The organism is Pseudomonas sp. 22189, from assembly GCF_052045635.1.
Classification (GTDB): Bacteria; Pseudomonadota; Gammaproteobacteria; order Pseudomonadales; family Pseudomonadaceae; genus Aquipseudomonas; species Aquipseudomonas parakoreensis.
On record NZ_JBQEPG010000009.1, the window covers coordinates 1 to 115,343 of the forward strand.

A 115,343-nucleotide genomic window follows, 5' to 3' on the forward strand; every position below is an offset into this window, starting at 1 on the left:
TTTGATCTTGTTTTTTAAATTCAAAATCAAAAGATCGCAGCCTGCGGCAGCTCCTACACAGGGAATGGTGTTTTGTCAGGAAAATAGAGAACAGCCTTCACGGCTGCTTTTTATGCCTATGCTTTTTGGCTCAACCCCGCCAAGAGGACAGGCCGATGACGGACTGGCTGCTGGATCAGGTCTTCGATTTCGATGGGCATCCCATACGCTACACCGTGCGCGGTGACGGCCCGCCGCTGGTGTTCGTGCATGGCACGCCGTTCTCATCGTATGTGTGGCACCGCATCGCGCCGCATTTCTTTGCCAGTCACCGGGTGCATTATTTCGACCTGCTGGGCTACGGACGCTCCGCACAACCGGACGCCGACGTTTCCCTCGGCGTGCAGAATCAACTTCTCGCGCATTTGCTCGATCACTGGAACATCCAGCGCCCAGACGTGGTCGCCCACGATTTCGGCGGCGCCACCGCACTGCGCACACACTTGCTCAATGGCAGGGACTACCGCAGCCTGACGCTGATCGATCCGGTGGCGCTGACGCCATGGGGATCGCCGTTCGTGCAGCATGTGCGCCAGCATGAAACGGCGTTCAGCGGCCTGCCGGACTACATCCAGCGCGCGATCGTCCCGACCTACATTCGCGGGGCGATTCACCGCGACATCCCCGACGCTGAACTGGCGCCCTACGTGCAACCGTGGCTCGGCGATCCGGGGCAAGCGGCGTTCTATCGGCAGATCGCGCAGATGGACGAACGCTACACCCGCGAGGCCGAACCGCTGTACCCAAGCATCCGCTGCCCGGTGCAGATTCTCTGGGGTGAAGTCGATCAGTGGATTCCCATCGAACGGGGTCGGGCGTTACACCAGATGATCCCGGGATCACAATTTCACCCGATCCCCAACGCCGGCCACCTCGTTCAGGAGGACGCCCCGGAAGCGATCGTCGCTGCATTGCTCAGATTCCTCTGACCCAACACCCATTCCTGGTGGGAGCGAGCCTGCTCGCGAAAGCGGAATATCAGCCATTGCAGATGTCGCCTGACTCGCCGCCTTCGCGAGCAGGCTCGCTCCCACTTTGGGCTCGGGTGCATTCGGTTGCACCGCTTTCGCGCCAATCCATGTGTCTCGTCTATACATAACCCGCGCCAACCGGATTTGGCACGACCACTGCAACCTGCTTCGCGTCCCCCCTATTCAGCAAGGAACGCCCCATGACGCAAAACGATCCCGGCAACGACTACCCCCTCAGCGAAGTCCCGATGCATGCGCGAAAAGGCCTGGCCTCGACCGCCATGGTGTTACTGGGATTCACATTTTTCACCGCAACCATGTTTGCCGGCGGCAAGCTCGGCGTGGCCTTCAGTTTTGGCGAGATGATGGCGGTGATCATCGTCGGTAACCTGCTGCTCGGGCTGTACGCGGCAGGTCTGGGTTATATCGCCTTCAAGAGCGGGCTTAATTCGGTGCTGATGGGGCGTTTCTGTTTTGGTGAGGTTGGCAGCAAACTCAGTGACCTGATCCTGGGATTTACCCAGATCGGCTGGTACGCCTGGGGCACTGCAACCGCCGCCGTGGTGATTGGCAAATACTTCGCGCTGGAGCAAGGCACGGTGCTGGGCCTGATGGTGCTGTTCGGCCTGGTGTTCTGCGCCACGGCGTATGTTGGTTATCGCGGCCTGGAGATCCTGTCGTACATCGCGGTGCCGGCAATGATGTTGCTGCTGATGCTGTCGATGTGGGTTGCGACCGTGAAAGTCGGTGGCCTCGATGGGTTGCTGGCGGTGGTGCCGAGCGGTTCGCTGGACTGGTCGACCGCGATCACGCTGGTGTTCGGCACCTTCGTCAGCGGCGCGACGCAGGCCACCAACTGGACACGTTTCTCGCGCTCGGCACGGGTTGCCGTGCTGGCGAGCCTGATCGGATTTTTCATCGGCAATGGCCTGATGGTGCTGATCGGTGCCTACGGCGCAATCGTCTATCAGCAGCCCGACGTGGTTGAAGTGTTGTTGCTGCAAGGCTTCGCCATGGCCGCAATGGCCATGCTGTTACTGAATATCTGGAGCACCCAGGACAACACCATCTATAACTTCGCCGTCGCCGGTTGCAACCTGCTGCGCACCGGGCGGCGCAAGACCGTGACCCTGGCCGGCGCGGTGATCGGCACCCTGCTCGCGCTGCTGGGCATGTACGACATGCTGGTGCCGTACCTGATCCTGCTGGGCACGGTGATTCCACCGATTGGCGGGGTGATCATGGCCGACTTTTTCTTCCGCTGGCGTGGGCGCTATCCGCGTCTGGCCGACACACGGCTGCCGGCGTTCAACTGGCCGGGGCTGGGGGCTTACGCGGTCGGTACGCTCGCCGCGTTCCATTCGCCGTGGGTCGCGCCGCTGGTAGGGATTGCCGCCGCCGCGCTAACGTATGTCATCGTCACCGGCCTGCTCGGCGCCCGTCGCGCCAGTGCGCCACTACCAGACCTATAAGAAAGAAGGATTCGCCTGATGCACATCATCAACGCCCGGCTGCGCAACCAGGAAGGTTTGCACGAACTGCACCTGGAAGACGGCCTGATCCGCAGCATCGGCCGCCAGACCGAAGCCCCGACCCTCAACCCCGGCGACCTCGACGCCGGCGGCAATCTGGTGGTGCCGCCTTTCGTCGAGCCGCACATCCACCTCGACGCCACGCTGACTGCTGGCGAACCGCGCTGGAACATGAGTGGCACGCTGTTCGAGGGCATCGAGTGCTGGGGCGAGCGCAAGGTCACCATCACCGAAGAAGACACCAAAACCCGCGCCAAGAAGACCATTCAAGCCTTGGCCGCTCACGGCATTCAGCACGTGCGCACCCACGTCGACGTCACCGACCCGCAGCTCACCGCGCTGAAGGCGATGCTCGAAGTCCGCGAAGAAACCCGCCATCTGATCGACCTGCAAATCGTCGCGTTCCCACAGGAAGGCATCGAGTCGTTCCGCAACGGTCGCGAGCTGATGGAAGAAGCGATTCGCATGGGCGCCGATGTGGTGGGCGGCATTCCGCATTTCGAATACACCCGCGACCAAGGCGTCAGTTCGGTGAAGTTTCTGATGGACCTGGCCGAACGCACCGGTTGCCTGGTCGATGTGCATTGCGACGAAACCGATGACCCCCATTCGCGCTTTCTTGAGGTACTCGCCGAAGAGGCACGCAGCCGCGACATGGGCGCGCGGGTCACGGCCAGCCACACCACGGCGATGGGCTCTTACGACAACGCTTACTGCGCGAAATTGTTCCGTTTGCTCGGTCATTCCGGGATCAGTTTCGTCTCGTGCCCGACCGAAAGCATTCACTTGCAGGGACGTTTCGATAACTTCCCGAAACGTCGAGGCGTGACCCGGGTCAACGAGCTGCTGGAGGCCGGGATGAACGTGTGTTTTGGCCAGGATTCAATCGTTGATCCGTGGTACCCGCTGGGCAACGGCAACATCCTGCGCGTGCTTGAGGCCGGGTTGCACATTTGCCATATGCTCGGCTATCGCAACCTGCAGAACGCGCTGGATCTGGTCACCGACAACAGCGCCAAGGCCATGCACCTGGGCGAGCGTTACGGCCTGGAACAGGGGCGTCCGGCCAACCTGTTGATTCTGTCGGCGGACAGCGATTACGAAGTGATCCGCAGCCAGGGCCTGCCGCTGTATTCGATTCGCGGCGGCAAGGTGCTGATGAAGCGGCAGATGCCGGTGGTGGAGTTCAACAACCCTCTTGACTGACCGCCATTTCCTGTAGGAGCTGCCGCAGGCTGCGATCTTTGTTTTTGATTCTAAAAACAAGATCAAAAGATCGCAGCCTGCGGCAGCTCCTACAGAATGCTCGCGATCCTGCATGGGTATGCATTTCCCTGTGGGAGCTGGCTTGCCAGCGAAGGCGATTGCCGCTTCAACCGATCAAGCGAGCCGTACCAAACAACCTGACCCGCATCAATTCGCCCCGCTCTTCTTCAAGCAACACCGGCGCCGTCCCGCCCGGCATGACGACGTGTACCTCCCCACTCGCCACCCAACCCACCGCCCATGCCGCACAGGCCACTGCACTGGCGCTGGTACCGGAAGACGCCGTCGGTCCTTCACCACGTTCGAACACTCGGGCGATGATGCGCTGCGCTGACTCAAGCGCGGCCCATTGCAGATTGACGCCCGCCGGGCATGGCTGGCCGGCGCCCGTCGGCATCGCGTAGGCGATTCGGGTCAGGCCTTCGGCCCATGGCGACTGGCGCATTTGTGAGTTGCTCGGCAACTCGGCGATGTCGGTCAACAACGTTACGCAATGCGGATTGCCGATGCGCACGAATTGACTGTGCTGCCACGCGGAATCGAGTTGTGCCAATGGCGCTACGTGGCTCACCTCATGACCATTGAACCCGCGCTGTTCAACCTGCTGCGCACCCACCGCTGAAGGCCCGAAGCCCGGTTGACCAAGGTCCAGCCAGAAACCATTCACGCCTTCGACTACGGCCGGTTTCACCGAGGTTTCCACGGCATCACCCTTGTCGTGATGCACTCGCAGCGACGCCCCTTGCGTTGGCATCAGCCCTTGCTCCAGCAACGACTGGGAAAAAATCGTCAGGCCATTGCCACTGCGCTCGGCCAAGGTGCCGTCGGTGTTGACGATCAGCACGTCGAACGGCGGCGCTGACTGGAACGGACCGATCAGCAAACCGTCGCTGCGGTGCGCCTTGCTCCCCGCCGGACGCTGGCCCTCGGGCCAGTCGCAGCACAGCGCAATGGCTGCCTGACTCCACGCCGGTCTCGACACAGCACACTGCGCGGCTCCCATCGGCAGATCGATCCCCGCCTCACGAAGTGCCTGCGGCGAAATCACCCCGTAAATATTGCCTCGCGCATCGTAGAACTGCGTCATCACCGTCCCTGCTCGTCTTGTGGAAGCACTCACTTTAAACCGCGATCCCCGGTAGGCGTGAGCCTGCTCGCGATAGCGGGCTTTCAGGCATCCTTTTCATTGCCTGATCCACCGTCATCGAGAGCAATCTCACGCCTACAGGTTAGGATGTCGGCTGCCCCGCCCCGAGACCTGCGATCGAACCTCGCCGCGCGATGACTGTCATTCGGGGGACGCGACGTTTTTTGCCAAGGATCGATATGACCAGCCTCAACCCCCAAGACACCTTCGTCCCCGGACGCCTGCAGCAGATGTCGACGCGCATCGCTTTCTTCATCGCCGGCCTGGGCATTGCCGCGTGGGCGCCATTGGTGCCATACGCCAAGGCTCGCGCCGGGCTCGACGAAGGCACGTTGGGCCTGCTGCTGTTGTGCCTCGGCGTCGGCTCGATTCTCGCAATGCCGCTGGCGGGGATTCTCGCCACGCGCTTCGGCTGCCGCAAAGTCGCCACCGGCGGCACCCTGCTGATCTGCGCGGCGCTGCCGTTGCTGGCGACGGTGTCGTCGATACCGGCGCTGATCGCCACGCTGTTCATGTTCGGCGCCGGGTTGGGCACGGTGGATTCGACCGTCAACCTGCAAGCGGTGATCGTCGAGCGGGCCAGTGGCAAGCATATGATGTCGGGGTTTCATGGCCTGTTCAGCCTCGGCGGGATTGTCGGCGCAGCAGGGGTCAGCGCCCTGCTCGGCCTCGGCCTGACGCCGCTGGCAGCGATGCTGGTAGTGGTAGCGGTGTTGGCCGGCGCGCTGTTCAAGTGTGTACCGCACATGTTGCCGTACGGCAGTGAAAGCTCGGGACCTGCCTTCGCCATTCCCCACGGCATCGTGCTGTTCATCGGCGGGATGTGTTTCATCGTGTTCCTCACCGAAGGCGCGGCGCTCGACTGGAGCGCGGTGTTCCTCGCACAGGAACGCGGGATCGACACGGCGTATGCGGGCTTGGGTTACGCCGCATTTGCCCTGACCATGACGGTGGGACGCCTGCTGGGTGACCGGATCGTGCGCAGTGTCGGGGCTACGCGGATCATTCTGTTTGGTGGTCTGTTGGCAGCTGCAGGTCTGTTTCTGGCGACATTCGCGCCGAGCTGGGAAGCGGCGCTGCTGGGTTATGCGCTGGTGGGCGCGGGCTGTTCGAACATCGTGCCGGTGCTGTACACCGCGGTGGGCAAGCAAACCGTCATGCCGGAAAGCATCGCAGTGCCAGCCATTACCACCCTGGGTTACGCAGGGATTCTGGCGGGACCGGCGGTGATCGGCTTTGTCGCGCATGCCAGCAGTCTGAGTTTTGCCTTCGGGTTGATGGCGCTGCTGTTGGTGGCCGTCGCCATCGGCGGCAAAGTCCTCAAGGTCTGAACCCCATCATTGTGGCGAGGGAGCTTGCTCCCGCCGGGTTGTGGAGCACCCCCAAAAAATCGGGTCTGCTGCGCAGTCCAGCGGGAGCAAGCTTCCTCGCCACAGGATCAGGCGTCATTAGAAACCGACGCTGGCCTGCACGAAGAACGTCCGCGGCGCGCCGACATACATCCCCGAATTGTTGTCGCTGGAGCGGGTGAAGTACTGCTTGTCGAAGACGTTTTTCACCCCGGCACCCAGTTTCAGATTCGACACTTGTGGCCCGAAGTCATAACCGCCGCGCACGTTCCAGGTCACGTAACCCGGAATGTCGCCATACTGCCCATCGGCCGTGCCTTCGGTGATGTAATTGCCGTTGAAGCTGCCATCGGCGTTGACCCCGGTGCCCGGCGAGCGTTGTTTCGATTGGGCGAAACCGTCGATGTTGTAGGTCCAGCGATTGACGTCGTAACGCAAGCCTACGGTCGCCACCTGCCGCGAATAGAACGGCAGATCACGGCCCTTGAAGCCCGGAATCTCACCCTCGTAGGTCGCGCGGGTGTAAGTGAAACCGGCGTTGGCGGTCAGCCCGTCGAGACGCGGATCGAGCGCGGCCATGTCGTAATGCACCGACGCTTCGATGCCCTGATGCTTGGTCGCGCCGAGGTTGGTCCAGCCGACATCGTTGCTGATGTATTGCAGCTCGTCATCGAAGTCGATGTAGAACAGCGTCACTTCCCCGCCCCACACATCATCGTTGTAGCGCGTGCCGATCTCGTAAGTCTTGGCTTTTTCCGGCTCCAGGCCGTTGGCGGTCTGGTCACCCGAGCCGCCCTGGCCGAGCTGGAAATACTGCAGGCTGCCGAACGAGGTTTCGTAGTTGGCGAACAGTTTCCATGCATCCGACAGGTGATACATCACGCTCAGCGCCGGCAGCGGTTCATTGCTCTCGATGCTGCGGTTTTTCTCCGGCACGCGTTTGCCCGAAGTATCGAGCACGGCGCGGTCATGCCAGTCGGTGCTGATGTGTTCGAAGCGAATGCCCGGAGTGATGGTCCAGTTGCCGACGTCGATCTTGTTGTCGACATACACCGAGTTGGCCTCGGTGCCACCGGTGCGGTCCTGGAACACATGGCCGTCGGACGTCGGAGTGACCACCGGCTGATTGTTGAGCAGCGCCAGACGACTCGACTGTTCGTGCATCGCCTCTTTCAGGTAGCGATAACCGACGCTGACTTCCTGAGTGGTCGGGCCGACGTCAAACACCCGCGACACCCGCGGTTCGACACCGAGGGTGTAGTAGGAACGCGGGTACGAGCTGAGGGTTCTCTGGTCGCGGGCGGCGATGGTGCTGCCGCGAAAACTGTCGGTGTAGTAGGTGAGGATTTCTGCCTGGGTACGCTCGTCGATCTGGCGAATCCACTTGAACGATACGTCCTTGCGCCGACCGCTGAAGTTGTCGTAATCGCGCACCGAGTCGTACGGCTTGTCGTCGTACTGCTTCTGCGTCAGGCCGCCGGGCATGTCGGCGCTGGCGTCGTAGTAATGGAAGTTGAGGCTGAAATCGTCCTGATCGGTTGGCGCCCAATGGGTCTTGAGCAGCACATCGTCGATGTCGTTACCGTTGTTGCGCTCGCGGTAACCGTTGCCGTTGACCCCGGAATACAACAACGCCACGCCCATGCCGTTGTCGGCGGTGCCGCCGAGGAACGCCGTGTCGATGTGTTTCCAGCCGCCGTAACGGGAGGTTTCCAGGGTAGTGCCGATTTCCCCGGTAGCTTTTTCCGGGATGGCGCGGGTGACGAAGTTGATCACGCCGCCGACGTTCTGCGGCCCATAACGCACGGAACCGGCGCCACGCACCACATCGATGCTGTCGAGGTTGCCGGAAGAGATCGGCGCCATCGACAGTTGCGGCTGGCCGTACGGTGCAAACGCGGCCGGCACGCCGTCGATCAACACCGTGGAGCGTGGCGACAGTCGTGAAGTCAGACCACGCACGCCAACGTTCAGCGCGATGTCGCTGCCGCCGGTGCCGTTGGAGTCCTGCACCTGCACGCCGGGCACGCGCTTGAGCACATCACTGACGTTCATCGCGCCCTGCTCGACCATGGCTTCGCGGCGGATCACCGTACGCGCACCCGGGTGGTTCTGCACCACCGCTGCATCAGCGTCACCGAGCCAGTCGCCGACCACTTTAATGTCGGTCACGCCCAGTTCCAGCGGGCCATTGCTGGCGGCGGTCGCGACTGGAGCCAAAGTCACCGAGCCTTCGTTGATCTGATACTCCAGGCCACTGCCCTGCAACAACTGACGCAGCGCCTGCTCGGGGGAAAGGTTGCCGTCGACCGCCGGTGCCTGTTTGCCAGCAACCAGATCCGGGCTGAAGAAAACCTGCAGCGAAGTTTGCTGGCCAAGTTCGCTCAGGGCCTGGCCCAGCGGCTGGGCGCGGATGTGAATGGCTTCAGCGGCGAAGGCCAGCGGCACGGCGGCATTGACCGCCAGCGCGAGAGCCAGCGGCAGCCAAGGGGATTTTTTGTTGTGGGCTGAGGTGTTTTTCACGTCGAACGTAGTCCTGTGGATCGCAAGAGTGTGCGTCTGTTAATGCAAACCAGTTGCAGTTGAACAGGAAGACGATGAACTCGAAAAAAACCTGAATGTTATTTTGAAATTATTTCCTGACTGCCGTCGGCCAGGGTGCGCACGGCCACCGGCAGGATGTTTGGCAGGGCCTTGAGCAAGGCGTCGGTGTTGTCGGATTTGAACACGCTGGTCAGGCGCAGGTTGGCCACCGTCGCGTTGGCGACCTTCAGCGGTTTGTCGCGATAACGCGAAACCTCCGCCACCACTTCGCTGAGGCTGGCGTTGTTGAACACCAGTTTGCCGCTGCGCCAGGCCGTCAGTTCGACGGGGTTGACCGCATAGGCCGCAGCGACTTTGCCCTCGGCGTCGACATGGGTGCCGAGGCCTGCGGTGAGGTTGATGAAAGCATTGTCCGGTGCATTGCGCCCCTGCACCTTGACCGTGCCCTGCTCCACCGCAACCCGGGTTTGCGCAAGATCGCGGCGCACATCGAAACGCGTGCCGGTGACCGTGACCTTGCCGCTGCCAGCCTCAACTACGAACGGGCGCGCGGTGTCGTGCTGAACGCTGAACATCGCTTCGCCTTCACTCAATTCGATCAGTCGTCGATCCTGCTCAAAACGCACCTGCAGACGGCTGCGGCTGTTCAGATCAATCACTGAACCGTCCGGCAACGCCACGTGCTTGCGTTCGCCCAACGCCGTGGCGAACTCGGCGTGATAGCCGCCCGGATGATTCAAACCACTGAACAGACCGAGCCCGAGCGCCACCGCCAACACGCTGGCGGCCACGGCATAACGCAGTAAAGGACGTCGCTCGCGGCGGGTTGACGGTGTTTCAACAAGCGCCTTGAGGCGTGGCGCCGGTAACAGATCGGCGGCTGTCCACAGACCTTGCAGCAACTGGAATTCGTCACGGTGCTGCGGGTGCTGGTTCAGCCAAGCGTCGAAGCGCTGCTGCTCGTCGGCACTGATCAGCGGTTCCTGCAAACGCACAAACCAGCGTGCCGCTTCATCGCGCACCGTTGTTTGCCCGCACGCGCAATCACGGGTATCCATCATGGAATGTCCTGTCGGGCTGAGGATGAAAAGCGGTGGTCGCTCATGACTGCATGCCGTCGAGACGGTCGCGCAGATGCCGCAGGGTGCGAATCATATATTTTTCGACCATGTTCCTGGACAGTCCCAGGCGTTCGGCGATCTCTGCCTGAGTCAGCCCTTCGATCTTCTGCCAGACGAAAATCCTCCGGCAATTGAGCGGCAGTTCCTGCAGCGCCCGTTCGATGGAGTCGGCCAACTGGATCGCCTGCATGTAATGCTCCGGGTCGCCGGTGGACGACACACTGTGATCGATCGCCTGCGACTCCATGGCTTCCCGCCGATCCTCACGCCGATAACCGTCGACCGCGATGTTGCGTGCGGTCTGGTGCAGATACGCCCGTGGCTGCTGCACCGCTGCCGAATCGGATTCGAGCACCCGCACAAAGGTGTCGTGCGCCAGATCCTCGGCCTGCGCGCGATTGCGCAGACGCCGGGTCCAAGTGCCGATCAACTCTTCGTAATGCTCGAAAAAGCCGGGTCTGCGGGGCAGCATGGGGGTCATGACAGCGTGCTGTGGAAAGGGGTTCGAATAGTAATGGTTCCTATTAAGCCCGGCAATTCATTCCTTGGAAACGCTCGATTCAAGGGTAATCGTCAGTAAAACCGCGCCTTCCCCCACCTATTGTGTAAAATGCCGCCCGGGTGCCACCGCAACAACGCGGCAGGGCAGGTTTAATTCAGCGCAGGTCGGGCCGCCGCGCGGAGTTCCCGTGCCTATGAGCCACGATCCGTCACGCCTGCAGGCTGCCCGTCAGCAGTCGCCGTCTGCTTTGGCCTTTCTCACCCGATTCTTCGCTGCCGAGTCCGCCGGTGGCCTGATCCTGATGGCCGCCGCCCTCGCCGCGCTGCTGGTCGCCAACTCGCCTTGGGCAGCCACCTACTTCTCGACCCTGCACATCAAAGTCGCTGGTCTGTCGATCGAGCATTGGGTGAACGATGGCCTGATGGCGATCTTCTTCATGCTGGTGGGCCTGGAGATCAAGCGCGAAATGCTCGCCGGTCAGTTGTCGACCTGGGGGCAGCGCGCGCTGCCGGGCTTTGCCGCACTGGGCGGGATGCTGGTCCCGGCCTTGATCTACGTTGCGATCAATTGGGGCAATCCACAGACCCTGAGCGGTTGGGCGATCCCCGCTGCCACCGACATTGCTTTTGCCCTGGGCGTGCTGTCGCTGCTGGGCAAACGGGTGCCCGTCTCGTTGAAAATCTTCCTCTCGGCGCTGGCCATCCTCGATGACCTGGGCGCGGTGGTGATCATCGCGATTTTCTACACCAGCGGCCTGTCGATAAGCATGCTGCTGGCCTCGTTGGCGGTGATTGCGCTGCTGGTGATCCTCAACCGCTGCGGGGTCAGAAAGCTGTGGCCGTACCTGATCGCCGGTGCCCTGCTGTGGTTCTTCATGCTGCAATCGGGGATCCACGCGACCCTCGCCGGGGTAATTCTGGCCCTGTGCATTCCGCTGGGTAACCCGGAAGACGAGCACAACTCGCCGCTGCTCTACCTCGAAGAAAAAATGCATCCGTGGGTGGCGTTCGCCGTGGTGCCGATCTTCGGCTTCGCCAACGCGGGCGTGTCATTGAGCGGTATTTCCCCGAGCAACCTGCTTGAGCCGGTGCCGCTGGGCGTCGCGTTGGGCCTGTTGTTCGGCAAGCAGATCGGCATCCTCGGCCTCGGCGCCCTGGCGATTCGCAGTGGTCTGGCGCAACTGCCGCAAGGCGCGAGCTGGCTGCAACTGTACGGCGTCGCCCTGCTCTGCGGGATCGGCTTCACCATGAGCCTGTTCATCGGCGCACTGGCCTTTCCGGGCGCGCCGCATCTGGTCGATTCGGTGAAGGTTGGGGTGTTGCTGGGTTCGATCCTGTCGGCGCTGCTGGCGGTGGTTGTGCTGATGAATGCGGGTAAAGCGAAGGCTTCGAACTGACCTCAAAGTCTCATCGAAACAAAAAACAATGTGGGAGCGAGCCTGCTCGCGAAGGCACCGGTTCAGTCAACAGCTTCGCTGACTGAACTGACGCTATCGCGAGCAGGCTCGCTCCCACAGTTTTTACAGCTGTGCTGCTCAGCCTTTTTCGTCGATCCCGGCCTGCAGGGTCTGGCTGTCCAGATTCCCGCTCAGGGTCACCGGACCGACTTTCAGATTGCCGTTATCGAACGACACCTTCGGTGCGTTCTCCTCGGTTTTCTGCGGCAGGTCCAGCCCGGCTTTCACCCCATATTCACGATTGACCAGATCGCTGCTACCGACCTTCGAACCGCCCAGATCGACCTTGCCCTCAGTCGATGAAATCCGCGCGCCGGTCAGCTGCGTGCCACCACCAATGTTCAACTTCACACCCTGATTGCCACTGATGCCGGACGCCTGCGCCACGCTGTCCTTGTGCGCGTATTCGCCCTGCGCTTTCAACGTTGGTTTGTAGTCAGTGCCGGCGAGTTTTTCCTTGTCGCTCGGTGGGTTCTTCTTCGCCGTCAGGCCCAGATCGACATCGACCCTGGCTTGCGTCTTCGAGTCCTGACGGCTGTCGACGGTCAGATCACCGGCGACCTTGCCACTGACAGTGTTCGCGTCGATCCGCGCCCCCGACAGTTGTGCATCGCCTGCGCTGTTGAGGACCACGCTGTCAGCCTTGATCTGGCTGTTCTGCTGGGTGGTGTCTTGCAGGTAATCGACGCCGACCTTGGCCCCGGCGTTGAAGCCGTGGTCGCTGCTGGCCTGTTCATCGGCGGCGGTCGGGGTCTTGCTGCTCAGGTTGCCGCCGGCATTCAGCGCGACGTTCCAGTTGTTGCGGCTCTCGGTAGACTGCGCCGACTCCTGAACAAAACCACCCTTCTGCGCATCGATGCTGACGTTCGGCGCGCCGACTTGCGTGCCTTGCAGGTGCACCGCATCACCGCTCAACGCGACGTTGCTCTGGCTGTTGAGCTGACCACCGGTCAACGTCTGCGAGCTTTCGTTGATCCGGCCGATATTGAAGTTGCCGCTCAGATTACCGCCCTGATCGCGACTCTTCTCGCTGCTGGATTTGCTGCCGCCGCCCTTCAAACCGCCGCCGAGATTGCTGCCGATCGCGGTGTGGGTATCGGTGGCCGCTTGCAGATCAAGTTTGCCGTCAGCGTGCAGATCGATAGCGCCGGCGCTGTCGATCTTCGTGCCTTGCTGAACCTGATTGCCGCCGCTGCTCAGTTGCACCGAGCCGTTGCCGCTGATGCTCGCCACATGAGCCTGAGTGTCAGTGGTCTGCTTGCCGGTATGATCGAGCTGAAAGCCCGCGCCGAGGTCGACGTTGGTGCCGTCGGTGCCCGGCATGGTGCCGACCGTCAGCGAGCCGTTGCCGCGCAGGCTGGAGTCGCTGCTGCTCTGGCGATCATTGGCCTGATTCAGCGCCAGATCGCCGCCAGTCTTGATGTTCACACCGCCCTGCGCGCCGTCGAAACGGCTGCCGGCGAACTGCGCGTCACCGCCCACTTTGATGTTCACGCCCTGATTGCCGGCATAACCGCCGACCACCGCCGTGCTGCTGTCCTTGCTGGCGTAGCGGTTGCCGCCCGCGCCGCTGCCGGCGACGTTTACGTCTTCGCCGGTCTTGGTGTAGACGCGCACGTCGACCTTGGCGTCCACTGAGTTATCGGTGCTGCTGTGAGTGTTGCTCGCGGCATCGGCAACCAGTGTGTCAGCGCTGATGTTGACCTTGCCGTTGCTCGCGCTGTACTGAGTGCCCTGGTCACGCAGGGTGCCGGCGCTTTTCACGTCGACACTGCCGCCATCGAAACGACTGACTGCCGCGTTGCTGCTCTGCTCGGTCTTGTCGGCGCTGCCGTGACCGATCGCCACGTCGAGGCCGACGTTCGGCTGGCCAAGATTGCTCAGGCCTTCCTTGTCCGGCACCTTGCCGTTGAGCACATCCTTGACCGCACCGGCAATCGGGCGGGCGATGTCCTTGTACTCGACATTGGCGCCGATGTCCGCCGACCAGTTGCTCTGGTTATGGCTGCTGCTTTCGGTGTTGCTTGCCGCGCGGTTGTCGATCTCGTTGGCCGCGACGTTCAGACTGTTGCCAGCCTTGACCTGCGCGCCTTCGGTCACCAGCTTGTCGGCGTTGAGGGTCAAGCCGCCGCTGCTCTGCACGTTGGTGGTTTGCGCGGTGGTTTTGCTGCTGCTGTCTTGCGTGGTGCTGTGGGCAAAATCGACACCACTGCCGGCGCGGTCGAGGCCACCGGTGTAGTAGAAACCACCGCCGGTGCTGGAGGTGTCGGTCGAAGTTTTGTGGCTGTCCTGTTCGGCCAGCAACGACACATTTTTGCCGCCCAGCGTGGTGTCGCCGGCGGTGGATTTGACTTCACCGCCCTTGATTGTCAGATCGCCGCCGGCCTTCACTTGCACGCTGCCGCCGCTGAGGCTCGAACCTTGCTGGTTGACGTCGTTGCGGGTGACGGTCTGCTGCTTGTCTTCATAGTGCACCCCGGCGCGGTATTGCTCCGGCGTTTGCTCTTTGGCGTAGGCATCGAAGCCACGGGTCTCGGTGGTCGAACTGCTGTCGTGGCTGTTCTGCGTGGAATGCACGTTCACATCACCGGCAGCGTCCGCCGTCAGCGCGCCGCCAGCCTTGACCGTGGAACCGGCCACTTCGATGTCCTTGGCGCTTTTGAGCTTGAGGTTGCTGTCGGAGACCAGCTCGCTGCGCAGCGTGGTGCTGTCCCTGGCGTTCTGCCGCGATTCGTCCTTGCTGATGCCGAAGAACTTGCTGTCCTTGTCGTGGTTGTTGCTGTGCGAGGTGTCCTGCACGCCGTCGATCACCAGCGAACCCTGATCGCTGATCACGCTGGCCTCGGTGCCGCCACGGACCTGGCTGCCGCTGATGCGCACGTCATCAGCCTTGACGATCAGTTTGCCGGCCGCATTGATTTTGCTGCCCTGATGCCGGGTCTGGCCCTTGTCGGCGTCACCGGTCTTGCCGAAGAATCCGCCGCCAACCAGGTCGCCGGAGTAGCTGTTGTTATTACTGCGACTGGTGCGCGTGGCGGTGGTGACGTCCACTTGCTTGCCCGTCAGTTTCACATCGCCGGCGCTGTTCAGTTCGGCGCCTTCGGAACGCAACAACGCGGCGGTTTGCAGCGCGATATTGCCACCCTGCAACTGGCTGCCGAGGCTGCGCTGCTCTTCGCTGCTGCTGTTCCAGTCAGCCTTCCACAAATGCTTGCGATGGTTGCCCTGATCGGTCTGAGTGTGGCTTTCGGTGGCCGCAGTCAGGCGCAGATCACCGCCGCTGTGCAAATCGAGATTTTTCGCCGCTTCAACTTTGGCCGCTTTGAGTTCGGTGTCTTTGCCGGAAGACAATTTCGCATCGCGGCTGGCGACGATCTGGCTGCCGTGCTGGCGAGTTTCACTGTCGGTCTGGGTGCGGTCGTAGGTTTCCCAAGTGATGCCGATGGTGCTGTTGCTCCAGTTTTCTCGCGTCTGCTGAAGCTTGCGGCTTTCGACGCTGCTCAGGGTCAGATTGCGCTTGGCATTGACGCTGACGTCGCGACCACTGACGTCGGTGGCGGCCAGTGTCAGATCGTTGCCGCTGTGCAGGCCGACATCGCCCTGACTGCTGCGAATACCGGCACGGGTCACTTCGAGGCTGTTGGGGACGGCTTCACCGCTGACACTCAGGTCGCCAGCCGAACGGATCTGCACGCCGTCACGCCCGGCCACATGCACCGCACCCACACGCACGCCCGCGCCTTCGGCGGTGCTGACGATGTTGATGCGCCCGGCCTGCATCGCGCCAAACAGGCTGGCGTCGATGCGTTGATCGGTGGTGTTGCCCGCCGGGTCCACGGTTTTTACCTGACCGCTGGCGTAATCCACCTGATTGCGTCCGACCGTGAGGTTCAGTTGATCGCGGGCGTCGATGCGGCCCTGGCTGTCGATACGCGGGGCGATCAGGTTGACCGAACCCTCGGCATTACGCAGGCCGCCACTCTGAACCTGCAACTGACCGCTGGCATCGCGGGTGTTCAGTGCTTGCAGTTTGCCGTCGTTCAATTCAGGACGACCGACCAGCAGACTGGCGTTCGGCGTGTTGATGAAACTGCCGCCGTTCACCGAGATGCCGTTGGGGTTGGCCAGCACGTAATCGGCGGCGCGGCCGAAGATTTCCTGGGCGCCATTGATCGCCGAAGGGTTACGGCTGATCACCTCGTTGAGGATCACGCTCGCCGCCTGCCCCTGAAGTTGCGGGTTGGCCGCCAGTTGCCCGGCGAGCTGCGATTGCCCGGCCTGCAAGGCGTTATTCAGCACCAGCCCCTGACGGTCGACGTTGTAGTCGAGGAACTGGTTGTGCGACAGGCCCGAGCCGTTGGGCGCGACGATATTGACGATGGGCACGCCGCTCTGAGTCTGCAATTGCGCGGTGCCGCCGGGGCCGGGTGCGACCACCACACCGCCGGCGAGAGCGGTCGGCAGGTGCACGGCGAAGAACAGGCTGGCGATCGCCCAGCGCAGTTTGCCCCGAGGAGAAAGATGAAATGCAAAGGTGTGTGCTGGCATAAAAACGTCTCCATGTAAGTACGGCATCACGGCGCGCGATTGAGTATTGGCCGTGGCTGTCGCGCTCAGATCCGACGGCTGTTTATTCACTGCTTGATAAGTCTCGGTGGTGCTCATATCTGCAACCCCACGCGCATCAGCCAGGTCTCTGGCTCGTGCTGCAATCCGTTGGGGGTGTTGAGGGCGCGCTGGTAGTCGACGTCCACTTGCAGATTCTTCCAGCCCAGATTCAGCCCGACGCTGGCGCCGCTCAGGCGTTGGCTCTGGGCACCGTGGTCGGCCTTGAGCCAGCCGTTGTCCAGCGCCACGCGCGGGGTGATCTGCACCGGCCAGTCGTTACGCAGGGGCAGACGCAGGGTGTTGCGCCAGATCGCGCCGCTGGCAGCGGATGCGCTGTTGACCCGATAGCCGCGCACTGCCGAATCGTCGGTGCCAAGCAACTGTTCGATGGCTGGCAACGGGTCGGGGCTGTATTGCAAATTGAGCTGGCTTTGCCACTGCCACGCTTGCGCGCCGAACTGGCCGTTACGCCACTGGCTGAGGCCGGCGCGGTACTTGTGAAATTGCGCTTTGGGCAGGTTGTTGACCGCGTGATTGGCGTCGTCATCGGCGCCCAGCCAGCGCAGGCCTTGCGAGTAGGTGAAGTCGAGGTTCCACACCGCACGGTCGAGCCAGAACAGATTGAGTCCGGCTTCGGCCACGGTCAGGGTCGGGCTCTGAATGCCCAGGCGAACATTCTCCAGGTAGCTGTCGACGTCCTTGTGTGCCAGTTGCAGGTTGGCGCTGAGCTGGCGGCTCTGGTCGCGCCACAACACGCGGTCGGCGCGCAGGCTCAGTTGATCGGTGATGCCGGTGCTGTACAGGATCGCGCTGGGCAGTTTGAACGGCGCGCGATATTCAGCGTGGCTGGCGAATGCGCTGTAGGTCCAGTAACCATAGGGAATCGCGTAATACAGGCTGGCGTTGCGACTGTAGCGGTCGCCCTGATTCAACGTGTCGCTGGCGCTGAGGCTCAGCAGGTCGTTGAGTTGCAACGGGCTGTCGACGCTCAGGCTGACGCTGTTGCGATCCCGCCCGGTGCTGGCGCTGCCGAGGTTGTCCATGCCCAGCCCCAACGCCCAGCGCGACGGCCCGGCCGTGCGCGAACGCAGGATGATTCGCGACGCGCCAGGCTGGCTGCTGGGGGCGATGTCGGCGGTCAGGTCAAGCGAGCGCAAGCGGTTCAACTGATCGAGGCCTTGCTCCAGATCGCGCAGGTTCAGCGGCTGGCCGAGCATGTGCGGGAACGCGCCGCCCAGCGAAACGGGCAGGCTTTGATCGGCCAGTTCGATGGACTCGATGTAGCCCTCGTCGATCATGATGTCCAGCGACTGCCCCGCCGCCGGCGCGCTCAACAGGTACGGGCGGCTGGCGATGTAGCCCTGCTCGACATAGATCGCGGTGATGGTCGCCAGCAAATGATTGATCTGGCCGACGCCCATGCACGGCGCCAGCAGCGGTTTGATCCGCGTGTTGAGCTTGTTGCTGTCGAGTAGCGTAACGCCGCCGATGCGCGTGCCGCTCAGTGGCCAGCAGCGTTCATCGGGGGGGACGGTTTGCGGGATGGCCGGCGTGGCCGGTGCCGGACCGAACGCACCGCGCTCCAGTTGGCGCTTGCGTTGTTCCATCTGCAGTTGTTGCAGATCGCGCTGTTGCTGTTGCTGCTGGCGCAGCACTTCCTGGCCCGGCGCAACAGGGTCAGCCGCTTGAATCGAGGAGGCACACACACTCAACACAAAGGCCGACAACAGCGGGCAAAGCGTGAAGCGACGACGAGAAACAGCGCGAAGCAAATACGGCACGCAACATCCTTGCAAGCATGAAATGGCGTAATGCCACTTCATCAATGCGAGTGATAGTCAGAGCCTTCTTACGCAAATGCAAGACGCTTCCTACAGCGCTTACATTTCTTAAACATTTGATTTTGCTGTGTTCAACGCTAGGCCATCAGGGTTTCCCCGAGGGCTTTCATCGAGTACTCGAAGACCTGCCCCGCATTACCAGGGCTGTCATTCATCGAAACCGCTCCAAACCCCGAGGCCGGGTAAGCAACTGACGACCGGCACAAAAACATAATTGCCACAAAATATTACTTGCGTCATATTACGACTGTAATAACTACTCGTTCCCGCAGGTATTACGCCATGACCGCCATGTCCACCCTCGAGCCCGACCTGTCAGCCCCGGTCACCCCCGCCAAACCGCCATTGCGCAAGCGCCTGCTGCTGACCGGCTCTGGCCTGATCGCGCTGGTCGTGGTCGGCGTGTACGCCAGTCATTGGTGGAGCACCGGGCGTTTTCTCGAGGAGACTGACGATGCCTACATCGGTGGCGACGTCACGGTGATCGGGCCGAAGATTGCCGGCTACATCGAAGAAGTGCTGGTCAGCGACAACCAGTCGGTCAAGGCCGGCGACGTGCTGATCCGCCTCGACGCGCGCGACTATCGCGCCAACCTCGCCAAAGCCGAAGGCGCAGTAGCCGCCGAAGAGGCGCTGCTGGCCAACCTCGATGCCACTGAACAACTGCAGCAAGCGGTGATCGGCCAGGCCCGCGCCGGCATCGATGCCGCCGGTGCCGAAACCGCCCGCTCGCGGGATGACAATGCGCGCTACAAACGTCTGGTCAGCACCAATGCCGTGTCGGTGGAAAGCGCCCAGCGCGCCGACGCCAGCTTCAAGACCGCCCAGGCCCTGAGTGCCCGCGCCCAGGCCGAATTGCTCGCCGCCCAGCGCCAACTGGCGGTGATCGACACCCAGAAACAACAGGCCCGCGCCGCCCTGCAACAAGCCCGGGCCGAGCGTGATCTGGCGCAGTTGAATCTCGGCTACACCGAGCTGCGCGCGCCGGTTGACGGCGTNGCAACCGCCGCGCGCGGGTCGGCGCCTATGCTCAGGCGGGTTCGCAACAGTTGTCGGTGGTGCCGGCCAGCGGTCTGTGGGTGGATGCCAATTTCAAGGAAGACCAACTGGCGCGGATGAAACCCGGGCAACGGGTGAGCATCCGCGCCGACGTGCTTTCCGGCCAGGAGTTCCACGGCCGCCTCGACAGCCTCGCCCCCGCCACCGGCTCGCAATTCAGCGTGCTGCCGCCAGAGAACGCCACCGGCAACTTCACCAAAATCGTCCAGCGGGTGCCGGTGCGAATTCTGCTCGATCCGGCCGACGGCGTGCTCGGGCATCTGCGGCCAGGCTTGTCGGTCACCGCTGAAGTCGACACCCGCGCGCCCGCTGAATCCAGCGCCGTGGCCGTCGCACCATGAGCACCACCCTCACCGCCCCGGCGCAACCGTTCAACGCCGCCGACATGACCACCGCAACCAAAGTGTTCGCCTTCGCCACGATGTGCATCGGCATGTTCATCGCGCTGCTAGACATCCAGATCGTCTCGGCCTCGCTGCGCGACATCGGCGGCGGGCTCTCGGCCGGCACCGATGAAACCGCGTGGGTGCAGACCAGCTACCTGATCGCCGAAATCATCGTGATCCCGCTGTCAGGCTGGCTGTCGCGGGTGTTCTCCACCCGCTGGCTATTCTGTGCTTCGGCGGTCGGCTTCACCCTGGCCAGTTTGCTTTGCGGTGTGGCGTGGAACATCCAGAGCATGATCGCCTTTCGGGCGCTGCAGGGCTTTCTCGGCGGCTCGATGATTCCGCTGGTGTTCACCACCGCGTTCTTTTTCTTCACCGGCAAACAACGGGTGATCGCCGCCGCAACCATCGGCGCCGTGGCGTCACTGGCGCCGACCCTGGGTCCGGTAATCGGCGGCTGGATTACCGACATTTCCTCATGGCACTGGCTGTTCTACATCAACCTGGTGCCGGGGATTTTCGTCGCCGTCGCAGTACCAATGCTGGTAAAGATCGACCAGCCGGAACTGGCGCTGCTCAAGGGCGCGGACTACCTGAGCATGGTGTTTCTCGCGCTGTTTCTCGGCTGCCTGGAATACACCCTCGAAGAAGGCCCGCGCTGGAACTGGTTCAGCGATCAAACGATTCTGACCACGGCATGGATCAGCGGTCTGGCGGGTCTGGCCTTTATCGGGCGCACCTTGCACGTGGCCAATCCGATCGTCGATCTGCGCGCACTCAAGGATCGCAATTTCGCCCTCGGCTGCTTCTTTTCCTTCGTCACCGGGATTGGTCTGTTCGCGACGATTTACCTGACGCCGCTGTTTCTCGGCCGGGTGCGAGGCTACAGCGCGCTGGACATTGGTCTGGCGGTTTTTTCCACCGGGGTGTTCCAGATCATGGCGATTCCGTTGTACGCCTTTCTCGCCAATCGCATGGATTTGCGCTGGATCATGATGCTTGGGTTGGGCTTGTTTGCCGTATCGATGTGGGAGTTCAGTCCAATCACCCACGACTGGGGCGCCGGCCAATTGATGTTGCCGCAAGCGCTGCGCGGGATCGCCCAGCAACTGGCGGTGCCGCCGGCAGTGACGCTGACCTTGGGAGGCTTGGCACCGGCGCGCTTGAAGCACGCTTCGGGGCTGTTCAACCTGATGCGCAATCTGGGCGGGGCGATCGGGATTGCCGCGTGCGCGACCATTCTCAATGACCGCACCAACCTGCACTTCACCCGCCTGGCCGAGCATTTGAACAGCAGCAATGAGGCGCTGAATCAGTGGTTGGCGCAGGTCGGTGGCAACCTGGCGACATTGGGCCAGAGCGGTGATGTCGGGACCACCGCCGGCCTGCATCAACTGTGGCTGCTGACCTACCGCGAGGCGCAGACCCAGACCTACGGCGATACCTTCTTGATGATCATGCTGTGCTTCATCATCGCCACGGCGATGGTGCCCTTGATGCGCAAGGTACAACCACCGGCTGCGCCGAGTGCGGATGCGCATTGATCACCCTTTCCGAAACGCCCCTCCCCCTGTAGGAGCTGCCGCAGGCTGCGATCTTTTGATCTTGTTTTTAAAATCAAAGTCAAAAGATCGCAGCCTGCGGCAGCTCCTACAGGGGTTAGGGGTTAGGGGTTAGAGCTGCGGGGTTTTGCGGAAGCCCACGGCCAGACGGTTCCAGCTGTTGATGGTGCTGATCGCCACGCTCAGGTCGACCATTTCCTTGGGCGTGAATTGCGCGGCGACGATGTCATAGTCTTCGTCCGGCGCGTGAGTCAGGCTCAGTTGAGTCAGCGACTCGGTCCACAGCAGCGCCGCACGTTCGCGCTCGGTGAAGAATGGCGCCTCACGCCACGCGGTCACCGCGAACAGCCGGCGCGGGGTCTCACCGCCCTTGATAGCGTCAGCGGTGTGCATGTCGATGCAGAATGCGCAGCCGTTGATCTGCGAAGCGCGCAGCTTGACCAGTTCAATCAGGGTCTTTTCCAGCGGCAGTTTCGAGACCGCAGTTTCCAGGGCCATCATCGCTTTCAGGGCGTCTGGGGAGGCGGTGTAGAAATCGGTACGAGCTTTCATGGTGGAGTTTCCGGGGCCTGTGAATGTGTGACTAAGGTAGTCCCGCCACTGCCCCGGACAAATAGCCAATCTCCCGGAAGACGAGTAGACCACCCCGTCACACGCGCTGACGCAACCAGTGCAGGAACCCGGTTTTCGCCACCACGGTCGGCACGTCCTGGGTCAGGGTCTGAGCCTTGTGCAGGCGATAATCGAGCAAGGCTTTCATCGCCTCGTTGATGTCGTGGCGGGCATCCAGGCACGGCTTCAGGTAGGTCTTCTCGATGCGATACAGCGCGCAAAAGGTTTTTGCTGCGAAGGTCGCCGGCACCGACGAATCGGACAGAATCCCGGCCTCGCCAATCACTTCGCCCGGCCCCATGCGCCCGGATTCGAACGGGCTGCCATGGCGGGTCAACGTCACGCTGACCACGCCGGATTCGATGATGAACAAATGATCGCTGACCTCCCCGGCTTCGAGAATCGTCTCGCCGGCACGAAAGGTTTGCAAGGTCATGTTCTGGCTGAAGGTGTCTTTCTCTTCCTGGCGCAGGGTGGAGAAAATCGGTGAGCTGTCGAGCAGCGCCCGCGGCCGCGAAAGGTTGCCGGTGACGATCGGTTCGACACTCGACAACAGATTGACCCCGGACGCCTGCAGATGCCGGTAAGCCAGATCGAACAGCTGATTGCGCACCGGACGTTTCTGGTCCATAGACGACACAAAGCCGCTGATTTCGTATTCGACACCGGTACTGCTGGCGCTTTTCAGTGCGACGCTCGGCGCGGGATTGTCCAGCAGCGGACGGCAGCCCTGCATCGCCCGTTCCAGCGCATCGATCACCGTATTGGGCCGGGCATGCGGGCTGACCTGGACACTGACGGCCAGGCCGAACATGTTGCTCGGCCGGCTGAAGTTGATGATCTTGGCCTTGGCCGCCAGCGAGTTGGGAATCACCGCCATGCTGCCCTGGCTGGTCTGCAGACGCGTAGCGCGCCAATCGATGTCGATGACCCGGCCTTCGGTGCCGTCGATGGAGATCCAGTCATCGATCTGATACGGCTTGGTGGTGTTGAGCACGATCCCGGAAAACACATCACTGAGGGTGCTCTGCAACGCCAGACCGACAATGATCGCCAAGGCCCCGGACGTCGCCAGCACACCTTTGACCGGCAGATCCAGCACGTAGGCCAGGGCCGCGATAATCGCGATCAGGAAAATCACCGCACCGAGCAGATCCTGCAACAGCCGCCCGGTGTGCCCGACGCGCTGCATCATCACCGCGCCGATCAGCACGGTCAGGGTGCGCGCACCGAACAGCCACCAGCCGATCTGCAACCCGGTCGCCGCCAGATGCAACGGCACGTTGTCCGCCCACGGCGCAGGCTCCATCGGGTTGAGGCCTTCGTTGAACAGCACCGCGCTGAACAGGCTGAAAATCAGCACCCGCACCAACAGCTTCCACTCGCTGCCACGGGAACTGATCAGGCGCCACAGGCCCAGATCGAGCAGGATCAGGATCAACGCGCAAAACAACGGATGTTCGGTCAAGAAAGACAGCATCAAACCACTCCGATACGGGCCAATCGCGAGAAGATCGCACAGATTGGCTCAGTGTAGGAGCAATTGATTTCAGAGGGAGAACGCTCGCGCAAAAACACCGCCCCCCTGTGGGAGCGAGCCTGCTAGCGAAGGCGGTGGATCAGTCAGACACGCATTGACTGGCACTGCGCTTTCGCGAGCAAGCCCGCTCCCACAGGGGTGAAATTTACCCGTGCATTTGGCCAAAACGCCCGGACTGGAAGTCGGCGAATGCCTGATGAATTTCCTGCTCGGTGTTCATCACGAACGGGCCATGGCCGACAATCGGTTCGTCGATCGGCTCGCCGCTGAGCAGCAGCACCACCGCGTCTTCACTGGCCTCAAGGGTCAACTGACGACCGTCGCGCTCGAACAGCACCAACTGCCCGACACCCGCAGTTTCCACACCGTTTATCTTGACCGAACCTTTCAACAGCACCAGTGCAGTGTTGCGCCCTTCGTGCAGATCCAGGCTCAACAATTTGCCGGCATTGAGCCGCAGGTCCCAGACGTCGATCGGCGTGAACGTGCGCGATGGGCCTGTATACCCTTCGAACTCACCGGCAATCAGCCGCAGGCTGCCGGCGTCGTCCTTCAGCGCGATATTCGGAATATCGCCGTCGAGAATGGTCTGGTAGCCGGGCGCGGCCATTTTGTCCTTGGCCGGCAGGTTGACCCACAGCTGCACCATTTCGAGCTTGCCGCCGGTTCTGGCGAAATCATCCGAATGAAACTCTTCATGCAGGATCCCGGACGCAGCCGTCATCCACTGCACGTCGCCCGGGCCGATGGTGCCGCCGCTGCCGGTGGAGTCACGGTGCTGCACCTCACCGTCGTAGACGATGGTCACGGTTTCAAAACCACGATGCGGATGCTGGCCAACACCGCGGCGCTCGGTGGTCGGGGTGAAATGCGCAGGTCCTGCGTGATCGAGCAGCAGGAACGGGCTGATGTGCTTGCCCAGATTGTCGTAGGAAAACAGAGTGCGAACCGGGAAGCCATCGCCGACCCAATGGCCGCGAGGGCTGGTGTAGATACCGATGATGTTTTTCATGGTTGCCTCCAGAAAAGTGGGTGACGCAATGGATTAAGCTTAAATCCATGACGGTCGGAGGACTAGACGGCAAAAATCAGCTTAAGTGTTCCATCTGCAGGACAGTAGTGCACTTTTCGCGAGCAATTCACAACCCCCTGTAGGAGCTGCGGCACGCTGCGATCTTTTGATCTTGTTGTTTAAAATCAAAAGATCGCAGCGTGCCGCAGCGCCTACAAGATTCGTGACTTCTGCTCAACAGTGCTTTGCCCCACCAGCGGTTTTTCTCAAGAACTCAGACGCGGATACTCCCGCCCATTCTCACTGCAACCCTGGAGTCATCAATGTCTGTTCCCGCTTTTGGTCTGGGTACGTTTCGCCTGCAAGGCCAGGTGGTGATCGATTCGGTGCGTAATGCGCTGGATCTCGGTTACCGCGTCATCGACACCGCGCAGATCTACGAGAACGAAGCCGAGGTCGGTCAAGCCATCGCTGCCAGCGGCATTGCTCGCCAAGAGCTGTTCATCACCAGCAAGATCTGGATCGCCAACTTCGCCAAGGATCGCTTGATCGACAGCCTCAAGGAAAGCCTGCGCAAGCTGCAGACCGACTACCTCGACCTGACGCTGATCCACTGGCCATCGCCGGAAGATCAAGTGCCCGTCGCCGAGTTCATGGGCGCGCTGCTCGAAGCCAAACGTCTGGGCCTGACTCGGCAGATCGGCGTTTCCAACTTCACCATCGAGCTGATGCAACAGGCGATTGCAGCGGTCGGCGCAGAAAACATCGCCACCAACCAGATCGAACTGCACCCGTACCTGCAAAACCGCAAAGTGGTCGAGTTCGCGCAAAGCCAAGGCATCCAGATCACCTCGTACATGACCCTCGCCTATGGCGAAGTGCTCAAGGACCCGCTGATCCAGCAGATTGCCGCACGCCTGCAAGCGACCCCGGCGCAAGTCACTCTGGCCTGGGCAATGCAACAGGGCTACGCGGTGATTCCATCGTCGACCCGACGCGCCAATCTGCAGAGCAACCTCGGTGCTGCGGCGCTGACCCTGAGCGACGCCGACATGGCGTTGATCGCCACGCTGGAGCGCGGCCAGCGCCTGACCAGCCCGAAAGGCATTGCCCCGCAGTGGGACTGATCGTTCAGGTCTGAAGGCGCTGCGCGAGACTGAGCATGGCCTCGCACAGCACCTGGACCGAGCGCTCGACCACTGGGATTTCGGCGTCTCGGCAGGCCTGCTCGAGATCCGCACAGGCTGCCACCACTCGCGCGGCACCGACCATCTGCGCGCCGCCCTTGATGTGATGCGCCAGCGTGCGCAATTCACTCGGATTGAGGGGCCGGCGTGCGACGTCCAGCCGTTGCAGGTCGTCCTGCAGGCTGCACAAGACTTGCTCTCGCAATCGTTGCATCAGCGCATGATCGTCACCGGCCATTTGCTCCAGCGCACTCAGGTCGAGTTCGGTCAAGGGCCGTGGCTGCTTCGGCTCGCCCGCATTTTCGCTGTGCCTGGCGCCCTGCAACGCCAGCGCCAGATCAGCCAGGCGGATCGGTTTGAACAGGCAATCATCCATACCGGCCTCAAGACAGCGAACCTTTTCTTCGATCTGCGCATTGGCGGTAAAGCCGAGAATCAGACACCGTGCCCGGCCGCTCGCCGCCTCTTCGCCACGGATGGCCTGCGCGAGTTCGTAGCCGTTGCGCCGGGGCATGTTGCAGTCGGTGATCAGCACGTCAAACGCTTGTGCCCGCCAGCGTTGCAGCCCCTGTTCACCGTCTTCGATATCGACGGTGCGGTGGCCGAGTTCACTCAACTGCCAACAGAGCAGCAGCCGGTTGACCGGATGGTCATCCACCACCAGCACGCTCAGTGAGCGCGCCGGCGTGTCCGCCACCGCGGTGCTTGCAGCTTCGGTGGCAAGCGCGGCCAACGATTGCAATTGCAGACTGACCTCGACCTCTGTTCCATGCCCCGGCTCGCTGTCAAGGCGCAGCGTACCGCCCATCATTTCGCAGAGCTCACGGCTGATCACCAAGCCCAGCCCCGAGCCACTGCGCGCGGACTGCCCGGGGTTGCCGGCCTGAACAAACGGGCTGAACAGGCGCTGGCGGTCCTGCTCGCTGATGCCGATGCCACTGTCTTCGATCAGCACGGTCACGCCCACGCTTGCAAGCGGCATCGCGCGCACTGACAGCCGCAAGCTGATCTCGCCTTGCTCGGTGAACTTGATCGCGTTGCTCAACAGGTTCGACAGCACTTGCTTGAAGCGCACCGGATCAATCAACACATCAACGTCACTCCCCGCCCCCAGCTCGATGTGCCAGGATAGGCACTTTTGTCGCGCCAGCCCTTCGAATACCCGGCACACCGAAGCCACCAGTTCACGCAGGTTGGCCCGCTGCGGCGCGAGGGACAACTGCCCGGATTCGATGCGCGCAATATCGAGAATATCGCCAATCAGCGCGAGCAGTTGCTGACCGGCGCCCGACGCAACCTGAATCGCCAACCGGTCAGTGACACCCTCCTCGGCACGCTTGAGCGCCAGTTCGAGCATGCCGATCAACGCGTTCATCGGCGTGCGGATTTCATGGCTCATGGTCGCCAGGAAAGTCGTCTTGGCGCGGTTGGCATCGTCAGCCGCCTCTTTGGCCTGCTGCAACTGACGCAACCATTGCTGACGCTGACGTAACTGCCAGCGCTGAAAACCGATCCAGGCCAGCGCCAGCACCAGCAACCCCGCCGCGGCGGCAAACCCGAGGACAATCTCGCGGCGGTGGCGTACCCAATAGCTCTCCTCCACCACCACATCATGGCTCCAACGCTCGACCAACTCATCCATCTGCTGCGGCGCGATGCTCAGCAGTGCCTTGTTCAGCATTGTGTGCAGCGCCGTGGCCTGCGGTGCGGTCGCCAATGCGATGCGTGCCGGTTGATCGCCGACGGTGTTGGTGATGCGCAAACGCTCGCGGTACTGGCGGGCAAGCAGAAAGCGCGCCACCAGCAGTGAACTGACGGTCGCATCGGCCTGGTCCTTGACGATCAGTTCCATGCCCTCGGCGGGACTGCGCACCTCCACCAGTCGGACTCGTGGCACGCGCCGCACCAGGTAGTCGCGCAACGGATGCCCGCGATAAATCGCCAGGCGCTTGTCCTGTAAATCGTCGAGGCTGCGCGGGCTGCCGGCCGTTGTCGCACTGATCAGCACAAACGGGTTGTTCAGATAGGCGCGGGTGAACTGCAGCTCGGCTTCACGCTCGCTGCTGGGCGTCACCACCGGCAACACGTCGAGTTCACCGGCCTTGAGCTGTTCGATCTGGCGATCCAGCGAACGCCCCCGAACCACGTCGAATTGCAAACCGGTGCGCTGGCTGATCAGGTTGAGCAGCTGTGCCGACAGACCACTGAAACGGCCCTCGGCATCAAAAAAACTCAGTGGCGCGAAGTCCTCGATCACCCCCACCCGCACTACCGGGTGCTGCGCCAACCAGTCCTGCTCGCTGGCACTCAGGTGTACCCGCGACTGTGCGGCCATCTGCGCGCGTCCTGCGCTCCAGCGTTGTTCGATAAGCTGACGACGCTCCATGGGAATTGCCGCCAGCGCCTTGTCGATGATGCGTTTGAGGCGTACTTCACTGCGCCGCAGGGCGAAACCGAAGGCGTTGGCATCCAGCCCGGACGGTCCGGCCAATTGCAGGTCATTGCGATAATTGGTGTTGACCAGGTAGTTGGCACTGATCAGATCGCCGAGATAGCCATCATCGACACCGAAAGCCACCGCCCCCAGTGCGTCCATCGCCGAGGGATAGCGCAGCACCTGTGCCTCGGGATAGAACGCCTGCACACTGGCCAGCGGCAGATAATCCCCGACCATGGCGATGCGTTTGCCGGCCAGATCCACCGGCAACGTTTCGTCAAACCGGGTCACCAGCATCGGCTGATCGTCGGCGTAGGGTCGCGACAGGACGAAATCAGGGTCGGCGAGTTCAAAGCTGTTGGAGGTGCCGAGCAGGTCGAGTTCGCCATATTTGAGCGCAGCCATGACTTGCTCGCGATTGGCGAAACGCTGCACATCGATGCGCACCCCGAGCAGTTGCGCCAGCAGCTCGGCGTAATCGGCGGTGAGCCCTTCCAGCTCTTGTTGATTGCGGGTGATTTCGAACGGCGGATAGTCCGCACCGGAAATGCCCAAGTGCAAGACCGGATGCTGGCGTAACCACTGACGGTCACGCCCATCGAGCGCAACATGGACATTGTCCAGTTCTGCCTGGGGCAACAGTTGCAGGTGCTGCGCCGGGTCACTGGCCCAAGAGGTGGCCGTGATGCTCAACCACAGGACACAGCACCAGCCTTGCCGATTCATCAGGTCACTCAGAGCAAATGATTGCGTTTGGCGAATTCGCGCAAGTGCACCGTCGAGTTGATCCCGAGTTTTTTCATCAAACGGGTTTTGTAGGTGCTGACGGTTTTATGGCTCAGGTGCATGTCTTCGGCGATCAGTTTGTTGGCTTTGCCCTGGGCCAATTGCTCAAGGATATTCAGCTCACGATTGGACAAGTCGTCGATCATCTGCTTTTCGCTGCGGTGCATAGGGGTCGACGTATAGTCCTTGTCAGACGGCGCCGCAAAGTAGGAATAGCCTGACATCAACGCCTGAATTGCCTTGTGCAATTGCAGCAACTGGTTGGTTTTGGCCACGAAGCCCAAGGCACCGGCACGCAGGCAGCGGTCCTGATAATACTGCGGGTCCTGAGAGGTGAAGATCAGCACCTTGCATTTGGGGTCGATGGCCTTCAGCCGTTCCAGCACCTCCAGGCCACCGATCCCCGGTAACTTGAGGTCGAGTATCACCAGCTTGGGTTTGTGCTCACGATTCAGGGCCAGTGCCTCGCTGGCGCTCGCGGCCTCGTGAATCTCCTTGAATCGCTCGGTTTGGAGTACGAGTCTCACGGCTGCGCGCACCACCGGATGATCGTCGACGATCAGCGCTGACTTCATGACGGCTCCCCGTGCAACCACATGACAAAGGTGCCACGACGTCGGATGCTGCGGACGCCGCTGCTGTGCAAAGACTGTTACACGGGAAGCCTGCGGGATCTACCTGTCAGATCTGACAGTTGCAGCAAACGCCAAACCGTGCTCAAGCCCGGCACTGCAGGGCCGATGCCGGGTCCCGGGCATTCGCTGCGCACTGCGGCGGGCCCTCAACCCGATCCATCAGGTGTTTGATCGCTGCCAGGTCGGGCAGTGCGACATGGCTGATCTGCATGTTCTCCTGAGCAAAACCTGCCGGGGTCTGCACCGGGGCCGAAGGTTCGTTGTAGATCAGAACATGACGGACATGCGGGTTGTTCAGGAAAAAGTCCGACAGGTCCAGCGACCCGGCCGTCAGTTCGGCATTGATGACTAAGGCATCGAAGGGTTCGCAGCCGTATTCCACCAGCGTCAGCAACTCCAGCAGACTCTGCACCGGAGCGACGCGGAAGTATTCGAGATGGTTGAACAGCCGCTCGATTTTCATTCGGTGAAAATGCTGCGGATCGGCAATCAGGATGCGCAGGGTTTTATTGATCATGCTCGATGTCCCGAAGCTCGGAGGTGGCGCGCCAAGACTACGCATCTCGCCGGAACAGCTCTGTAGGATCTTTCCTAAAAATCCGCTCATTCGTCTGTTCCTTTGCCGTGGTTGCGCCGTTGCAGCCAGTTCAACAGATCGGCCCCGGCCATCGGCCGTGCGTACCAGTAGCCCTGCCCTTGCGTGCAGCCCAGCGCCAGCAGTTCACGACGTTGCGCGGCGGTTTCGATGCCTTCGATGACCACGCTCATGCCCAAGGCTTCGCCCAACGCCAGGGTGCTGCTGATGGCCGCGCGGCAACGGGGTTCATGCGCAAGGTTGCGAATGAAATCGGCGTCGAGCTTGATCTCGTTGAAGGGCAACTGACACAGACGCTGCAACGAAGAGAATCCGGCGCCGAAGTCATCGATCGACAAGCGACAGCCCATCATCCGCAACCGCACCAGTGTCTCCAGGCTGGTGGCCGGTGCTTCGAGCAGGCCGCTTTCGGTCAGCTCGAAGGTCAGGCCCGAACCGCTGCTTGTATGTTCGGCCAACAGGCTTTTCAACGTCGATGTCAGTTGCGCATTGGCCAGTTGCACGGTTTGCAGGTTGAACGCCAGGTTCAGGACAAAACCTTGCGCCCGGGCGCTGCGCTGCATCTGCAAGGCCTCGTCGATCTGCGCCAACAGCATCTCGTCGAGTAGCCCGCAACGCTCGAGTACCGGCAAGAACAATGCTGGCGAAATCAGCCCGCGTGTCGGGTGCTGCCAGCGGCACAGCACTTCGACGCCTCGGACCTCGCCGCTCTGCAGGTCGAACTTGGGTTGATACCAGGCCTGCAATTGGCCCTCGGCCAGCGCATGGCGGACCGTCGTTTCACTGGCCAGCGTCATCGCGCGCAGCGGCTGCGGCGGGTTGATCTGCCGGTTGACGAATGTGTCGAGTAACTCGGCCAGTCCCTCAACGTGCAGCGGTTTGCCGACATCACCGAGCAGGTCCAGCCCAAGCAGTGCGACCATCTGATGCACCGCGCGCCGCAGGTCCGCCGACAGCGCACTGCAGATGATCACCGACCTGACCTGCCCCGAGGCGCCGACCCGTTGCAGAAACGCCAGCCCGTCCATGCCCTCCATCTGCAAGTCGCACAGGGCGATGTCCACCGCACCGACTTCATCGAGCAACGCCAGCGCCTGCGCACCATCGCTGGCCTCCAGCACCTGCTGACAACCCAGCCCTTGCAGGAGGTTCACCGCCACAGAGCGCTGAAAAGCGTGGTCTTCCAGCACCAGGATACGAAGCGGCAGGTTGGGCATGAGGGTCGGCTCGCTGTGGGTGACGCACGGATGAGAATGGAGCTCGCGAGGGAGCGTCTGTGGTCGCTTAACCATCGAGATGTTCCAGCACGGTGCCAGGGCCCTGGCGATTCCGGATCGCAGAGCGTGTAGGACTTAGAGTTTGACGGCGTAAGAAAATGTGTTGAGCACGCTATCCAGAACTCACCAGAAACGCTGTAGGAAACGTCCTGAAAACAGCTGGAAATCTCTTGAAAGCAGACAACATGCCGCACAGGCATTGGCCGATGCGGCGATGTTCATGACAGCACCAGCGACTGTGAACGCTGAGAGCCACGCCCAATGGCGGTGCAATGTGGTTGCCTTATTCGGTGGTGCTGGGACTCCAGAACGCCTGCACCACCAGCGCCGACGTCGAGATCCGCGCCACCAGCGCATCGAGTTCATCACCGTCGACCGAGGTGGTCGCCAGCGTGGCTTCGATCTCGATTTCGTCGGCACCGAAGGCGTGTACATCGACGTCGCTGGCCGGGTAATTGCTGCGTTCCAGCTCGGCTTCGAGCAGGGCGAACACGGCTTTCTGCTGCGAGCGCCGGGCGATCACGTAAACGATGTTGGTGACTTCCGCCGAGACCACGTCCAGTGGCTGGCGGTTGATGTTGTTGACGATCGGTCGCAGCAAGGTGTTGGCGGCGAGGATGAACAGCGTGCCGAGCACCGCCTCGGCCAACAGGTCGGCCCCGGCGCAAGCGCCGACGGCGGCGGAAGTCCACAAGGTCGCGGCGGTGTTGAGGCCACGGACGTTACCTTCCTCGCGCATGATCACGCCCGCGCCGAGAAAGCCAATGCCGGAAACCACGTACGCGACCACCCGCACTGCGCCTTCAGCGCCGCCGAGACGGTTGGCCATGTCGACGAAAATCGCCGCACCGACCGCCACCAGCACGTTGGTGCGCAGGCCGGCGGTGCGTTGCCGGTACTGGCGCTCGAACCCGATCAGGCCACCGAGGATGAACGCCGCGCTGAGGCTGACGAGGGTGTCGAGCAGCGAGGTGAGGTTGAGGTTGTTGATGGCTTGCATGATGAAGCTCCTTGAATAGTCCACAGTCCCTTTGTTGGGCTTGCTGCCAATTCACTTGAACTACCCGTTCCCTGTAGGAGCTGCCGCAGGCTGCGATCTGTTGATCTTGTCTTTTAAAAACACAATCGACAGATCGCAGCCTGCGACAACTCCTACAGGGTGGCAGGTGAAGATTGCAGCCTGCTGTTATTGCCAGCCGAATCGGCGGATGTAGAAACCTTTCACCGCCTGGGTCAGCGCCATGTATGCCAGCAGGATCATCGGCAGGAACACGAAGTACAGCGACGGCAGTGCCTGCAATTTGAAGTAGTTGGCCAGCGGCCCCATCGGCAGGAAGATCCCGACCGCCATGATGATCCCGGTCATCACCAGCAGCGGCATGGCTGCACGGCTTTGCAGGAACGGAATCTTCGGCGTGCGGATCATGTGCACGATCAACGTCTGGGTCAGCAAGCCCACCACGAACCAGCCGGACTGGAACAGCGTCTGGTGATCCGGGGTGTTGGCATCGAACACGTACCACATCAAGGCGAACGTAGTGATGTCAAAGATCGAACTGATCGGCCCGAAGAACAGCATGAAGCGACCGACATCCGCCGGCTGCCAGCGCTGTGGCTTTTTCAGCATCTCGTCATCGACGTTGTCGAACGGAATCGCGATCTGCGAAATGTCGTAGAGCAGGTTCTGTACCAGCAGGTGCATCGGCAGCATCGGCAGGAACGGAATGAACGCACTGGCGACCAGCACCGAGAACACGTTGCCGAAGTTGGAGCTGGCCGTCATCTTGATGTACTTGAGCATGTTGGCGAAGGTCCGACGCCCTTCGAGCACGCCCTCCTCCAGCACCATCAGGCTCTTTTCCAGGAGGATGATGTCGGCGGCCTCCTTGGCGATGTCCACCGCACTGTCCACCGAAATACCGATGTCGGCGGTACGCAGCGCCGGCGCATCGTTGATGCCATCGCCCATGAAACCGACCACATGGCCGTTGCCTTTGAGGATGCGCACGATGCGCTCCTTGTGCGACGGCGTGAGCTTGGCGAACACGTTGGTTTTCTCTACCGCCACGGCCAGTTCGGCATCGTTCATGCGCTCGATGTCGTTGCCCATCAGCAAGCCCTGTTGCGCGAGGCCGACTTCGCGGCAAATCTTCGCGGTCACCAGTTCGTTGTCACCGGTCAGCACTTTGACCGCCACGCCGTGCTCGGCCAGCGCCTTGAGCGCTGGCGCAGTGCTTTCCTTCGGTGGATCAAGGAACGCCACGTAACCGATCAGCGTCAGTTCCTGTTCATCCGCCAGGCTGTAAGTGTCGCGACCTTCCGGCATCGAACGGGCAGCCACCGCCACCACGCGCAAGCCTTCAGCGTTGAATGCTGCGGTGACCTGACGAATCCGGGTCAGCAATTCATCGCTCAAGGCTTCTTCGACTTCGCCGTGCTGCACACGGGTGCACACCGCCAACACTTCTTCCACCGCACCTTTGCAGATCAGTTGATGTGGCTGACCACGCCCTTCGACCACCACCGACATGCGCCGGCGATTGAAGTCGAACGGGATCTCATCGACCTTGCGAAACGCCGTGCCAACCTTCAATTCGCGATGGATTTCCACGTGCTCCAGCACCGCCACATCGAGCAGGTTTTTCAGCCCGGTCTGGTAGTAACTGTTGAGGTAAGCCATTTCCAGCACATCGTCGGAGTCTTCACCCCAGACGTCGACATTGCGCGCGAGAAAGATCTTGTCCTGGGTCAGGGTGCCGGTCTTGTCGGTGCACAGCACGTCCATCGCGCCGAAGTTCTGGATCGCATCCAGCCGCTTGACGATGACCTTCTTGCGCGACAGGAACACCGCGCCTTTGGCCAGGGTCGAGGTGACGATCATCGGCAGCATTTCCGGGGTCAGGCCCACGGCGATCGACAAGGCAAACAGCAGCGCTTCGGTCCAGTCGCCCTTGGTGAAACCGTTGATGAACAGCACCAGCGGCGCCATGACGAACATGAAGCGGATCAGCAGCCAGCTGACTTTGTTCACGCCCAGCTGGAACGAGGTCACCGCGCGGTCAGTTGCGCCCACACGCTGTGCCAACGCGCCGAAATAGGTGCTGTTGCCCGTGGTGAGAATCACCGCCACCGCCGTGCCGGACACCACGTTGGTGCCCATGAACAGAATGTTCTCCAGCTCCAGCGGATTGCGCGTGTCGCGGTCGGCCTGACGGGCAAACTTTTCCACCGGCATCGATTCGCCGGTCATTGCCGCCTGGCTGACGAACAGGTCCTTGGCGCTGAGCACCCGGCAGTCAGCGGGAATCATGTCGCCGGCCGACAGCACGATCAGGTCGCCCGGCACCAGTTGCTTGATCGGCAGCTCGATGCGTGGCTCGTCGCGGCGCATCACCGTGGCGGTGTTGCTGACCATCGCCTTGAGCGAGTCGGCGGCCCGGTTGGATTTGCTTTCCTGCCAGAAGCGCAGCAGCGTCGACAGCACCACCATGGAGAAAATCACCGTGGCGGCTTTCAGGTCTTCGGTCAGCCAGGAGATCACCGCCAACAGGGTCAGCAGCAGGTTGAACGGGTTTTTATAGCAGTGCCACAGGTGAGTCCACCATGGCAGCGGCTGCTCGTGTTCGACTTCGTTGAGGCCGTACTGCGCGCGCAGTGCGTCGACTTCAAAATCGGTCAGGCCGTCAGTGTGAGTGCCCAGCGACGAGAGCAGTTCGCCGCTGTCGCGATGGGCCGCATCGACCAGAGTATTGGCCAGCGTGGGCGGGACTTCACGGCTGACCGTGGTGTCGTTGATCGATTCCAGCAGCGCCAGACGGCGGAAGTGCCGGGCGATGTGGCGTGTGCGCAGGAAGCCTGCGAAAAATTCCTTGAGCGTAAGTTTCATGGCTGTTGCCCCTATGGTCAGCCGGGAAACCGTCGAGCAGGTACGACCATGCCTCGTTCACCGGAAAATCCGGCACGGCAAGGCTTGGCGCGCCGGTCAGAAAAGACAGGCGTGTCGATAGGTTTGCGATCACGACCACACGGTCGAAATCACATACTTTCAGTGTCGATGAGAAGGACGTCGGGACATGGTCTCAACTGACCATGATCGGGATGCCGCTGCTCGCTTTACGGCGAGACAACGGCAGAGAAAGGCTGCGCGTTATCTTGCCGAGAATCTGCCGGTTACCGAGACCGGCCGACAACTGTCACTCGAACAAGTACCCACTGTGGGTCTCCGCTATTGATGAAAACGCGCGAAGCTTACGCCTCGATGATTGGAGAGTAAACCCGCAAAAGGAAGTGTGTCGGGGAATGTGGCGGGTGTTCAGGAAGGGTTCAGGATTCAGATTTTTCGCTGGCCTCCAGGGCCCTATCGCGGGCAAGCCCGCTCCCACAAGAATCTCCAGTGAATACAAGTTTTGCATCCGACACAGATCCTGTGGGAGCTGGCTTGCCAGCGATTGCGGTGGATCAGGCAATGCTGATTCAGCTGGCAGTCGCCAACAACAGATCCGCCATCGAACGATGCCCACGGTTCTTGCCATGCTCATACAACGACCCGGCAATCTCGTCGGCACGCACCGGCAACACCGACAGCAAGGTGTCGCTCAGACCATGGCTGGCCTGGCAGAAGCCCTGCATGTACAGGCCGGCCTTGCAGCGTTCGTCGGTGATCAGTTTGTAGTTGCGATCGACCTCGAAATCACCTAGGTATTCTTCCAGCGGAGCCAACAGTTTGCGGTGCATCTGCCGCTCGTAACCGGTGGCCAGGACCACGGCGTCATAGAGGCGCACGGTGACTTCGCCGGTGGCGTTGTTGCGCACCGCCAGTTCGATGCCGCGTTCGGTGGCGGTGGCGCTCTCGACGGTGGTCAGGGTACGGAACGCATGACGGGCAATGCCCGAGACTTTCTGCCGATAGAAGATGCCGTAGATGCGTTCGATCAGGTCGATGTCCACCACCGAATAGTTGGTGTTGTGGTACTCGTTGACCAGCCGCTCACGCTCGGCGCTGTTTTGCTGGAACACCAGATCGGTGAACTCCGGCGAGAACACTTCGTTGACGAACGGGCTGTCGTCCGCAGGCTTGAGCGCCGAGCCGCGCAGGATCATGTCGACCTGCACCGACGGGAACGAATCGTTCAGATCGATAAAGGCTTCCGCCGCGCTCTGCCCGCCGCCGATGATCGCGATGCTCATCGGTTGATTGTTCACACACGGCTGTTTGGCCATCTGCGACAGATACTGCGAGTGGTGGAACACACGGCTGTCGCCCTTCAACGCCTTGAACGCCTCCGGAATACGTGGCGTACCACCGGCACTGACCACCACCGAACGCGCGGTGCGCACGAACTGCTGGCCATCGCTGTCACGGGAGATCACGCGCAACGCTTCAACCTGGTGGTTGTGCAGCACCGGTTCGATGGTCAGCACTTCTTCGCCGTAGCGGCTCTGCTCGGTGAACTGCCCGGCGACCCAGCGCAGGTAGTCGTTGTACTCCATGCGGCACGGGTAGAAGGTGCCGAGGTTGATGAAGTCCACCAGGCGGCCGTGAGCCTTCAGGTAATTGACGAACGAGTACGGGCTGGTCGGGTTGCGCAGGGTCACCAGATCCTTGAGGAAGGAAATCTGCAATTCGCTTTGGGTCGACAGGGTGTTGCCGTGCCAGCTGTAGTTGGCCTGCTTGTCGAGGAACAGCACATCCAGCTCGCCGTGGGTCGGGCCGCGCTCTTGCAGAGCGATGGCCAGCGCCAGGTTCGAAGGGCCGAAACCGACGCCGATCAGGTCGTGAACGATGGGCGATGCAATTGCCTGAGTCATTTCCAGTGTCCTCTGGATGAACCCCTCAACAAGGGGAAAGGAGAGCCTAAGTGACCCGACTGGCCTTGAGCAGGACAGCAGGTCGTCTGTTGAGTAGGAACGAGGACAGGGAAATAAAATTTAGCGACGGCGGCTCAATGGGCATCCCATTGCTTGATGCGCAGGCGGCAATGCTTCATCGCATTCACAATGTGTTTTTCCACCAGTGCCTTGGAAATGCCCAGGTGTTCGGCGATCTGCGGGTGCGACAGGCCTTCGATCTTGCGCAGCAGAAAACTGTCGCGGCACAGCGGCGGCAATTCTGCCAGGGCGCGCTGGAGCATCTCCAGACGCTGGCCGTGATCGAGGGTTCCGTGGGGCGACGGAGTGAAATAGCGCTCTTCGCTGTCGAGCACTTCCAGTGGCTCGACCTGGCGCAAGGCGTTGCGCCGATGATCGTCGATCACCAGATTCAAAGCGGTGCGATAAAGAAAGGCCCGGGGCTGCTCGATGGGCGTGTCGCTGGAGCGTTCCAGAACCCGCACATAAGCGTCATGCACCACATCTTCGGCGACCTGACGGTTGCCGAGCTTGGCGTTCAGGAAACACACCAGCTCGCGATAGTAGTTTTCCAACATGACTCCCGGCCGCTTCGATGCGGATTCGATCCTTGAGCACACTGATCGAAAGCCCCGCAAACACGGGTAGCAAGATAGTGGCAACTTGAGGTGCGTAATTTATAGTAATTCTCATATAGATTTAAAGTGGCGTTTGTCGTTGCCCGTCAAATAGTGCCGTTCTATACCTGTAACATCCTGTGTCTTCGCTTAAATTCCCCTCCGCATTCATCGTTTACAGGACAGCTCCCCGTGTCTGTCGTGCCCTGCGACAGCGTTCAGCGGCTGCGCGCTGTGGCGTGCAGCCGGACGACGGGCCGAATTCCACTGGCCGGAACCCTGCATGAAACGTCCCCGCCCCGCCCGACGCGCCCTGCTCGCAGCCCTCTGTCTGATTCCCGTTGTTGCCTTCGCCGCGTGGCAAATCATGCCGCCGGGCCGCGAGCGCTTCGCCACCGTGCAAGTCAGCCGCGGCGACATCGAAAGCAGCGTCACCGCGCTGGGCACCCTGCAACCGCGCCGTTATGTCGATGTTGGCGCGCAAGCCTCCGGACAGATCCAGAAAATCCACGTCGAAGTCGGTGACGTGGTCAAGGAGGGTCAACTGCTGGTGGAAATCGATCCGTCCACGCAGAAGGCCAAACTCGACGCCGGGCGCTTCTCGATCGAAAACCTCAAGGCGCAATTGCAGGAGCAGCGCGCCCAGCATGAGCTGGCGCAGCAGAAGTATCAGCGGCAGCAGCATCTCGTCGCCGGCGGCGCCACCCGTGAAGAAGACGTGCAGACCGCCCGCGCCGAACTGAAAGCCACTCAGGCCCGCGTCGACATGTTCCAGGCACAGATCCGCCAGGCTGAAGCGAGCCTGCGCAGCGATCAGGCTGAACTCGGCTATACGCGGATCTACGCGCCGATGGCCGGCACCGTGGTCGCCCTCGACGCCCGCGAGGGCCAGACCCTCAACGCACAACAGCAGACGCCGCTGATCCTGCGCATCGCCAAACTGTCACCGATGACCGTGTGGGCCGAGGTTTCCGAGGCTGACATCGGTCACGTCAAACCGGGCATGACCGCCTACTTCACTACCCTCAGCGGCGGCCAGCGGCGCTGGAGCAGCACCGTGCGGCAGATTCTGCCGGTGCCGCCCAAGCCGCTGGACCAGACCAGTCAGGGCGGCGGCAGCCCGGCCAGCAGCAGTAAAAGCGGCAGCGCCCGCGTTGTGCTGTACACGGTTTTGCTCGACGTCGATAACGCCGACAACGCCTTGATGGCCGAGATGACCACCCAGGTGTTTTTCGTCGCCAATCAGGCCAAAGGCGTGCTCACCGCGCCGGTCGCCGCGTTGCAGGGCAGCACCACGGCCAACCTGCAAACCGCGCAGGTGGTGGCGGCCAACGGCGACATCCAGCAACGCGAGGTACGCACCGGCATCAGCGACCGACTCAAAGTGCAGATTGTCGACGGCCTCAACGAAGGTGATCACCTGTTGATCGGCCCGGTCGACGGCAGCGGAGGCTGAATGCAAACGCCTCTGATCGACCTGCAGGACATCCGCAAATCCTACGGAGGCGGTGACGCACCGGAGGTTCACGTGCTGCGCGGCATCGACCTGTCGATCCACGCCGGTGAATTCGTGGCGATTGTCGGCGCTTCCGGCTCCGGCAAATCGACCCTTATGAATATCCTCGGCTGCCTCGACCGGCCGACCTCCGGCGAGTACCGCTTTGCCGGGGAAAACGTTGCCGGCCTCGACAGCGACGAGCTGGCCTGGCTGCGCCGCGAAGCCTTTGGATTTGTGTTCCAGGGTTATCACCTGATTCCGTCCGGCTCGGCCCAGGAAAACGTCGAGATGCCGGCGATCTATGCCGGCACCCCGGCCGCCGAGCGTCACGTCCGCGCCGCCGCCCTGCTCGACCGCCTCGGTCTGGCCTCGCGCACCAGCAACCGTCCGCATCAGTTGTCCGGTGGTCAGCAGCAACGGGTGTCGATTGCCCGGGCGTTGATGAACGGCGGCCACATCATCCTCGCCGACGAACCCACCGGCGCCCTCGACAGTCACAGCGGCAAAGAAGTGATGACGCTGCTCGATGAGCTGGCGAGCCAGGGCCACGTGGTGATCCTCATCACCCACGACCGCGAAGTTGCGGCCCGGGCCAAACGCATCATCGAAATACGCGACGGCCTGATCATCAGCGACAGCGCCCGCGACAATCCCCACGCCCAGACCAGCGCCAACCCCGGCGCCCTGCAAGCGGTGGATCTGCGCCAGCGTCTGGCCGACGGCGCCGAAGCCACCGGCGCCTGGAAAGGCGAACTGGTCGATGCCCTGCACGCTGCGTGGCGCGTGATGTGGATCAATCGTTTTCGCACCGCGCTGACCCTGCTCGGGATCATCATCGGCGTGGCATCGGTGGTGGTCATGCTGGCGGTCGGTGAAGGCAGCAAACGCCAGGTGATGGCGCAGATGGGCGCGTTCGGTTCGAACATCATTTATCTGAGCGGCTCGGCGCCCAACCCGCGCACGCCGCCGGGGATCATCACCCTCGACGATGTGCACGCGCTGGCCAGCCTGCCGCAAGTGCAGCGGATCATGCCGGTCAACGGCGCCGAGGCCGGCGTACGTTACGGCAATGCCGACCACCTGAGTTACGTCGGCGGCAACGACACCAACTTCCCGGTGATCTTCAACTGGCCGGTGGTGCAAGGCAGTTACTTCACCGAGGCCGATGAGGAGAATGCTGCTGCCGTCGCGGTGATTGGCCACAAAGTCCGCAGCAAACTGCTCAAGGATGTGCCGAACCCGATCGGTCAATTCATCCTGATCGAGAATGTGCCGTTCCAGGTGGTCGGCGTGCTCGCGGAAAAAGGCGCCAGCTCCGGCGACTCCGACAGTGACAATCGCATCGCCATCCCCTATTCGGCGGCCAGCGTCCGGCTGTTCGGTACACGCAACCCGGAGTACGTCGCCATCGCCGCTGCGGACGCGCGCAAGGTCAAGGACACCGAGCACGCCATCGAGCAACTGATGCTGCGCCTGCACAACGGCAAGAAGGATTTCGAACTGACCAACAACGCCGCGATGATCCAGGCCGAGGCGCGCACCCAGAACACCCTGTCGCTGATGCTCGGCTCGATTGCCGCGATCTCGCTGCTGGTTGGCGGTATCGGCGTGATGAACATCATGCTCATGACAGTGCGCGAACGAACCCGCGAGATCGGCATTCGCATGGCCACCGGCGCCCGCCAGCGCGACATCCTCCGCCAGTTTCTCACCGAAGCGGTGATGCTCTCGGTGGTCGGCGGCCTTGCCGGGATCGCCCTGGCGCTGCTCGTCGGCGGCGTGCTGATCCTCAGCGAAGTGGCCGTGGCTTTTTCCTTGATGGCGGTACTCGGCGCCTTCGGCTGCGCCCTGGTCACCGGTGTTGTCTTCGGCTTCATGCCTGCCCGCAAAGCTGCCCGGCTCGACCCGGTCACGGCCCTTACCAGTGAATGATCGATCTATGAAACCGCGTCTCAGCCTGTTGACCGTGTGCCTGTTGCTCAGCGCCTGCGGCAGTCCCGTCCAGCGCCCGGACAGTGGCGTGCAAACGCCAGCTGCCTGGCAGTCGCCCCATAGCGCCAGCGTTGCCCGCAACAACCCGCAATGGTGGACGCAATTTGGCAGCCCGGAACTGGATCGTCTGATCGAGCAGGCGCGCGTCGGCAGTTTCGACCTCGCGGCTGCCGTTGCTCGCGTGCGTCAGGCGCAGGCGGGCACCGTCATCGCTGGCGGCTCACAGCTGCCGGAGGTCAAAGCCGGCCTGAATGCCAATCGGCAGAAACTGCTGCGCGGCAATGGCTACAGCCAACTCGATGCCAACAGCAGCAACAAGGCGGTGGACTATTTCGATACCAACCTGAGCGCCACCTACGAAATCGATTTCTGGGGCGGCAAACGCGCCTCGCGCGACAGTGCGCAGTTCGCTCTGCAGGCCAGCGAATTCGACCGGGCGACGGTCGAACTGACATTGCTCAGCGGCGTTGCCAGCACGTATGCGCAAACCTTGTCGCTACGCGAGCAGAGCCGCATCGCCGAACTCAATCTGGCCAACGCGCAAAGCGTGCTGAAACTGGTGCAGACGCGGTTTGATTCAGGCTCAGCCACCGCGCTGGAACTGGCGCAACAGAAGAGCCTGGTCGCCGCCCAGCAATGGCAATTGCCGCGCGTGCAACAGCAAGCCCAGGACGCGCTGATCAGCCTCGCCGCCCTGCTTGGCCGACCGGTGCAGCAACTGTCGGCGACGGAGTCCTTCGATCACCTGCAATGGCCAGATATCGACGCCGGCGTGCCCAGCGAGTTGCTCACGCATCGTCCGGACATCGCACGCGCCGAAGCCCAACTGGCCGCCGCCGAAGCTGACGTCAAAGTCGCTCGCGCGGCCATGTTGCCGGCACTGACCCTGACCGCCCAACTCGGCTCGGGCGCCAATCAGTTCGACGATTTGATTCGCAGCCCTTTCTACAACCTGACCGCCGGACTGGTCGCGCCGATTTTCAATAACGGTCGTCTCGGTGCTGAACGCGACAAGGCCATGGCGCGCCAGCAAGAGCTGCTGGACACCTACCGTGGGGCGATCATCAACGGGTTTGCCGATGTGGAAAAAGCGCTCAATAGCATTCGTCGCCTGGATGAGCAGCGGTTGTGGCAGAACGAAGAACTGAATCAGGCACAGACCGCGTTCGACATCGCCCAGAGCCGTTACCAGGCCGGCGCTGAAGACTTGCTGACCGTGTTGGAAACCCAGCGCACGCTGTACGCGGCCCAGGATCAGCATGCACAACTACGGCTGTCACGAGTGCAGGCGAGCATTGCGCTGTACAAGGCACTTGGCGGGGGATGGCAGACGCTGTAATCGAATCAACACAACAACCCTGTGGGAGCGAGCCTGCTCGCGAATGATCGATGACGCAGCCCTCAAGTCGGGCTGGTTTTAGCCTTCAGATTGCGCGCATACCATGGCCGTTGCGGCACGCGACGGAACAGGCCGGCGAGTTTTTCCTCGTCGGTGATAAAGGTGATGCGCAGCGCCAGCTTCATGGTTTCCGGGTCCATCTCCACCGTTTTGCCCTTCTGCAATCCCGGCGTGGAGCTGCAGCCATGGGTGATCGGTCCGAGCCACGGGTCATCGACTTCCACCCAGCGCCCCGGGGCAAACCATGGCACGCCATTGACCTGCAGCCGCGTGACTTCGCCCGGGTGAAAACGCTCGTGGGCGCGGAACCAGTCCTCGATGCGATCATCGATCCAGCCATGGAAATGCCAGAACGTCGGGTTGACGTGGGAAGAAAACGGATCGCCAAGGAAGTCGTTTTCGGCGTTGTACCAGCGGGCCGCGAAGTCCGCCGGATCGCGGGCAAACGGCACCGGCTGACCGTTGGACGGATCGCGCGGCACGGAGGCCCAGCGCATGTGCAGCCAGTCGTGCAGGCCCAGTTCGACTTCGGAGCCGAACTCGCCGAGGGTGAGCCGGGCCAGATACGCCGGATCGCGATACTGCGACTCCCAGACCTGAAAGTTGCTTTCGTAAGTCTCGGCAGTCTTGATGTCGCTGACCCACTGACTGAATTCGTCATCGCCCGCCGCCGTCCAGGTCGGCGGCAAGGCTGAGCCTTCGTGGTTGTCGAAATAGCGGGCGAAGCCGACACGGTCGCGGATCAGCTCCGGCTGCGGCAGCGGGAAAAACTCCCAGGATGGCAATTCCTGCATCGAGCGCGCCGTCCCGAGCATGTGCCGGTGCATGAAGAAAAAGTCCACACCCGAGCCATTGCGATCCTTGCGCGGGCCACGGGCATCGCGCTCCTTGTCGCGCGGGCCGGGCTGCCAGCCAATGCCGCGCAAGGCTTCGCGTTTGTCCTCGGGCAGCTTGTGCCACTTGTCCCGGGTCGCATGCCACAACTGGTGAAACAGGCGATGCTCGGGCGAGATCAGCCACGCCAGCAATGTCGGGTTGAGCGGCGTGCGCTCGCGCGCTTCGGGAAACAGCCGTTTGACGGCGACGAAGCGATTGTCCTGCGCCGGCAAGGCCAGCGACCGGTCCAGGCGCAAGGCCTTGCCGCTGAGCGTGCCACTGCCGGCATTGCCGAAGTCGGCCCAGACCTCATCGAGGATCATCTCCAGCTCATAGCTGATCTGGCCGTCGGCGCCGATCAGGCGCCAGCTCAGTTTCGCCGCATCGGCTTTTGCGAGGTCGCCCAGAATCCGGTAACGCGGTGTTTCAGCGGAGCGCAGGCGCTCGGGCGTGTCGAGAAAACCGCACACGCCACGGCCCTTCTGGCCGATGTCGAGAAACACTTGCAGGCCCTTGAGCGGCAATCCTTCGAGGCCGGCATCGGCACCTTCGAAACGGATATCCCACACCCCGCGCAACGCATTCGCCAGGCGCTGCCCGGCCCTGTCCGCGACGTCGAAAGACGCTTCGCCCGGGGTGATCGTCGGGTCCGGCTTCGTCCATTCACGATGCCCGAAATACGCCGCAGGCAAGGCAGCGCCGGTCAGCGCCAGGCCCGCCATGAACCATCGTCGAGAAATCTTCATTGCCCTACCTGTGTCAGCCATGAAGCAGGCTTTATCCAAGCTAGAACGTTTGTTGCCCTGGCAAATTTAACGCGCCCGGCGATGATGACCCGTGGCGAGGGGATTCATCCCCGATGAGTTGCGAAGCAACTCCCATCCGACCTTGGCGGCGACACCAGAAGGGACAGCGCTCGCAGGCTTTGCGAGCGCTTCGCACTCGATCGGGGATAAATCCCCTCGCCACAGTGTCAGGCTTAAATTTTGCCGCCAACCACTCGTTCTTCCCAGATAGCGAAGGCCCCCGCGCCTGCACCTCGATGGCGAACCTGACTGAGATGGCAATGACAAAACCACGTTCGAAAAAGGCTCTATTCATCGGCCTGCCGTTGGCCCTGGCGATCAGCGCCGGCGCAGGCTTTGCCGTGTGGCATCACTGGTTCAAGGACGACCTCGGCTACCCGGCCAAAGTCATGAAGCAGGCCGATGAGCTGCACGAACGCATGCTCTCTTTCGACAGCCATGTCAGCCTGACGCAAAATTTCGGCACCGACGGCCACGAAGCCGACAAGGACGGCGACGGCCAGTTCGATCTCGCCAAGGCCAACCGTGGACGCCTGTCCGGCGCCGCCCTGACCATCTTCGGCTGGCCGGAAATGTGGAACGGCCCGAACGCCCCGCACAAGCCAACCCCCGGCTTCGTCGACGAGGCGCGCAATCAGCAGGAAATCCGCTTCAAGATCATCTCCGGGATGGTTCGCGACTACCCCAATCAGGTGGCCATCGCCTACACCCCCGACGACTTCCGGCGCTTGCACGGCGAAGGCAAATTCGCGATTTTCATCAGCATGCTCAACGCCTATCCGCTGGGCCACGACCTCAACCTGCTGGACCTGTGGACCGCGCGCGGCATGCGCATGTTCGGCTTCAGCTACATCGGCAACAACGACTGGGCGGATTCGTCGCGGCCGCTGCCATTTCTCAATGATTCGCCGGACGCCCTCGACGGTCTCTCGGATCTGGGCAAGCAAGCGGTCAAGCGCCTCAACGATCTGGGCGTGATCATCGACGTCTCGCAAATGTCGACCAAGGCCCTCGAGCAAGTCGCGCAACTGAGCCGCACGCCGCTGGTGGCCTCGCATTCGGCGCCGCGTGCGATGGTCGATATTCCGCGCAACCTCAGCGACAAGGAAATGCAGCTGATCAAAAACAGCGGCGGCGTGGTGCAGATCGTTGCGTTTTCGCAGTACCTGCGTCCGCTCACCCAGCAAACCCAGGACAAGCTCAACGCGATGCGCAAGGACTTCGACCTGCCGCCGCTGCCGAACCTGGCGATGGCGTTGATGCCGGGCGACCCGATCATTGCCGCGTGGTCCGAGCAGAAGTTCGGCCAGTACGCCAGCCGCCTGTACGGCATCCTCGAAGAGGAACCGAAAGCCAGCCTCAAGGATCTGGGCGATGCCATCGATTACGCGGTGCGCAAGATCGGCATCGACCATGTCGGCATCAGCTCCGACTTCAACGAAGGTGGTGGCGTCAAAGGCTTCGAGAACGTCGGCGACATCCGTAACGTCACCGCCGAGCTGATCTCACGTGGTTACTCCGAAGCGGACATCGCCAAGCTCTGGGGCGGCAACTTCCTGCGGGTCTGGGATCAAGTCGAGAAAGCCGCGAAACCGGCCCTGGCCGCCGCGCCGGGAACTGCCCAGCCATGAGCAATCGTCGTGAGTTCTTGAAGCAGGCGGGGATTCTCGCGGCGGCGTTGCCACTGGGCGCGAGCCTGCCGAATGTCGCCGGTGCCGCGAACGCCGCGCCCGCGACCGGCAACAAGTGGGCGCGGCTGCAGCAGCTGTTCGATCAGGATCCGGCGTATCTGCACTTCTCCAATTTCCTGATTACCTCGCACCCGAAACCGGTGCGCGAGGCGATTGAGCGGCACCGCGCCGCCCTCGACAAAAATCCCGGCCTGGCCATGGATTGGGACCTCGGCGTGATCGAACAGCGCGAAGAGAACGTGCGGGTCTGGGCCGGTCGCTATCTGCAAGCCGATGCGAAACAGATCGCCCTGACCGGCAGCACCACCGAAGGTCTGGCGACGATCTACGGCGGCGTACACGTGCGCCCCGATCAGGAAATCCTCACCACCGAACACGAGCACTACGCGACCCACACCATCCTCGCCCTGCGTAGCGAACGCGACGGCACCCGGGTGCGCAAGATTCGCCTGTTCAAGGATCCGTACAACGCGAGCAAAGCAGAAATCCTTGCTGCCATCGACAGCGCCATCCGCCCCGAAACCCGGGTGCTGGGCATGTGCTGGGTGCATTCGGGCAGCGGCATGAAACTGCCCATTGGTGAGATCGGCGCCATCATCGACCGGCACAACCGTGGTCGCAGCGACGCCGACCGCATCGTTTACGTGGTCGACGGGGTGCATGGCTTCGGCGTGGACAACCTGAACTTCGCGCAGATGAACTGCGACTTCTTCATCGCCGGCACCCACAAGTGGATGTTCGGCCCACGTGGCACCGGCATCGTCTGCAGCCGCTTCGCCGAAGTCAGGTACGTCACCCCGATCATTCCAACGTTCTCCGAAGCCACGGCGTTTTCCACCACCATGACGCCCGGCGGCTATCACTCGTTCGAACACCGCTGGGCGCTGGACGAAGCGTTCAAATTGCATCTTGAGCTGGGCAAGGCCGAGGTCGAGGCGCGCATTCACGCGCTCAACAGCTACCTGAAACAACGCCTGCAGCAACGGCCGCAGATCGAACTGGTGACGCCACTGAGCCCTGAGCTGTCCGCCGGCTTCACCTTCTTCCGGGTCAAGGGCAAGGACAGCGACAAGATCGCCGCGCACCTGATGGCCAACCGCGTGGTGGCCGATGCCGTGCACCGCGACGTCGGCCCGGTGATCCGCACTGCACCGGGGCTGCTCAACGACGAAGAGCAAATCGACCGCTTGCTGGCCGTGCTCGACCAGGCCCTTTGACCCGGACGCTCCCTTTTTTCTTTTAGCGAGACTCGCAATGAACAGTGAACTGCGTCGATTTTCCTTGAAGGCGCTGCCGGCGCTGATGCTCACCGCCCTCGCCGTCGGCCTGCTGCCGGGCGACGCGCAGGCCGCCACCCCGCCTGCGCCGGGCAAGGTGTTCAAGGACTGCAAGGACTGCCCGGAAATGGTCGTGCTGCCCACCGGCACGTTTACCATGGGCACGCCGGAGGATGAGGTCGGCCGCGAGCCGGATGAAGGGCCGATGCACCCGGTGACGTTTGCCAAACCGCTGGCGATCAGCCGTTTCCAGATTCTGCGCGGCGAGTGGGACGCCTACCTCAAGGACAGCGGCTACAAGATGCCCGACGGCGACACGCGCCCCGGTCGCGCGTGCAAGGCCGGGATCCCGGATTATCAGGGCAGCGACCCGCGCAAGCAGTACACCGACAAGCACCCGGCGGTGTGCATGGATTTCCCGGAGGCCGAAGCGTACGTGGCCTGGCTGTCGAAGAAGACCGGCCAGCCCTATCGACTGGTCAGCGAATCGCTGCGTGAATACGCCGCCCGCGCCGGCAGCACGGGGCCCTTCCCCTTCCCGTTCGACGAAGGCAAGGAATACAGCATCGCCAAACACGCCAACACCTACGGCGCCGCCGATGGCTACAACTTCACCGCGCCGGCCGGCAGCTTTCCGGCCAACGCCTTCGGCGTCTACGACATGCACGGCAATATTTATGAGTGGACCGCCGATTGCTACAACGAGAACTACGTCGGCGCGCCTAGCGATGGCAGCGCCTGGTTGAGCGGCAAGTGCGAAGTGCGGCGCATCCGTGGCAACGACTGGGGCGAGGCACCGGTGTTTTCGCGCTCGGGCAACCGCAACGCCACCTACACCGACACCCGTGGCGACTGGATCGGCTTCCGGGTCGCCCGCGATCTGTAAGGCCATCGCCCGGCTAAATTAGCCATCTCGCCAGTCGTTCTACAACTGGGCGCGATCTCCATGGTGCGCCCACCGCCCTCTATGTCATCCAGGCGAACCCCACGCGCAGTGCCGGTGTTCGCCGCTCCTTCAAGCAGGGAACCTCCATGAGCAAACCAACACGCGGGGTGATCAATGAATTGTTCGCCCTGCTCAAACCCTTTCGACTGATCGTCAGCGTGTCGATCCTGCTCGGCATGGTCGGTGGCCTGAGCGTCACCGCGCTGCTGGCGACCATCAACAACGTGCTGCACGCCGAGGGCGCACTGACCAGCACCATGGTCGCGGTGTTTGCCGGCTTGTGCCTGCTGGCCCTGACCAGCTCGATCTTTTCCGACATCGGCACCAATTTCGTCGGCCAGCACATCATTGCCACATTGCGCAAAGAGCTGGGCGAGAAAGTCCTCTCGGCGCCGATCGAGCAGATCGAGCGCTACCGCAGCCATCGGCTGATTCCGGTGCTGACCCACGATGTCGACACCATCAGCGACTTCGCTTTCGCCTTTGCGCCGCTGGCGATTTCCCTGACCGTGACCCTCGGTTGCATGGGCTACCTGGCGATGCTGTCGTGGCCGATGTTCCTGATGATGGCGGTGGCGATCCTGATCGGCACGGTCATTCAGTACATCGCGCGCGGGCGCGGCATGCAGGGTTTCCTCAAGGCCCGCGACTACGAAGACGAGTTGCAGAAGCACTATCACGCCGTCGCCGAGGGTGCCAAGGAACTGCGCATCCACCGCCCGCGCCGGCATCGCATGTTCGTCTCGGGGATCGAAGGCACGGCCGACAAGATCTGCGCAACGCAGGTGCGCTCGGTAAACATTTTCGTGGTCGCCAAGACTTTGGGTTCGATGCTGTTCTTCGTGGTGATCGGCCTGGCGCTGGGCCTGCAATCGCTGTGGCCGAGTGCTGACAAAGCAGTCATGAGCGGCTTCGTGCTGGTGCTGCTGTACATGAAAGGGCCGCTGGAACACATCATTGGCACCTTGCCGATCGTCAGTCGCGCGCAAATCGCGTTCCGCCGGATTGCCGATCTCTCCGAGCAATTCTCCTCGCCCGAGCCGCACCTGCTGCTCAGTGATCAGGGCCATCAAAAGACCCCGGTGCACAGCCTGGAGCTGACCGATGTCTCGTACAGCTTCCCGACGGTAGAAGGCGCCAAGCCGTTCCGGCTGGGGCCGGTGAACCTGAAAATCGAACAGGGCGACATCATTTTCATCGTCGGCGAAAACGGCTGCGGCAAGACCACGCTGATCAAGTTGCTGCTGGGCCTGTACGCGCCACAGCAAGGCGAAATCCACCTCAATCAGCAGCTCGTCGACGCCAGCAACCGCGACGATTACCGCCAGTTGTTCACCACGATCTTCGCCGACTATTACCTGTTCGACGACGTGGTCCAGGGCGACACCCATATCCCGGAAGACGCCAACCAATACCTGGAGCGTCTGGAAATTGCGCACAAGGTCAGCGTGCGTGACGGCTCGTTCACCACCACCGACCTGTCCACCGGCCAGCGCAAGCGTCTGGCCCTGATCAACGCCTGGCTGGAGGAGCGTCCGGTGCTGGTGTTCGACGAGTGGGCCGCCGATCAAGACCCGACCTTCCGGCGGATTTTCTACACCGAGCTGCTGCCGGACCTGAAGCGCCTGGGCAAGACCATCATTGTCATTTCCCACGACGATCGTTACTTCGATGTCGCCGACCAACTGGTGCGCATGAGCGCCGGCAAAGTGGTCACTGAGCTGCAACCCGCCTGACTGTGAAAATTTTGTAAAAAAAATGGCGTTGAGCTTTCCGGTTTTCGGAAGGCTCAACGTCTTACTAACAGTTAATAGAAATAGTTCTCAGTCAACACTTTGAAGAGTAGAAGAACAATGCCCGCACCGCACGGACTCCACCCGCTCGCCAAGGCTCTGCTGATCCGCCGCTCCTTCCGTTGCACCTTGCCCGCGTTCTGCGCCATGGCCCTGACCGTGCCGATGGCCGGCCAGGCCCAGGCCGCCGCCGTGGCGATCAATATTCCTGCACAGTCGCTGGGGAGCGCCTTGCAGGAATTCGGTCGCCAGACCAACCTCCAAGTGCTGTACAGCCCGGATGAGGTCAGCGGTCTGCGCAGCAGCGCGGTCAGTGGCAACCTGGAACCGACTGCCGCCATCGCGCAACTGCTGCAAGGCACCAACATCGCCTACAGCGTCGAAGGCAACAACGTCGCCTTGCGTTCGCGCAGCAGCGGCGGCGCCAGCCTCGATCTGGCCCCGACCAGCATTTCCGCCACTGCCGAATCGGCCTGGGGCCCGGTCGACGGGATCGTCGCCAAACGCAGCGCCACCGGATCGAAGACCGATTCGTCGCTCAAGGAAATCCCGCAGACCATCAACGTCGTCACTCAAGACGAAATCAAGATGCGCGGCTCGAAGACCGTCACCGAAGCCCTGCAATACACGCCGGGCATGACCGGCGGCGGTTTCTCGGACCGGGTGAAGATCTTCGACGAACCGACCTCCCGCGGCTTCTCCCCTACTCCGCTGTACCTCGACGGCCTGCACATGCCTTACGGCGGCGGCAGCACCGGCGGTTCGCTGCAGATCGACCCGTACACGCTGGAGCGCGTCGAAGTGCTCAAGGGCCCGGCCTCGGTGCTGTACGGCCAGAACCAGCCGGGCGGTATCGTCAACATGGTCAGCAAGCGTCCGACCGCGACCCCGCTGCACGAAGTGAAGCTCGGTGGCGGCAGCTATGACCGCAAGTACGGCGCCTTCGACCTCGGCGGCCCGATCGACGATCAGGGCGAATTCCTCTATCGCCTGACCGGTGTGGTCAACGACAGCGGCTCGGCCATCGACTACGCCAGCCAGAACCGCATGCTGCTGGCGCCTAGCCTGACCTGGCTGCCCAACGACCAGACCACCATCACTGTGTTCGGTCAGTACCAGAAAGACCACGATGTACCGGAAGCCCAGGGCCTGCCGGCCAACGGCACCGTGCATCGCAGCCAGGCCGGGCGCATCAGCCGCAGCCTGTTCCTCGGCGAGCCGGACGTGAACAAGTACCACCGCGAGCAGTTCGTGGTCGGTTACGAGATCGCCCACGAACTCAACGACGTCTGGACCCTGAAGCAGAACGCGCGTTACGCCGACATCAATGACCAGTACGTGGCGCCGCTGCACGGTTATTCGTTCCCGACCAACCCGGTCACCGGCCTTAACGATGGCAGCTACCAGAGCCGTTATGCGGTGGACTGGTCGCAGCACAACAAGGTCTACGGCATCGATAACATCGCCCAGGCCAAGTTCAACACCGCCGATGTCGAGCACACCGTGCTGCTGGGCGTGGACTACTACCACTACAATTCGAAATTCCTCGGCCTGTACGACCGCACCGCTCCAGGTCTGGACCTGTACAACCCGGTGTATGGCAGCCAGATCAATTTCCGTCAGCCGTACAAGTGGGACAACACCATCACCCAGACCGGCCTGTACGCTCAGGATCAACTGCGCTGGAACCAGTGGTTCCTGACGCTCGGCGGTCGGTATGACTTCGCCGAAACCGACAACAAGCAACCGCTGAGCGGCGGCCACAGCAACCAGAAGGACGAGAAGTTCACCGGGCGTGCCGGCCTCGGCTACGAGTTCGACAACGGCATCACACCGTACGTCAGCTACGCCGAATCGTTCCTGCCGCAAACCGGTACCGACATGAGCGGCAGCGCCTTCGAACCGACCACCGGCAAGCAGTACGAAGTCGGCGTCAAGTACGAGCCGAAGTCGATCGACGGCTTCATTCAGCTGTCGGCGTACCAGATCGACCAGGACAATATGCTCACCACCGACCTCAACAATCCGGGCTTCAGCACCCAGAGCGGCTCCGTGCGTTCGCGCGGTATCGAGCTGGAAGGCAAGGTCAACGTCACCCGCAACCTGCGCGTGCTGGCGGCGGTGTCGCGTAACCAGACCAAGTGGGAGAAAGACAACGACGGGCGCGAAGGTCGCACCCTGGCCATGCGTCCACCGCTGACCGCCTCCGCGTGGGTCAACTACGACTTCGACATCTCCACCGCCCTCGCCGGTTTCGGCATGGGCCTGGGTGCCCGCTACGTGCGCAGCAGCTACGGTTCGGATTACGAGTCGGACTCGTTCCAGATTCCGTCCTACACCGTGTATGACGCCATGGTCTCCTACGACCTGGAGAAATCGCCGCTGCACGTCAAAGGCGTGAAGCTGCAAGCCAACCTGCAAAACCTCACCGACGAGAAATACGTGGCCGCGTGCAACGGTACCCTCGATTGCTACTACGGCGAAGGCCGGACCATGACTGCTGACGTGACCTACAACTGGTAATACGTTTAGCGCTCAATGAAACGCCGGCATTTGCTGGCGTTTTTTTTGCGGGCTGATTGGGGCTTGGCGGCCTTTGGGCCGACCAGGCTCTTGGGGTTTTGGGTGAATATCCGTTTCTGCGGGTTTTGCTGCTGGCGGTTTCGCTCTTACAGCGAGTCACCTTTTCCAGACGCCGAAAAGGTAACCCAAAAGGCTTTGCCCCGGCGTACGGCACTTCGCCGAGGCTCAGTGTTCCCTCGCTACGGTGCCCATCCGGGAGCATCGCCTACGGTTTGCTTCGCTGCACCTCCTCTCGATGCATGCGGCTTCGCCGCACGGCGCTGCGCGCCTACCCCCGGATGGACACCTCCGCTCGGCCTGCCGAAGGGGCTGAAGATCAAAAGCCAGATCAAGAGCCAAAGCCAGATCAAAAGATCACAGCCTTCGGCAGTTCCTACATGGGATTGAGTGTTTTCAGTTAGAAATTGGTCGGCTGGCTGGCCGCCATCACTGGCAAGCCAGCTCCCACAGTGGGACCGGGTGTTTTCAGTTAGAAATTGGTCGGCTGTCAGGCCGCCATCGCTGGCAAGCCAGCTCCCACAACTTTATTCGTGCACACCCCATGCGGCGAAGCCGCCCCACTCAACACGATGAGCGTTAGCTCGAGTACCGCTTTTGATCTGAGGGCCCGTCGGCAGGCTGAGTGGAGGGGTTTATCCGGGGGTGGGAGCGCAGCGACCGTTTGGCGCAGCCAAACACAGCGAGAGGAGGTGCAGCGAAGCAAACCGTAGGCGCTGCCCCCCCGGATGAATCCCGCAGCGAAGGAACCCGAGCCCAAGCGAGGGCCGAACGTCAGGGTAAAGCCCTTTGGTTACTTTGGGGCGTTTGCCAAAGTGACCCGCCGTCAGGGCGGAACCCTAGGTGGCCGTTACCGCAGCAACGGATATTCACTCACCCCCAACCCCGGTCAAGCCAAAGCAAACACCTCCACCAACCGCCCAGCAATCAACCCCAGCGCCTCCTCAGCCTCATCAACAATCGCCCCCATACGCATGAAGTCGTGGGTCATCCCCTCATAAACCTTCAACTCCACAGCAACCCCCGCCGCCTGCAAATGCCGGGCATAAGCCACCCCTTCATCATGCAACGGATCACACTCGGCCAACACCATCAGCACCGGCGCGACATTGGCCGGAACTTCGCCGAGCAACGGCGAGAAACGCGGATCAAGACGATCGCTGGCATCACGCTGATAGTGCTCGTAAAACCACTGCAGCGAAGCCTTCTCCAGCAGATAGCCTTCGGCAAAACGCTCGATCGACGGCGTGCTGCGACTGGCATCTGCAACGGGATAAATCAACACCTGCAAACGCGGCTGTACAGCGGCAGCCGTCAGTTGCGCAGCCAGCACCGTGGCCAGGCTGCCACCGACGCTGTCACCAGCAATCGCCAGCCGCGCCGCATCGATGCCCAGATCAGCCGCACTCGCCAGCAGCCAGTCCCAGGCATCGCGGGCATCATCGGCCGCTGTCGGAAAGCGATGTTCCGGCGCCAGTCGATACGCCACCGACAGCACCACGCAATCAGCCAGCGAGGCCAACGCGCGGCACAGCGAATCATGCGAATCGAGGCTGCCGACCACATAGCCGCCGCCATGAAAATACAACAGTGCCGGACGACCCGCACCCGCCTGCAACGCATGGTTACTGTAGATCCGTGCGTTCAACAGTGCACCGTCACGTACCGGCAATTGCAGCTCATCCACCACGGCCAGTTCTTCACCGCCGGCGTCCATCAGCAACGATGACTGATCGAACTGTTCACGGGCCTCATGCGGGGTCAGCTCATGCATGCCAACGCGTTTGCCACTGACCCGGCCGTTGCCGACCAGTTGCAGAAATGCGGCGATATCAGGATTCAATGACATTCAAATCTCCAAAGCGATCGGGCGCCATCAGCACCCGATCGGTTCTACTTGGGTTTCACAGCAGGTTTCAGGACATGACTACTGATTCAACGATCTGGCCGAGCATTTCTTCAGCCTCGGACAGGAAAGTTTCATCGCGCGGGATCTGGAAGTGCCCGCAATCCAGCCATTCGCCGCCCATGCCCGGCTGGTCGAGTTGCGCCGCCAGCTCCAGTGCCTCGGCTTCGCGACCCAAGGTCCACCAGCACGTCGGATTGACGGTCAGCGGCGCACAGCGCTCAAGCTTGAGCGACAACTGCTTGAGCCGGCGCGCCACGCTGAACACATGCGCCAGTTCTTCGGCGCCCAGCGCCACGTAAGTCGACGCCCCGCGCTTGGCACTCATGGCACGCTTGAACAGCGCACGCAGGTTGTGCGGCGTTTCCTCACCGTCGATGGACAAGCCCGGTGCGGCGTCCGGCAGCGTCACCTGCAGGAAGTCGCGCAGGTCGGCTTGCCAGTCATCGACCGCCCCGGCGTCGACCGCCGCCGACGGCACGAAGCTGTCGACCAGCCCGACAAACTTGACCTGTTGCCCGGCCTGCTCCAGTTGCGCGGCGATCAACATCGCCAGCGTACCGCCCAGCGACCAGCCGAGCAGGTGATACGGCCCCTGCGGCTGTTTCTGGCGAATCTGCGCCAGGTAATCACTGGCCATTTCCTGCAGCGAGGTGTCGTTGAACGCCGGATCCAGCAGCATCCGCGACTGAATCGCCAACACCTGGCGCCGACCGCTCAAGCGCCGCGCCAGCGGCTCGTAGTCGAACACCGTGCCGAAGCCGGCGTGGAGGCAGAACAACGGCGCCACGCCCGTGACCTCGGCGTTCATCGCCAGCAACCCGGAGGCTTTTTCCGCCGTGCCCTGAACACTCGCTACCAGTTCGCCGATGCTCGGTTTCTGCATCAGATCGCGCAGTTTCAGGCTCAGGCCCTGAGCCTTGAGCACGCGGCTGCGGGCCACCACTTGCAGGCTGAGGATCGAGTCGCCACCCAGTTCGAAGAAGTTGTCGCTGAGCCCGACCCGTTCGATTTTCAGCACCTCCTGCCAGATCTTCGCCAGGGCTTTTTCCAGCTCGGTGCGCGGCTCGACGTAGGCCAGACGCTGTTCGGCGTCCGGATTCGGCAGGGCCTTGCGGTCGAGCTTGCCGTTCGGCGTCAGCGGCATGCGCTCAAGCACCATCAGGTGCGCCGGCACCATGTAATCCGGCAGGCTGGCCTTGAGTTGCTCGCGCAGACGTTCGCCCAAACCGTCGGCCGGCGTCTCGGCAGCGGCCAGTACATAGCCGAGCAGTTGCTTGCCGCTGACGCCCTCGCGGGCCACCACGGCGGCGTCACGCACGCCCGGCTGCTGTTTGAGGCGCGCTTCGATTTCCCCCAGCTCGATGCGGAAACCACGGATTTTCACCTGATGGTCGATCCGCCCGAGATAGTCGACAGTGCCGTCGGCACGCTGGCGCACCAGGTCGCCGGTGCGGTACAGGCGACTGCCGTCGGCGCTGAACGGGTTGGCAACGAACCGTTCGGCGGTGCCACCGGCGCGTCCCAGATAACCGCGCGCCAACGCACCACCCAGGTACAACTCACCGGCAATGCCGGCCGGCAGCGGATTGAGGTCGCTGTCGAGTACATAACCCGTGCGCTCGCCAACCACGCTGCCGATTGGCGCATAGGCCGCGCCGCATTGATCGTCGACCGCGGCCTTCCAGATCAGCGGCGTGACCACCGTTTCGGTCGGGCCATAGCCGTTGATGATGTACTGCGGTTGCAGTGCGCGTTTGGCCAGTTCGAAACTCGCCACCGGCACCGCATCCCCGCCGAAGCAGTAGATCCGTACCGGCGGCGGATTGCCGTGCTGTTCGGCGTGTTCGGCCAGTTGCTGCAGGTACACCGGCGGGAACGCGGCCACGCTCACGCCATGCTGATGCAAGGCATCAAAGGTTTGTTCGGCCGTCCACAGATTATCGTCGCGAATCAGCAAACGAGCGCCATGCGTCAGGGTGGTCAGCCAGCGCTCATGCGCGCCGTCGAAGGCGAACGACATGAAGTGCAATTCGCAATCGGCCGCGCTCATTTCGTAACGCTGGCCAATCGCCTGGCAGTGCATCGCCAGCGGCCCGTGCGCCACGCCGACACCTTTCGGCTGCCCCGTGGAGCCGGAGGTGTAGATCACGTAGGCCAGGTTGCCCGGCTGTACCGCCACTTGCGGTGCCGACTGCGGCTGAGTGCGCAGGTCCAGCTGATCGAGTTCCAGCACCTGCAGGTTGGCCTGGGTCGGCAGTACCTGACGCAGACTCGAGTCGCTGAGCAGCAAGGCGATGCCCGAATCGTGCATCAGATAACTCAAGCGTTCGCGCGGATAGGTCGCGTCCAGCGGCACATAGGCGCCACCGGCCTTGAGCACCGCCAACAGCGCGACGATCATGTTTTCGCTGCGTGGCAGGGCCACACCGACCCGCACTTCCGGACCGACACCTTCGGCGATCAGCGCATGCGCCAGACGATTGGCCCGCGCGTCGATCTGCCCGTAGCTGAAGGCTTGCTCATTGAAGATCACGGCGGTTTGTTCGGCACGCTGTGCGGCCCAACCGGCAATGCGCTGGTGCACCAGCGTGGTCTGCGCTTGCGCGACAACCTCCGGCGCGGGCGCGACTTGCCCGGTCGGCAGACCAATGCATCCCAGCGCCTGCCCGGCGTCCTGAACCAGTGCGGTGAGCAGGCCTTCCATGTTGCTGCGAATGCCTTCCACGGTCGCCAGATCAAAATGTTCGCGCAGGAACATGTACTCGATCACCAGCCCGTCTTCGAGGGTGACCATCAGGTCCATCGGGAAGTTGGTCAGGCCCGAGTTATTGATCTCGCCAAACTTCAGCGAATCATCGCGCCACTCGCGCAGCGCCTGATCGATCGGGTGGTTCTCGAACACGATGATGCTGTCGAACAGCGACTGCCCGGCACGCCCGCCCCAACGCTGGACGTCGGTCAGCGGCGTGTACTCGCGCTCGCGCAGTTCCAGGTTGAAATCCTGCAACTCGCGCAACCAGGCGCCCACGGCCTGCTCGGCCGGCACGTCCTTGATCACCGGCAAGGTGTTGATGAACAGGCCGAGGATCGATTCTGACGCTGGCAGACTCGCCGGACGCCCCGCCACCGTGGCGCCGAACGCTACGCAACGCTGGCCGCTGTACCGGCTGAGCAGCACCAGCCACGCGCCCTGCACCAAAGTGTTGAGGGTGACCTGCTGCGACTGGGCAAAGGCTTTCAACTGCTCGGTGCGGGCCTCGCCCAGACGGCTGTACAGCGCCTGGTGACCGCGACCGCTGCCGGTACGCGTCACCGCGTCCGCCAGATAGGTCGGTTCGTCAAGCAGGCTCAGGTGCTGACGCCAGAAACCTTCGCTGGCGTTCGCGTCCTGCTGTTGCAGCCAGTTGATGTAACCGCGATACGGCACCGCGTCGGCCAGTGGTCGTCCGGAATACTGGCTCAGCACTTCACCGATCAACTGCGAACTGCTCCAGCCGTCGATCAGAATGTGGTGGTAGGTCCAGATCAGTTGATAGCTGTGCTCGCCGACTTGCACCAGCGTCAGCCGTTGCAGCGGTGGCTGGTCAAGGTCGAAGCCCTTGGCCCGCTCGGCATCCGCCAGACCTTGCAAGGCTTCGGCCGAATGATCCTGCTCACGCCAGTCAAGCAGGCTGAACGGCAACTGCGGATCGGCGAGTACGAATTGCAGCGGCTCGGCCATGTCCTGCCAAAGGAAACCGGTGCGCAAAATATCGTGGCGACGACTGACGGTTTCCCACGCGGCTTGCAGACGCAGCGGCTCAAGGCCCTGCACCGGAACGCTCAACTGGTTGACGTAGAGATCGGATTCCGGCGAATTCAGGCCGAGAAACAGCATGCCCTGCTGCATCGGCGACAAGCGATAGAGCCCGTCCAGTTGCCCGGCCGGCAGTGGCAGTTGCGCCACTTGCGCCTCGCTCAAGCCGTGCAGCGGCAGGTCGATCAGCGCCGGCTCCGGCGCCACACGCCCTTCGGCAGCCTGCACGCACAGGGCCAATTGTTGGATGGTCGGTTGTTGGAACAGGTCTTTTGGGCTCAGCTCCAGCCCTTGCTGACGGGCCCGACTGACCACTTGAATCGAGATGATCGAATCGCCGCCCAAGGCAAAGAAACTGTCGTGGGTGCTGACCTGCTCAAGGCCCAATACCTCTTTCCAGATCTGCACCAGCGCCTGCTCAGTGGCATTCGCCGGTTCGACATGCAACTGCGCGGCGCTGAGTTCCAGTGCCGGCAGGCGCTTGCGGTCGATCTTGCCGTTGGGGGTCAGCGGCAACTGCGCCAGCCACAGGCGATGGCTCGGCACCATGTAATCCGGCAGGGTTGTGCCCAGCCAGTTGCCGAGGCTTTGCTGCAGTTCGGCCTGTTGTTCGGCGTTGGCGTCGATGATCGCCGAATCGCTCGGCACCAGATAGGCAATCAGTTGCTGACTGCCCGACACTTCGCTGGCGACGACCACCGCTTCACGCACGGCGGCATGCGCCAGCAGACGCGCTTCAATTTCGCCCAGCTCGATACGCAAGCCGCGAATTTTCACCTGATGGTCGATCCGGCCCATGTACTCCAGCTCGCCCTCCTCGCGCTGACGAATCAGGTCGCCGGTGCGGTACAGGCGCTCGCCGTTGCCGCCGATAGGATTCGGCACGAAGCGCTCGGCGGTCATCGCCGCACGCCCCAGATAACCGCGCGTGATGCCGGCGCCGGACAGGTACAGCTCCGCCGAAACGCCCTGCGGCACCGCGTGTAGATCGGCATCCAGCAGATGGCTGGCGCTGTGCTCGAGCGCACGCCCGATCCGCGCCTGACCACCGGCACTGCGGCGGGTCCAGGTCGAGTAGGTGGTGTCTTCCGACGGGCCATACAGGTCGTAAACATGCTCGACCGTCGGCTGCTGATACAGCGCCTCCACCAGCGCTTGCTTCAGCGGTTCACCCGCCAGATTGATGATGCGCACGCTCGACGGAATCTGCCCGGAACGCTGCAGCGCGGCAATCGCCGACGGCACGGTGTTGATCAGGCGCACCTGATCGCGGGCCGGCAGGTGCGGCAGCTCCAAGGCATTACGGGCGATGATCAGCGAACCACCGTTGGCGAGAGTGACAAACAGCTCCCAGACCGACAGGTCGAAGCACACCGACGTCGAGGCCAGCACGCCTTGGATGTCGTCGCGGCTGAAGACCTTGGCGGACCAGTCGATCAGCGCCATGACGTTGCGATGGGCAATCGCCACGCCTTTCGGCTTGCCGGTGGAACCAGAGGTGTAAATCACGTAGGCGAGGTTATCGGGCTGCACTGTGGTCTGTGGTGCAACAGCCGAATAATCGCTCAACGAAACCTGATCCATCAGCAGCACTTGGGTATCGCCCGGCACGCTCAGGGTCGCCGCGACTGCATGTTCGGTGAGCAACACCCGCGCCCGACTGTCTTCGAGCATGTAGGCCACGCGATCCGCCGGGTAGTCCGGATCCAGCGGCACATACGCACCGCCAGCCTTGAGCACCGCGAGCAAGGCAATGAGCAACTGCTCGGAACGCGGCATCGCCACGCCCACGCGCACTTCCGGGCCGACGCCCAGCTCGAGCAGTTTGTGCGCCAGACGGTTGGCCTGCGCGTCCAGTTCGGCGTAGGTCAACTTCGTATTGGCAAAGGTCACCGCCAAGGCATCCGGGGTCGCCGCCACCTGACGGGCGATGGCCTGATGGATGCACTGCTCGGTGACGAAATCGCTGTTCACCTGAGGGCTATGTTCAATCAGGTTCAGCTCGCTAAGCGAACGCTGCCCCGACTCGCTCATCTGCCCGAGCAAGCGCTGCAGATACCCGGCCAGTTGCATCACGCTGTGCGCGGCAAAGCTTTCGCACTGGTAGCTGAAGTGCATCGACAATTCGTCGCTCAAGTGCACCAGCAGTGTCAGCGGGTAGTTGGTCTGCTCGTGATTGTGGATTTCACCGAAGCGCAGTTCTTGCGGTGCGCCCTGCGCCAGTGCCTCGGACACCGGGTAGTTCTCGAACACCAGAATGTTGTCGAACAGCGCCTCACCGTTGCGCTCGGCCCAGCGTTGAATATCGAACAGCGGGGTGTGCTCATGCTCACGCAAGGCCAGGTTCTGCGCCTGCACGCTCTGCAACCATTCGCCAACGCTCGATGAGGACTGCGGGCTGGCGATGACCGGCAAGGTGTTGATGAACAGACCGATCTGCTGCTCGACCCCTTTGAGTTCAGCCGGACGCCCCGCCACCGTGGCACCGAACGCCACACACGGCTGGCCGGTCAGGCGCTGCAACAGCAGCAGCCATGCCGCTTGAATCAGCGTGTTGAGGGTGACTTTCTGCTGGCGCGCGAACTCGCCCAGACGCCGCGTCTGTTCAGCGTCGAGCACGCAGAAATGTTCGCCATGACCGTCACGCGGTGCATCGCCGCGCTGCGCCTGCAACGCTTGTGCGAGCAAGGTCGGCGCTTGCAAGTCAGCCAGTTGCGCGGTCCAGTAACGTTCGCTGGCCTGCACGTCCTGGCGCTGCAGCCATTCGATGTAATCGCGATAACGCCCGGCCAGTGGCGGTTGGGCAACCCCGCTGTAGCGTTGCAGGACTTCGCCGAGCAACTGCGAGTTGCTCCAGCCGTCCATCAGGATGTGGTGGTTGGTGTAGATCAAGTGGCAGCGCTGCTCGTCCAGCCGCACCACGACCATACGCAACAGCGGCCCCTGGCTCAGGTCGAAACCTTGCGCCTGTTCGGCAGCCGCCAGTGCATTCAGATCGCTCTGGCAAGCGTCGCGATCACGCCAGTCGAGCACGCGGAACGGCATGTCCAGCTGCTTGTGCACCACCTGCACCGGACGCGCCAGTTCACCCTGCCAGACAAAACTGCTGCGCAGGATGTCGTGGTTGTCCACTGCTGCTTGCCAGGCGTGCTGGAAGCGTTGCGGATCGAGGCCTTCGACATCGAGCCGGACCTGGTTGATGTAATCGCCGGTGGCCTGCTCGTAGAGGCTGTGGAACAACATGCCCTGCTGCATCGCCGACAGCGGATACACATCGGCGACCTGGCGTGGCGCCAGCGGTAACTGGTCGAGCTGCGCCTGCGTCAGGCCGGCCAGCGGGAAGTCCGACGGGGTCAGGCCTTCGACGCCCGGGGTCAGGCAATGGCCGATCAACGCTGCGAGTTCTGCGGCGTAATCTGCGGCCAGTGCTTCGATCACCGCGCTGTCAAAACGCTCGCGGCTGAACGTCCAGCCCACCCGCAGCTCGCCGCCATACACTTGACCGTTGAGGGTCAACCAGTTGCCCAGCGGCGCCTCCGGGCTCTGATCAAGGCCGGCGTTGTCCGGCGACGGCACGAACAGCGCAGCGTCATCGCCGGCGAAACTGCCGTCGAACTGCCCGAGGTAGTTGAAGGTGATGCGCGGGCTCGGCAAGGCCTGCAGGCGCTGCTGCGCTCCGGCATCACCGAGGTAACGCAAGGCACCGAAACCGATGCCCTTGTTGGGGATCGAGCGCAGTTGTTCCTTGATCTGCTTGATCGACTCGCCAAGCGTGTCTGCCGGTGTCAGGCGCACCGGGAACAGGCTGGTGAACCAGCCCACCGTGCGGGTCAGATCGACGCCGTTGAACAGTTCTTCGCGGCCATGGCCTTCGAGCTGGATCAGCGTCGATGCCTGCCCGCTCCAGCGGCCGATGACCCGCGCCAATGCCGTCAGCAACAGATCGTTGACCTGGGTGCGGTACGCGGCCGGGGCCTCTTGCAACAGTTGCCGGGTCAGCTCGGTGCCGAGGCGGGTTTGTACGGTCTGGGCCAGACGATTGTCCTGGCTGGCGTCAACGCGTTTGCATGGCAGATCGGTACTCACATCGCTCAGGCAGGCCTGCCAATAATCCAGTTCGGCCTGCAACGCCGGGCTGTTGGCGTAGCGCTGCAAGTGCTCGCCCCAGTCCTTGAAGGCACTGGTCCGGGACGGCAGGCTCAATGGCTGATCGTTGAGCAGCTGCTGATAAGCGTTTTGCAGGTCCTCCAGCAGAATCCGCCACGACACGCCGTCCACCGCTAGGTGATGAATCACCAACTGCAACCGCTGCGTGCCATCGGCCAGAGTTGCCAGCACCGCACGCAGCAGCGGCCCGTGTTGCAGATCGAGGCTGCGCTGGGCGCGATTACCCAAGGCTTCAAGGGCGGCGGCATCAGCAACGCCTTCCTGCCAGAGCAGGTTCTGCGGTAGCGCCTCGACCGCGCGGTGCTCGGCCTGCCACACGCCATCGCGCTGGGTGAAGCTCAGGCGCAAGGCATCGTGATGAGCCACCAGTGCGCGCAACACTTGCTCGATTTTCTCAGCGTCCAGCGTCTGCCGCGGTTGCAGCAGCACCGACTGGTTCCAGTGATGACGCTGCGGAATCTCGTCGGCGAAGAATTGCTGCTGGATCGGCAGCAGCAACGCCGCACCACTCGCGGCTTGCTGATCAATGGTCGATTCGTCGCCACCCCACTGCGCGACCAGTGCCAGACGCTGTACGGTCTGGTGCTGGAACAGGTCTTTGGGATTGAGGCGAATGCCGGCCTGACGGGCACGGCTGACCACCTGGATCGAGATGATCGAGTCGCCGCCCAATTCGAAGAAATTGTCGTGGATGCCGACTTGCGGCAGCTTCAGCACGTCCTGCCAGATCGCGGCCAGACCCTGCTCCATCGCGCTTTGCGGCGCCTGATAGGTCTGCTGCGCCTGGCTGGCGTCCGGTGACGGCAAGGCATTGCGGTTGAGTTTGCCGTTGGCGGTCAACGGCAATTGCGCCAGCAGCAACAGGTGCGCCGGGACCATGTGATCCGGCAGATTGGCCTTGAGTTCGGCGCGCACGCTGTCACGCCACAGCGCCTGTTCGGCCGGGCTTGCGTCGAGCAGCGCGGCGTCGCCTGGCACCAGATACGCCACCAGTTGCTGACCACTGAGGCCCGGCTGGGCCAGCACCACGGCCTGGCGCACCGCTGCCTGTTCCAGCAGTTGCGCTTCGATCTCGCCGAGTTCGATACGGAACCCGCGAATCTTCACCTGATGGTCGATCCGGCCGATGTATTCGATCACGCCGTCGGCGCGATAGCGCGCCAGGTCACCGGTACGGTACAGACGCCCGCCATCGGCGGCGAACGGGTCGGGAATGAAGCGCAGACTGGTCAGATCCGCGCGGTTCAGGTAACCGCGAGCCAGGCCGGCACGACCGACGTACAGCTCACCGATGCAGCCTTTGGCGACCGGATTCAGGTCACCGTCGAGCAAGTACCAGGACAGGTCCGGGATCGGTTCGCCAATCGGACTGCTGGCATCACGCTGCAAGTCGGCCAGCGAAATCGGTCGGTAGGTCACGTGCACGGTGGTTTCGGTGATGCCGTACATGTTGATCAGTTGCGGTGTCTGATCGCCGAAACGCTCGAACCACGGACGCAGGCTCTTGACCTCCAGCGCCTCGCCGCCGAACACCACGTAACGCAGCGCCAGTGCTTGCGCCGCATGCTGCGGGGCGCAGGCCACTTGCATCAATTGCTTGAACGCCGACGGCGTCTGATTGAGCACGGTGATGCCTTCGCGGCAGAGCAAGGCGAAGAAATCTTCCGGCGAGCGGCTGACCTCGTAAGGCACCATCAGCAGTTTGCCGCCATACAGCAGCGCCCCGAAAATCTCCCACACCGAGAAGTCGAAGGCGTAGGAATGGAACAGGCTCCAGACATCCGTGGCGCCGAAATCGAACCACGCAACAGTGGCCTCGAACAGGCGCAACACGTTGCGATGGGCCAGCAACGTACCCTTCGGCTGACCGGTAGAACCGGAGGTGTAGATCACGTAAGCCAGGTTGTCCGGGCTCATGCGCACCTGCGGATTGCTGTCGCTGTAGCCTTCCAGACCGTCACGTTCCTGATCGAGCATCAGGCTGCGCAGCGAATCCGGCACCGGCAGACGACCCAGCAGATGACTCTGGGTCAGCAGCAAGGCGATGCCGCTGTCGCCGATCATGTAGCTCAGGCGTTCTTCCGGATACGTCGGGTCCAACGGCACATAGGCGCCGCCGGCCTTGAGGATCGCCAGCAGGCCGACCAGCATGTCGAGGCTGCGCTCCACCGCCAGACCGACGCGCACGTCCGGGCCGACACCGCTGGCAATCAGCTTGTGGGCCAACTGGTTGGCGCGACTGTTCAGCTCGCCGTAGCTCAGGGACTGCCCGGCACAGCTCACGGCAATCGCTTGCGGGGCGCGGGCGGCTTGATGTTCGATCCGTTGATGCAGGCACTGCTCGCTCGGGAAATCGCGGATGGCCGGGTTCCACTGCTGCAAGGTTGCCGCGCGTTCGGCGGCGTCATGCAGTGGCAGTTCGGCGATGCGCTGAGCGCTGTCGGCAACGATGCCTTGCAGCAGATGGGTCCAGTGTTGCGCCAGGCGTTCGATGGTCTCGACGTCGAACAGGTCGGTGGCATAGGTCAGCTCGGCCCAGACGTTGTCGCTCGATTCAAAGGTGTTTAGGGTCAGGTCGAACTGCGCTGTATTGGACGCCCAAGGCAAGCCTTCAATCGCCAGCTTTGGCAGCCGCGTGGCGCCCTGCGCCTGACGCACCTGGCTCTGGTGGTTGTGCATCACTTGGAACAATGGGCTGTGGCTGAGGCTGCGCTCCGGTTGCAGCGCGTCGACCAGTTGCTCGAACGGCAGATCCTGATGCGCCTGGGCACCGAGCACGGTATTTTTCACTTGCTGCAGCAGGCTGCGGAACGTCTGCTGACTGTCGAACTCGGCCTTGAGTACCTGGGTGTTGACGAAGAAACCGATCAGGCCTTCGGTCTCGACCCGGTTGCGGTTGGCCACCGGCACCCCGACGCGGATATCGGCCTGACCGCTGTAGCGATGCAGCAAGGTCTGGAACGACGCCAGCAACAGCGCAAACAGCGTGACGTTCTCGCGCTGCGCCAGGTGCTTGAGCGCGGTGGCCAGTTCGAGGCTCAGCGGGATCTCGCGACGGGCGCCACGATAGCTCTGCTCGGCTGGACGCGGACGGTCGGTCGGCAGCTCCAGCAGCGGTTGATCGCCATCGCCGAGTTGTGCGGTCCAGTAGCTCAATTGCCGCTCGCGTTCACCGGCGTCCATCCACTGTTTCTGCCACGCGGCGTAGTCGGCGTATTGCACCGGCAGCGCCGGCAATTGCACGTTCTGGCCTTGGCTGTAGGCGGCATACAACGCCACCAGCTCATCGACCATGACATTCATCGACCAGCCGTCGGCGACGATGTGATGCAGGGTGATGACCAGCGCGTGGTCATCGGCGGCCAGACGCAGCAGTTTGACCCGCAGCAACGGGCCTTGCTGCAGATTGAACAGGTGCAGGGTTTCGGCGGCGACCTGCAGGTGCAGCGCCGCCTCGTCGAGCTCCACCGCCACGTCCTGCACCTGCAGGTCGAGCGTGCCGTGAGCCTGGATCACTTGCAGGGTCTGCCCCTGTTGTTCGACGAAGCAGGTGCGCAGCGATTCGTGGCGTTCGATCAGCGCGTCGAAGCTGCGCTGCAACGCCGGCAGATCCAGCTCACCGCGCAGACGCAACGCCGCCGGCACGTGATAAGCGGTGCTGGTCGGCTCCAGTTGCCAGAGGAACCATTGACGTTCCTGAGCATAGGACAGCGCCAGCGGTTGCTGGCGTGGCAAGGCAACAATCGGCGGCTCCCGATGCGCCTGATCGACACCCAGCGCGGCGACAAAGTCTTCCAGCGTGCTGTGTTCGAACAAGGTGCGCAGCGGTACTTGAACGTTCAGTGCCTGACGGACGCGCGAGACCACCTGCGTGACCAGCAATGAGTGGCCGCCCAGTTCGAAGAAATTGTCACTCAGGCCTACGCGATCGAGCTTGAGCACCGCCTGCCAGATCTCGGCAACGCTGTGCTGAGTGGCGGTTTGCGGCGGGAGGTAAGTCGATTGCAGCTGGCTGGCGTCGGGGGCCGGCAAGGCTTTGCGGTCGACTTTGCCGTTCGGCGTCAGTGGCAGTTGCGCGAGGAACAACAGGTGCGCCGGCACCATGTATTCCGGCAGCTCGGCCTTGAGACTGGCTTTCAATGCGGCGCGCAGTTCGCCTTCATCAAAAGCGTCGGCGGTCGGCACCACATAGCCGACCAGTTGCGGTCCGGTCGGGCCGTCCTGAGCGACTACCACGGTTTCGCGCACGCTACCGAGGGCGAGCAAACGCGCTTCGATCTCACCGAGTTCAATCCGGAAACCACGGATTTTCACCTGATGGTCAATCCGCCCGATGTACTCGATCACGCCTTCGGCGCGGTAACGGGTCAGGTCGCCGGTGCGGTACAGACGCGCGCCGGTTGTCGAAAAGGGATCCGGGACAAAGCGTTCGGCAGTCAGGCTCGGGCGCTGGAAGTAACCACGAGCGAGGCCGTCGCCGCCGATCAGCAATTCCCCCGGGGCGCCGAGCGGATTGAGCTCCAGGTCGCTGCCGAGGATGTACAACGCGGTGTTGTCGATCGGCGTGCCGAGGAACGGACGGCTGTTGTCCGCACTCAAGGCGTGTTGCGCCGACCAGATGGTGGTTTCGGTCGGGCCGTAGAGGTTCCACACCCTCGGCGTCAGCGCCAGCATGCGTTGCGCCAGTTCCTGCGGCAGCGCTTCACCGCCACAGAGGAACGTGCAGCCCGCCAGGATGGGCGCCTGTTCATTGTCCAGCAGCATGCGCCAGGTCGAGGGCGTGGCTTGCAGCGCCGTCACGGCGTGACGCTCAATCAGTTCGAGCACCGCTTGCGGGTCTTGATGCACGTCCTTGCCAGTCAGCACTACACAGGCGCCGGCCAGCAATGGAGCGTAGATTTCCAGGCCGAAGATATCGAACGAGAAGGTGGTCAGCGACAGCATGCGATCGGCGGCCACGATGCCCGGCTGCTTGATCATGCTCGCGACAAAGTTGCTCAGCGCCGCGTGGCGCACCATCACGCCTTTGGGTTTGCCGGTGGAACCGGAGGTGTAGATCGTGTAGGCCAGATGCTCGCCATTGACTGCAACGTCCGGCGCGCTCTGTGGATAAGCCGCCAGCCACTCGCGAGGTTGATCCAGCAGCAGCGTTTGCACACCCGGCGGGATCGGCAGCTGCGTCTGCAAATGGCTTTGGGTCAGCAGCAATTGCAGGCCGCTATCCTCGATCATGTAGGCCAGACGATCCTGCGGATACGCCGGATCCAGCGGCACATAAGCACCGCCAGCCTTGAGGATCGCCAGCAGGCCGACGATCATTTCCACGCTGCGCTCGACGGCGATACCGACCAGTTGATCCGGGCCGACACCGGCCTCGATCAGCTTGTGCGCCAGTTGATTGGAGCGGGCATCCAGCTCGGCGTAGCTCAGCACGTCTTCGCCGATGATCAGGGCCGTGGCCTGCGGCGTTTGCTGTGCACGCCGGGAGAAATCCTGCTGCACGCATTCGGCTTGCGCAGTGCGGTCGGCGCTGCGCAACCAGTCCTGCAACAGCACGCCGTGTTCGGCGCTTTCCAGCAACGGCAATTCGCCGACGCGCTGGCTCGGCGCGGCGACGATGCCACGCAGCAGGTTCTGCCAGTGACGCGCCAGACGCTCGACGGTTTCAGCTTTGAACAGATCGGTGGCGTAGGTCAGCTCGGCGGCAAAGCCGTCGCTGGACTCGTAGGTATTCAGCGTCAGGTCGAACTGCGCGGTGCGCCCTTCCCACTGCACGTCCTCGACACTCAGTTGCGGTAACTGCGCGGCGCTGCGGCCCTGATCGCGACTGGTCTGGTGGTTGAACATCACCTGGAACACCGGGCTGTGGCTCAGGCTGCGCTCCGGTTGCAGCGCTTCGATCAGTTGCTCGAACGGCAGATCCTGATGGGCCTGCGCATCCATCGCCGCCTGCTTGACCTGAGCCAGCAACTGGTTGAACGGCAATTGCCCGCTGACTTCGGCATTCAGCACTTGCGTGTTGACGAAGAAGCCGATCAGGCCTTCGGTCTCGACCCGGTTACGGTTGGCGGTCGGCACCCCGACGCGAATCTGCGCCTGACCGCTGTAGCGATGCAGCAGCGCCTGAAACGACGCCAGCAGCAGCATGAACAGGCTCGCACCTTCGCGCTGCGCCAGCTGTTTGAGGGCGTCGCCGAGGTCTGCCGGCAGGTTCAGTTCCAGCCGCGCACCGCGCAGGCTTTGCACGGCCGGACGCGGGAAATCGATCGGCAGTTCCAGCACCGGCTGCTCGCCGCCCAGGGTCTTGACCCAGTAGGCCAACTGGCGCTCGCGCTCGCCCGCTTCCAGCCAGTGGCGCTGCCAGATCGCGTAGTCGGCGTATTGCACTTCCAGTTCCGGCAGGCTCAGCGGCTGCCCGGCGGTGTCGGCGGCGTAATGCTCGATCAGCTCGTTGACCAGGACTTTGATCGACCAGCCATCGGCGATGATGTGGTGCTGGATCAGCACCAGCACATGGTCATCTTCCGCCACTTTCAGCAGCGCCACCCGCAGCAGCGGGCCCTGCTGCAAATTGAACGGGCGTGCGGTTTCGCTCTCGACGAAGGCCTTGATCGCGGCGTCTTCCCCGGCGGCGTCGAGGCCCTCCGGCAATGCCGTCAGGCTGATGCTCAGCGGCAGCTGCAGATGAATCACCTGGCAAAAGCTTTCACCCTGCTCGGCGAAAGTGGTGCGCAGGCTTTCGTGACGCGCCGCCACCGCGTTGAAGCTGCGTTGCAGCGCTGCCACATCCAGCCGACCCTTGAGGCGCAAGGCGCTGGGGATGTGATACGCGGTGCTGTGCGGGTCCATTTGCCAGAGGAACAGTTGACGTTCCTGAGCGTACGACAGAGGAATCGCCGCAAACCCGGAACGTGTTTCCGGGATCGGCAGGTTGGCCGGAGAGACGCCCTCTTCGAGCATCTTTTCCAGGTACAGCTTACGTTTGTCCAGCGGCAGAGTGATAAAGCGCTTGGCTACCCTCAAAGCAACACTCTTGTCCATCAGACTTCCTCCATATCGTCAAGCAGGGCTTCCAGCTTGCTCAGTTTCTGTTCGTTGATTGCCCCGCCTCCTGTATCGAGTCGAGCGACAAAATCGCTCAGGACGGGGTGCTGGAATAACAGTTGCGGGGTCAGCGTCAGGCCCAGTTCCAGAGCCATGCGCGACACCACGTTGACCGCCAGCAGCGAGTGCCCGCCGAGTTCGAAGAAGTGATCGTTCAAGCCGATGCGTTGCACTTCGAGCACTTGCTGCCAGATCGCCGCGACCTGCTGCTCAAGCTCACTGTGCGGCGCGACATACGCGGCCTGCATCTGGCTGGCATCGACCGCCGGCAGGGCCTTGCGGTCGAGTTTGCCGTTGGGGGTCAGTGGCAACTGCTCAAGGAACAGCAGGTGCGCGGGAATCATGTAGTCAGGTAACGAAGACTTGAGGCCAGTCTTTAGTCCCTCGCGCAGTTGCCGCTGCGCGTCCCCGTCGTGCATCTCCAGTTGCGGAGCGACCACATACGCCACCAGTTGCGCCCCGGTGTCGCTGTCGACGGCCAGCACCGCCGCTTCGCTGACGGTCGGCTGGGCGAGCAATCGCGCCTCGATCTCCCCCAGTTCGATGCGGAATCCACGAATTTTCACCTGATGGTCGATCCGGCCCATGTACTCCAGCTCGCCCGCTTCGCGCTCTCGAATCAGGTCGCCGGTGCGGTACAGGCGCTCGCCGCTGCCGACAAAAGGATTCGGTACGAAGCGCTCGGCGGTCATCGCCGCACGCCCCAGATAACCGCGCGTGATGCCGGCGCCGGACAGGTACAGCTCGGCCGAAACGCCCTGCGGAACCGCGTGCAGATCGGCATCCAGCAGATGGCTGGCGCTGTAATCGAGCGCACGCCCGATCCGTGCCTGACCACCGGCGCTGCGGCGGGTCCAGGTCGAATAGGTGGTGTCTTCCGACGGGCCGTACAGGTCGTAGACGTGCTCGACCGTCGACTGCTGATACAACGCCTCCACCAGCGCTTGTTTCAGCGGCTCACCCGCCAGGTTGATGATGCGCACGCTTGGCGGAATCTGCCCGGCACGTTGCAGCGCGGCGATCGCCGATGGCACGGTGTTGATCAGGCGCACCTGATCGCGCGCCGGCAAGTGCGGCAGCTCCAGCGCATTGCGCGCGATGATCAGCGAGCCACCGTTGGCCAAAGTGACAAACAGCTCCCACACCGACAGGTCAAAGCACACCGACGTCGAGGCCAGTACGCCTTGGATGTCGTCGCGGCGGTAGACCTTGGCCGACCAGTCGATCAGCGCCATGACGTTGCGATGGGCAATCGCCACGCCTTTCGGCTTGCCGGTGGAACCTGAGGTGTAGATCACGTAGGCGAGGTTGTCTGGAGCGACCGATGTTTGCGGCGCGCTGCTCGGATAATCGCTCAACGAAAGCTGATCCATCAGCAGCACTTGCGTATCGCCCGGCACACTCAGGGTCGCGGCAACCGCCTGCTCGGTGAGCAACACCCGCGCGCGGCTATCCTCGAGCATGTAAGCCACGCGATCCGCCGGGTAATCCGGGTCCAGCGGCACATAGGCGCCACCGGCCTTGAGCACCGCGAGCAAGGCGACCAGCAACTGCTCGGAACGCGGCATTGCCACGCCCACGCGCACTTCCGGGCCGACACCCAGCTCAAGCAGTTTGTGCGCCAGACGGTTGGCTTGAGCGTCCAGTTCAGCGTAGCTCAGTTGCGTATGGGCGAAGGTCACCGCCAAGGCATCCGGGGTCGCCGCCACCTGACGGGCGATGGCTTGATGGATGCACTGCTCGGTGGCGAAATCGCTGTTCACCGGCGGGCGGTGTTCGATAAGGTTCAGTTCGCTGAGCGTGCGTTCGCCGCCATCCGCCATCTGGCTCAGCAGACGCTGCAGATGCGCGCCCAACTGCGCCACGCTGGCTGCCGCGAAGCTGTCGCGCTGGTAACTGAAATGCACCGACAGTTGCGCACCCATGTTCACCAGCAGGGTCAGCGGATAGTTGGTCTGCTCCTGATTGGCCACCGCACCGAAGCGCAGACCTTGCGGCGCACCGCGTTCCAGCGCCTCGCCGATCGGGTAGTTCTCGAACACCATCAGGCTGTCGAACAGCGCGTCGCCGCCCTGCCCGGCCCAGCGCTGAATGTCCGCCAGCGGCGTGTGTTCGAACTCGCGCGAGGCGAGGTTCTGCGCCTGCACCGCTTGCAGCCAGGCGATCACGCTCTGCTGCGCGGACGGCGCAGCGATCACCGGCAGCGTGTTGATGAACAGGCCGATCTGCGCTTCGGCCCCCGGTAGCTCCGCCGAACGCCCGGCGACGGTGGCGCCGAACGCCACGCAATCCTTGCCGGTGTAGCGCTGCAACAGCAGCAGCCACGCCGCTTGCACCACGGTGTTGACGGTGACTTTCGCGGCCCGGGCAAACTCGCCCAGGCGCTGGCTCAGCTCAGCGTCGAGCACCTGGTAATGATCGCCGTAACCCACGCTCGGCAAACCGGCGTGCGGCCGTGCGATGGCATTGGCCAGGCGCGTCGGTTCCTGCAGATTGCCCAGCGTCGCCCGCCAGTAGGCTTGCGCCGCCGCGCCATCCTGACGTTGCAGCCAGGCGATGTAATCGCGGTAGCGACCTGCGCCACGGGCGACCGCTTCGCCGCTGTAGTGCTGCAACACTTCGCCGAGCAACTGCGCGCTGCTCCAGCCGTCCATCAGGATGTGATGGTTGGTGTAGATCAAGTGATAACGCTCGGCTGCAGTGCGCACCAGCACCAGACGCATCAGCGGTGCGCAACTCAGATCCAGACCCAGGGCGCGCTCCTCATCGGCGAGGGTTTGCAGCGCTGCCTCCAGATCAGTTCTGTCGTGCCAGTCGAGCACGCTGAACGGCACCTCGACCTGACGCTGCACCACTTGCACCGGTTGCGGCAGATCGCCTTGCCAGAAGAAACCGCTGCGCAAGATGTCATGCGCATCCACCGCCGACTGCCACGCTGCGCGGAAGCGTTGCGGATCGACGCCGTCGACGTCCAGGCGCATCTGGTTGATGTAGTCGCCATTGCCGTGTTCGAGCAAGGTGTGGAACAGCATGCCCTGCTGCATCGGCGACAGCGGATAGATGTCGTCGATGCCTTGCGGCTCCAGCACCAGCGCATCCAGTTGCGCTTGCGACAGTTGCGCCAGCGGGAAGTCCGACGGCGTCACGCCACGGTTGGCACTGTCGCAGCAGTGGCCGATCAGCGCGGTCAGTTCCTGCACATAATCGTCGGCCAGACGCTGGATGGTGGCGGTGTCGAACATCGCACCGCTGTAGGTCCAGCTCAGGTCCAGCTCGCCGCCGAACACCTTGCTGTTGAGCGCCAGCGGATTGCCCAGTGGCCCTTGCAGGTTGACCTCTGCGCCGCCGGACTCGCTGGTCGGCACGAACAGGGCATCGCTGGCAGCGTCGAAGCTGCCGTCGAACTGGCCAAGATAGTTGAAGGTCAGGCGCGGCGCCGGCAAGGCTTGCAGGGCGGTACGTGTCGGCTCATCACCGAGGTGTGCGAGTGCGCCGAAGCCAATGCCCTTGTAGGGGATCGCCCGCAGTTGTTCCTTGATCTGCTTGAGCGACGCGCCGAGCTCGGCGGCCGGTGCCAGGCGTGCCGGGAATACGCTGGTGAACCAGCCCACGGTGCGGGTCAGATCGATGTGTTCGAACAGGTCTTCGCGACCATGACCCTCAAGCAATACCAGGGCATTGTCGTCCCCGGTCCAGCGCACCAGCACCCGCGCCAACGCGGTCAGCAACAGGTCGTTGACCTGGGTGCGATAGGCCGCCGGGGCTTCCTGCAACAACTGACGGGTCAGGGTCTGATCGAGTTTGCGGCGCAGGGTCAGCGCCTGATCGTGTTGCTGACCACCCTGCGGACGGTCGTAAGGCAAAGCCGCCGAAGCGCCCTGCAACTGCTGCTGCCAGAAGCCCAGTTCGGCCTGCAACGCAGGCGTTGTGGCGTAGTCCTGCAACGCTGCCGCCCAGGCTTTGACTGCACTGGTCTTGGCCGGCAATTGCACAGGCTTACCTGCGAGGAGCTGGCGATAAGCGTTTTGCAGGTCTTCAAACAGAATCCGCCACGACACGCCATCGACCACCAGGTGATGGACGATCAGCAGCAGGCGCTGACTGCCATCAGCCAGGTTCGCCAGCACCGCGCGGATCAGCGAACCGCCGCTCAGTTGCAGACTGCGCTGGGCCTTGTTGCCCAGTGCCTCAAGGGCGGCGAGATCAGCGACCTCAACCTGCCAGAGGATGGTTTCCCCCGCTTGCGTGGCAACGTCACGGTAATGCGCCGACCAGCCCGCGGCCTGCTCGACAAAGTCCAGACGCAAACTGTCGTGCTGAACGACCAACGCATCCAGCGCCTGCTCCAGTACCTGAGCATCCAACGCCTGCGTCGGCTTGAGCATCACCGACTGGTTCCAGTGGTGACGGTCGGGAATCGCTTCGGCGAAGAATGCCTGATGAATCGGCAGCAGCGCGGTTTCGCCGGTTTGCGCGTGCTGATCGATGGGCTGCACCGCCTCGCCGGTCTGCGCGACCGTGGCCAGGGCCTGAATGGTCTGGTGCTGGAACAGGTCTTTGGGGCTGAAGCGAATCCCGGCCTGCCGCGCCCGGCTAACCACCTGAATCGAGATGATCGAGTCGCCACCCAGTTCGAAAAAGTTGTCGCTGACGCCGACCTGCTCAAGCTTGAGCACGTCTTGCCAGATCGCCGCCAGTTGCTGCTCCAGCGCGCTCTGTGGGGCGACATAGGTTTGTTGCAGTTGGCTGACATCCGGTTTCGGCAGGTTCTTGCGATCGAGCTTGCCGTTCGGCGTCAGCGGCATGCGCTCAAGACGCAGGACATACGCCGGCACCATGTGCGCCGGCAGGCTGGCCTTGAGCTGCGCGCGCAGGTCTTCGGTGAACTCGGCACGGGCCGAATCGCCGACCACGTAGGCCACCAGGCGCTTGCCACTGCCGGCGCTGCCTTCCTGCGCCACGACCACCGCTTCACGCACGCCGTCGAGGGCTTGCAGCGCCGCTTCGACTTCGCCCAGCTCGATACGGAACCCGCGAATCTTCACCTGATTGTCGATGCGATCCAGATAGTCAAAGGTGCCGTCGACGCGCTGGCGCACCAGGTCACCGGTGCGATACAGCAAGCCGCCATTTGCGCTGAACGAGTCGGCGACAAAACGCTCAGCAGTCAGCCCCGGACGGTTCAGATAACCCCGCGCCAACCCGGTACCACCGAGGTACAGCTCACCGGCCATGCCTTGTGGCAGCAGGTTCAGATCGGCGTCGAGCACGTAGGCGCTGCGGTCGCCGATCCGGCTGCCGATCGGCGCGTAAGCGGCACCGCATGGCTCTTCACGGCCAGCCTTCCAGATCAATGGCGTGACCACGGTTTCCGTCGGGCCGTAGCCGTTGATGATGTAGTCCGGATCGAGCGCGCGTTTGACCCGTTCGAAACTGGCGTTTGGCACCGCATCGCCGCCGAAGCAATAGATCCGCACCTTCGGCGGATTGCCGACACGCTCGGCGTGTTCGGCCAGTTGTTGCAGGTACACCGGCGGGAACGCAACCACGCTCACGCCGTGTTCGATCATCGCGTTGTAGGTCTGCTCCGGCGTCCACAGCGTGTCGTCGCGAATCAGCAGCGAAGCCCCGTGGGTCAGGCTGGTCAGCCAGCGTTCGTGGGCGCCGTCGAAGGCGAACGACATGAAGTGGAATTCGCAGTCGCTGTCGCGCATTTCGTAGCGCTGACCGATGGCCTGGCAATGCATCGCCAGTGGGCCGTGGGCAACGCTGACGCCTTTCGGATTGCCGGTGGAACCGGAGGTGTAGATCACGTACGCGAGGTTATGCGGATCGACTGCCACCTGAGGCGCCGTGCTCGGCAACTCGCGCAGGTCGAGACGATCCAGCTCCAGCAACGGCACCGATTCGCCGACCGGCAATTGCGCCGACACCGATGAATCGCTGAGCAACAGTGCCAGCCCTGAATCCTCGATCAGATAGGCCAGGCGTTCACGCGGATAACTGGTGTCCAGCGGCACATAGGCACCGCCGGCCTTGAGCACCGCCAGCAGCGCGACGATCACCGCCTCGCTGCGTGGCAGGGCCACTCCGACCCGAGTCTCGGCGCCGACACCGCGGGCGATCAGCGCGTGAGCCAGTTGATTGGCACGCTGCTCGATCTCGCCATAACTGAAGTGCTGACCGTTGAAGATCACTGCAGTGCGCTGCGGGCGCTCGGCCGCCAGCGCAGCAATGCGCTGATGCACAGCGATCTCCACCGGGTAAGGCTGCGGCTGGTTCTCGGCTTGCTGGCGGGCATGCTCGTCAGCGCTGGCCAGAGCGATTTCGCCAAGGTTGCGCTCGGCCGACAGCGCAAACTGCTCAAGCAATTGCAACAGATGGGCACTGATGCCTTCGATCACTTCACCGGCAAACTGGCTGCGGTCGAAGCTGTAGTGCAGCGCCAGTTGCTGACCGAGGGTGACCGCCACGCTAAGGGCATAGTGGGTCTGCTCCAGGTTGCCGACATCACCGAACTGCAGGCCTTGCCCGGCCTGGCTCAGCGCCTGGGCGACCGGGTAGTTTTCGAACACCAGAATATTGTCGAACAGCGCTTCCCCGCCCTGCCCGGCCCAGCGCTGGATGTCCGCCAGCGGCGTGTGTTCGAAGTCGCGCAGGCTGAGGTTTTGCGCCTGCACCGCTTGCAGCCATTGGTCAACGCTTTGATCCGGACGCGGCGCGCCGATCACCGGCAGGGTGTTGATGAACAGGCCGACCTGTTGCTCGATGCCCGGCAAATCCGCCGGACGCCCGGCCACCGTCGCACCGAACACCACCGTTTCGTGACCGGTGTAGCGTTGCAGCAACAGCAGCCACGCGGCTTGCACGAGGGTGTTGACGGTGACTTTCTGCTGCCGGGCGAACGCTTCCAGCGCCTGGGTGCGCGGCACGTCCAGCGTCAGGTAATGGTCGCCGTGGCCGCTGTCGCCTTCGCCGCCGGTAGTGGCGCGAGCCAGTCGGGTCGGCTCTTGCAGCGCGGCCAACTGAGCGCCCCAGAAGTCCTGACTGAGTTGCGCGTCCTGACGTTGCAGCCAGGCGATGTAATCGCGATACCGTCCGCCGCCATGGGCCGGGGTGCGACCGCTGTAGCGCTGCAACACTTCGCCGAGCAACTGCGAGTTGCTCCAGCCGTCCATCAGGATGTGGTGATGGGTGTAGATCAGGTGCCATTGCTCGGCAGCGGTCTGCACCAGCACCAGACGCAGCAACGGTGCATGGCTCAAATCGAACCCTTGCTGACGTTCACCATCGGCCAGCGCCGCGAGGGCTGCCGGCTGATCGTCGCGCTCGCGCCAGTCGAAGATGCTGAATGGCAACTGCACCTGCTTATGGACGATCTGCAGCGGTTGCGCCAGTTCGCCCTGCCAGACGAAACCGCTGCGCAGAATGTCCTGCGCAGCGACGGTGGCCTGCCACGCGGCGCGGAAACGCTCAGGGTCAAGGCCCTGCACGTCAACGCGCAATTGGTTGATGTACTCACCCGCCGCTTGCTCGTAAAGGGTATGGAACAGCAAACCCTGCTGCATCGGCGACAGCGGATAGACATCATCGAGCTGACCGGCCGGCACCGGCAGCGCATCCAGTTGCGTCTGGGTTACCCGAGCCAGCGGGAAGTCCGACGGCGTCGCTTGCGCAATGGGTAGCGTGCAGCAGTGTTCGATCAGCGCCTGCAATTCGCTGGCGTATTGATCGACCAGGTGCTGCACCGTGGCGCTGTCGAACATCTCGCGGCTGAAGCCCCAGCTCATCGACAGTTCGCCGCCATACACCTGACCTTCCACGGTCAGCCAGTTGCCCAGCGGCGCCGACGGATCCTGCGCCACACCGCTGGTTTCAACAGCCGGCACGAACAGCGCCGCCTCGTCGAACTGGCGGTCAAACTGGCCGAGGTAGTTGAAGGTGATGCGCGGTTGCGGCAACCCGGCCAATTCAGCACGCACCGACGGCGCGGCCAGATGCCGTAGCACGCCGTAACCCAGACCTTTGTCCGGCACCGCGCGCAGTTGCTCCTTGATCGCCTTGATCGAACCGTCGAGATCCTCGCTCGCAGTCAGGTTGACCGCGAACAGGCTGGTGAACCAGCCCACGGTGCGGGTCAGGTCAATGTCATCGAACAGGTCTTCGCGGCCATGCCCTTCCAGTTCGATCAACGTGCCCGGCTGCTGGCTCCAGCGGCTGATGGTGCGCGCCAGTGCGGTGAGCAACAGATCGTTGACCTGGGTGCGATAGGCGGCGGGCGCCTGTTGCAGCAACTGGCGGGTGCGCTCGGCGTCGAGGCGCCATTCGATTTTCTCGCCATGCAAATTGTGCAGGCTGCCATCCGGGCGGTCGCACGGCAGATCCTCGGCGCCCTGATGCTGGGCTTTCCAATAGCTCAATTGGTCATCGAAGCGCGATGCGTCCTGCGCCAGACGCGCGGTCCAACTCTGGAATGCGCTGGTCTTCGCCGGCAGCTGAATGCCGCCGCCCGCCGCGAGCTGCTCGTAAGCCTGCTGCAGATCTTCCAGCAGCACCCGCCAGGAAACGCCATCGACTGCGAGGTGATGAATGATCAGTGCCAGTCGTTGCGAGCCGTCGGCCATCGTCACCAGCAACGCGCGCAGCAACGGGCCGTTTTGCAGGTCGAGGCTGCGCTGAGCTTCGTTGCACAGCGCCTGCAACTGTTCGGCAGATTCGGCATCGCGTTGCCACAGCTCAGCGCCCGTCAGCAGCGGGCCGTGGCTTTGCTGCCAGCCTTCGCTGCCTTCGACAAAACGCAGGCGCAAGGCGTCGTGGTGATTGATCAGGTGGGTCAGCGCGGCATCGAACCATTGCGCGTTCAATGCCTCACGCGGGGTCAGCAGCAACGACTGGTTCCAGTGCTCGCGCACCGGCATCGCCCGGCTGAAGAAATCCTGCTGGATCGGCCCGAGCACAGCGTCGCCCGTCACCGGCCCCTGATCCACCGAAGACAGATGATCGTGGCTCGCGACCAGCGCCAGACTGCGCACCGTCTGGTACTGGAACAGGTCACGCGGGCTGATGCGGATCCCGGCCTGCCGCGCACGGCTGACCACTTGAATCGAGATGATCGAATCGCCGCCCAGCTCGAAGAAGTTGTCGTCGAGGCCAACGCGGTGGAGGCCGAGCACAGCTTCCCAGATCGCCGCGAGGGCTTTCTGCATGGCGTCCTGTGGCGCCACGAACGCCTGTTGCGGCGCGGCATCCGGTTGCGGCAAGGCCTTGCGGTCGAGCTTGCCGTTGGCGGTGACCGGCAATTTGTCGAGGGTGATCAGGTAGGTCGGCACCATGAACTCCGGCAGACTGCCGAGCAGCCACGCCTTGACCTCTTGCTGCCACTGTTCGTTCGCTTGCGCCTGTTCCAGCACCAGATAAGCCACCAGATGCTTGCCGCCCTGCACCAGCACCACCGCCTCACGCACCAGCGAGTGCTGCATCAGGCGGGTCTCGATTTCACCCAACTCAATGCGCAATCCGCGCAACTTAACCTGATGGTCGAGACGCCCGAGGTATTCGATCACGCCGTCGGCACGCTGCCGCACACGGTCACCGGTGCGGTACAGGCGCGCGCCGTCATGGAACGGGCACGGCACAAAACGTTCGGCCGTCAGCGCCGGACGCTGGTGATAACTGCGCGCCAGCCCGGCGCCGCCCAGATACAGTTCACCGGCGACACCGCTCGGCACCGGCAGCAATTCGGCATCGAGGACATGGGTGCGCAGGTTGGCGATCGGCCGGCCGATCGGCACACTGTCGGCGCCTTCATCGACACAGGTCCAGTGAGTGACGTCGATGGCCGCTTCGGTCGGGCCATACAAGTTGTAGAGGCTGGCGTTCGGCAGCTTGGCGAAAACCTGCAGCTGCGCATCCAGCGGCAACGCTTCACCGCTGCAGACAATCCGCTTGAGTCCGCTGCAGCTCTCCACGCCGGCCTCGTGAATGAACGCCTGCAACATCGATGGCACAAAGTGCAACGTGCTGATGCCGTGGCGGTTGATGCTATCGATCAGTTGCAGCGGATCACGGTGCGCACCCGGCGCGGCCACCACCAGCCGCGCGCCGGTCAGCAGCGGCCAGAAGAACTCCCACACCGACACGTCGAAACTGAACGGGGTTTTCTGCAGCACCGAATCACTGGCGTCCAGCGCATAGGCCTCCTGCATCCAGCACAAACGGTTGACCAGCGCCGCGTGGCTGTTGCCGGCGCCCTTCGGCTTGCCGGTGGAACCCGAGGTGTAAATCACATACGCCAGGTTCAGCGGATCGACACTGACGTCGGGACGGCTATCGCTGTAGCGGTCGAGCAGTCCTGGCTGATCCAGAGTGATGACGTTTACGCCGTCAGTCGACAGCGTTGCCAGCAGCGCCTGTTGCGTCAACAGCAAGCTGATGCCGCTGTCCTCGATCATGTAGGCCAGACGCTCCTGCGGGTACTCCGGATCGAGCGGCACGTAAGCGCCGCCAGCCTTGAGAATCGCCAGCAGCGCGACGACCATTTCCACCGAACGCAGGGCGCAGATGCCAACCAGACTGTCCGCTTGCACGCCCTGTTCGCGCAGCAGATGCGCCAGGCGATTGGCCCGGGCATCCAGTTCGGCGTAACTCAGGGTCTGTTCGCCGAACAGCAGTGCCGGTGCCTGCGGCGTACGCGCGACCTGCGCTTCGATCAACTGGTGAATCGGCGTGTCGCTCGGGTACTGCGCGTGGACGTTGTTCCAGTCATGCACCAGCGTGCGCTGCTCGTCAGCTTCCAGCAGCGGCAATTCACCGATGCGCTGCGATGGATCGGCGACCATCGCCGTCAACAAGCGCAGCCAGTGCCGCGCCATGCGTTCGATGGTCGGTGCAGCGAACAGGTCGCTGGCGTAGGTCAGCGCGGCGTGCAGCTTGCCGCCCTGCTCCCAGGTGTCCAGCGTCAGGTCGAACTGGGTGGTGCGGCTCTGCCAGTCGAGGCTGTCGAGTTGCAGGCCGGATGCGGTGCGGAGGGTGGCGATATCGGCCACGTGCGGCTGGTGGTTGTACATCACCTGGAACAGCGGCGTGTGGCTGAGGCTGCGTTCCAGCTTCAGCGCTTCGACCAGTTGCTCGAACGGCAGATCCTGATGCGCCTGGGCACCCAGCGCGGTTTCCTTGATTGCCCGCAACAGTTCATCGACCCGGGTCTGGCCGTGCAGCTGCGTGCGCAGCACCTGAGTGTTGACGAAGAAGCCGATCAGGCCTTCGATCTCGCCACGATTGCGGTTGGCAATCGGCACACCGACACGCAGGTCGGTCTGCCCGGTGTAACGGTGCAGCAGCGCATTGAAGGCGCCGAGCAGGAACATGAATAAAGTGACTTGATGCTGTTGCGCCGTGCTGCGCAGCTGCTCGGCGAGTTGGCCGTCGACCGCGAATTCGTAACGGGTGCCGCGATAGCTCGGCATCGCCGGGCGCGAATGATCCAGCGGCAATTCCAGCACCGGGTGTTCGTCGCCCAGTTGCGCCTGCCAATAGTCGAGTTGGCGCGCCTGCTCACCGGCCTCCAGCCAGCGGCGTTGCCACAGCGCATAGTCGCTGTACTGGATCGGCAGTGGCGGCAATTGCGGCGCCTGACCCGCGTCGAACGCGTCGTAGCAACGGATGAACTCGTCGATCAACACGTTCATCGACCAGCCATCGGACACGATGTGGTGCAGGGTCAGCAGCAGCACGTGTTCCTGCTCGGCCAGCTTGAGCAAGGTCACGCGCAGCAACGGGCCGACCGCCAGATCGAATGGCAGCAGCGACTGCTGTTCGGCGGCATCGATCACCGCCTGTTCACGCCCACTGGCCGACAGAGCGCTGAAGTCTTCCCGGTTAATCAGCAGCGGCGCGGTGGCCGGCACTTGCAGCAGGCTGTCATCGGCCTGGCGCTGGAACACTGTGCGCAGGGTTTCGTGACGCTCCACGAGGCTGGCGAAGGCTTGCTCCAGCGCTGTCAGGCTCAGCCGCCCGTTGAGCCGCACCGCACCGGGCAAGTTGTAGGCGCCGCTCTGCGGATCGAGTTGCCACAGGAACCACATGCGGCGCTGCGCGTAGGACAGCGCCTGACGATCCTCGGCTTCTATGCCGGCGGGTATCGGGAACCGCGCGAAATCCACGCCCTCCTTGTGCAGGGCCGCGAGGAACATCTGGCGCTTTTCCAGGGGCAACCCGATAAACCGGCGAGCAAGTTTCAAGGAGTCTTCAGCATTCATTTCTCAGCATCCGGATCAGTAGGCAGGAAGCACAAAGGCACGTCGTCCCTATAAAACGAATGCAGACCGGAAAAATTAGCGAATGAGAACAACTGTCAGGCGGGAGGCAGAGCAGGGAATTTCAGTCGTATCGCACAATCCTGTAGGAGCTGCGGCACGCTGCGATCTTTTGATTTTAAAGATCAGGATCAAAAGATCGCAGCGTGCCGCAGCTCCTACAGGGAGCGGATCAGGCGGTGATGGCCAGGTTGTGCCGACGATGATGCCCTTCCAGTTGATCCTTGATCACCTTGAGCACTTTGGCTTCATGCTCATGAATGAAAAAGTGCCCGCCGGCGAGCATGTCCACCGAAAAGCTGCCGCGGGTTTCCTTGCTCCAGCCGATCAGTTGTTCGGTGGTCGCGCGATCCGCCTTGCCGCCCAGCACGTGCACCGGGCAGTTGAGTAGCGGCCGCTGCAACGGCTCGAATTTGCCGCAAAGCAGAAAGTCCGCGCGCAGGATCGGCAGCGTCAGGCTCATCAGTTCGGCATTGGCCAGCACTTCTTCGCTGGTGCCGTTGAGTGTGCGTAGTTGATCGATCAGTTCGGCGTCGGTTTTCGGCTCGGCAAAACCGCGATCGTAATCGGCGCGCATCGTCGGCGCCGCCGTGCCCGAGGCAAACAGCGCCACCGGTTCCGGACAGCCCAATGCGCGCAGCGCGTGAGCGATTTCGCAGGCCAGCAGCGCGCCCAGGCTATGGCCGAACACCGCATACGGCGCTTTGAGATTGGGCCGCAATTCCTTGGCCAGTTGCATCGCCAGCGCCCGCATATCCGTGTGCAGCGGCTCGTCGAAACGTGCACCGCGCCCCGGCAGTTCCACCGGTTGCAGTTGCAGCCATTGCGGCAGTTTTGGCCGCCAGCGGCTATAGACCATGGCGCTGGCGCCGGAGTACGGCAGGCACAGCAGGGTCAGCTTGTTCACCCGGCTTTCCTCGAAAAATGTGTCTGTAGAGATAAACGGATTACGCCCCCGGCAAATTAGTCGCGCACCGGTAAATTGCGCCAACAGGCGCTCGTTAACTGTTCAGGCCAAAACCAATAACGAGGATTCACCGTGGACCTGCAGAGCATACTGGGCAAGTTGTTCGCCAACGCCGGTGCCGTCGGCATCGAAGGCGTTTTCCAATTCGTGTTTGGCCCGCAGCAGGCCTACTGGTCGGAGGTCAAGGCCAGCAGTCGCACCGCGCCCGGACGCCATCCCAGCCCCGACGTGACCATTGAAGTCGCCGAGAGTGATTTTCTCGGGATCATGGGCGGCCGGGTCAATGTCGAAGAACTGTTCGCCAGCGGACGCCTGAAAATCGGCGGCAACATGGGCCTGGCGACGCTGCTGCCGCAGATCATCGAGCATGCGATGCACGGTGGAGCCGTGGCGCAAAAGGTCGACATGAACAAGCGCTACCCGACCCCGCCACGCTTCAGCGAACAACTCACCGCCGGGCTGCCGGTGCAGACCCGCATCGAGCGCCATGCGCGCGATGAATTGTCGGTCAGCGAATTCAAAAGCAGATACTTGCCCAACGGCATCCCGGTGGTGATCAGCAATGCCTTGCAGGACTGGCCGCTGTTCAAGCTCAGTCGCGAGGAATCACTGGTGCATTTCGCTGAACTGCAGGGAATCACCCGCCACGGCGATTACGTGAAGAAGACCTTTTCCACCGAACGTGATTTCCGCTCGACGTCCATGGCCGAGTTCATTGCCTCACTCGACCAACCGGCAGTCAAAAGGGCTGACGGCGAACCACCGGCCTACATGGGCAACAACATCCTGCCGGCGCAATTGCTGCAGCAGATCAAGTACCCGCCCTACTTCGATGCCTCGCTGTTCATCCCGCCACGCATCTGGATCGGCCCCAAAGGCACGCTGACGCCGCTGCACCGCGACGACACCGATAATTTGTTCGCGCAGGTCTGGGGCCAGAAGCAGTTCACCCTCGCCGCCCCACATCACCGCGAGGCGCTGGGCACCTGGTCGACCGCGCCAAAAGGTGGCCTGGACGGTTGCGACTTCAACCCCGACGCGCCGGACTACGAGCGCTTTCCTGCGGCACGCGATGTGACGTTCCTGCGCGTGACGCTGGAAGCCGGGGATCTGCTGTTTTTGCCGGAGGGCTGGTTCCATCAGGTGGAATCAGTGTCGACGTCACTGTCGGTGAATTTCTGGGTGAATTCGGGACGGGGTTGGTGACCCATCCGCTGTCGGTGTGGATAACTCTGTGGTGAGGGGATTTATCCCCGATCGACTGCGCAGCAGTCGCAAACTGACCCGGCACGCTTCTTCTGAAGGAAAGAGCTGGCTGGATTTGGGGCTGCTTCGCGGCCCATCGGGGATAAATCCCCTCACCACAACAGCTCATCAATGCAGGGTTATTTCAGGTGCCGATAACTCTGAAACGCCGACGCCAACACCACCGCCCCCGCCGCAATCGCCAGCCAGAATCCGCTGCGTGCGCCAAACGCATCCACCAGCGCGCCGGAGCCGGCGGCGCCAATCGCCACGCCGATACTCAACCCCGTCACCAGCCAGGTCAGGCCTTCAGTCAGTTTGGCCGGCGGCACGATACGCTCGATCAGCGCCATCGCCACGATCAGCGTCGGCGAAAAGAACAATCCCGCGACAAACACCGCCAGCGACAAGCTGACAATATTGCTCGCCAGCAACAACGGCAGCGTGGTCACCGCCGTCGCCACGCCGCCATACAGGAACAGACGCGGCAACGGCAGTTTCGAACGCATCGCGCCAAACGCGATCCCGGCGAGACACGAACCGATGGCGTACACCGACAACACGATGCTCGCCGCCGCGGGCTGACCCTGCTGCTGGGCGAAGGCGACGCTGACCACATCGACCACACCGACGATGACGCCCATGGCGAGCATCAACGCCAGCAGCCATTGCACGTCGGTCGAGCGAATGATCGAACCCTGATGCTGCGACTCCTGCGGGTGCACCGCCGGTTCGGTGCTGCGCTGGGCGACAAACGCCGTCACCCCGATCGCCAGCGCCAACAGCGCGGCCAACGGCCCGGCCTCGGGAAACGCCACCACGCATAAACCCACCGACAGCGGCGGGCCGACGATGAAACAGACTTCATCGAGCACCGACTCCAGCGCATAGGCGGTCTGCAATTGCGGCTGGCCGCGATAGATCTCGGTCCAGCGCGCGCGCACCATCGCCGACATGCTCGGCATGCAGCCGGCCAGCGCGGCGAAGATGAACAGCGTCCAGGTCGGCGCCTGCAAACGCGTGCACAGCAGCAACATCAGCAGCGCCCCACCACCGATCAACGCCGACAGCGGCAGCACGTTGCCCTGGCCGTAACGATCCACCAGCCGCGACACCTGCGGCGCGCAAAACGCCGTGGCCAGAGCAAACGTTGCCGCCACCGCACCGGCCAGCGCGTACCCGCCCTTGAGCTGCGAAAGCATGGTGATCACGCCGATGCCGGTCATGGAAATCGGCATGCGCGCGATCATTCCGGCCAGAACAAAAGCCCGGGCGCCGGGAGCGGTGAATAATTCGCGGTAGGGATTTGCCATGGGTTGCAGCCTCATCAAGGGCCGCCAAGTTGCCATAAAGGTTGATGAGCGTGGAAGCGGGGAATTGTTGGTGGAATGTGAAGGCGCGAAACTCAACACCTTGCGATTCCAGGCACTCTCCGAGGATCTCTTCCCAAGACCAATGGCATTGCCGCCGACGTCAGGAATCACATAACCAATAGTCGAAAATCGCGCACACCTGTCAGGTTTTACAGGTGCTTTTTCATGCGATTGCAGTTCTCATGAGGCTTTGACTCAATGGCGTACCGCTCCCGAATGAACGGGCAACTGCTCTTGAGCACTATCCCATAGCGCACGCGCCAAGGAGCCTTGTCATGGAAGAACAGCTTATTCTGGTATCGCCCAAGGATCGCCAGACCGGTGTAGCCTCAAAGATGGAAGTCCATCACCAGGGACTGCGCCATCGCGCATTTTCGATTCTGCTCTTTGACTCACAAGGTCGGATGCTGATGCAGCAACGCGCGTTGGGCAAATATCATTCTGGCGGATTATGGACCAACACCTGCTGCGGGCATCCTCGCCCTGGCGAACGCACGGCCGCCGCAGCCCTGCGTCGACTGCAGGAGGAAATGGGCACGACGTGCAAACTGCAGAAAGTCGCCTCGATGCTCTATTACGAGCAAGTTTCCAATCAACTGATCGAGCATGAATTTGACCACGTGTTTGCCGGCCTCAGCCAGCTCGATCCGGTAGCCAACCCCGAGGAAGTCGAAAGTTGGGAGTGGCTGTCGCTGGAGGAGATCACCGAACGGATCGAACAGGCACCCGAGCAGTTCACAATCTGGTTTCGCCGGGTGTTCGAGCAGTTCGGGACTGGGGGTGTAAGGCAATGGTTCGAGGCCGCCCGCGATGCGTCAGCGGCACGATCAATGCCTGATGCTTTTGGGAAAAACGCAAGATCACACTGGGCCGTCCCGCCGTTGTATTGTCCGGCGCCGTTTCGGATTGATACGGCACTGGCCGAAGCTGTCGAAGATCGCCTTATGCCATGGATCAAGGAGGTCGGCATATTTGCGGGACAACTCGAAAAGGTCCGCGCCATGGGGTTCGGTCGCTTCGCCATGCTTTGCCATACCGACACTCACGATCCCGATCGCCTGCTGCTTTCGGCACAGTGCATCGCCGCCCTGTTTGCCGTGGATGATTACTACTGCGATGACGAGCGAACCGGCTCCGAACCGCGTCTGGTAGGGCCCCGACTTTCGCTGGCGCTGGCCGCACTGGAGCCGGCGCACCTGCCCTTTCGCTTTCGTTGCGGTCTTGATCAGGCACTGAACAGTGACCCGGTACTGGTTGCGCTTCGCGCCTATATGGACCGCGTTCAGGCATTCGCATCTTCCGTACAAGTGGCCAGGGTACGCCACGAAATCATCGCCATGTTTGTCACCATGACTGCCGAAGCGGCCTGGCGTCTGGAAGGATTGACCCCACCCATCTGGGAATATCTCGCTCAACGCCAGACCAACAGCTTTTTACCCTGCATGTCATTGATCGACGTGATCGGCGGATACGAACTGCCAGCACACATCTACAGCGCCCCTGCCGTGCGGCGCGTGACCACGCTGGCCGCCAGCGCCACGATCGTCGCCAACGATCTGTATTCCGCACACAAGGAAAATCAGGCCGCAATCGGCGATTTCAATCTGCCGCTGTTACTGGCTCGCGAACACAATTGCACGCCCCGACAAGCGATGATCAAGTGCGCGCACGTTCATGACGAAATCGTGCACCTGTATGAAGCGGCGGAACAAGCCGTGCTGCCGGATGCATCGCCGCTGCTGCAGCGTTTTCTGACCGGCATAAAAAGCTGGGTCTCCGGCAGTCTTGAATGGCACCGGCACAGTGGCCGCTATCACGTCTGAACGTGTCGATCTTTTCATGCATGCGGATGAACTCTCGCAGCTCGCCATGGGTCAGCTGACTGAGCCCTTAACCCAGGCATTTCGAGCATGCAGATTTCCCTCGCCCGCCAAGTGGCACTGGTCACCGGCGCCAGTTCCGGCATCGGCCATGCCGCCGCCAAAGCGCTGGCCGCTGCCGGCGCCGCCGTCGTCATTAATTACCACCGTCAGGCCGAACCTGCTCAAGCGCTGGCGCAGCAAATCATCGCCGACGGCGGTCAGGCACTGGCCATCGGCGCCGATATTTCCAAGGAAGATGAAGTCGAACGGCTGTTCGCCGAGACCCTCGAGGCCTTTGGTGCGTTGGACATTCTGGTGGCCAATTCCGGCCTGCAAAAGGACGCCGCGGCGGTGGACATGACCCTGGAAGACTGGAACACGGTGATCGGCGTCAACCTCACCGGCCAGTTCCTCTGCGCTCGCGCCGCGTTGCGGATTTTCAACCGTCAGGGCGTGCGTGAAGGCGTGTCCCGCGCCGCCGGCAAGATCATTCACATGAGTTCGGTGCATCAGCGCATCCCGTGGGCCGGGCACGTCAACTATGCGGCGTCCAAGGGCGGCGTCGATCAGTTGATGCAAACCCTCGCCCAGGAAGTCAGCCCGCAGCGCATTCGCATCAACGGCATCGCGCCGGGAGCGATTCGCACGGCGATCAACCAGGACGCCACCGAAGGCGCTGCCGGTGAAAAACTGCTGGAGCTGATTCCGTACGGGCGCATCGGCGATGTCGAGGACATCGCCAACGCGGTGGTGTTTCTCGCTTCCGACGCCGCCGATTACATCGTCGGCACCACCCTGTTCATCGACGGCGGCATGAGTCTTTATCCGGAGTTTCGCGGCAATGGCTGAGCATCATCCTGAACGACAAAGCCCGATCGACGCCCACGGCATCATCGGCGACCTGCGCAGTGCCGCGCTGGTCAACGACAGGGGCAGCGTGGATTTTTTCTGCTGGCCGGAATTCGACAGCCCGTCGATCTTCTGTTCGCTGCTCGACACGCCCGAGGCAGGGATTTTCCAGCTCGCCCCGGACTTGCCCGATGCCCGGCGCGAGCAAATCTATCTGCCGGACACCAACGTGCTGCAGACGCGCTGGCTCAGCGAACAGGCCGTGGTGGAAATCACTGACTTGCTGCCGATCGGCGACAGTGTCGATGACCTGCCGCTGCTGATGCGCCGGGTGCGGGTGGTCAGCGGTGAAGCGACCTTTCACATGCGCTGCGCGGTGCGCCATGACTACGCGCGTGCCAACACCCGCGCGCAGATGGATCAACAATCGGTGATTTTCAGCGCCGAGGGTCAGCCCTCACTGCGGCTGGTGGCGGATCAGGCGTTGCACATCGATGGCGAGTCGGCCGTTGCCTCCTTCAGTTTGAAACAGGATCAGCACGCCGAATTTGTTCTCGGTGGCGCCGACGATCCGCGTTTCAAGGATGACGGCGCGAAAATGTGCCTGGAGCGCACGTTGAAGTTCTGGCGTGACTGGATCGGCCAGTCCAACTACCGCGGGCGTTGGCGGGAGATGGTCAATCGTTCGGCACTGGCGCTGAAGTTGCTGACCTCGCGCAAGCACGGCGCGATCCTCGCCGCCGCCACCTTTGGCCTGCCGGAAACCCCCGGCGGCGAGCGCAACTGGGATTATCGCTACACCTGGATCCGCGACGCCTCCTTCACCGTCTACGCGTTCATGCGCCTGGGCTTTGTCGACGAGGCCAACGCCTACATGGGCTGGCTGCGCGGGCGGGTCAGCGATTGCCAAGGGCATTCAACCAAACTCAACATCCTCTATGCCATCGACGGTCGTCAGCAACTGCCGGAAACCGAACTCTCGCATCTCTGCGGCCATGGCGGCGCGCAACCGGTGCGCATCGGCAATGGCGCGTATGACCAGATTCAACTCGACATCTTTGGCGAGTTGATGGACGCGGTTTATCTGGTCAACAAGTACGGCGACGCGATTTCCCACCAAGGCTGGAACCATGTGCGCGAAGTGGTCGATCAGGTGTGTGAGACCTGGCAGACCACGGATGTAGGCATTTGGGAAATGCGCGGTGAGCAGCATCACTTCTTGCACTCGCGACTGATGTGCTGGGTGGCCCTGGACCGGGCGATACGACTCGCTTCGAAACGCTCGCTGCCGGCGCCGTTCGTCCAGTGGGATCAGACCCGGCAGGCGATCTACGCCGACATCTGGGACAACTTCTGGAATGAGGAGCGCGGGCATTTCGTCCAGTACAAGGGCGGCACCGCGCTCGATGGTTCGATGCTGCTGATGCCGCTGGTGCGCTTCGTCAGCGCCAAGGACCCGCGCTGGCTGTCGACCCTTGAAGCGATCGAAAAGACGCTGGTGCGCGACGGCATGGTTTATCGCTATCGCAACGATGACGCCAACATTGACGGTTTGACCGGCACCGAAGGCGCCTTTGCCGCCTGCTCGTTCTGGTACGTCGAATGCCTGGCCCGGGCCGGTCAGGTGGAAAAGGCCCATCTGGAATTCGAGCAATTGCTGCGTTATGCGAACCCGCTAGGGTTATACGCCGAAGAGTTCGACAGCCATGGCCGGCACCTGGGCAACACCCCGCAGGCGCTGACGCATCTGGCATTGATCAGTGCGGCGAGTTTTCTCGATCGGCGTTTGAGTGGGGAGAAGGGTGAGTGGCAGCCGTAATTTCGCCAGTATCTGTAGGAAATATGCCGCATCAGCACGCTTCGCTGGGCTAACCCCTACACAGAAATAAACAGAATCAGATCTCCTGGGGTGAGGGGATTTATCCCCGATGGGCTGCGCAGCGGCCCCGCTCTTTGCCTGCTTATTTGTTCAACAGTGCCGCATTGCATGGCTTTGCGACTGCTGCGCAGTCGATCGGGGATAAATCCCCTCGCCACAGTTTGGGTGGTTTGTTCCTGCTTCTTCTAAACAAAACCCAGGCAAATCCCTCCCCCGCAACCTGCACTTACACCCTGAAATACCCTGTTGCCAGCTGTTACATCCACCCCTACCATCCACCGCAACGGGCACAGCGGAGCTGTCCAATAAAACCCGAATTCAAGGAACCAGAATGACCCAGCACGTCCACCGTCCCATCGCCACGCCCCTGCGCACCGGCCTGACCCGCACCCAACTGTGGGAAGCCGCCGACAAAGGCCTGATCAAATGCTGGGAAATCGGCCGCCAGCGCGCCAGCCGCTTCCCCGACCTCGCGCAACAATGCCTCGCCGGTGAACTGCCGGTCCTCGGCTGGAAAGGGGGCGTCAGCCGCAGCCTGAAGAAAAACGAGAAATACGGTTCGCTGAAATACCTGGCGCAGTGGCAAGGATTGCGTGGCGAAGACCTGGATATTGATCTGAGTGAAGAACGCTCGATGACCTGTTCGCGGACGAAGATGCGGGTGACGTTTACCCCGGATCGGACGAAGTATTTCAATCAGGTGGCGGAAGCCGAGGCTTAAGGAGAAGCAACGATGGTCGATTTGCATCAGGAATTTAAGAGCAGCGTGTTCTTTCACCAGGCAAGAATCGAGCGGCGCTCGGTGGATGCTCTCATCGGCATCGCCGCCGGGCTTGCCGCAGACTGCACGATCAACCAGCAAGAAGCCGAGTTTCTCAGAACCTGGATTGAAACCCATTTGGTGCACCTGGACGATCCGGTTGTGAACATCCTTTACAGACGTCTTGCCGACATGCTCAGCGACGGAGTTCTGGACGCCGACGAGTCTGCGGAGCTGCTGGAAATGCTGCATCAGTTCACCGGTCTGCCAACCGCACCAACACAAACAACAAAGTTTGCCGCTCCGACCAGCCTTCCTCTCGACAACCCTGCCCCACAGTTATGCCTGGTTGATCGGGTCTTCCTGTTTACAGGCGTCATGGCCTATGGGCCACGTAAAGAATGTGAGTCGCAGATCCTCGAACGCGGCGGCCTTATTGGTGGTTCCGTCAGCAAAAAGATTCACTATTTGGTAGTGGGCAGCATTGGCAATGATCAGTGGCTTCACAGCTCTTACGGCACCAAGATCAAGAAGGCCGTTGAACTGAGAGACAGCGGCGTGCCGATTGCGATCATCAGCGAAGATCATTGGCAGAAGGTTCTGTTCGGGTAATTGCCCCCAAGGGCATCGCTGAATCTGCTTCGCCAGCACTGACCGAAAACCGCTCCCGGTACGCCTGCGGCGTCACCCCGATCGCGCGCAGAAAACTGCGGCGCAACGTTTCTTCACTGCCAAACCCGCAGTTGGCCGCAATCCGTTTCACCGGCAGCCCGGTGTCGCTGAGCAGACGGCGCGCGGTTTCGACGCGGATCAGTTCGATGGCGCGGGCCGGGGTCTGGCCGGTGTCGGCGCGGTAGTGGCGGACGAAGCTGCGTTCGCTCATGCCGGCCTGTTCGGCCAGGGTCGGGACGCCGAGGTCGCAGGTGAGGTTTTCGGCGATCCAGGCGTGCAGCTCATCAAAGCGATTGCCCTGATTCTGCAGGGCCAGGGTCACGCTGAATTGCGATTGCCCGCCCGGGCGTTTGAGGAACACCACTAAATGTCGGGCGACGTCGAGGGCGATGTCGCGGCCCAGATCTTCCTCGACCATCGCCAACGCCAGATCGATGCCGGCGGTAACGCCGGCCGAGGTCCAGACCGGGCCGTCGTTGATGAAGATCGGGTTGGCTTCGACCTGCAGCTTCGGGTGCTGCTGGGCCAGTTGTTCGCAACGGGTCCAGTGGGTGACCACGCGACGTCCGTCGAGCCAGCCGCTGGCCGCCAGTAGAAATGCCCCCGTACACACCGAGGCCACGCGTCGACATTTCGCTGCGTGCTCGCGTACCCAATCCACCAGCGACTCATCTTCGGATGCCGGATAGATCCCCCAACCACCCGCGATAATCAGCGTGTCGCTGGCGTCTTGCGGCAACGGTTCGGCGAGCACCGCCAGCCCCGCCGAGGACACCACCGCCCCGCCCTCGCGAGCAATCACCGACGGCGCATACGGCACCGGCAAGCCGCGTTGGCGGGCGATGTCGTTGGCCGAGGCGAATACTTGCAGAGGGCCGGTGACGTCGAGGATCTGCATGTTGGCGAACGCGAGTACGTGAATGGCTTTGGGCATATGGCGTAATTCGTGGGGTTATTGGCGTATACGCCAGAACCTACGCGCCTACAGTGAAGCCGTCCACCCCTCAAATGGAGAAAAACCCCATGACGTTGCAGATCGGTTTTCTGTTGTTTCCGCAGGTGCAGCAACTCGACCTGACCGGTCCCTATGACGTACTGGCCTCACTGCCGGACGTGCAGGTGCATCTGATCTGGAAAGATCTGGTGCCGATCACTGCGAGCACCGGCCTGCTGTTGAAACCGACCACCACCTTCGAGGACTGCCCGGATCTGGATGTGATCTGCATTCCCGGCGGCGCCGGGGTCGGGCCGTTGATGGAAGATGAGCAGACGCTGGGGTTCATCAAGCGTCAGGCGGCGCAGGCCAGGTATGTAACGTCGGTGTGCACCGGTTCGCTGGTGCTGGGCGCGGCGGGTCTGCTGCAAGGCAAACGCGCAACCACCCACTGGGCCTATCACGAACTGCTGCCGAAACTCGGCGCGATTGCGGTGCAGGACCGGGTGGTGCGCGACGGCAATCTGTTTACCGGTGGCGGGATTACCGCAGGCATCGACTTTGCGTTGGTGCTGGCGGCTGAACTGGTGGGGGCCGAGGCGGCGCAGTTGATTCAGTTGCAACTGGAATATGCGCCGGCGCCGCCGTTCAATTCGGGCAGTCCGGATAGCGCGCCGAGCGCGATTGTCGACGAGGCCCGCCTGCGTGCTGCGCCGTCGCTGAAATTGCGCTCGGAGATCACCGAACGCGCCGCCGCGAAACTCAACCTGCGCTGATCCTCAGCCACACACAAAACCCTGTAGGAGCTGCCGCAGGCTGCGATCTTTTGACTTTGGCTTTTCAAGATCAAAAGATCGCAGCCTGCGGCAGCTCCTACAGGGAGGATTGCGGCGTGTCATAGTTTCCCGCCACAGCTTTACTTGTCCCCACGCCCTCACCCGTGTAGAAAGCCCTTCCACAAAATTCTGCACAAGGACTTTCGATGAAGGCGTTGCCATGGCCCTATCTGGCACTTCTCAGCCTCGGTTACGGATTGGCGTTGAGTTTCGGCCAACTCGGCTGGCTGGCGCTGATCTCCTTCGGACTGTTGCTGGTGGCCGGTTTCGCCGTGCGCCAACAGCTGGTGCCGGTGGCGCGGTTGCTCGGCCACGCTGTGTTTGTTTTCCTCGCCCTGTCGCTGGCGCTGCACTGGTTGCCGGGGTTCGATAATGGCCGGGCCATCGCGAAGATGCGTTTCACCGATGACGCCGTGCCGTTCGCGATGTACCTGAATCTGGACAAACCGCTGATCGGCTTCTGGCTGCTTTTGGCCTGTCCGTGGATCGTCGCCGCCCGCTCGCTGCGTCTGACGGTATACGCCAGCGTCCTCGGCCTGATGTTGAGCGCAACCCTGGCCCTGGGTGGCGCACTGTTATTCGGGATGATTGCCTGGGCGCCGAAGTGGCCTGATCAGGCGTGGGTGTGGCTGCTGAACAATCTGCTGTTGGTGACGCTGGTCGAGGAAGCACTGTTTCGTGGCTATATACAGGGCGGTTTGAGTCGACTGTTCAAGCACCTGCCCCATGGCGACAACCTCGCTCTGCTGCTGGCGTCGCTGTTCTTTGCCCTGGCGCATGTGGGTGCCGGCTGGCACTGGGTGCTGCTGGCGGGTCTGGCGGGTGTCGGCTATGGTCTGGCCTACCGCTTTGGTGGGCTTGCGGCGGCGATCGCCACGCACTTCGGGCTGAACCTGCTGCATTTTTCGCTGTTCACCTATCCGATGCTCGCCGGTTGAAGCAAGCGCGGTTTTGCGACGCCGTGCTGATATCTGAAAAAAAACTTCAATAATTTCCTGACAGCGCCGACAACCTTTCAAAGCCTTGCGGATTGAAAAACCATGCGTAACAACCAGCCCATTACACAACGCGAACGGACTTTCCCGGCTCAGCAGCGGTTGATTTCCACAACCGACGCCAAGGGCGTGATCACCTACTGCAACGACGCTTTCGTCGAAATCAGCGGGTTTTCGCGTGAAGAACTGATCCGTGCGCCGCACAACCTGGTCCGTCATCCTGACGTGCCGGCGGCGGTGTTTTCGCACATGTGGGGCACACTGAAACAAGGCTTGCCATGGATGGGCATTGTCAAGAACCGCTGCAAATCCGGTGACCACTACTGGGTGAACGCCTACGTGACACCGGTGTTCGACGGCAATCAGGTGGTCGGTTACGAGTCGGTGCGGATCAAACCCACCGCCGAACAGATCCGCCGTGCTGAAGCGCTCTACCAACGCATCAACCAGGGCAAGTCGGCGATCCCTTCCAGCGACAAATGGCTGCCGGTGCTGCAGGACTGGTTGCCGTTCATTCTGGTCAGCCAGCTGAGCTTCGTGATCGGTGCGACGCTGAACTCGCACTGGGGCTTTGCCCTCGCGGCCGGTTTGTCGGTACCACTGGGCCTGATGGGCCTGCAATGGCAGCAACGCGGACTCAAGCGCCTGCTGCGCCTGGCCGAACAGACCACCTCCGACCCGCTGATCGCGCAGATGTACACCGACAGCCGTGGCGCCCAGGCGCGTCTGGAAATGTCGATCCTCAGCCAGGAAGCGCGCCTGAAAACCTGCCTGACCCGTCTGCAGGACACCGCCGAGCACCTGACCGATCAGGCCAAACAGTCCGACGCCTTGGCGCACAACAGCTCCAGCGGTCTGGAACGTCAGCGCGTGGAAACCGAACAGGTCGCCACCGCCGTCAACCAGATGGCCGCCACCACCCAGGAAGTGGCCAGCCACGTACAGCGCACTGCTGACGCGACACAAGAAGCCAACCGCCTGACCGGTCGCGGTCGCGACATCGCCGGGGAAACCCGCGAAGCCATCCAGCGCTTGTCCGTTGTGGTCGGCGAAACCGGCCTGACCGTCACCCAGCTGGCTAAAGACAGCGACGAAATCGGCGGCGTGGTCGACGTGATCAAAGGCATCGCCGACCAGACCAACCTGCTCGCGCTCAACGCTGCGATTGAAGCCGCACGTGCCGGCGAGATGGGCCGTGGTTTTGCCGTGGTCGCCGACGAAGTCCGCCAACTGGCACAACGCACCAGCGAATCCACCGGCCAGATCCACGCCCTGATCGCCAAGCTGCAACAAACTGCATCCAGCGCCGTACAAACCATGGAGGCCGGGCATCGCCAGGCGGAAGAAGGTGTGGCGCGGGTACTGGAAGCGGATCAGGCCCTGGTCGGCATCAGCGAAGCAGTGGCCAACATCACCGACATGACCACCCAGATCGCCGCCGCGACCGAAGAGCAAAGTGCCGTGGCCGAAGAAATCAGCCGCAACATCAGTAACATTTCGGAACTGGCGGACCAGACCTCGGAACAGGCGCATAACTCGGCGTTGTTGAGTGAAGAGCTGACCAAGACTGCCAACACGCAGTATTCGTTGGTGGAGCGGTTTAACCGCTAAAAGCAAGATCGCCGCTTCATCTGAAAACCCGGACAGCGAAAGCTTCCGGGTTTTTTATTGCTGTGCTACCTGTCAGATCTGACAGTAGACGCCCAGCTGTTCGAGCGGGTATCAAGAGAAACCGTAATTGCAGTCGGTTGTAACACCTCCCCTTACTCGAAAAGGCAGGTTTAACAATGACCACTCACACTATTTTTCTTCCGAAAATGCCACTGGTGCGCGCTGAACAATTTGAATGGAGATTGGGCGGCAAACGGAAAACAGCGGAATTCAGCTACTTCTATCAAGACGAGTTTTTGGGCAAGTTGTATTGGGCCATAAGTGGTGGAACAGGGAATTTCGACGATGAAAACTATTTTGCTTTCTCGATGACTCTGCCCTACCGATCTGATGAGACTCTCACAGGTGTTTATGACCTCAAAAAAGGGCTGACATGTGTACACAGCCATTGGATCCCTGCGCCACCGGGGTTCATCGGAATGGCTACGGTAGACGCCGACTCGGCGACCCTTAGCATCAAATATGACCCTGAAACAGACATCGCGACGGGATCATTCGAGGCCTTGTTCAAAAGTAATCGCTATCGTCTGATGCCCAAGGGGACTTTCACCATGACCCGGGTGAGACCGACTGAAGCTGGCTCACTGCAATTCCGGGCAAGCCCACCTCAACGTCCATTGAAAGAATGACTTCGTGCAAGCGCTGCCGCAGGCTGCGATCTTTTTGGCTCAAAGCCCGGACGGCGAAAGCGTCCGGGCTTTTTATTGCCAGCCTGAAACTCATGGTGCCTGGCAGACCGCTTTCGCGAGCAAGCATGCTCCCACAGTGGGATCGGGTGTCATCAGTTAGAAATTGGTCGGCTGGCAGACCGCCATCGCTGGCAGGCTGGCTCCCACACAAGAGCAAGAGCAGAACCCGCACCGCTCTTGCTCCTCACCACTCAACACGATGAGCGTTAGCTCAAGTACCGCTTTTGATCTTGATCCACGGGGCGACGTCGGAAGGCTGAGTGGAGGGATTGATCCGGGGGTGGGAGCGCAGCGACCGTTTGGCGCAGCCAAACACAGCGAGAGGAGGTGCAGCGAAGCAAACCGTAGGCGCTGCCCCCCGGATCGATCCCGCAGCGAAGGAACCCCGAGCCCCAGCGAGCGGGCCGAACGCAGGAGCAAGCCTTTTGGGTTACCTTTTCGGCGTTTGGAAAAGGTGACCCGCCGTAAGGGCGGAACCCTAAGCCGCCGTTACCGCAGCAACGGATATACACCCCCAACCAAACCTCAACGAAGAAACCCGGCGACCTTCTCCACCGCCGAAGCCAAATGGTCCGAATGCGTAAACCCCGAAACCTTCAGCGGCTTCAAATCATGATCCCCAGAGGCCAACCAAAACACCTCAATACTCGGCGATAGATCGTAAGCCTCGACAGCATCCCGATTTCCGAGAGCATCCCGCTCCCCCTGAACAATCAACGTCCGAGTCCGCAAAGCAGCCAAATGCTCAACCCGAGGTTTCTCAGGTTTCCCAACCGCATAAAACGGATATCCAAGACAGACAAGCGCATCAGCCCCCAACTCATCGGCCAAAAGACTGGCCATCCGCCCCCCCATGGACTTCCCGCCAACCGCCAAAACCCCAGCGACATGACGTCGCACTTCAGCGAACACTTCGCGCCAGCACTCAAGCAGTTTCGGCGCCGGATTCGGCGGGCGTTTACTGCCATCAACCCGACGCTGCGCCATATAAGGAAACTCAAACCGCAACACGTTCACGCCCAATCCAGCAAGGCGCCCAGCCATATCCGTCATCCAGTCACTGTCCATCGGCGCACCCGCCCCATGGGCCAGGATCAATGTCGCCGAAGCCTTGCCCGACGCAGCATCCCAAAGCCACCCATGATCCCGCACGCACTGCGCCCATTGATCCCCGTCAATACTGGCCTTGTGCTGTTTGTCCATGCTTGCCTCGCTTTTAGTCTGCCTATAACTCCAGGCGAAGGATTCGCGGCGTTTTCTGCGCGCGCTCACTTCGGCTGAACCGTGGATGGGGAACCATGAACACTTCTATCAGTACCGCCTACAACTACAAGGTGGTCCGCCAATTCGCCATTATGACGGTGGTGTGGGGCATCGTCGGCATGGGGCTCGGGGTTTTTCTCGCGGCCCAATTGGTCTGGCCTGAACTCAACTTCAATTTGCCCTGGACCAGTTTCGGCCGTCTGCGCCCGCTGCACACCAACGCGGTGATCTTCGCCTTCGGTGGTTGTGCGCTGTTCGCCAGTTCGTTCTATTCGGTGCAGCGCACCTGCCAGACGCAATTGTTCGCGCCGAAAATCGCCGCGTTCTGCTTCTGGGGCTGGCAACTGGTGATCCTGCTGGCAGCCATCAGCCTGCCGCTGGGTTACACCAGTTCCAAGGAATACGCCGAGCTGGAATGGCCGATCGACATCCTGATCACCATCGTCTGGGTCGCCTACGCCATCGTGTTCTTCGGCACGATCATGCAGCGCAAGACCAAGCACATCTATGTCGGCAACTGGTTCTTCGGCGCGTTCATCATCACCGTGGCGATCCTGCACATCGTCAACAACCTTGAGTTGCCGGTGAGCCTGACCAAGTCGTACTCGGTGTACGCCGGTGCGACCGACGCGATGGTGCAATGGTGGTACGGCCACAACGCCGTAGGCTTTTTCCTCACCGCCGGTTTCCTCGGGATGATGTACTACTTCGTGCCGAAACAGGCCGAACGTCCGGTGTATTCGTATCGCCTGTCGATCGTGCACTTCTGGGCGCTGATCACCCTGTACATCTGGGCCGGCCCGCACCACCTGCACTACACCGCGCTGCCGGACTGGGCGCAATCGCTGGGCATGGTGATGTCGCTGATTCTGCTGGCGCCGAGCTGGGGCGGCATGATCAACGGCATGATGACCCTCTCGGGCGCCTGGCATAAGCTGCGCAGCGACCCGATCCTGCGCTTCCTCGTGGTGTCGCTGGCGTTCTACGGCATGTCGACCTTCGAAGGTCCGATGATGGCGATCAAGACCGTCAACGCCCTCTCCCACTACACCGACTGGACCATCGGCCACGTTCACGCCGGCGCGCTCGGCTGGGTAGCGATGATTTCCATCGGCGCGCTGTACCACATGATCCCGAAAGTCTTCGGCAAAGAGCAGATGCACAGCATCGGCCTGATCAACGCGCACTTCTGGCTCGCGACCATCGGCACCGTGCTCTACATCGCCTCGATGTGGGTCAACGGTATCGCCCAGGGCCTGATGTGGCGCGCAGTCAACGAGGACGGCACGCTGACCTATTCCTTCGTCGAAACCCTGGTGGCCAGCCACCCAGGCTTCATCGTGCGTCTGGTGGGTGGGGCGATCTTCCTCAGCGGCATGTTCCTGATGGCTTACAACACCTGGCGCACCGTGCGGGCCTCGCAGCCTGCTGACGTCGTTGCTGCCGCGCAGATGGCCTGAGGAGTCCGCCATGAAACACGAAACGATTGAAAAGAACGTCGGCCTGCTGATGCTGCTGATGGTATTCGCCGTGAGCATCGGCGGCCTGACCCAGATCGTCCCGCTGTTCTTCCAGGACGTCACCAACAAACCGGTGGAAGGCATGAAGCCCTACACCGCGCTGCAACTGGAAGGCCGCGACATCTACATCCGCGAAGGCTGCGTCGGTTGCCACTCGCAGATGATCCGCCCGTTCCGCGCTGAAACCGAACGCTACGGGCACTACTCGGTGGCCGGCGAAAGCGTGTGGGATCACCCGTTCCTCTGGGGTTCCAAGCGTACCGGGCCGGACCTGGCCCGCGTCGGCGCGCGTTACTCGGATGACTGGCACCGCGCGCACTTGTACAACCCGCGCAACGTGGTACCCGAGTCGAAAATGCCGGCCTACCCGTGGCTGGTCACGCAAGCGGTCGACAGCAGCCACACCGAAACCAAGCTCAAGACCATGCGCACCCTCGGCGTGCCGTACACCGACGATGACATCAGCGGCGCGGTCGCCAGCCTCAAGGGCAAGACCGAGATGGACGCCCTCGTCTCCTACCTGCAAGTGCTTGGCACTGCGATCAAGAGCAAGAGGTGAGCCATGGTCATTGAAATGAGCACAGGCCTCATACGTGGCCTCGGCACGGTCGTGGTGTTCGTCGCCTTCGTCGGTCTGACCTTGTGGGTATTCAATCGCAAGCGCACCCCGGAGTTTGCCGAAGCACGTCTGCTGCCGTTCGCCGACGAGCCGCAACCCGACACTACCCCCGCATCTGAAACAAGGAGTACCCGGCCATGACCACCTTCTGGAGTACGTGGATCTGCGTACTGACCATCGGCAGCCTGATCGGCCTGACCTGGCTGCTGATCGGCACCCGCCGGGGCGAGACCAAGGGCAGCGTCGACCAGACCATGGGCCACAGCTTCGACGGCATCGAGGAGTACGACAACCCGCTGCCGCAGTGGTGGTTCATGCTGTTCGCCGGCACGCTGGTGTTTTCCGTGGGCTATCTGATCCTGTATCCGGGCCTGGGCAACTGGAAAGGCATTCTGCCCGGCTACGAGGACGGCTGGACCGGCGTCCACGAATGGGAAAAGGAAATGAGCAAGGCCGACGCCAAATTCGGGCCGATCTTCGCCAAGTTCGCCGCCATGCCGGTGGAAGAAGTGGCGAAGGATCCGCAGGCGCTGAAAATGGGTGGCCGACTGTTCGCCTCCAACTGCTCGGTGTGCCACGGTTCCGACGCCAAGGGCGCGTTCGGTTTCCCCAACCTGGCGGACAAGGACTGGCGCTGGGGCGGCAGTGCCGAGACCATCAAGACCACCATCATGGGTGGGCGGATGGCGGCGATGCCGGCCTGGGGCGAAGTGCTCGGCGAGACAGGTGTAAAGAACGTCGCGGCGTATGTGCGTCACGAACTGGCCGGCCTGCCGCTGCCGGCCGACAGCAAGGCTGACCTGCAGGCCGGACAGCAAGCGTTCAGCACCACCTGCGTAGCCTGTCATGGGGCAACCGGCCAAGGCACTGAAGCCATGGGTGCGCCGAACCTGACGCACCCGGCCGGATTTATCTATGGCACCAGCCTGACGCAGCTTGAGCAGACCATTCGCCATGGTCGCCAAGGCCATATGCCAGCGCAAAACGAATTGCTGGGCAACGATAAAGTGCAATTGCTGGCCGCTTATGTGTACAGCCTGTCACACGGATTGAATACAGAAAAACTGATTACCGAAGACAACAAGCAATAAGTATTGCGCACACCTCTGCCGCATCGTTCTCGGTGCGGCAGCACCCCGCCCCTTTGCGACGCATTGTCGCACCCCGTCACACCCTCTCCTTTCGAATCCTCCAATTCGGGTCTACGCTTGCTCGATGCGGACTGGCCCGTGCCGGTTCCAGGTCGACCTTGAGCGATGTGTTCGACAAATCGCCTGACTGACAGGGCGCAAAGCCCGGTAGATACCGGCTGTCGCGTCGATGACCGTCCGTCACCCGATCACTGCGTTGGAACACACCTCGTTACATCTGACCTGAACCCCTCGCTTTTTTCGTCCGCTGCGACATTTTGTCCGAGGCCGATTTTGTCCTTACGCGGCGTATGGAAAGGCCGCAGAATCAGCGTTGGAAAGCATTGACCCAGGTCATGGCGCGTTGCAATGACCCCCTGCTCTCTGCATACTTGCGGCCGATTTTAATCCTAATAAAACACCCAAACCGTGGAACCTTAGAATGAGCACAGCAATCAGTCCGACTGCTTATAACTATAAGGTAGTCCGCCAGTTCGCCATCATGACGGTGGTCTGGGGGATCCTTGGCATGGGGCTTGGTGTCTTCATCGCCTCGCAACTGGTCTGGCCGGAGTTGAACTTCGGTCTGCCGTGGACGAGCTTTGGACGCCTGCGCCCGTTGCACACAAACCTGGTGATTTTCGCCTTCGGTGGTTGTGCACTGTTTGCCACTTCCTACTATGTCGTGCAGCGAACCTGCCAGACGCGACTGATCTCCGACAGCCTCGCCGCTTTCACCTTCTGGGGCTGGCAGGCGGTTATCGTCGGCGCAATCATTACCTTGCCGCTGGGTTACACCACCACCAAGGAATACGCCGAACTGGAATGGCCGCTCGCCATTCTGCTGGCCATTGTCTGGGTCTCCTACGGGCTGGTGTTCTTCGGCACCATCACCAAGCGCAAGACCAAGCACATCTATGTCGGTAACTGGTTCTACGGCGCGTTCATCGTCGTGACCGCAATGCTGCACATCGTCAACCACGCCTCCCTGCCGGTCAGCTTCTTCAAGTCCTACTCCGCCTATTCGGGCGCGACCGATGCGATGATCCAGTGGTGGTACGGTCACAACGCCGTGGGCTTCTTCCTGACCACCGGCTTCCTCGGGATGATGTACTACTTCGTGCCGAAACAGGCCGAACGTCCGATCTACTCCTATCGCCTGTCGATCGTGCACTTCTGGGCGCTGATCACCCTGTATATCTGGGCCGGCCCGCACCACCTGCACTACACCGCACTGCCGGACTGGGCACAATCGCTGGGCATGGCGATGTCGATCATCCTGCTGGCACCAAGCTGGGGCGGCATGATCAACGGCATGATGACCCTGTCGGGTGCCTGGCATAAGCTGCGCACCGACCCGATCCTGCGCTTCCTTGTGGTGTCGCTGGCGTTCTACGGCATGTCGACCTTCGAAGGTCCGATGATGGCGATCAAGACCGTCAACTCGCTCTCGCACTACACCGACTGGACCATCGGCCACGTACACGCCGGCGCGCTCGGCTGGGTAGCGATGATCTCGATCGGCGCGATCTACCACATGATCCCGAAACTGTTCGGTCGTGCGCAAATGCACAGCGTCGGCCTGATCAACGCGCACTTCTGGCTCGCGACCATCGGCACCGTGCTCTACATCGCCTCGATGTGGGTCAACGGCATCACTCAGGGTCTGATGTGGCGTGCAATCAACGATGACGGCACCCTCACCTACTCGTTCGTCGAGGCGCTGCAGGCCAGCCACCCGGGCTACATCGTCCGTGCCCTGGGCGGTGCATTCTTCGCCAGCGGCATGTTCCTGATGGCTTACAACGTCTGGCGCACCGTGCGCGCCTCGAACCCGGTTGAAGCCGAAGCCGCCGCCCAGATCGCTGTCGTTGGAGCTCACTGATGAAGCATGAAGCTGTCGAGAAGAATATTGGCCTGCTGGCCTTCTTCATGGTTATCGCCGTCAGCATTGGCGGCCTGACCCAGATCGTTCCGCTGTTCTTCCAGGACGTCACCAACAAGCCGGTCGAAGGCATGAAGCCGCGCTCGGCACTGGAACTGGAAGGCCGCGACGTCTATATCGCCAACGGTTGTGTCGGCTGCCACTCGCAGATGATCCGTCCGTTCCGCGCCGAAACCGAACGCTACGGCCACTACTCGGTCGCCGGTGAAAGCGTGTGGGACCACCCGTTCCTGTGGGGTTCCAAACGTACCGGTCCGGACCTGGCTCGCGTGGGCGGTCGTTACTCCGATGACTGGCAGCGTGCGCACCTGTACAACCCGCGCAACGTGGTGCCTGAGTCGAAAATGCCGGCTTACCCGTTCCTCGTGGAAAACAAGCTCGACGGCAAAGACACGGCCAGGAAAATGGAAGTGTTGCGCACGCTCGGCGTCCCTTACACCGACGAAGACATCGCCGGTGCAAAAGAGGCCGTGAAGGGCAAAACCGAAATGGACGCGCTGGTGGCCTACCTTCAGGGCCTGGGCACCATCATCAAAAGCAAACGGTGATTCTTCATGGATATCGGGATGATTCGCGGCCTGGGCACCGTTGTCGTGATGGTGGCCTTCATCGGTTTGGCGTTGTGGGTGTTCAGCCCCAAGCGCAAGTCGGAGTTTGAAGACGCAACCTTGCTGCCTTTTGCGGATGATCCCGAAGCCATCAAGCACGTCGAGCAAGCTTCTAGGAGTAACAAAGAATGACTACATTCTGGAGTCTGTACGTCACAGTCCTCAGTCTCGGTACGATCTTTTCCCTGACCTGGCTGCTGCTGTCGACCCGCAAGGGCCAGCGCAGCGAGCAGACGGAAGAGACCGTGGGCCACTCCTTCGACGGGATCGAGGAGTACGACAACCCGCTGCCGAAATGGTGGTTCATGCTGTTCGTGGGCACCATCGTGTTCGCTCTCGGTTATCTGGTGCTGTACCCGGGTCTGGGCAACTGGAAAGGCCTGCTGCCGGGCTACAACTACCTCGATAACGACAAGCAGACCGCGTTCGCCAACGGCCAGACCGGCTGGACCGGCGTGCACGAGTGGGAAAAGGAAATGGCCCGCTCGGACGCCAAGTTCGGTCCGATCTTCGCCAAGTTCGCGGCAATGCCAATCGAGGAAGTCGCCAAGGATCCACAAGCACTGAAGATGGGCGGTCGCCTGTTCGCCTCCAACTGCTCGGTGTGCCACGGCTCCGACGCCAAAGGCGCCTATGGCTTCCCGAACCTGACCGACGCCGACTGGCGCTGGGGCGGCGAGCCGGAAACCATCAAGACCACCATCATGGGCGGTCGACACGCGGTGATGCCGGCCTGGGCCGACGTCATTGGCGAGCAAGGCGTCGCCGATGTCGCCGCCTTCGTGGTGACCCAGCTTGATGGCCGCAAACTGCCGGAAGGCACCAAGGCTGACCCGGCCAACGGCCAGAAACTGTTCGCCGCCAACTGCGTGGCCTGCCACGGACCGGAAGGCAAAGGCACCCCGGCGATGGGCGCACCGAACCTGACCCACCCGGCCGCGTTCATCTACGGTTCGAGCTTCGCCCAACTGCAGCAGACCATCCGTTACGGCCGTCAGGGCCAGATGCCTGCGCAGGAACAACTGCAAGGCAACGATAAGGTGCACTTGCTGGCGGCGTATGTTTACAGCCTGTCTCACGGTGACAAACCCGCTGAAGCCGAGGCCCAATAAGGCCTAACGCCTGACGCAAAATAAAGCCCCCACCAGTGTTCTGGCGGGGGCTTTTTTATGGGCGACTGGCCCAGATCGATTTCACCGGTACTGTGGCCACCGGTTGACGATGGCGCCACTGATTACCCTCGACCAGACTCACCTCAAGTTGTTTGCGGTCTTTGGAAAAGCTGGCCGTCAGGTACGTCTGTTGAGAGGCCGCACCGCTGAGGAACATCGGCACACTGCCCATGTAGGTCTGGCTGCCACCCTCGCCATGGTAATGACCAGCAAATATCGCCGTCACCTGATACTTTTCAAGCATTTCGCGAAAGCGCTTCTGTTGCTCCCAACTGCCTGCCCAGTCATAGGGTTTGTGCATATTGATAATGATCGCGTAGCCCTGCGCTCGCGCTATTCGCAAATCATTTTCCAGCCAGTCCAGTGACTGTTTGATGTCGAACGAGGTCGGATTCAGCGCATGGGAAATCTTCACCTGGTAAGTCGGCTCATTGTTCAACTGCACCAGATGTACTTCACCAATATTCTTTGAATACGCCAGACTGCCGAGATAGTGCTTATTCAAAAAGCTGCCACTCACTTCAAGATCAAACTTATCGACTTTACCCTCGTGATGATCACGATAATCGACAATACTGCCCGCCGCGCAACTCTCACTGAAACAGTCATTCACGTTGTTCTGGTAATCATGATTACCCAGCCCATAGAGAAATTGATCGCCAAAGTGTTTGTTCAGCATCGTCTTCATGAAGGAGCGCTGCCAGCCATGGCCGAACGCAGTGATGTCGCCGTTGATCATCAACGGCACGGCGGCCTGGCCGCCCATTTCGTTGCGAAACTGCGCAATACTCGCAAACTGGCTCTCGACCAGCCATTTCGAGCGTTTTTCAAAGTCCGCGCTCGGCTCATCTTCACCACTGTCCGATTTTTCCGTCCACGGGTATTGCGGGTCCGAGGCAAATACCATGTGCAGCGGAACACCTTCATTGGCACTGGCGAAATAACTCAGCGATAACAGGCACAGACAAGCGAAAAGCTCTTTAACTTCCTTGATTTTCATAACACTCCATTATTCCGTTAACTTTCAAAACACGAACATGCAACTAGCATGATGCAGAACAGACACCAAACTATTCGAAATCAATAAAAAATTAAAAGCTTTCAATTAACTAATGATATTTCTACGGCATGGACATAGCCGTTGAAATTAATACTTTGAGACACATGCCTGATGGACTCGTTTCAGCTTGCTCTGTAGGGTCTGCCAAAGGCCCGGTGACCCGCATCGGAGCCACTTCAAGGATGAAGCCGCTATGTTGAATGACGACAAAACCTGTCTCCTGGTTGATCAGCCTCTTACTGAATCTGATCTTCCAACCGAATCATCGGAAAAAACCGTGGAAACCATTACCGCGACATTCGACAGTCCGTCACAACCCGATTCCAAAAGCACCACAAAACGCCATCGAAATACCGGCAGTCTCGATAGCCTGGGCGGCGGCAGGCTGCCCTGAGTCTTGAAGCCACGTCAGTATCAACCTGAGCCGGCCTGCGCCTTGTGCGAGGTTGGCTCGACTAATGCCAGCCACGGACCGACCAACGGACCGCTGAGTCCTGTCTTCCTCGATTGCCGCCCCCAAGGCGAAGTAGTAACGTTGCTACATCTGTATTGCGAGAGGTCAACCATGATGGCAATCACCACCATCTCCAGTCGTGAATTCAACCAGGACACCAGCAGCGCCAAAAAGGCTGCGCGTCTGGGTCCAGTGATCATCACCGACCGTGGCAAGGCCTCTCATGTCCTTTTGAGCATTGAGGAATATCAGAAACTGAGCGGCGCAAACACAAGCATTGTCGATTGGTTGGTCATGCCGGAGGCTGCCGACATCGATTTCGAAACCGAGCGCGCAGTCATCATTCATCGTCCCGTGGACCTGTCCTGATGTATTTACTCGACACCAATGTGATTTCCGAACTTCGCAAGCCGCAAGCCGATGCCAATGTGGTCAGTTGGGCCAAAGGCGTCATCGCCCCGCGTCTGTACATTTCCGCCATTACTCTGAAAGAACTGGAAACCGGAGTCCTGCGAATGGAACGGCGCGATCCTGCTCAAGGAAAGCTGTTGCGCAGTTGGCTGACGCGTCACGTCATGCCCGCATTCGAAGCCCGAATCCTGCCGGTTGATGCTGCAGTAGCGCTGCGTTGTGCCAGCCTGCATGTGCCCGACCAGGCCAATGAAAGCGATGCATTGATCGCTGCCACGGCCCTGGTGCATGGACTCACGGTGGTCACGCGCAATGTCGATGATTTCCGCTCGAGCGGCGTCGCCCTGATCAATCCGTGGGAACAATGAATTAGCCGCCACTGCAAAACCGTCCATACTCAACAAGTCAATTGATCTGCATCAGGCTTTGCTGCATTCGCTACACCAATAATGCTTTTTTCCCAACGCGACCAAAGGTCGCACCATTGAGTTAGAGCGACAGGCGTATCATTGCGCCACTGCAACACCCCTTTCTGACCGCGGTCGGCACGTATCGACCGAGGCATTTGTCCACTGCCGTGGGATGCAATGATGAGCAACCAGATTCCGGTACACGACGTCACACCGCCGAGCAAAAACGCGAACAACAGCGTCGACCTTTACGCCTCTCGAGAAAAAATCTACACCCGTGCTTTCACTGGCCTGTTCCGCAATCTGCGGATGATGGGCGGCGCTGCGCTGTTCCTGTTGTATTTCGGTACGGTGTGGCTGAACTGGGGCGGGCATCAGGCGGTGTGGTGGAACCTGCCGGAACGCAAGTTTTTCATCTTCGGCGCCACGTTCTGGCCGCAGGACTTCATCCTGCTGTCTGGCCTGCTGATCATTGCCGCGTTCGGCCTGTTCTTCATCACCGTTTACGCCGGCCGGGTCTGGTGCGGCTACACCTGCCCGCAAAGCGTGTGGACGTGGATTTTCATGTGGTGCGAGAAAGTCACCGAAGGCGACCGCAACCAGCGTATCAAGCTCGATAAAGCGCCAATGAGCGGCAACAAGTTCCTGCGCAAGCTCGCCAAACATTCGCTGTGGCTACTGATCGGTTTCGTCACTGGCATGACCTTCGTCGGCTACTTCTCGCCGATCCGCGAACTGGTGTTCGTTTTCTTCACTGGCCAGGCCGATGGCTGGTCGTATTTCTGGGTCGGTTTCTTCACCCTCGCCACCTACGGCAACGCCGGCTGGCTGCGCGAACAGGTGTGCATCTACATGTGCCCCTATGCGCGCTTCCAGAGCGTGATGTTCGACAAGGACACCCTGATCGTGTCCTACGATCCGCGTCGCGGCGAAAGCCGCGGCCCGCGCAAGAAAGGTGTCGATTACAAGGCCATGGGCCTGGGCGATTGCATTGACTGCACCATGTGCGTCCAGGTGTGTCCGACCGGTATCGACATCCGTGACGGCTTGCAGATCGAATGCATCGGTTGCGCCGCGTGCATCGACGCCTGCGACGCGATCATGGACAAGATGGACTACCCGCGCGGCCTCATCAGTTACACCACCGAACACAACCTCTCGGGCCAGAAAACCCATAAACTGCGGCCACGCCTGATCGGCTATGCGGTGGTGCTGCTGGCGATGATCAGCCTGCTGGTGACCGCATTCTTCATGCGCTCGCTGGTCGGTTTCGACGTCAGCAAGGACCGCGTGCTGTACCGCGAGAACGCCGAAGGCCGGATCGAAAACGTCTACAGCCTGAAGATCATGAACAAGGATCAGCGCGACCACACCTACGTGCTGGAGGCCGCCGGCCTGCCGGATCTGCGCCTGCAAGGCAAACGCGAGATCAAGGTCCCGGCCGGCGAAATCTTCAGCATGCCGGTGGAGTTGTCGAGCGCACCGGAACAATTGCCGTCGAGCACCAACGAGGTGAAATTCATCCTCAAGGACGCCGACGACGACAGCGTCCACGTTGAAGCCAAGAGCCGATTCATCGGCCCACAAACCCGTTGAGAGAACTGAACATGCCCGCCGCAAACGCCGCAAGCCCTTGGTACAAGCACCTCTGGCCATGGATCATCATCGGAATCCTGGCCTGCTCGGTGACGTTGACCCTGTCAATGGTGACCATTGCGGTGAACAACCCGGACAACCTGGTCAACGACAACTACTACGAGGCTGGCAAAGGCATCAACCGCTCGCTGGACCGTGAACTGTTGGCGCAGGAGTTGAAGATGCGCGCCAACGTCCATCTGGATGAACTCACCGGCGAAGTCGACCTGCGCCTGAGCGGTGACAGCCAGCCGAAAACCCTGGAACTGAACCTGATCTCGCCGACCCAGCCGGAGAAGGATCGCAAGATTGTCCTGACCCGCAGCGAAACCGAAGCTGGCCGTTACATCGGCCAGTTGGGCGACAAGGTCGAAGGTCGGCGTTTTGTCGAATTGCTGGGCACTCAGGACGACCACGTGTGGCGCATGTTCGAAGAAGAACAGGTCAGCCATGACAAGGATCTGCTGCTCGGTGACGAACCGCTGCAGGGCGCTGAAGACCAGAAGAAGTAAACCGAACCCTGTAGGAGCTGCCGCAGGCTGCGATCTTTTGATCTTGCTTTCAAAAACAAAATCAAAAGATCGCAGCCTGCGGCAGCTCCTACAAGGATGGTGTTGATTCAGCAGTATTAGCGAATATTCGATGACCACCCCACTCCCCTGCTACCACTGCGCCCTGCCCGTTCCGTCGGGCAGTCGCTTTACCGCCGTCGTGCTCGGGGAGTCCCGCGAGTTCTGCTGCCCCGGCTGTCAGGCCGTGGCCGAAGCCATCGTCGCCGGTGGTCTGGAAAGCTATTACCAGCATCGCAGCGAAGCCTCGGCCAACCCCGAAGCCTTGCCGGTGCAATTGACCGATGAATTGGCGCTGTACGACCGCGCCGACGTGCAAAAATCCTTCGTCCGTCACGCGGGCGAACTCGCCGAAACCACGCTGTTGATGGAAGGCATCAGTTGCGCCGCCTGCGGCTGGCTGATCGAGAAACACCTGCGCACCCTGCCGGCAGTGGCCGAGGCGCGACTGAATCTGTCCAACCATCGCCTGCATGTGCAATGGGCCGACGCGCAATTGCCGCTGAGCCAGATCCTCGCCGAGCTGCGCCACATCGGTTACGTCGCCCACCCGTATCAGGCCGACCGCGCCAGCGAGCAACTGGCCAGCGAAAATCGCCTCGCGTTGCGCCAGCTCGGCGTCGCCGGATTGCTGTGGTTTCAGGCAATGATGGCGACCATGGCCACCTGGCCGGAATTCAACATCGACCTCAGCCCCGAATTGCACACGATCCTGCGCTGGGTCGCGCTATTTCTCACAACACCGATCGTGTTCTATAGCTGCGCGCCGTTCTTCAAGGGCGCGATGCGCGATCTGCGCACCCGCCACCTGACCATGGACGTCTCGGTGTCGCTGGCCATCGGCAGCGCCTACATCGCCGGGATCTGGACCTCGATCACCGGCGTCGGTGAGCTGTATTTCGATGCGGTCGGGATGTTTGCGCTGTTCCTGCTCGCCGGGCGTTATCTGGAACGCCGTGCCCGCGAACGCACCGCCGCCGCCACCGCGCAGCTTGTAAACCTGCTGCCGGCCTCGTGCCTGCGTCTCGACACCGACGGCCAGAGCGAACGCATCCTGCTCAGCGAACTGCGCCTGGGTGACCGGGTGCTGGTGCAACCAGGTTCGATCCTGCCGGCGGATGGCAGGATTCTCGATGGCCAGTCAAGCATCGACGAATCGCTGCTGACCGGCGAATACCTGCCGCAACCGCGCACGCTGGGCGATGCGGTCACCGCGGGCACGCTGAATGTCGAAGGCGCGCTCACCGTCGAAGTACTGGCACTGGGTCAGGACACACGCCTGTCGGCCATCGTCCGCCTGCTCGATCGCGCCCAGGCGGAAAAACCGCGCCTGGCGGAAATCGCCGACCGCGCGGCGCAGTGGTTCTTGCTGTTGTCGCTGATTGCGGCAGCGGCCATCGGCCTGTTGTGGTGGGAACTGGATGCGTCGCGGGCGTTCTGGATCGTCCTGGCGATGCTGGTCGCGACCTGCCCTTGCGCGCTGTCGCTGGCAACCCCGACGGCGTTGACCGCCGCCACCGGCACCCTGCACAAACTCGGCCTGTTGCTGACGCGCGGGCATGTGCTGGAAGGCCTGAACCAGATCGACACGGTGATCTTCGACAAGACCGGCACACTCACCGAAGGCCGCCTGGTCCTGCGCTCGGTTCGCCCGCTGGGCACACTCAGCAGCGACCAGTGCCTGAGCCTTGCCGCCGCCCTGGAAAACCGTTCGGAACACCCGATTGCCCGCGCCTTCGGTCGTGCGCCACTGGCCGCCGAGGAAGTGCACAGCACGCCGGGGCTTGGGCTAGAAGGATTGGTCGACGCACAGCGCTTGCGCATCGGTCAGGCCGAATTCGTCTGCGACCTCAGCGGCGCGCCTGTGCCGGCGATGCCGGATGAACCGGGCCAATGGCTGCTGCTTGGAGACGATCAAGGGCCGCTGGCATGGTTCGTCCTCGACGATCGCCTGCGTGACGATGCGCCCGCCCTGCTCGCCGCGTGCAAGGCGCGTGGCTGGCGCACATTGCTGCTGTCTGGCGACAGCTCGCCGATGGTCGCCAGCGTCGCCGCCGAACTGGGCATCGACGAGGCCCGTGGCGGTTTGCGTCCGGACGACAAACTGCACGTGCTGCAGCAGCTGCATCAACAAGGACGCAAGGTGTTGATGCTCGGCGATGGCGTGAACGACGTGCCGGTGCTGGCCGCTGCCGACATCAGCGTGGCCATGGGTTCGGCCACCGATCTGGCGAAAACCAGTGCCGACGCGGTGCTGCTGTCCAACCGCCTCGACGCGCTGGTGCAAGCCTTTACCTTAGCGCGCAGAACCCGCCGGGTAATCATCGAGAACCTGCTGTGGGCGGCGCTGTACAATGGCCTCATGTTGCCGTTCGCCGCCCTCGGCTGGATCACCCCGGTGTGGGCCGCCGTCGGCATGTCGATCAGTTCGTTGACCGTGGTGCTCAACGCCCTGCGCCTGACTCGCCTGCCGAGCACGCCGGTTGTCGGCACCCGTTCAGAAACCCGCCCGTTGCCGGCTTGAGCCGTGCGGGCCTGGAGTACCGATGCCAGCTCTTTACGTGATGATCCCCGCCGCCCTGCTGATCGTGGCCATCGCTGTGTACATCTTCTTCTGGGCGGTGGACAGTGGTCAGTACGACGACCTTGATGGCCCGGCCCACAGCATCCTGTTCGATGATCAGGACCCGAACCACACCGCCGCCGTCGACGAAGCCAAATCCGACCAGCCGCAGGACAAGGCGCCACCCCATGCTTGAGCTGGCGCCTCTCCTGGTTTCCGCGCTGATCCTTGGCCTGCTCGGTGGCGGGCATTGCCTGGGCATGTGCGGCGGCCTGATGGGCGCGCTGACCCTGGCGATTCCCAAGGAACAACGCAGCCGACGCTTTCGTCTGCTGCTGGCGTACAACCTCGGACGGATCCTCAGTTACGCGACGGCCGGTTTGCTGATCGGGCTGGCTGGCTGGGCGGTGGCAAACAGTCCGGCGGCGATGTTCATGCGTATTCTCGCCGGGTTGCTGCTGATTGCCATGGGCCTGTATCTGGCCGGCTGGTGGAGCGGCCTGACCCGTATCGAAAGCCTCGGCCGTGGCTTGTGGCGTTACATTCAGCCGGTGGCCAACCGCTTGCTGCCGGTGTCGAGTTTGCCCCGCGCCCTGCTGCTCGGCGCACTGTGGGGCTGGCTGCCGTGCGGACTGGTTTACAGCACGCTGCTGTGGTCGGCGAGCCAGGGCAATGCGCTGGACAGTGGGTTGTTGATGCTGGCGTTCGGGCTGGGCACTTGGCCGGTGCTACTCGCCACCGGACTGGCTGCCGAGCGGGTGACGGCGTTGCTGCGTAAACGCAGTGTGCGCGTGGCCGGTGGCTTGCTGGTGATTCTGTTCGGGATCTGGACCCTTCCTGGCCCCCACCAACATTGGCTGATGGGTCACTGATCCGATCAAAGCCCTGAGAAGATCCATTGTAGTGAGGGGATTTATCCCCGATGGGGTGCGAAGCGCCCCTGCATTCTTCCATTCATACATTGCAAACAGGTTTACGACTGCTTCGCAGTCGATCGGGGATAAATCCCCTCACCACAAAGCAGTCACTACCAATCCGCCGTTGATGCAAATCAAGAGCCCCGTCGCCGCACCCCGATAGACTCGCCACACTGCCAGCCTATCCGGGGGAATGCCCGCATGCTCGACGCCATTCGTTGGGACACTGATCTGATCCGCCGCTACGACCTGGCGGGGCCGCGCTACACCTCGTATCCGACCGCCGTGCAATTCAACAGCCAGGTCGGCACCTTCGACCTGTTTCACGCCCTGCGCGAAAGTCGCAAGGCGCTGCGCCCATTGTCGCTGTATGTGCATGTGCCGTTCTGCGCGAATATTTGCTACTACTGCGCCTGCAACAAGGTCATCACCAAGGATCGCGGGCGGGCACAGCCTTATCTGCAACGCCTGGAACAGGAAATCCAGTTGATTGCCTGTCACCTGGAACCGGCACAGAAAGTCGAGCAGTTGCACTTCGGCGGCGGCACCCCGACCTTCCTCAGCCATGACGAGCTGCGGCAGTTGATGGCGCACCTGCGCAAACACTTCAATCTGCTGGATGATGACTCCGGCGACTACGGCATCGAGATCGACCCGCGCGAGGCCGACTGGTCGACCATGGGCCTGCTGCGTGAACTGGGTTTCAACCGGGTCAGCATCGGCCTGCAAGACCTCGATCCGGCGGTGCAACGGGCGGTCAATCGCCTGCAGAGCCTGGAAGAAACCCGTGCAGTGATCGACGCGGCGCGCACCCTGCAATTTCGCTCGATCAACATCGACCTGATCTACGGCCTGCCGAAGCAAACTCCGGAGAATTTCGCGCGTACCGTCGAGGAAGTCATCAGCCTGCAACCGGACCGGCTCTCGGTATTCAACTATGCGCACCTGCCGGAGCGCTTCATGCCACAGCGGCGGATCAACAGCCACGAGCTGCCAAGCCCTGCGCAAAAACTGCAAATGCTCCAGCGCACCATCGAACAACTGACCGCCGCCGGTTATCGCTACATCGGCATGGATCACTTCGCCCTGCCCGACGATGAGTTGGCGATTGCCCAAGAAGAACAGACCCTGCAGCGCAACTTCCAGGGCTACACCACTCACGGCCATTGCGACTTGATTGGTCTGGGGGTGTCGGCGATCAGTCAGATCGGCGATCTCTACTGCCAGAACAACAGCGATCTGAACCAGTACCAGAACACCCTCGCCGCCGCGCAACTGGCGACCAGCCGGGGCTTGGTGTGCAATGCCGACGATCGCCTGCGCCGCGCGGTGATCCAGCAACTGATCTGCAATTTCAGCCTGGAATTCGCCGAAATCGAGCAAGCGTTCAACATTGATTTTCAGGGTTATTTCGGCGCGCTGTGGCCGCAACTGCAGGGCATGGCCAACGACGGGCTGATCAAGCTGGAGCGCGAGCGCATCGAAGTGTTGCCGGCCGGACGCCTGCTGGTGCGTTCGGTGTGCATGGTGTTCGACGCGTACCTGGAACAACAGAACCGCCAGCGCTTCTCGCGGGTGATCTGAAACGTCCTGCTCATGAAACCGATGTATCGCGAATGCCCCGTGTCTTTGTTTGCCCTGCGGCCTTATGCCCGCAGGGCAATCTCGCCCCAGACTGGCCTGAATGTCCTCCCGTGGGTTACCCTTACGGCTTATGTGTGTTTTCCCACAAGGATTTAAGAAATGTCCGAGCCAGTCAAACTGCGCGCTCACAACCAGGCCCATTGCAAGGATTGCAGCCTGGCCCCTCTCTGCCTGCCACTTTCTCTGAATCTGGAAGACATGGATGCGCTGGACGAAATCGTTAAACGTGGTCGCCCGTTGAAAAAGGGTGAGTTCCTGTTCCGCCAGGGTGACACCTTCGATTCCGTTTATGCAGTACGCTCCGGCGCCCTGAAGACCTTCAGCCTGAGCGACACCGGCGAAGAACAGCTCACCGGTTTCCACCTGCCGAGCGAACTGGTCGGTCTGTCCGGCATGGACACCGAGAAACATCCAGTGTCGGCCCAAGCGCTGGAAACCACCTCGGTCTGTGAAATCCCTTTCGAACGCCTCGACGAACTGGCCCTGCAACTGCCGCAGCTGCGCCGGCAGCTGATGCGGGTGATGAGCCGCGAGATCCGTGACGATCAGCAAATGATGCTGTTGCTGTCGAAGAAAACCGCCGACGAGCGCATCGCCACGTTCCTGGTCAACCTG

At 61.9% G+C, this 115,343-nt stretch carries 69 protein-coding genes and 1 pseudogene (1 of these 70 running past the window's edge); 44 read left to right on the top strand and 26 right to left on the bottom strand.

Annotated elements, in window-relative coordinates; genetic code table 11:
• The first annotated feature begins 155 nt into the window (after positions 1-155).
• The 3 genes from ACTJKS_RS11425 to codA all read left to right on the top strand — a co-directional run bounded on the left by ACTJKS_RS11425 (position 156) and on the right by codA (position 3,748).
• Positions 156-968, top strand: coding sequence for an alpha/beta fold hydrolase (locus ACTJKS_RS11425; protein WP_108182226.1), 813 nt, complete (start codon positions 156-158; stop codon positions 966-968).
• Positions 969-1,210: 242 nt separating this feature from the next.
• Positions 1,211-2,482 (top strand): cytosine permease, encoded by a 1,272-nt coding sequence (gene codB, locus ACTJKS_RS11430; RefSeq protein ID WP_108182225.1) that lies wholly within the window; start codon positions 1,211-1,213, stop codon positions 2,480-2,482.
• An 18-nt stretch (positions 2,483-2,500) separates the two neighbouring features.
• The gene (gene codA, locus ACTJKS_RS11435; protein ID WP_262949482.1) at positions 2,501-3,748 is read left to right on the top strand and encodes a cytosine deaminase; all 1,248 of its coding nucleotides are present in this window, start codon (positions 2,501-2,503) and stop codon (positions 3,746-3,748) included.
• A gap of 166 nt (positions 3,749-3,914) precedes the next feature.
• Here the strand turns inward: codA and ACTJKS_RS11440 are convergent, their stop codons facing one another.
• Positions 3,915-4,895 (bottom strand): diaminopimelate epimerase, encoded by a 981-nt coding sequence (locus ACTJKS_RS11440; RefSeq protein ID WP_198760030.1) that lies wholly within the window; start codon positions 4,893-4,895, stop codon positions 3,915-3,917.
• Positions 4,896-5,134: 239 nt separating this feature from the next.
• Between ACTJKS_RS11440 and ACTJKS_RS11445 the strand changes: the two genes are divergently transcribed.
• A complete protein-coding gene (locus ACTJKS_RS11445; RefSeq protein WP_262949481.1) occupies positions 5,135-6,286 on the top strand; it encodes an MFS transporter in 1,152 nt (383 codons plus the stop codon).
• A gap of 117 nt (positions 6,287-6,403) precedes the next feature.
• Here the strand turns inward: ACTJKS_RS11445 and ACTJKS_RS11450 are convergent, their stop codons facing one another.
• The 3 genes from ACTJKS_RS11450 to ACTJKS_RS11460 form a co-directional block, all read right to left on the bottom strand.
• Positions 6,404-8,827, bottom strand: a complete 2,424-nt coding sequence (locus ACTJKS_RS11450) for a TonB-dependent siderophore receptor (protein ID WP_262949480.1) — start codon at positions 8,825-8,827, stop codon at positions 6,404-6,406.
• A 98-nt stretch (positions 8,828-8,925) separates the two neighbouring features.
• Positions 8,926-9,909: a FecR family protein gene (locus tag ACTJKS_RS11455; protein ID WP_222015342.1), complete on the bottom strand. Its 984-nt coding sequence runs from the start codon at positions 9,907-9,909 to the stop codon at positions 8,926-8,928.
• A gap of 40 nt (positions 9,910-9,949) precedes the next feature.
• Positions 9,950-10,450: a sigma-70 family RNA polymerase sigma factor gene (locus tag ACTJKS_RS11460; RefSeq protein WP_108182218.1), complete on the bottom strand. Its 501-nt coding sequence runs from the start codon at positions 10,448-10,450 to the stop codon at positions 9,950-9,952.
• 214 nt (positions 10,451-10,664) lie between these two features.
• On the opposite strand from ACTJKS_RS11460, the gene nhaA reads away from it, so the two are divergent.
• Positions 10,665-11,867: a Na+/H+ antiporter NhaA gene (nhaA, locus tag ACTJKS_RS11465; protein WP_262949487.1), complete on the top strand. Its 1,203-nt coding sequence runs from the start codon at positions 10,665-10,667 to the stop codon at positions 11,865-11,867.
• Positions 11,868-12,005: 138 nt separating this feature from the next.
• On the opposite strand, the gene ACTJKS_RS11470 is transcribed toward nhaA, so the two are convergent.
• Entirely contained in the window at positions 12,006-16,475 is a 4,470-nt protein-coding gene (locus tag ACTJKS_RS11470) for a hemagglutinin repeat-containing protein (RefSeq protein WP_440828830.1), read from the bottom strand.
• A 113-nt stretch (positions 16,476-16,588) separates the two neighbouring features.
• Positions 16,589-18,316, bottom strand: coding sequence for a ShlB/FhaC/HecB family hemolysin secretion/activation protein (locus ACTJKS_RS11475; RefSeq protein ID WP_262949478.1), 1,728 nt, complete (start codon positions 18,314-18,316; stop codon positions 16,589-16,591).
• A gap of 342 nt (positions 18,317-18,658) precedes the next feature.
• On the opposite strand from ACTJKS_RS11475, the pseudogene ACTJKS_RS11480 reads away from it, so the two are divergent.
• Positions 18,659-19,776, top strand: a pseudogene (locus ACTJKS_RS11480) (HlyD family secretion protein).
• Positions 19,773-21,365 (top strand): DHA2 family efflux MFS transporter permease subunit, encoded by a 1,593-nt coding sequence (locus ACTJKS_RS11485; protein ID WP_262949475.1) that lies wholly within the window; start codon positions 19,773-19,775, stop codon positions 21,363-21,365. The pseudogene ACTJKS_RS11480 and the gene ACTJKS_RS11485 overlap by 4 nt, the downstream one beginning before the upstream one ends.
• Before the next feature lie 129 nt (positions 21,366-21,494).
• Here ACTJKS_RS11485 and ACTJKS_RS11490 read toward each other — a convergent pair whose 3' ends face one another.
• From ACTJKS_RS11490 to ACTJKS_RS11500, 3 genes are all read right to left on the bottom strand, one after another.
• Complete coding sequence (locus tag ACTJKS_RS11490) at positions 21,495-21,935, bottom strand: carboxymuconolactone decarboxylase family protein (RefSeq protein ID WP_086794853.1); 441 nt, start codon at positions 21,933-21,935, stop codon at positions 21,495-21,497.
• Between the two features lie 97 nt (positions 21,936-22,032).
• Entirely contained in the window at positions 22,033-23,475 is a 1,443-nt protein-coding gene (locus ACTJKS_RS11495) for a mechanosensitive ion channel domain-containing protein (protein WP_198760383.1), read from the bottom strand.
• Positions 23,476-23,680: 205 nt separating this feature from the next.
• Positions 23,681-24,547: a pirin family protein gene (locus ACTJKS_RS11500; RefSeq protein WP_198760382.1), complete on the bottom strand. Its 867-nt coding sequence runs from the start codon at positions 24,545-24,547 to the stop codon at positions 23,681-23,683.
• A 323-nt stretch (positions 24,548-24,870) separates the two neighbouring features.
• Between ACTJKS_RS11500 and dkgB the strand changes: the two genes are divergently transcribed.
• The gene (dkgB, locus tag ACTJKS_RS11505) at positions 24,871-25,674 is read left to right on the top strand and encodes a 2,5-didehydrogluconate reductase DkgB (protein ID WP_108182211.1); all 804 of its coding nucleotides are present in this window, start codon (positions 24,871-24,873) and stop codon (positions 25,672-25,674) included.
• Positions 25,675-25,678: 4 nt separating this feature from the next.
• Here the strand turns inward: dkgB and ACTJKS_RS11510 are convergent, their stop codons facing one another.
• The 8 genes from ACTJKS_RS11510 to ACTJKS_RS11545 all read right to left on the bottom strand — a co-directional run bounded on the left by ACTJKS_RS11510 (position 25,679) and on the right by ACTJKS_RS11545 (position 37,889).
• Positions 25,679-28,897 carry a transporter substrate-binding domain-containing protein gene (locus ACTJKS_RS11510; protein WP_262949525.1) on the bottom strand — a complete coding sequence of 1,073 codons (3,219 nt, stop codon included), beginning with the start codon at positions 28,895-28,897 and terminating at the stop codon, positions 25,679-25,681.
• Between the two features lie 8 nt (positions 28,898-28,905).
• Entirely contained in the window at positions 28,906-29,532 is a 627-nt protein-coding gene (locus ACTJKS_RS11515; protein ID WP_108182209.1) for a response regulator transcription factor, read from the bottom strand.
• Between the two features lie 142 nt (positions 29,533-29,674).
• Positions 29,675-30,109: a chemotaxis protein CheY gene (locus tag ACTJKS_RS11520; protein WP_108182208.1), complete on the bottom strand. Its 435-nt coding sequence runs from the start codon at positions 30,107-30,109 to the stop codon at positions 29,675-29,677.
• Between the two features lie 86 nt (positions 30,110-30,195).
• Entirely contained in the window at positions 30,196-31,404 is a 1,209-nt protein-coding gene (locus tag ACTJKS_RS11525; RefSeq protein WP_262949524.1) for an EAL domain-containing response regulator, read from the bottom strand.
• A 343-nt stretch (positions 31,405-31,747) separates the two neighbouring features.
• Complete coding sequence (locus ACTJKS_RS11530) at positions 31,748-32,464, bottom strand: MgtC/SapB family protein (RefSeq protein WP_007968289.1); 717 nt, start codon at positions 32,462-32,464, stop codon at positions 31,748-31,750.
• A gap of 186 nt (positions 32,465-32,650) precedes the next feature.
• Positions 32,651-35,350, bottom strand: coding sequence for a magnesium-translocating P-type ATPase (mgtA, locus tag ACTJKS_RS11535; RefSeq protein WP_262949523.1), 2,700 nt, complete (start codon positions 35,348-35,350; stop codon positions 32,651-32,653).
• A 587-nt stretch (positions 35,351-35,937) separates the two neighbouring features.
• A complete protein-coding gene (locus ACTJKS_RS11540) occupies positions 35,938-37,272 on the bottom strand; it encodes a lysine N(6)-hydroxylase/L-ornithine N(5)-oxygenase family protein (protein ID WP_262949521.1) in 1,335 nt (444 codons plus the stop codon).
• Positions 37,273-37,406: 134 nt separating this feature from the next.
• Positions 37,407-37,889 carry a sigma-70 family RNA polymerase sigma factor gene (locus tag ACTJKS_RS11545; protein WP_041070768.1) on the bottom strand — a complete coding sequence of 161 codons (483 nt, stop codon included), beginning with the start codon at positions 37,887-37,889 and terminating at the stop codon, positions 37,407-37,409.
• Between the two features lie 322 nt (positions 37,890-38,211).
• Between ACTJKS_RS11545 and ACTJKS_RS11550 the strand changes: the two genes are divergently transcribed.
• Genes ACTJKS_RS11550 through ACTJKS_RS11560 form a run of 3 tightly spaced genes read left to right on the top strand, consistent with a single transcriptional unit; the run spans position 38,212 to position 42,757 of the window.
• Positions 38,212-39,384 (top strand): efflux RND transporter periplasmic adaptor subunit, encoded by a 1,173-nt coding sequence (locus tag ACTJKS_RS11550; protein ID WP_262949518.1) that lies wholly within the window; start codon positions 38,212-38,214, stop codon positions 39,382-39,384.
• On the top strand, positions 39,385-41,358 hold the full coding sequence (locus ACTJKS_RS11555) for a MacB family efflux pump subunit (RefSeq protein ID WP_262949517.1): 1,974 nt from the start codon (positions 39,385-39,387) through the stop codon (positions 41,356-41,358). It abuts the gene before it with no gap.
• A 7-nt stretch (positions 41,359-41,365) separates the two neighbouring features.
• Positions 41,366-42,757 (top strand): efflux transporter outer membrane subunit, encoded by a 1,392-nt coding sequence (locus ACTJKS_RS11560; protein WP_108182202.1) that lies wholly within the window; start codon positions 41,366-41,368, stop codon positions 42,755-42,757.
• Positions 42,758-42,819: 62 nt separating this feature from the next.
• On the opposite strand, the gene pvdP is transcribed toward ACTJKS_RS11560, so the two are convergent.
• Positions 42,820-44,439 (bottom strand): pyoverdine maturation tyrosinase PvdP, encoded by a 1,620-nt coding sequence (pvdP, locus tag ACTJKS_RS11565; RefSeq protein ID WP_262949514.1) that lies wholly within the window; start codon positions 44,437-44,439, stop codon positions 42,820-42,822.
• 320 nt (positions 44,440-44,759) lie between these two features.
• Here pvdP and pvdM point away from each other — a divergent pair, with 320 nt between their 5' ends.
• The 5 genes from pvdM to ACTJKS_RS11590 all read left to right on the top strand — a co-directional run bounded on the left by pvdM (position 44,760) and on the right by ACTJKS_RS11590 (position 52,729).
• Positions 44,760-46,130, top strand: coding sequence for a pyoverdine-tailoring dipeptidase-like protein PvdM (gene pvdM, locus ACTJKS_RS11570; protein WP_262949513.1), 1,371 nt, complete (start codon positions 44,760-44,762; stop codon positions 46,128-46,130).
• Positions 46,127-47,407 (top strand): pyoverdine-tailoring periplasmic protein PvdN, encoded by a 1,281-nt coding sequence (gene pvdN, locus ACTJKS_RS11575; RefSeq protein ID WP_262949512.1) that lies wholly within the window; start codon positions 46,127-46,129, stop codon positions 47,405-47,407. Before pvdM ends, pvdN begins: the two co-directional genes overlap by 4 nt.
• Positions 47,408-47,444: 37 nt before the next feature.
• The gene (gene pvdO / locus ACTJKS_RS11580; protein ID WP_262949510.1) at positions 47,445-48,353 is read left to right on the top strand and encodes a dihydropyoverdine dehydrogenase; all 909 of its coding nucleotides are present in this window, start codon (positions 47,445-47,447) and stop codon (positions 48,351-48,353) included.
• 146 nt (positions 48,354-48,499) lie between these two features.
• The gene (locus ACTJKS_RS11585; RefSeq protein ID WP_262949509.1) at positions 48,500-50,149 is read left to right on the top strand and encodes a cyclic peptide export ABC transporter; all 1,650 of its coding nucleotides are present in this window, start codon (positions 48,500-48,502) and stop codon (positions 50,147-50,149) included.
• A 117-nt stretch (positions 50,150-50,266) separates the two neighbouring features.
• Complete coding sequence (locus ACTJKS_RS11590) at positions 50,267-52,729, top strand: TonB-dependent siderophore receptor (protein ID WP_262949508.1); 2,463 nt, start codon at positions 50,267-50,269, stop codon at positions 52,727-52,729.
• A gap of 946 nt (positions 52,730-53,675) precedes the next feature.
• Here ACTJKS_RS11590 and ACTJKS_RS11595 read toward each other — a convergent pair.
• From ACTJKS_RS11595 to ACTJKS_RS11610, 4 genes are all read right to left on the bottom strand, one after another.
• Positions 53,676-54,635 carry an alpha/beta hydrolase gene (locus tag ACTJKS_RS11595; protein WP_262949067.1) on the bottom strand — a complete coding sequence of 320 codons (960 nt, stop codon included), beginning with the start codon at positions 54,633-54,635 and terminating at the stop codon, positions 53,676-53,678.
• A gap of 67 nt (positions 54,636-54,702) precedes the next feature.
• A complete protein-coding gene (locus tag ACTJKS_RS11600) occupies positions 54,703-69,699 on the bottom strand; it encodes a non-ribosomal peptide synthase/polyketide synthase (RefSeq protein WP_262949066.1) in 14,997 nt (4,998 codons plus the stop codon).
• A complete protein-coding gene (locus tag ACTJKS_RS11605; protein ID WP_108182194.1) occupies positions 69,699-82,019 on the bottom strand; it encodes a non-ribosomal peptide synthetase in 12,321 nt (4,106 codons plus the stop codon). The genes ACTJKS_RS11600 and ACTJKS_RS11605 overlap by 1 nt, the downstream gene beginning before the upstream one ends.
• A 229-nt stretch (positions 82,020-82,248) precedes the next feature.
• Positions 82,249-82,983, bottom strand: coding sequence for a thioesterase II family protein (locus ACTJKS_RS11610; RefSeq protein ID WP_142579799.1), 735 nt, complete (start codon positions 82,981-82,983; stop codon positions 82,249-82,251).
• Between the two features lie 132 nt (positions 82,984-83,115).
• Here ACTJKS_RS11610 and ACTJKS_RS11615 point away from each other — a divergent pair, with 132 nt between their 5' ends.
• The gene (locus tag ACTJKS_RS11615; RefSeq protein WP_108182192.1) at positions 83,116-84,249 is read left to right on the top strand and encodes a cupin-like domain-containing protein; all 1,134 of its coding nucleotides are present in this window, start codon (positions 83,116-83,118) and stop codon (positions 84,247-84,249) included.
• 179 nt (positions 84,250-84,428) lie between these two features.
• Here the strand turns inward: ACTJKS_RS11615 and ACTJKS_RS11620 are convergent, their stop codons facing one another.
• Positions 84,429-85,601 (bottom strand): MFS transporter, encoded by a 1,173-nt coding sequence (locus ACTJKS_RS11620; protein ID WP_086794924.1) that lies wholly within the window; start codon positions 85,599-85,601, stop codon positions 84,429-84,431.
• A gap of 335 nt (positions 85,602-85,936) precedes the next feature.
• On the opposite strand from ACTJKS_RS11620, the gene ACTJKS_RS11625 reads away from it, so the two are divergent.
• The 5 genes from ACTJKS_RS11625 to ACTJKS_RS11645 all read left to right on the top strand — a co-directional run bounded on the left by ACTJKS_RS11625 (position 85,937) and on the right by ACTJKS_RS11645 (position 91,623).
• Positions 85,937-87,484 carry a family 2 encapsulin nanocompartment cargo protein terpene cyclase gene (locus ACTJKS_RS11625; protein WP_262949064.1) on the top strand — a complete coding sequence of 516 codons (1,548 nt, stop codon included), beginning with the start codon at positions 85,937-85,939 and terminating at the stop codon, positions 87,482-87,484.
• Positions 87,485-87,571: 87 nt separating this feature from the next.
• Complete coding sequence (locus ACTJKS_RS11630) at positions 87,572-88,372, top strand: glucose 1-dehydrogenase (protein WP_108182190.1); 801 nt, start codon at positions 87,572-87,574, stop codon at positions 88,370-88,372.
• Positions 88,365-90,191, top strand: coding sequence for a glycoside hydrolase family 15 protein (locus tag ACTJKS_RS11635; RefSeq protein ID WP_108182189.1), 1,827 nt, complete (start codon positions 88,365-88,367; stop codon positions 90,189-90,191). The genes ACTJKS_RS11630 and ACTJKS_RS11635 overlap by 8 nt, the downstream gene beginning before the upstream one ends.
• Before the next feature lie 391 nt (positions 90,192-90,582).
• Positions 90,583-90,972 carry a hypothetical protein gene (locus tag ACTJKS_RS11640; RefSeq protein ID WP_108182188.1) on the top strand — a complete coding sequence of 130 codons (390 nt, stop codon included), beginning with the start codon at positions 90,583-90,585 and terminating at the stop codon, positions 90,970-90,972.
• Between the two features lie 12 nt (positions 90,973-90,984).
• Positions 90,985-91,623 carry a BRCT domain-containing protein gene (locus tag ACTJKS_RS11645; protein WP_108182187.1) on the top strand — a complete coding sequence of 213 codons (639 nt, stop codon included), beginning with the start codon at positions 90,985-90,987 and terminating at the stop codon, positions 91,621-91,623.
• On the opposite strand, the gene ACTJKS_RS11650 is transcribed toward ACTJKS_RS11645, so the two are convergent.
• The gene (locus ACTJKS_RS11650) at positions 91,586-92,617 is read right to left on the bottom strand and encodes a GlxA family transcriptional regulator (protein WP_108182186.1); all 1,032 of its coding nucleotides are present in this window, start codon (positions 92,615-92,617) and stop codon (positions 91,586-91,588) included. The genes ACTJKS_RS11645 and ACTJKS_RS11650 overlap by 38 nt on opposite strands.
• 89 nt (positions 92,618-92,706) lie before the next feature.
• Between ACTJKS_RS11650 and inhA the strand changes: the two genes are divergently transcribed.
• The 4 genes from inhA to ACTJKS_RS11670 all read left to right on the top strand — a co-directional run bounded on the left by inhA (position 92,707) and on the right by ACTJKS_RS11670 (position 96,748).
• On the top strand, positions 92,707-93,393 hold the full coding sequence (gene inhA / locus ACTJKS_RS11655) for an isonitrile hydratase (protein ID WP_108182185.1): 687 nt from the start codon (positions 92,707-92,709) through the stop codon (positions 93,391-93,393).
• Between the two features lie 206 nt (positions 93,394-93,599).
• Complete coding sequence (locus tag ACTJKS_RS11660) at positions 93,600-94,391, top strand: CPBP family glutamic-type intramembrane protease (protein ID WP_108182184.1); 792 nt, start codon at positions 93,600-93,602, stop codon at positions 94,389-94,391.
• Positions 94,392-94,493: 102 nt separating this feature from the next.
• Positions 94,494-96,059, top strand: a complete 1,566-nt coding sequence (locus tag ACTJKS_RS11665) for a methyl-accepting chemotaxis protein (RefSeq protein ID WP_003223402.1) — start codon at positions 94,494-94,496, stop codon at positions 96,057-96,059.
• Positions 96,060-96,235: 176 nt separating this feature from the next.
• Entirely contained in the window at positions 96,236-96,748 is a 513-nt protein-coding gene (locus tag ACTJKS_RS11670; RefSeq protein WP_108182183.1) for a hypothetical protein, read from the top strand.
• Between the two features lie 585 nt (positions 96,749-97,333).
• Here ACTJKS_RS11670 and ACTJKS_RS11675 read toward each other — a convergent pair.
• Positions 97,334-98,011 carry an alpha/beta family hydrolase gene (locus ACTJKS_RS11675; RefSeq protein WP_108182182.1) on the bottom strand — a complete coding sequence of 226 codons (678 nt, stop codon included), beginning with the start codon at positions 98,009-98,011 and terminating at the stop codon, positions 97,334-97,336.
• Between the two features lie 95 nt (positions 98,012-98,106).
• Here ACTJKS_RS11675 and ccoN (ACTJKS_RS11680) point away from each other — a divergent pair, with 95 nt between their 5' ends.
• The 8 genes from ccoN (ACTJKS_RS11680) to ccoP (ACTJKS_RS11715) all read left to right on the top strand — a co-directional run bounded on the left by ccoN (ACTJKS_RS11680) (position 98,107) and on the right by ccoP (ACTJKS_RS11715) (position 105,005).
• Complete coding sequence (gene ccoN, locus ACTJKS_RS11680) at positions 98,107-99,531, top strand: cytochrome-c oxidase, cbb3-type subunit I (RefSeq protein WP_047293096.1); 1,425 nt, start codon at positions 98,107-98,109, stop codon at positions 99,529-99,531.
• Between the two features lie 10 nt (positions 99,532-99,541).
• Positions 99,542-100,150: a cytochrome-c oxidase, cbb3-type subunit II gene (gene ccoO / locus ACTJKS_RS11685; protein WP_003223389.1), complete on the top strand. Its 609-nt coding sequence runs from the start codon at positions 99,542-99,544 to the stop codon at positions 100,148-100,150.
• 3 nt (positions 100,151-100,153) lie between these two features.
• A complete protein-coding gene (locus ACTJKS_RS11690) occupies positions 100,154-100,351 on the top strand; it encodes a cbb3-type cytochrome oxidase subunit 3 (RefSeq protein WP_041067875.1) in 198 nt (65 codons plus the stop codon).
• Entirely contained in the window at positions 100,348-101,301 is a 954-nt protein-coding gene (gene ccoP, locus ACTJKS_RS11695) for a cytochrome-c oxidase, cbb3-type subunit III (RefSeq protein ID WP_041067872.1), read from the top strand. The genes ACTJKS_RS11690 and ccoP (ACTJKS_RS11695) overlap by 4 nt, the downstream gene beginning before the upstream one ends.
• A gap of 481 nt (positions 101,302-101,782) precedes the next feature.
• On the top strand, positions 101,783-103,225 hold the full coding sequence (ccoN, locus tag ACTJKS_RS11700) for a cytochrome-c oxidase, cbb3-type subunit I (protein WP_047293093.1): 1,443 nt from the start codon (positions 101,783-101,785) through the stop codon (positions 103,223-103,225).
• Entirely contained in the window at positions 103,225-103,833 is a 609-nt protein-coding gene (ccoO, locus tag ACTJKS_RS11705) for a cytochrome-c oxidase, cbb3-type subunit II (protein ID WP_041067866.1), read from the top strand. Before ccoN (ACTJKS_RS11700) ends, ccoO (ACTJKS_RS11705) begins: the two co-directional genes overlap by 1 nt.
• Positions 103,834-103,839: 6 nt before the next feature.
• The gene (locus tag ACTJKS_RS11710) at positions 103,840-104,025 is read left to right on the top strand and encodes a CcoQ/FixQ family Cbb3-type cytochrome c oxidase assembly chaperone (protein WP_003175465.1); all 186 of its coding nucleotides are present in this window, start codon (positions 103,840-103,842) and stop codon (positions 104,023-104,025) included.
• On the top strand, positions 104,022-105,005 hold the full coding sequence (gene ccoP / locus ACTJKS_RS11715) for a cytochrome-c oxidase, cbb3-type subunit III (protein ID WP_041067842.1): 984 nt from the start codon (positions 104,022-104,024) through the stop codon (positions 105,003-105,005). Before ACTJKS_RS11710 ends, ccoP (ACTJKS_RS11715) begins: the two co-directional genes overlap by 4 nt.
• Positions 105,006-105,060: 55 nt before the next feature.
• Here ccoP (ACTJKS_RS11715) and ACTJKS_RS11720 read toward each other — a convergent pair whose 3' ends face one another.
• Positions 105,061-106,065 (bottom strand): metallophosphoesterase family protein, encoded by a 1,005-nt coding sequence (locus ACTJKS_RS11720; RefSeq protein WP_108182180.1) that lies wholly within the window; start codon positions 106,063-106,065, stop codon positions 105,061-105,063.
• A 253-nt stretch (positions 106,066-106,318) separates the two neighbouring features.
• Here ACTJKS_RS11720 and ACTJKS_RS11725 point away from each other — a divergent pair, with 253 nt between their 5' ends.
• The 10 genes from ACTJKS_RS11725 to fnr all read left to right on the top strand — a co-directional run.
• On the top strand, positions 106,319-106,519 hold the full coding sequence (locus ACTJKS_RS11725; protein WP_108182179.1) for a hypothetical protein: 201 nt from the start codon (positions 106,319-106,321) through the stop codon (positions 106,517-106,519).
• A gap of 174 nt (positions 106,520-106,693) precedes the next feature.
• Complete coding sequence (locus ACTJKS_RS11730) at positions 106,694-106,948, top strand: type II toxin-antitoxin system Phd/YefM family antitoxin (protein WP_041067899.1); 255 nt, start codon at positions 106,694-106,696, stop codon at positions 106,946-106,948.
• On the top strand, positions 106,948-107,358 hold the full coding sequence (locus ACTJKS_RS11735) for a type II toxin-antitoxin system VapC family toxin (protein WP_041067833.1): 411 nt from the start codon (positions 106,948-106,950) through the stop codon (positions 107,356-107,358). Before ACTJKS_RS11730 ends, ACTJKS_RS11735 begins: the two co-directional genes overlap by 1 nt.
• Positions 107,359-107,580: 222 nt before the next feature.
• Positions 107,581-108,996, top strand: a complete 1,416-nt coding sequence (gene ccoG / locus ACTJKS_RS11740; protein WP_440828831.1) for a cytochrome c oxidase accessory protein CcoG — start codon at positions 107,581-107,583, stop codon at positions 108,994-108,996.
• An 11-nt stretch (positions 108,997-109,007) separates the two neighbouring features.
• Positions 109,008-109,547: a FixH family protein gene (locus ACTJKS_RS11745; protein ID WP_108182177.1), complete on the top strand. Its 540-nt coding sequence runs from the start codon at positions 109,008-109,010 to the stop codon at positions 109,545-109,547.
• A 130-nt stretch (positions 109,548-109,677) separates the two neighbouring features.
• The gene (locus ACTJKS_RS11750) at positions 109,678-112,128 is read left to right on the top strand and encodes a heavy metal translocating P-type ATPase (protein ID WP_108182176.1); all 2,451 of its coding nucleotides are present in this window, start codon (positions 109,678-109,680) and stop codon (positions 112,126-112,128) included.
• A gap of 22 nt (positions 112,129-112,150) precedes the next feature.
• The gene (gene ccoS / locus ACTJKS_RS11755; RefSeq protein ID WP_041067822.1) at positions 112,151-112,363 is read left to right on the top strand and encodes a cbb3-type cytochrome oxidase assembly protein CcoS; all 213 of its coding nucleotides are present in this window, start codon (positions 112,151-112,153) and stop codon (positions 112,361-112,363) included.
• The gene (locus ACTJKS_RS11760) at positions 112,356-113,039 is read left to right on the top strand and encodes a sulfite exporter TauE/SafE family protein (protein ID WP_041067819.1); all 684 of its coding nucleotides are present in this window, start codon (positions 112,356-112,358) and stop codon (positions 113,037-113,039) included. The genes ccoS and ACTJKS_RS11760 overlap by 8 nt, the downstream gene beginning before the upstream one ends.
• Positions 113,040-113,285: 246 nt before the next feature.
• Positions 113,286-114,668: an oxygen-independent coproporphyrinogen III oxidase gene (gene hemN, locus ACTJKS_RS11765; protein ID WP_041067816.1), complete on the top strand. Its 1,383-nt coding sequence runs from the start codon at positions 113,286-113,288 to the stop codon at positions 114,666-114,668.
• 159 nt (positions 114,669-114,827) lie between these two features.
• A protein-coding gene (gene fnr / locus ACTJKS_RS11770) for a fumarate/nitrate reduction transcriptional regulator Fnr (protein ID WP_025110355.1) crosses the window boundary here: on the top strand, positions 114,828-115,343 show its 5' portion. 219 nt of this gene lie beyond the right edge of the window; the window shows 516 of its 735 coding nt (coding positions 1-516); it begins with the start codon at positions 114,828-114,830; its stop codon lies off the right edge, out of view.

Excerpts from the sequence above, each read along its gene's own strand:
- ACTJKS_RS11425 (WP_108182226.1), top strand. The coding sequence starts at position 156 with ATGACGGACTGGCTGCTGGATCAGGTCTTCGATTTCGATGGGCATCCC.
- codB (WP_108182225.1), top strand. The coding sequence starts at position 1,211 with ATGACGCAAAACGATCCCGGCAACGACTACCCCCTCAGCGAAGTCCCG.
- codA (WP_262949482.1), top strand. The coding sequence starts at position 2,501 with ATGCACATCATCAACGCCCGGCTGCGCAACCAGGAAGGTTTGCACGAA.
- ACTJKS_RS11440 (WP_198760030.1), bottom strand. The coding sequence starts at position 4,895 with ATGACGCAGTTCTACGATGCGCGAGGCAATATTTACGGGGTGATTTCG.
- ACTJKS_RS11445 (WP_262949481.1), top strand. The coding sequence starts at position 5,135 with ATGACCAGCCTCAACCCCCAAGACACCTTCGTCCCCGGACGCCTGCAG.
- ACTJKS_RS11455 (WP_222015342.1), bottom strand. The coding sequence starts at position 9,909 with ATGATGGATACCCGTGATTGCGCGTGCGGGCAAACAACGGTGCGCGAT.
- ACTJKS_RS11460 (WP_108182218.1), bottom strand. The coding sequence starts at position 10,450 with ATGACCCCCATGCTGCCCCGCAGACCCGGCTTTTTCGAGCATTACGAA.
- nhaA (WP_262949487.1), top strand. The coding sequence starts at position 10,665 with ATGAGCCACGATCCGTCACGCCTGCAGGCTGCCCGTCAGCAGTCGCCG.
- ACTJKS_RS11470 (WP_440828830.1), bottom strand. The coding sequence starts at position 16,475 with ATGCCAGCACACACCTTTGCATTTCATCTTTCTCCTCGGGGCAAACTG.
- ACTJKS_RS11485 (WP_262949475.1), top strand. The coding sequence starts at position 19,773 with ATGAGCACCACCCTCACCGCCCCGGCGCAACCGTTCAACGCCGCCGAC.
- ACTJKS_RS11490 (WP_086794853.1), bottom strand. The coding sequence starts at position 21,935 with ATGAAAGCTCGTACCGATTTCTACACCGCCTCCCCAGACGCCCTGAAA.
- ACTJKS_RS11495 (WP_198760383.1), bottom strand. The coding sequence starts at position 23,475 with ATGCTGTCTTTCTTGACCGAACATCCGTTGTTTTGCGCGTTGATCCTG.
- ACTJKS_RS11500 (WP_198760382.1), bottom strand. The coding sequence starts at position 24,547 with ATGAAAAACATCATCGGTATCTACACCAGCCCTCGCGGCCATTGGGTC.
- dkgB (WP_108182211.1), top strand. The coding sequence starts at position 24,871 with ATGTCTGTTCCCGCTTTTGGTCTGGGTACGTTTCGCCTGCAAGGCCAG.
- ACTJKS_RS11510 (WP_262949525.1), bottom strand. The coding sequence starts at position 28,897 with ATGAATCGGCAAGGCTGGTGCTGTGTCCTGTGGTTGAGCATCACGGCC.
- ACTJKS_RS11515 (WP_108182209.1), bottom strand. The coding sequence starts at position 29,532 with ATGAAGTCAGCGCTGATCGTCGACGATCATCCGGTGGTGCGCGCAGCC.
- ACTJKS_RS11520 (WP_108182208.1), bottom strand. The coding sequence starts at position 30,109 with ATGATCAATAAAACCCTGCGCATCCTGATTGCCGATCCGCAGCATTTT.
- ACTJKS_RS11525 (WP_262949524.1), bottom strand. The coding sequence starts at position 31,404 with ATGCCCAACCTGCCGCTTCGTATCCTGGTGCTGGAAGACCACGCTTTT.
- ACTJKS_RS11530 (WP_007968289.1), bottom strand. The coding sequence starts at position 32,464 with ATGCAAGCCATCAACAACCTCAACCTCACCTCGCTGCTCGACACCCTC.
- mgtA (WP_262949523.1), bottom strand. The coding sequence starts at position 35,350 with ATGAAACTTACGCTCAAGGAATTTTTCGCAGGCTTCCTGCGCACACGC.
- ACTJKS_RS11540 (WP_262949521.1), bottom strand. The coding sequence starts at position 37,272 with ATGACTCAGGCAATTGCATCGCCCATCGTTCACGACCTGATCGGCGTC.
- ACTJKS_RS11545 (WP_041070768.1), bottom strand. The coding sequence starts at position 37,889 with ATGTTGGAAAACTACTATCGCGAGCTGGTGTGTTTCCTGAACGCCAAG.
- ACTJKS_RS11550 (WP_262949518.1), top strand. The coding sequence starts at position 38,212 with ATGAAACGTCCCCGCCCCGCCCGACGCGCCCTGCTCGCAGCCCTCTGT.
- ACTJKS_RS11555 (WP_262949517.1), top strand. The coding sequence starts at position 39,385 with ATGCAAACGCCTCTGATCGACCTGCAGGACATCCGCAAATCCTACGGA.
- ACTJKS_RS11560 (WP_108182202.1), top strand. The coding sequence starts at position 41,366 with ATGAAACCGCGTCTCAGCCTGTTGACCGTGTGCCTGTTGCTCAGCGCC.
- pvdP (WP_262949514.1), bottom strand. The coding sequence starts at position 44,439 with ATGAAGATTTCTCGACGATGGTTCATGGCGGGCCTGGCGCTGACCGGC.
- pvdM (WP_262949513.1), top strand. The coding sequence starts at position 44,760 with ATGACAAAACCACGTTCGAAAAAGGCTCTATTCATCGGCCTGCCGTTG.
- pvdN (WP_262949512.1), top strand. The coding sequence starts at position 46,127 with ATGAGCAATCGTCGTGAGTTCTTGAAGCAGGCGGGGATTCTCGCGGCG.
- pvdO (WP_262949510.1), top strand. The coding sequence starts at position 47,445 with ATGAACAGTGAACTGCGTCGATTTTCCTTGAAGGCGCTGCCGGCGCTG.
- ACTJKS_RS11585 (WP_262949509.1), top strand. The coding sequence starts at position 48,500 with ATGAGCAAACCAACACGCGGGGTGATCAATGAATTGTTCGCCCTGCTC.
- ACTJKS_RS11590 (WP_262949508.1), top strand. The coding sequence starts at position 50,267 with ATGCCCGCACCGCACGGACTCCACCCGCTCGCCAAGGCTCTGCTGATC.
- ACTJKS_RS11595 (WP_262949067.1), bottom strand. The coding sequence starts at position 54,635 with ATGTCATTGAATCCTGATATCGCCGCATTTCTGCAACTGGTCGGCAAC.
- ACTJKS_RS11600 (WP_262949066.1), bottom strand. The coding sequence starts at position 69,699 with ATGGACAAGAGTGTTGCTTTGAGGGTAGCCAAGCGCTTTATCACTCTG.
- ACTJKS_RS11605 (WP_108182194.1), bottom strand. The coding sequence starts at position 82,019 with ATGAATGCTGAAGACTCCTTGAAACTTGCTCGCCGGTTTATCGGGTTG.
- ACTJKS_RS11620 (WP_086794924.1), bottom strand. The coding sequence starts at position 85,601 with ATGGCAAATCCCTACCGCGAATTATTCACCGCTCCCGGCGCCCGGGCT.
- ACTJKS_RS11625 (WP_262949064.1), top strand. The coding sequence starts at position 85,937 with ATGGAAGAACAGCTTATTCTGGTATCGCCCAAGGATCGCCAGACCGGT.
- ACTJKS_RS11630 (WP_108182190.1), top strand. The coding sequence starts at position 87,572 with ATGCAGATTTCCCTCGCCCGCCAAGTGGCACTGGTCACCGGCGCCAGT.
- ACTJKS_RS11635 (WP_108182189.1), top strand. The coding sequence starts at position 88,365 with ATGGCTGAGCATCATCCTGAACGACAAAGCCCGATCGACGCCCACGGC.
- ACTJKS_RS11640 (WP_108182188.1), top strand. The coding sequence starts at position 90,583 with ATGACCCAGCACGTCCACCGTCCCATCGCCACGCCCCTGCGCACCGGC.
- ACTJKS_RS11645 (WP_108182187.1), top strand. The coding sequence starts at position 90,985 with ATGGTCGATTTGCATCAGGAATTTAAGAGCAGCGTGTTCTTTCACCAG.
- ACTJKS_RS11650 (WP_108182186.1), bottom strand. The coding sequence starts at position 92,617 with ATGCCCAAAGCCATTCACGTACTCGCGTTCGCCAACATGCAGATCCTC.
- inhA (WP_108182185.1), top strand. The coding sequence starts at position 92,707 with ATGACGTTGCAGATCGGTTTTCTGTTGTTTCCGCAGGTGCAGCAACTC.
- ACTJKS_RS11660 (WP_108182184.1), top strand. The coding sequence starts at position 93,600 with ATGAAGGCGTTGCCATGGCCCTATCTGGCACTTCTCAGCCTCGGTTAC.
- ACTJKS_RS11665 (WP_003223402.1), top strand. The coding sequence starts at position 94,494 with ATGCGTAACAACCAGCCCATTACACAACGCGAACGGACTTTCCCGGCT.
- ACTJKS_RS11670 (WP_108182183.1), top strand. The coding sequence starts at position 96,236 with ATGACCACTCACACTATTTTTCTTCCGAAAATGCCACTGGTGCGCGCT.
- ACTJKS_RS11675 (WP_108182182.1), bottom strand. The coding sequence starts at position 98,011 with ATGGACAAACAGCACAAGGCCAGTATTGACGGGGATCAATGGGCGCAG.
- ccoN (WP_047293096.1), top strand. The coding sequence starts at position 98,107 with ATGAACACTTCTATCAGTACCGCCTACAACTACAAGGTGGTCCGCCAA.
- ccoO (WP_003223389.1), top strand. The coding sequence starts at position 99,542 with ATGAAACACGAAACGATTGAAAAGAACGTCGGCCTGCTGATGCTGCTG.
- ACTJKS_RS11690 (WP_041067875.1), top strand. The coding sequence starts at position 100,154 with ATGGTCATTGAAATGAGCACAGGCCTCATACGTGGCCTCGGCACGGTC.
- ccoP (WP_041067872.1), top strand. The coding sequence starts at position 100,348 with ATGACCACCTTCTGGAGTACGTGGATCTGCGTACTGACCATCGGCAGC.
- ccoN (WP_047293093.1), top strand. The coding sequence starts at position 101,783 with ATGAGCACAGCAATCAGTCCGACTGCTTATAACTATAAGGTAGTCCGC.
- ccoO (WP_041067866.1), top strand. The coding sequence starts at position 103,225 with ATGAAGCATGAAGCTGTCGAGAAGAATATTGGCCTGCTGGCCTTCTTC.
- ACTJKS_RS11710 (WP_003175465.1), top strand. The coding sequence starts at position 103,840 with ATGGATATCGGGATGATTCGCGGCCTGGGCACCGTTGTCGTGATGGTG.
- ccoP (WP_041067842.1), top strand. The coding sequence starts at position 104,022 with ATGACTACATTCTGGAGTCTGTACGTCACAGTCCTCAGTCTCGGTACG.
- ACTJKS_RS11720 (WP_108182180.1), bottom strand. The coding sequence starts at position 106,065 with ATGAAAATCAAGGAAGTTAAAGAGCTTTTCGCTTGTCTGTGCCTGTTA.
- ACTJKS_RS11725 (WP_108182179.1), top strand. The coding sequence starts at position 106,319 with ATGTTGAATGACGACAAAACCTGTCTCCTGGTTGATCAGCCTCTTACT.
- ACTJKS_RS11730 (WP_041067899.1), top strand. The coding sequence starts at position 106,694 with ATGGCAATCACCACCATCTCCAGTCGTGAATTCAACCAGGACACCAGC.
- ACTJKS_RS11735 (WP_041067833.1), top strand. The coding sequence starts at position 106,948 with ATGTATTTACTCGACACCAATGTGATTTCCGAACTTCGCAAGCCGCAA.
- ccoG (WP_440828831.1), top strand. The coding sequence starts at position 107,581 with ATGAGCAACCAGATTCCGGTACACGACGTCACACCGCCGAGCAAAAAC.
- ACTJKS_RS11745 (WP_108182177.1), top strand. The coding sequence starts at position 109,008 with ATGCCCGCCGCAAACGCCGCAAGCCCTTGGTACAAGCACCTCTGGCCA.
- ACTJKS_RS11750 (WP_108182176.1), top strand. The coding sequence starts at position 109,678 with ATGACCACCCCACTCCCCTGCTACCACTGCGCCCTGCCCGTTCCGTCG.
- ccoS (WP_041067822.1), top strand. The coding sequence starts at position 112,151 with ATGCCAGCTCTTTACGTGATGATCCCCGCCGCCCTGCTGATCGTGGCC.
- ACTJKS_RS11760 (WP_041067819.1), top strand. The coding sequence starts at position 112,356 with ATGCTTGAGCTGGCGCCTCTCCTGGTTTCCGCGCTGATCCTTGGCCTG.
- hemN (WP_041067816.1), top strand. The coding sequence starts at position 113,286 with ATGCTCGACGCCATTCGTTGGGACACTGATCTGATCCGCCGCTACGAC.